Annotated in this window: 77 protein-coding genes (2 of these 77 cut by a window edge); 37 read left to right on the top strand and 40 right to left on the bottom strand. The window is 46.6% G+C overall.

What is annotated here, in order from left to right; genetic code table 11:
* Positions 1–2,973, top strand: partial view of an AAA family ATPase gene (locus BMW79_RS32895; RefSeq protein ID WP_089903773.1) — the 3' portion only. It extends 2,133 nt beyond the left edge of the window; the window shows 2,973 of its 5,106 coding nt (coding positions 2,134–5,106); its start codon lies off the left edge, out of view; its stop codon occupies positions 2,971–2,973.
* A gap of 202 nt (positions 2,974–3,175) precedes the next feature.
* Here the strand turns inward: BMW79_RS32895 and BMW79_RS32890 are convergent, their stop codons facing one another.
* From BMW79_RS32890 to BMW79_RS32870, 5 genes are all read right to left on the bottom strand, one after another.
* Complete coding sequence (locus tag BMW79_RS32890) at positions 3,176–3,880, bottom strand: metallophosphoesterase (RefSeq protein ID WP_089903770.1); 705 nt, start codon at positions 3,878–3,880, stop codon at positions 3,176–3,178.
* Positions 3,881–3,933: 53 nt separating this feature from the next.
* Entirely contained in the window at positions 3,934–4,506 is a 573-nt protein-coding gene (locus tag BMW79_RS32885) for a hypothetical protein (RefSeq protein WP_089903767.1), read from the bottom strand.
* A 9-nt stretch (positions 4,507–4,515) separates the two neighbouring features.
* Complete coding sequence (locus BMW79_RS32880) at positions 4,516–5,355, bottom strand: alpha/beta hydrolase (protein ID WP_089903764.1); 840 nt, start codon at positions 5,353–5,355, stop codon at positions 4,516–4,518.
* A 97-nt stretch (positions 5,356–5,452) separates the two neighbouring features.
* Entirely contained in the window at positions 5,453–6,601 is a 1,149-nt protein-coding gene (locus BMW79_RS32875; protein WP_089903761.1) for a helix-turn-helix domain-containing protein, read from the bottom strand.
* Between the two features lie 81 nt (positions 6,602–6,682).
* Positions 6,683–7,729 (bottom strand): RNA ligase family protein, encoded by a 1,047-nt coding sequence (locus tag BMW79_RS32870; protein ID WP_089903759.1) that lies wholly within the window; start codon positions 7,727–7,729, stop codon positions 6,683–6,685.
* A 210-nt stretch (positions 7,730–7,939) separates the two neighbouring features.
* Between BMW79_RS32870 and BMW79_RS32865 the strand changes: the two genes are divergently transcribed.
* Positions 7,940–9,277, top strand: coding sequence for a hypothetical protein (locus BMW79_RS32865; protein WP_218150494.1), 1,338 nt, complete (start codon positions 7,940–7,942; stop codon positions 9,275–9,277).
* 63 nt (positions 9,278–9,340) lie between these two features.
* On the opposite strand, the gene BMW79_RS32860 is transcribed toward BMW79_RS32865, so the two are convergent.
* From BMW79_RS32860 to BMW79_RS32840, 5 genes are all read right to left on the bottom strand, one after another.
* Entirely contained in the window at positions 9,341–11,623 is a 2,283-nt protein-coding gene (locus tag BMW79_RS32860) for a GH92 family glycosyl hydrolase (RefSeq protein WP_089903753.1), read from the bottom strand.
* A gap of 7 nt (positions 11,624–11,630) precedes the next feature.
* The gene (locus tag BMW79_RS32855; RefSeq protein WP_218150493.1) at positions 11,631–15,251 is read right to left on the bottom strand and encodes a DOMON domain-containing protein; all 3,621 of its coding nucleotides are present in this window, start codon (positions 15,249–15,251) and stop codon (positions 11,631–11,633) included.
* Positions 15,252–15,326: 75 nt separating this feature from the next.
* The gene (locus BMW79_RS32850) at positions 15,327–17,141 is read right to left on the bottom strand and encodes a glycoside hydrolase family 88/105 protein (protein ID WP_089903748.1); all 1,815 of its coding nucleotides are present in this window, start codon (positions 17,139–17,141) and stop codon (positions 15,327–15,329) included.
* A 112-nt stretch (positions 17,142–17,253) separates the two neighbouring features.
* Positions 17,254–19,131: a RagB/SusD family nutrient uptake outer membrane protein gene (locus BMW79_RS32845; protein WP_089903745.1), complete on the bottom strand. Its 1,878-nt coding sequence runs from the start codon at positions 19,129–19,131 to the stop codon at positions 17,254–17,256.
* Positions 19,132–19,162: 31 nt separating this feature from the next.
* The gene (locus tag BMW79_RS32840; RefSeq protein ID WP_177192429.1) at positions 19,163–22,333 is read right to left on the bottom strand and encodes a SusC/RagA family TonB-linked outer membrane protein; all 3,171 of its coding nucleotides are present in this window, start codon (positions 22,331–22,333) and stop codon (positions 19,163–19,165) included.
* A 567-nt stretch (positions 22,334–22,900) separates the two neighbouring features.
* On the opposite strand from BMW79_RS32840, the gene BMW79_RS32835 reads away from it, so the two are divergent.
* Positions 22,901–24,805: a histidine kinase gene (locus tag BMW79_RS32835; protein ID WP_089903739.1), complete on the top strand. Its 1,905-nt coding sequence runs from the start codon at positions 22,901–22,903 to the stop codon at positions 24,803–24,805.
* A 4-nt stretch (positions 24,806–24,809) separates the two neighbouring features.
* Positions 24,810–25,556, top strand: a complete 747-nt coding sequence (locus tag BMW79_RS32830; protein ID WP_089903736.1) for a LytR/AlgR family response regulator transcription factor — start codon at positions 24,810–24,812, stop codon at positions 25,554–25,556.
* Between the two features lie 46 nt (positions 25,557–25,602).
* Here the strand turns inward: BMW79_RS32830 and BMW79_RS32825 are convergent, their stop codons facing one another.
* The 6 genes from BMW79_RS32825 to BMW79_RS32800 all read right to left on the bottom strand — a co-directional run bounded on the left by BMW79_RS32825 (position 25,603) and on the right by BMW79_RS32800 (position 34,428).
* Positions 25,603–26,988 (bottom strand): RagB/SusD family nutrient uptake outer membrane protein, encoded by a 1,386-nt coding sequence (locus BMW79_RS32825; protein ID WP_089903735.1) that lies wholly within the window; start codon positions 26,986–26,988, stop codon positions 25,603–25,605.
* A 23-nt stretch (positions 26,989–27,011) separates the two neighbouring features.
* Positions 27,012–30,476 carry a SusC/RagA family TonB-linked outer membrane protein gene (locus BMW79_RS32820; protein WP_089903732.1) on the bottom strand — a complete coding sequence of 1,155 codons (3,465 nt, stop codon included), beginning with the start codon at positions 30,474–30,476 and terminating at the stop codon, positions 27,012–27,014.
* A 171-nt stretch (positions 30,477–30,647) separates the two neighbouring features.
* Positions 30,648–31,619, bottom strand: coding sequence for a FecR family protein (locus BMW79_RS32815; protein WP_089903730.1), 972 nt, complete (start codon positions 31,617–31,619; stop codon positions 30,648–30,650).
* A gap of 52 nt (positions 31,620–31,671) precedes the next feature.
* On the bottom strand, positions 31,672–32,244 hold the full coding sequence (locus BMW79_RS32810; RefSeq protein WP_089903727.1) for an RNA polymerase sigma-70 factor: 573 nt from the start codon (positions 32,242–32,244) through the stop codon (positions 31,672–31,674).
* Between the two features lie 132 nt (positions 32,245–32,376).
* Positions 32,377–33,534, bottom strand: a complete 1,158-nt coding sequence (locus BMW79_RS32805) for a hypothetical protein (RefSeq protein WP_143059322.1) — start codon at positions 33,532–33,534, stop codon at positions 32,377–32,379.
* A 159-nt stretch (positions 33,535–33,693) separates the two neighbouring features.
* Complete coding sequence (locus BMW79_RS32800) at positions 33,694–34,428, bottom strand: DUF4262 domain-containing protein (protein WP_177192428.1); 735 nt, start codon at positions 34,426–34,428, stop codon at positions 33,694–33,696.
* 143 nt (positions 34,429–34,571) lie between these two features.
* Here BMW79_RS32800 and BMW79_RS32795 point away from each other — a divergent pair, with 143 nt between their 5' ends.
* The gene (locus tag BMW79_RS32795; RefSeq protein WP_089903718.1) at positions 34,572–35,693 is read left to right on the top strand and encodes a tetratricopeptide repeat protein; all 1,122 of its coding nucleotides are present in this window, start codon (positions 34,572–34,574) and stop codon (positions 35,691–35,693) included.
* Between the two features lie 466 nt (positions 35,694–36,159).
* Here BMW79_RS32795 and BMW79_RS32785 read toward each other — a convergent pair whose 3' ends face one another.
* The 3 genes from BMW79_RS32785 to BMW79_RS32775 all read right to left on the bottom strand — a co-directional run bounded on the left by BMW79_RS32785 (position 36,160) and on the right by BMW79_RS32775 (position 39,549).
* On the bottom strand, positions 36,160–37,584 hold the full coding sequence (locus BMW79_RS32785) for an alpha/beta hydrolase (protein ID WP_089903712.1): 1,425 nt from the start codon (positions 37,582–37,584) through the stop codon (positions 36,160–36,162).
* Between the two features lie 61 nt (positions 37,585–37,645).
* A complete protein-coding gene (locus BMW79_RS32780; RefSeq protein ID WP_089904529.1) occupies positions 37,646–38,458 on the bottom strand; it encodes a helix-turn-helix domain-containing protein in 813 nt (270 codons plus the stop codon).
* Between the two features lie 62 nt (positions 38,459–38,520).
* The gene (locus BMW79_RS32775; RefSeq protein WP_089903709.1) at positions 38,521–39,549 is read right to left on the bottom strand and encodes an aldo/keto reductase; all 1,029 of its coding nucleotides are present in this window, start codon (positions 39,547–39,549) and stop codon (positions 38,521–38,523) included.
* Between the two features lie 445 nt (positions 39,550–39,994).
* Between BMW79_RS32775 and BMW79_RS32770 the strand changes: the two genes are divergently transcribed.
* The 7 genes from BMW79_RS32770 to BMW79_RS32740 all read left to right on the top strand — a co-directional run bounded on the left by BMW79_RS32770 (position 39,995) and on the right by BMW79_RS32740 (position 53,213).
* Positions 39,995–43,174: a SusC/RagA family TonB-linked outer membrane protein gene (locus tag BMW79_RS32770; protein WP_089903706.1), complete on the top strand. Its 3,180-nt coding sequence runs from the start codon at positions 39,995–39,997 to the stop codon at positions 43,172–43,174.
* A gap of 13 nt (positions 43,175–43,187) precedes the next feature.
* Positions 43,188–44,870, top strand: a complete 1,683-nt coding sequence (locus BMW79_RS32765; protein ID WP_177192427.1) for a RagB/SusD family nutrient uptake outer membrane protein — start codon at positions 43,188–43,190, stop codon at positions 44,868–44,870.
* Positions 44,871–44,900: 30 nt separating this feature from the next.
* Positions 44,901–46,049 carry a glycan-binding surface protein gene (locus BMW79_RS32760; protein ID WP_089903701.1) on the top strand — a complete coding sequence of 383 codons (1,149 nt, stop codon included), beginning with the start codon at positions 44,901–44,903 and terminating at the stop codon, positions 46,047–46,049.
* 27 nt (positions 46,050–46,076) lie between these two features.
* A complete protein-coding gene (locus tag BMW79_RS32755; protein WP_089903699.1) occupies positions 46,077–46,670 on the top strand; it encodes a hypothetical protein in 594 nt (197 codons plus the stop codon).
* Positions 46,671–46,785: 115 nt separating this feature from the next.
* The gene (locus tag BMW79_RS32750; RefSeq protein ID WP_089903697.1) at positions 46,786–50,943 is read left to right on the top strand and encodes a hybrid sensor histidine kinase/response regulator transcription factor; all 4,158 of its coding nucleotides are present in this window, start codon (positions 46,786–46,788) and stop codon (positions 50,941–50,943) included.
* Between the two features lie 22 nt (positions 50,944–50,965).
* Positions 50,966–51,988: a glycoside hydrolase family 5 protein gene (locus BMW79_RS32745; protein ID WP_089903693.1), complete on the top strand. Its 1,023-nt coding sequence runs from the start codon at positions 50,966–50,968 to the stop codon at positions 51,986–51,988.
* A gap of 10 nt (positions 51,989–51,998) precedes the next feature.
* Entirely contained in the window at positions 51,999–53,213 is a 1,215-nt protein-coding gene (locus BMW79_RS32740) for a glycoside hydrolase family 26 protein (RefSeq protein WP_089903689.1), read from the top strand.
* On the opposite strand, the gene BMW79_RS32735 is transcribed toward BMW79_RS32740, so the two are convergent.
* Positions 53,214–53,852, bottom strand: a complete 639-nt coding sequence (locus BMW79_RS32735; RefSeq protein WP_089903686.1) for a Pr6Pr family membrane protein — start codon at positions 53,850–53,852, stop codon at positions 53,214–53,216.
* 120 nt (positions 53,853–53,972) lie between these two features.
* Here BMW79_RS32735 and yhdJ point away from each other — a divergent pair, with 120 nt between their 5' ends.
* The 3 genes from yhdJ to BMW79_RS34165 all read left to right on the top strand — a co-directional run bounded on the left by yhdJ (position 53,973) and on the right by BMW79_RS34165 (position 56,773).
* On the top strand, positions 53,973–54,800 hold the full coding sequence (gene yhdJ / locus BMW79_RS32730) for an adenine-specific DNA-methyltransferase (protein WP_089903682.1): 828 nt from the start codon (positions 53,973–53,975) through the stop codon (positions 54,798–54,800).
* 10 nt (positions 54,801–54,810) lie between these two features.
* Entirely contained in the window at positions 54,811–55,848 is a 1,038-nt protein-coding gene (locus tag BMW79_RS32725) for an endonuclease/exonuclease/phosphatase family protein (protein WP_089903680.1), read from the top strand.
* 70 nt (positions 55,849–55,918) lie between these two features.
* Complete coding sequence (locus BMW79_RS34165) at positions 55,919–56,773, top strand: tetratricopeptide repeat protein (protein ID WP_218150492.1); 855 nt, start codon at positions 55,919–55,921, stop codon at positions 56,771–56,773.
* On the opposite strand, the gene BMW79_RS32715 is transcribed toward BMW79_RS34165, so the two are convergent.
* The 4 genes from BMW79_RS32715 to BMW79_RS32700 all read right to left on the bottom strand — a co-directional run bounded on the left by BMW79_RS32715 (position 56,768) and on the right by BMW79_RS32700 (position 63,361).
* The gene (locus tag BMW79_RS32715) at positions 56,768–57,415 is read right to left on the bottom strand and encodes a DUF5710 domain-containing protein (RefSeq protein ID WP_089903676.1); all 648 of its coding nucleotides are present in this window, start codon (positions 57,413–57,415) and stop codon (positions 56,768–56,770) included. The genes BMW79_RS34165 and BMW79_RS32715 overlap by 6 nt on opposite strands.
* Before the next feature lie 69 nt (positions 57,416–57,484).
* Positions 57,485–60,139, bottom strand: coding sequence for a CHAT domain-containing protein (locus BMW79_RS32710; RefSeq protein ID WP_089903674.1), 2,655 nt, complete (start codon positions 60,137–60,139; stop codon positions 57,485–57,487).
* A 25-nt stretch (positions 60,140–60,164) separates the two neighbouring features.
* Positions 60,165–62,150 carry a PKD domain-containing protein gene (locus BMW79_RS32705; protein WP_143059321.1) on the bottom strand — a complete coding sequence of 662 codons (1,986 nt, stop codon included), beginning with the start codon at positions 62,148–62,150 and terminating at the stop codon, positions 60,165–60,167.
* Positions 62,151–62,254: 104 nt separating this feature from the next.
* Positions 62,255–63,361: a hypothetical protein gene (locus tag BMW79_RS32700; protein WP_143059320.1), complete on the bottom strand. Its 1,107-nt coding sequence runs from the start codon at positions 63,359–63,361 to the stop codon at positions 62,255–62,257.
* A gap of 152 nt (positions 63,362–63,513) precedes the next feature.
* Between BMW79_RS32700 and BMW79_RS32695 the strand changes: the two genes are divergently transcribed.
* Positions 63,514–64,071 (top strand): RNA polymerase sigma factor, encoded by a 558-nt coding sequence (locus BMW79_RS32695; RefSeq protein ID WP_089903665.1) that lies wholly within the window; start codon positions 63,514–63,516, stop codon positions 64,069–64,071.
* Positions 64,072–64,074: 3 nt separating this feature from the next.
* Positions 64,075–64,806, top strand: coding sequence for an anti-sigma factor (locus BMW79_RS32690; protein ID WP_089903662.1), 732 nt, complete (start codon positions 64,075–64,077; stop codon positions 64,804–64,806).
* Between the two features lie 100 nt (positions 64,807–64,906).
* Here BMW79_RS32690 and BMW79_RS32685 read toward each other — a convergent pair whose 3' ends face one another.
* The 3 genes from BMW79_RS32685 to BMW79_RS32675 form a co-directional block, all read right to left on the bottom strand.
* Positions 64,907–65,371: a VOC family protein gene (locus BMW79_RS32685; RefSeq protein WP_089903659.1), complete on the bottom strand. Its 465-nt coding sequence runs from the start codon at positions 65,369–65,371 to the stop codon at positions 64,907–64,909.
* Positions 65,372–65,459: 88 nt separating this feature from the next.
* Positions 65,460–66,563, bottom strand: a complete 1,104-nt coding sequence (locus BMW79_RS32680) for a hypothetical protein (RefSeq protein ID WP_089903656.1) — start codon at positions 66,561–66,563, stop codon at positions 65,460–65,462.
* A 175-nt stretch (positions 66,564–66,738) separates the two neighbouring features.
* The gene (locus BMW79_RS32675) at positions 66,739–67,260 is read right to left on the bottom strand and encodes a hypothetical protein (RefSeq protein WP_089903652.1); all 522 of its coding nucleotides are present in this window, start codon (positions 67,258–67,260) and stop codon (positions 66,739–66,741) included.
* Between the two features lie 73 nt (positions 67,261–67,333).
* Here BMW79_RS32675 and BMW79_RS32670 point away from each other — a divergent pair, with 73 nt between their 5' ends.
* Positions 67,334–69,016 carry a TPM domain-containing protein gene (locus BMW79_RS32670; RefSeq protein ID WP_089903649.1) on the top strand — a complete coding sequence of 561 codons (1,683 nt, stop codon included), beginning with the start codon at positions 67,334–67,336 and terminating at the stop codon, positions 69,014–69,016.
* A gap of 66 nt (positions 69,017–69,082) precedes the next feature.
* On the opposite strand, the gene BMW79_RS32665 is transcribed toward BMW79_RS32670, so the two are convergent.
* Together BMW79_RS32665 and BMW79_RS32660 are read right to left on the bottom strand one after the other, a co-directional pair.
* On the bottom strand, positions 69,083–69,904 hold the full coding sequence (locus BMW79_RS32665; RefSeq protein ID WP_089903646.1) for a DUF6515 family protein: 822 nt from the start codon (positions 69,902–69,904) through the stop codon (positions 69,083–69,085).
* 131 nt (positions 69,905–70,035) lie between these two features.
* Positions 70,036–70,989, bottom strand: a complete 954-nt coding sequence (locus tag BMW79_RS32660; protein ID WP_089903643.1) for an ADP-ribosylglycohydrolase family protein — start codon at positions 70,987–70,989, stop codon at positions 70,036–70,038.
* Positions 70,990–72,921: 1,932 nt separating this feature from the next.
* On the opposite strand from BMW79_RS32660, the gene BMW79_RS32655 reads away from it, so the two are divergent.
* Entirely contained in the window at positions 72,922–73,818 is an 897-nt protein-coding gene (locus BMW79_RS32655) for an aldo/keto reductase (protein ID WP_089903639.1), read from the top strand.
* A gap of 113 nt (positions 73,819–73,931) precedes the next feature.
* Positions 73,932–74,639: a DJ-1/PfpI family protein gene (locus BMW79_RS32650; RefSeq protein ID WP_089903636.1), complete on the top strand. Its 708-nt coding sequence runs from the start codon at positions 73,932–73,934 to the stop codon at positions 74,637–74,639.
* Here the strand turns inward: BMW79_RS32650 and BMW79_RS32645 are convergent.
* Together BMW79_RS32645 and BMW79_RS32640 are read right to left on the bottom strand one after the other, a co-directional pair.
* On the bottom strand, positions 74,584–75,615 hold the full coding sequence (locus BMW79_RS32645) for a fatty acid desaturase family protein (protein WP_089903633.1): 1,032 nt from the start codon (positions 75,613–75,615) through the stop codon (positions 74,584–74,586). The genes BMW79_RS32650 and BMW79_RS32645 overlap by 56 nt on opposite strands.
* Positions 75,616–75,661: 46 nt before the next feature.
* Positions 75,662–76,543, bottom strand: a complete 882-nt coding sequence (locus BMW79_RS32640) for a lysophospholipid acyltransferase family protein (RefSeq protein ID WP_245752769.1) — start codon at positions 76,541–76,543, stop codon at positions 75,662–75,664.
* A gap of 153 nt (positions 76,544–76,696) precedes the next feature.
* On the opposite strand from BMW79_RS32640, the gene BMW79_RS32635 reads away from it, so the two are divergent.
* The 4 genes from BMW79_RS32635 to BMW79_RS32620 all read left to right on the top strand — a co-directional run bounded on the left by BMW79_RS32635 (position 76,697) and on the right by BMW79_RS32620 (position 83,191).
* Entirely contained in the window at positions 76,697–77,521 is an 825-nt protein-coding gene (locus BMW79_RS32635) for an N-acetylmuramoyl-L-alanine amidase (RefSeq protein ID WP_089903627.1), read from the top strand.
* A 190-nt stretch (positions 77,522–77,711) separates the two neighbouring features.
* Entirely contained in the window at positions 77,712–78,101 is a 390-nt protein-coding gene (locus BMW79_RS32630) for a hypothetical protein (protein ID WP_089903624.1), read from the top strand.
* Between the two features lie 463 nt (positions 78,102–78,564).
* Positions 78,565–81,747 carry a SusC/RagA family TonB-linked outer membrane protein gene (locus BMW79_RS32625; RefSeq protein ID WP_089903621.1) on the top strand — a complete coding sequence of 1,061 codons (3,183 nt, stop codon included), beginning with the start codon at positions 78,565–78,567 and terminating at the stop codon, positions 81,745–81,747.
* A gap of 13 nt (positions 81,748–81,760) precedes the next feature.
* Positions 81,761–83,191 carry a SusD/RagB family nutrient-binding outer membrane lipoprotein gene (locus BMW79_RS32620; RefSeq protein ID WP_089903618.1) on the top strand — a complete coding sequence of 477 codons (1,431 nt, stop codon included), beginning with the start codon at positions 81,761–81,763 and terminating at the stop codon, positions 83,189–83,191.
* A gap of 75 nt (positions 83,192–83,266) precedes the next feature.
* Here BMW79_RS32620 and BMW79_RS32615 read toward each other — a convergent pair whose 3' ends face one another.
* A complete protein-coding gene (locus tag BMW79_RS32615) occupies positions 83,267–84,661 on the bottom strand; it encodes a family 43 glycosylhydrolase (protein WP_245752768.1) in 1,395 nt (464 codons plus the stop codon).
* Positions 84,662–84,921: 260 nt separating this feature from the next.
* Here BMW79_RS32615 and BMW79_RS32610 point away from each other — a divergent pair, with 260 nt between their 5' ends.
* On the top strand, positions 84,922–85,575 hold the full coding sequence (locus BMW79_RS32610) for a hypothetical protein (protein ID WP_089903616.1): 654 nt from the start codon (positions 84,922–84,924) through the stop codon (positions 85,573–85,575).
* A 73-nt stretch (positions 85,576–85,648) separates the two neighbouring features.
* Here the strand turns inward: BMW79_RS32610 and BMW79_RS32605 are convergent, their stop codons facing one another.
* Positions 85,649–86,434 carry an SDR family oxidoreductase gene (locus BMW79_RS32605; RefSeq protein WP_089903613.1) on the bottom strand — a complete coding sequence of 262 codons (786 nt, stop codon included), beginning with the start codon at positions 86,432–86,434 and terminating at the stop codon, positions 85,649–85,651.
* A gap of 96 nt (positions 86,435–86,530) precedes the next feature.
* Positions 86,531–87,652 carry an acyltransferase family protein gene (locus BMW79_RS32600; RefSeq protein ID WP_089903610.1) on the bottom strand — a complete coding sequence of 374 codons (1,122 nt, stop codon included), beginning with the start codon at positions 87,650–87,652 and terminating at the stop codon, positions 86,531–86,533.
* A 184-nt stretch (positions 87,653–87,836) separates the two neighbouring features.
* Between BMW79_RS32600 and BMW79_RS32595 the strand changes: the two genes are divergently transcribed.
* Positions 87,837–88,892, top strand: a complete 1,056-nt coding sequence (locus BMW79_RS32595) for a cellulase family glycosylhydrolase (RefSeq protein ID WP_218150491.1) — start codon at positions 87,837–87,839, stop codon at positions 88,890–88,892.
* Between the two features lie 43 nt (positions 88,893–88,935).
* Here BMW79_RS32595 and BMW79_RS32590 read toward each other — a convergent pair whose 3' ends face one another.
* Complete coding sequence (locus tag BMW79_RS32590; protein ID WP_089903607.1) at positions 88,936–89,766, bottom strand: YitT family protein; 831 nt, start codon at positions 89,764–89,766, stop codon at positions 88,936–88,938.
* A gap of 1,208 nt (positions 89,767–90,974) precedes the next feature.
* On the opposite strand from BMW79_RS32590, the gene BMW79_RS32585 reads away from it, so the two are divergent.
* From BMW79_RS32585 to BMW79_RS32560, 6 genes are all read left to right on the top strand, one after another.
* Entirely contained in the window at positions 90,975–91,814 is an 840-nt protein-coding gene (locus BMW79_RS32585; protein WP_089903604.1) for an energy transducer TonB, read from the top strand.
* Positions 91,815–92,133: 319 nt separating this feature from the next.
* Positions 92,134–94,713 carry a phosphoenolpyruvate carboxylase gene (locus tag BMW79_RS32580; RefSeq protein ID WP_089903602.1) on the top strand — a complete coding sequence of 860 codons (2,580 nt, stop codon included), beginning with the start codon at positions 92,134–92,136 and terminating at the stop codon, positions 94,711–94,713.
* Between the two features lie 146 nt (positions 94,714–94,859).
* A complete protein-coding gene (gene gndA / locus BMW79_RS32575) occupies positions 94,860–96,278 on the top strand; it encodes an NADP-dependent phosphogluconate dehydrogenase (RefSeq protein ID WP_089903599.1) in 1,419 nt (472 codons plus the stop codon).
* Positions 96,279–96,302: 24 nt separating this feature from the next.
* Positions 96,303–97,808 carry a glucose-6-phosphate dehydrogenase gene (gene zwf, locus BMW79_RS32570; RefSeq protein ID WP_089903597.1) on the top strand — a complete coding sequence of 502 codons (1,506 nt, stop codon included), beginning with the start codon at positions 96,303–96,305 and terminating at the stop codon, positions 97,806–97,808.
* 45 nt (positions 97,809–97,853) lie between these two features.
* Positions 97,854–98,579 carry a 6-phosphogluconolactonase gene (gene pgl / locus BMW79_RS32565; RefSeq protein ID WP_089904521.1) on the top strand — a complete coding sequence of 242 codons (726 nt, stop codon included), beginning with the start codon at positions 97,854–97,856 and terminating at the stop codon, positions 98,577–98,579.
* Positions 98,580–98,697: 118 nt separating this feature from the next.
* Positions 98,698–99,456, top strand: a complete 759-nt coding sequence (locus BMW79_RS32560) for an amidohydrolase family protein (RefSeq protein ID WP_089903594.1) — start codon at positions 98,698–98,700, stop codon at positions 99,454–99,456.
* Positions 99,457–99,570: 114 nt separating this feature from the next.
* Here the strand turns inward: BMW79_RS32560 and BMW79_RS32555 are convergent, their stop codons facing one another.
* Both BMW79_RS32555 and BMW79_RS32550 read right to left on the bottom strand, forming a co-directional pair.
* Entirely contained in the window at positions 99,571–100,047 is a 477-nt protein-coding gene (locus tag BMW79_RS32555) for a hypothetical protein (protein ID WP_143059319.1), read from the bottom strand.
* A gap of 144 nt (positions 100,048–100,191) precedes the next feature.
* Positions 100,192–101,775 carry an FMN-binding glutamate synthase family protein gene (locus BMW79_RS32550; RefSeq protein WP_089903589.1) on the bottom strand — a complete coding sequence of 528 codons (1,584 nt, stop codon included), beginning with the start codon at positions 101,773–101,775 and terminating at the stop codon, positions 100,192–100,194.
* A 294-nt stretch (positions 101,776–102,069) separates the two neighbouring features.
* Between BMW79_RS32550 and BMW79_RS32545 the strand changes: the two genes are divergently transcribed.
* The 5 genes from BMW79_RS32545 (at position 102,070) to BMW79_RS32525 (ending at position 110,443) form a co-directional block, all read left to right on the top strand.
* Positions 102,070–104,688 carry a family 20 glycosylhydrolase gene (locus tag BMW79_RS32545; RefSeq protein WP_089903587.1) on the top strand — a complete coding sequence of 873 codons (2,619 nt, stop codon included), beginning with the start codon at positions 102,070–102,072 and terminating at the stop codon, positions 104,686–104,688.
* Between the two features lie 147 nt (positions 104,689–104,835).
* The gene (locus tag BMW79_RS32540) at positions 104,836–107,019 is read left to right on the top strand and encodes a DUF5916 domain-containing protein (RefSeq protein WP_089903585.1); all 2,184 of its coding nucleotides are present in this window, start codon (positions 104,836–104,838) and stop codon (positions 107,017–107,019) included.
* 206 nt (positions 107,020–107,225) lie between these two features.
* A complete protein-coding gene (locus BMW79_RS32535) occupies positions 107,226–108,815 on the top strand; it encodes a peroxiredoxin family protein (protein ID WP_089903581.1) in 1,590 nt (529 codons plus the stop codon).
* A gap of 219 nt (positions 108,816–109,034) precedes the next feature.
* Positions 109,035–109,310, top strand: a complete 276-nt coding sequence (locus tag BMW79_RS32530) for an HTH domain-containing protein (RefSeq protein ID WP_089903578.1) — start codon at positions 109,035–109,037, stop codon at positions 109,308–109,310.
* A 440-nt stretch (positions 109,311–109,750) separates the two neighbouring features.
* Positions 109,751–110,443, top strand: a complete 693-nt coding sequence (locus BMW79_RS32525) for a LytR/AlgR family response regulator transcription factor (protein ID WP_089903575.1) — start codon at positions 109,751–109,753, stop codon at positions 110,441–110,443.
* Here the strand turns inward: BMW79_RS32525 and BMW79_RS32520 are convergent.
* The 3 genes from BMW79_RS32520 to BMW79_RS32510 all read right to left on the bottom strand — a co-directional run.
* On the bottom strand, positions 110,440–111,147 hold the full coding sequence (locus tag BMW79_RS32520; protein WP_089903572.1) for an AcvB/VirJ family lysyl-phosphatidylglycerol hydrolase: 708 nt from the start codon (positions 111,145–111,147) through the stop codon (positions 110,440–110,442). The genes BMW79_RS32525 and BMW79_RS32520 overlap by 4 nt on opposite strands.
* A gap of 57 nt (positions 111,148–111,204) precedes the next feature.
* Positions 111,205–113,754: a phosphatidylglycerol lysyltransferase domain-containing protein gene (locus BMW79_RS32515; protein WP_245752767.1), complete on the bottom strand. Its 2,550-nt coding sequence runs from the start codon at positions 113,752–113,754 to the stop codon at positions 111,205–111,207.
* A gap of 163 nt (positions 113,755–113,917) precedes the next feature.
* A protein-coding gene (locus BMW79_RS32510) for a T9SS type A sorting domain-containing protein (RefSeq protein ID WP_143059318.1) crosses the window boundary here: on the bottom strand, positions 113,918–115,343 show its 3' portion. Its footprint extends 155 nt past the window's final position; only the last 1,426 of its 1,581 coding nucleotides appear in the window; its start codon lies off the right edge, out of view — the gene reads right to left on this strand; it ends in the stop codon at positions 113,918–113,920.

Below are 115,343 nucleotides of genomic sequence, written 5' to 3'. Positions count from 1 at the left end.
CAAATTGTTCCATTTCTCTTGCAATGGAGTAAAATTATCAATGTGAATAGACCGCTGCCGAAGGAATCAAGAAAGGTGGGATTAATTATACTCGAATACCTGCAGGGATATAGAGAAAGTATAGAAAATGATGAGCACGAAAGTGCGAAAGATTTAACCGAAATTCTTGTTTTATTGTTTAAGCTTACAAAAGTTGTTAAAGCTGAAGTAAAGCATTTCGTTGTCAATATACAGAATTTCGATAGAAGAGATGTTCATTATAAGCTCAGGGACTTGGCGGATAAAGTATCCGATATTCTTTTGTCTTGGTCTGACAGTGTGGAAATTTGTAAAGAACTTTCCGATGTCGTTATCAACTTGGCTGAAAAAGAATGGTTTTATTACCCCCCTTCACCTGAGCAGTTGGAAGAGATGTTAAGAGATAAACCATTCAAATCGATACCAATGGGTATTGATAAAGAAGAACAGTTCGGTGTGGTCAGTGGTTTTTCACGAGATTATTTTCCTGCCAGTGCTTTTCAGACTCCCATCGGCCATTTGCTTAGAAATGTTCCTTTAAAAACCCTTCGATTTATAACAAGACTATTTAACCATTCAGTAGACCAGTTCTTTCAATCAGATTTTTTATTGAAAGATACTTTTTTCATGCAGCCAGATGAGAGAATTGAAATCAAGTATCGATTATCAAATGAAAGCGTTGTTACACAGTATGGAACTTTGGCATTGTGGTTAATGTATAGGGGAACTTACATTGCAACTCCTTATCTGCTCCAATCTGTTTTGATGGCACTGGAGGCATGGCTATTACAATTAGCTAAGATAATTGTAAGTGATGAAAATAATGAATACCCGCATGTCAGAGAAGTCTTGAATGACGCAATTGATCTTTTATTAAAAGAAAGCAAATCCGTTTCAACCAGTGCCGTTTTAATAAGTGTAGCTTCTGCTTATCCCGATTTAATAATCCAGAAGATTATGCCTCTCTTAGGGGTAAAGCAATTCTATAAATGGGATACTGCCAGGGGATTATACGAGAGAGATGTATTAGCGCCTTACGGGAGCAGGAAAAACGCCGAACTGTTGCAAAGAGAAAGAATAACATCAAAGGAGCTCCCTCATAGGAATATAAGCATGGAATCTTTGGTGCTTAAGCTCAGTTTGGGAAAATATGAGACAGAAATGATGGGATTGCTGGATAGCTTTTATCAGGAGAATGTTCAGGATGAAAGTTGGAAATTTGCCTTGAACAGAATGGACAAAAGAAAATTGGAAATTATAGGTGAAGTTGAGAATGGTTTTTTGGTGCAAACAAAAATTGATGAAGACTTAAAGCCAATAGCTGAGAAAACGAAAGCAATGGTTGATGAAATTACGCCATTAAGTGCTGCATCAAATTGGGCAATGCGAAAGATGAAGAGAGAGTCTGTCGATGAAGATAACTATGAAACTTGGGAAAAACACTTTAGTCATGTGTCGAATGCTTCCCCGCAAACTCGGCAGGTAAAGATTTATAATAATCCCGCAGCTCTTGCCGCAATAGGAATCCGGGATTATTTTGAATTACTAAACGAAATCCAAGTGAATTGGTGCATTGATCGTGTATTATCAATAGTTGGATATGAAATTAAGAACATTGGAAAGCATTTTGAACTCGATTCCGACGCAGCTTTCGGTGCGTTTGAAATAGACGCGGCACTTATCGCCTTAGTTGAGCTCGCGTATAAGCTGACTGGTGAGAATCTTAGAAAAGCTAGAGAATATCTTTTTGTCTCTTTGATACTCATTGACAATAAACTGGAAAGAGACAAGTTAATTAGGAAATTTAAAGGTGACTTATGGTCACACTCTCCTGGTTTTGCTCTTTCATGTGTTATCGGACTTATTCGTTATTCAAAGATTTCGCACTTGCGGTCCAGAATCATTCATGCTTACGGATCGCAGAGTTATTCAAGAGCGGCAGTTGTAGAAAGTAAAAACTTAAAAATGTACTGGAATAGATTTTTAAAAATTCTGAAATTCCAGTTTTTGAGAAAAGACCGCAAAATAGACGATCTACAGGCCATCATCACAGAATATGATGATCGGGTTCTTGAGATTATTACCGAGGTGACAGAAGAGTCCATAGAATTTCAAGTAGATGAATTGGATACTACTTCAATTTCTACCTTTCATTTGATGGAGGCACTTTTTTTAATTCCTGAGAATACGACGAATGTAAGTCTGCATGATTATTATTCTTATATACTGAGCTATGTGGGTAGAAATATAGATGCCAAAGATCTGTTTGGTAATGATAAAATTCATTACGAGACACTTCAAAAGTTTGAGGAGCATTTTTCAATGTATCTTCTGGTACAACAGAGCAGCATTGCCATAGAGAAGCTAAATGAATTACTCAATTTAACGCTTTCTCAAAATAGGCGATATAGAAGACGTACTTCTGATATTGTGAGAAGATGCCTGGAATTGATGCTAACATTCACGATTCAAGACGAAGAGCTAATTCCGAACTTCTGGATATTGTGGAATTATTTGTCCTCAAAAACTCTTGAATCAACTAACGGATACATTACCGACATATTGCTTTTGGATTATTCATATTGGGGCTCCGATGGGAAAAATTGGAAAGGAATAAAGGGAAAGAAGTTTTTTTTTGAGCCTCTGATTAAACATAGCGGAACACTTAAAGCAACTGGAAAGCTTCTTTCCGGTGTTGGATATAACGAACTTATGCCAGATGGTATTTCTTGGTTAGCTGGATTATTGAAATATCAGGTGCTTGAAGAAAGAGACGATATATATTATTTTGAGAAGCTTTCGACGAGAATATTTTATGATCCAAGGATGAGAACTGCTATTCGTAATAATGCTGAATTTAGGAATTCCTTTCTGTGTATTCTGAATGCACTGGTTGATCAATATTCAGCTTCTGCGTTTTTGATAAGGGAGGATTTTATTTCATTAAGTAAATAGCCCAGCCTAGGCTTAAAGAAAATGAAAAATTGCAATTTAGTTCATTAGACAACGATAATTTCGATTCTTCTAAGCTATGTATGTTTTTAGCTTGCTGTTATCCTATTTTATGTTTTATGCTATATAAGTGATTTATTATCAAAAAATATTACTTTCTGTATCGGGAAGTAAGAACTTCCCTTTATTTACTAATTCCATCAGATTACTTTACATCATACATCTCCTGTATAGCCACACACCTGAAAATTACTCCGTTATGTTCCTCTACATGAGATTCATGATAATGCCCATAATACCATTCTTTGCAACCGGCTGCTTTAAGATGTGAATAGATTCTACTCATGAGTTGCCGTTCATTTTCCAGGTCACCCGCCAGATCTTTGCCGGCGGCGATCTCCTTTCCAATAAAATGAAGTACGATAGGATCAAAAGTATAAGGCCATGCTTCTTTAGGCGCAACATGAGAAATAACAATGTCAATATCCTGAGCAGTTACTGATTTCAGTAATGTCTCATCGAAGTGAATTTCTTCGTCAGCCCAATAGTCTTTACCAGGTGTTCTGCTCAACCGGTCAATTGATATGCCGCCGCCAATAAAAAAGACTTCCCGTTTTTCTATTTCAAGTACTTCATAATCCTTTACCAGTTTCACGTTTTGAAGATGAAAGGTATCCCGGTGATCCCAGAACCATTTATGATCATGATTGCCTCTCAATATATACAGTCGGTTTTCCTTCTCTCCAAGAAATTTATCAATCTGAGACAATGCTTTCACGTCGAGGGCCTGTTGCTGAAAGCCAAGTCCCCAGTCACCCACTTGTATGAAAGAGGTTCTTTCCAGTTGGAATTTTTTGATCCTGTAAAGTATTTCCGGATAACCGCCGTGGAGATCTCCAATGATTACCATCCTGATCTTTATATTAGATGAAGACTAATATAATTATATATACCCAGGAATTTTCAACGTCTTCTATTCAATTTAAACCCCAGTCCCAACTCCAGGTAACCAATATTACTAACTGTACCTAAAGGATAATAACGGATAGGATAGAAAGGGAAATACAACCTGGCATCAAATGTCCGTTTTTTTGTGCCCAATGAAAGATCGTACATCAGTCCGTAATCTGGTGTGATACGATGTGTTGCGGTAGTTATTTTTTCTAACTCCGGATTGTCCAAAGTTTCGCTGAAAGCCGTATATTTTATGCCTCCCATGATCAATATCGTATGACGGGTTTTTCCTTTGGGACCGTATAAGGAATAACCTATGCCTAATTTTTGAGTAAGCGCATAATTGTAATTCGTTTTGATATATTCCTGTGGAAAATTCCTGAATAGCAGAAAGCTGAGCATAGAATGGGAGGCAATAGAAAATTTTGGGGTGAACTGATGAAAGGCCATGACAGATACAGTCGGCTTTACTGTGATCCAGGTAACACCAATAGCGGGTTTAATTTCCAGGAATGGGAGTGTGTCCTGTGCGTGTACACAGGTAGTGATAAGAAGAGAAATACAGATAAATATTAGGCGCATAAGTTGGGGTTATAATTGTTGAAAGTAAAAGGCTACTGCCTGCTTAATATTCGGCGTTTTAGAACCCAGGTGATCCAGTCCTCTGGCGAGATGGTATTGTTTGGTGAAGCCGTTGTAGTGTTGCTGTAATATCTGGTCAAGCAGCGCTATGGGCGGGCGCATAATTTCTTCTTCCAGCTCACCCGCCGCAAGGAAAAATACACCGGTTGAAGTTTGATTGATTGCCCGGTGTGCTTTTTCATTTTTTAGAACGATCTGGTTTCCCAACCAAAGCGAGGGACTGAGACAGAGATAGTTGCCAAATATCCCGGGATAATTTGTAAAACAGTATGCTACGCATAATCCTCCGGCAGAGTGTCCTATCATGGCCCTGTCAGCGCGGGTGTTTGATGCGTGAAAATCCTTTTCCATCTTTGGGATCAACTCTTGCTGGATGAATTGAATAAATTTATCAGCTGCTCCTTTATGACCTTTATAAGGCACCGGAAAATAGTCATCCAAACGGTTATTGCCGCCACCGATACCAACCACCAGTATTTCTTCTTTGTTTAAATCTGATGACTTTTTGTCACACTCCGATGCTACAAGGTTGAAGTCTGTTTTTGGATCAAGCACATATAAAGTTTTATAGGTTCTGTCCGTTGAGAAATGTTTCGGGAGGGCAACTTTTATTTGGTAAGTGCTGCCATTAACAGATGAAGTAAGATCAAATGTGCTGATGCGCGCATGATCGATTTTATCTTTTCTGCATGCCGGCAACAATAGTATCAGTATCATGCAGGTGATAGAAAGAAGTTTCATAAAACGGACAAATTTATCTTGTGTGTCAAAAAGAAGTATTGGCTTCATACCCAATGAAAACAGGCACAAATGTGCGAAAGGGCGCGATAGTAATCGCCCCACCAGCTATGGTGACACCTCTTTTTTGCGATAAATAATCCTCGCCTCAGGACGACGGCGACTGATCCTTCAGATAGGCGGACGGCTGCTGACCAGTAAATTTCCGGAAATTACGGTTGAAGGAAGACTTGGAATTAAACCCACATTCGAAGGCAATGGATAATAAGGTATAGCTCTTACTTCCCGGAGCCGCTACTATTTTTTTAAACGCTTCTACCCGCAGGGAGTTGATATAATCGTAAAAATTCTGACCAAATTTAGAGTTGATAACCTGAGACAAAATGGCATCGTGTATCTCCAGGGTCCGGGCTACATCTCCAAGTGTGAGTTCCGGATTTGTATACAACTGTTCCCGTTCCATTAACTCCTTTAGTTGTTCCTGAATTTTTAACGCATTGTCTTCCGTAAGGGTTGAGCCTTTATATTTAATGGAGGTAATGGGTGCTTTAATTGCCACTGGCTGACTGGGTGTAACGGGTGCCGCCATCTCCTTTTCCGGTGCTGAGGTAATTTGCGGGGTTACGGGAGATTTGAATATTGTTTTTTGACGTACGCCAAAAAAGCCGATGAAACATATAAATAGAGATGCGCTGAGGTAAATCGTTTGCGGCGTTTGATAAAATACTACAAATAGCCAGATAATCCCCATACCTCCGATCAGGTAGCGCAGCCAGTTTAAACTGATCTTTTCGGTGTTTGAAAATTCCTCTTTCAGTTGGCGTTTAAATCTATATAGCAATATCGCTGATGCGGTAATGTAACTAACCCCAGATACAATAATGGTGATATTGGTGAAGAACGCCAGGTTGCTAAAGGCCGGGAGACCGCTATCAAAGACGCGTATTTTTTCCTGTGAGGGTAACAGCAGGAATGGCAGCCAGCATATGCTGATGAGCACCACCGGTAAAAAGTGCAATAACCACCATAGCCCCAGTCTTTTTTTAGCTGTTAAATGTAAAATATAAAGATATAGAAAGGGGCCATGCAGGAGGGGAAATACGCCACTCCACCCCAACAGATAGGGGAATTGATGGTAACGCCCGGATATAACGAAGTACAGATCCGCCAGGTGCAAAGTGGCAAATAATTGCCAGGCAGTTAAAATTTTATCGGCAGTCGTTTTATCAGGCTTCCCGATTAACAACAATAACAGATAGATGGATACAATAACACTTGCAAAGTACAGCCAACTCATTTTATTTACAGATAGGTTTTACAGACAGAGCATACCGGAAGGTATACTGCAATGATGTATAACAAATATAGGTAAACTGAACTACAGGATTACATCGTGTAAAGCATTTCCCGCACCACTCACAAACTCACTCACCCTCACCCATACACGCTCCTTTACCCACTCCCTCTTCTCCTCATCCAGTTCATCCAGGATCTTATCATTATCCTCATTAAAATCAGTCAGCACATCTTCCTGGAGCTCTTTCTTTATCTCCTGCATCCGCTTTTCATCACCGGGATCCAGGCGCCCGATCTTTGATAAGGCACTATTTAACCTGTTCTCTGTGATGTAATGTGTCATTTCATCTACCAAAAAAGATAGTTCCTCTGATAAGGTGGTCACGTTGGGAATAAAGGACCATTTTTCTGCCTCATGAAATTTCTCTTCTTCATCGAATTCCGGATTTTTCAGTTTGATAATGGGACGACGGGAAAGATCTGAAACGCCGGAATGATGGAGCGGTTTGATAACAATTCCTTCAATGAGGTTAGGTGTAAGCATCGGCAGATTTAACTGCGCCGGGATCTGTGAATCAATCCTGGTATTAAAGTTCAATGCTTCGTTCCATTTACCGCTGAATAATATTTTTGCGTAGAGGATATTGAATTGTTCGAAGTAACGCACGGCGGTCTCATAATCGAGATATGCTTTTTCGGTGGTTTCTATAGCGATGTCGAATGCGCAGAAACGGATCGAAGGACTGTAGTACACACCGGTTTGTATAGCCTGTACCTCAGGAGCGGCCACTACTTCGGGATGTGGATATTTCCCGCCAAATAATTCCCCATAGATAATGTATTTGTGTGCAGGGATATCCTGTTTCAATTGCTCAAACAGTCTGATTAACTGAGTTTCCATTTCTGCCGCTACTGCCTGAAATCCGAAGAAATCGTCTGTCCAGCGTAGGTAGTCCTTCCGTTTGGCATAAAGTAATTGATGATTCTCGTATACGAAGCTGAAGTTGGCGCCGTGTATTTTTTCGGTCACCACCCATTTTAATTTATTCAGCGCATGCTGTTCTTTATCTGACAGATGAAGCCCCTTTAAGTTTTTGGGCATTTTTTCGTATTCAGTATTCTTGTTCATATTTTCCGGGCACACTTTCCGTTAACAAATAAGTTCGGGTACAAACTGTTGAAACGCGAAGGTACATTTTTACCCATAAACGGCGAATGATCGCCTTTAGCCTGATATTACCACGAATATAAAATTTCCAGGAGGCGGGAAATTGTCGTAATATTCCAACCAAAATTCCACCTACAGCAATTATTAACCAAAGCTAACTTTGTAGATATCATGGACGAAGTAAGGGACAGACGCTATATAAAGGAAATAATCAGCGAATATACTACCCGCTTTGTTTCCTGGGGACCACCGGATTCCTGGGATCTCGATCAATTTAAGACATTGGAAAACATGATCTTAGAGGCTACGGATGTTACGGTTAATGCCAATACCCTTAAGCGTTTCTTTCAACAGCGTACCGGTAATCCACAACTGGCCACAAGAGACGCGCTGTGCAGTTTTTTGGGTTATACAGGCTATACAGATTTTGTGATTAAAAAGACCCGGATCGTAGAGGCGGCAAATACAAATGACGAAGACCCGGAAGAAAAACAGAAACCGGTAATCAATACGCCGGTGAATAGCCCCGGAAAACAGCCGCCAGCAAGCCGTATGTATATCTATGTACTTTCCGGACTCTTGTTGCTTGTCAGCGGATACCTGTTATATATTTTGAAGATAAAGGAGATGTATACCGATTACCTGTTGTCGAAGATAGATTTTTCCGTATCGAATCCAAAAGGCGCCAATCCTTTAACCGTCACCTTTTCCTACAGTATTCCGGCTTCCCTTTTAAAGGACATAAAATTGGTGTACGAAGAAGCTAATGGAGATACCTCACAAAAACATCTCACCAGGAATGTGGGAAAAGTAAACGCTACTTACATCTATGAAGGAGATGGCCTTTGCCGGCTGGAATATAATGGGCGCATCATAAAAACGATCACCATAGAAAACCGCAAACAGGGATGGTCTATTTTTACACGTAACGAGAGAAAGAATATTTTCAGAACACTGCCCATTAGCCAGGCCTATAATAAAGAAGGATTTCTGAGCCTTCCGCTGGATAGCGTAGTGCCGGAAGCCCGCCCCGGCCACTTATTTGTGAGTTACGTGTACTATAAAGAAAAGCTGGTGGACGGCGATAATTTTATGTTCGAAGCCCGCGTGCGAAACGCCGCGAAAGACTTTGCTATTCCGCGCTCCGACGTTATGATGTACCTGTTATCCAGCACAGGTATGCATGGTTTTGCTCTGAATGAGGCCGGTTATGCATACATAAAATTCATAAGCGGGGAAAAGACCATCAAAGGCGATGAATTCAACCTCACCAACTTTAATTTTGATGCGTCTCAATGGCATGTGATGGGGATCCGGGTGGAGAACAAAACCTCGACCTTTTATCTCGACGGAAAAAAAATCTATAACATCGCATATGAAAAGCCCATAGGGATGGCCAATGAATTAATATTGCGCTTCAAGGGTTGTGGGGCAGTAGATTATGTGAAAGTGAATAAACTTGACGGACAGGTTGTTTATGAACAACAGTTCGACCAGGTGCTACAATAATGGCCGGTAAATCTCATCTGCAATTCTCAGCATCAGAGACCCCGGCCATGCAATCACCATAAACTATCTTTCTGTGGCTGTAGAGACCGAAGGTGGTAATGTCGCACCATTGAAAGCACCAGGGGCCGCCCCCATCGTGAATTCAAGGCTGCCTCCTTCCATAATATCTTTGTGATGGATGAACAATTTCGTATAGTCTTTTCCGTTCAATTTTACCGATTGGATATACCTGTTCTTGTCACTTAACCCAATGGCCTTCATGGTAAAAGTCTTATTATTTGTAACAATAGCGGCACTGGTCAGCATAGGTTTCCCGAATACGTAAATGCCTTCCGCAGGATTCACCGGATAAAAGCCCATAGCACTGAATACATACCATGCCGACATCTGCCCGCAATCATCATTTCCAGACAAACCATCCGGCTGATCGGTATACAGCGTGGTCATGATCTGGTGAAGTTTTTCCTGTGTCTTATACGGCTGCCCGATGTAATTGTACAGGTACGCCACATGGTGACTGGGCTCATTTCCCTGTGCATACTGCCCGATCAATCCACTGATATCTATGGGCACATCATGCCCGGAGAGGTTGGAGGACACCGCAAATAAGCTATCCAGCGCCTGCCCGAAGCCGGCATTGCTACCATAAAGGTTAATCAATCCCTGTATATCGTGCGGCACGAAGAAAGAATATTGCCAGGAATTTCCTTCTACCCAATCCCCCGGCCCATAAGAAGAGAGGAAAGGATCGAATGGGCGACGGAAACTGCGCGTACTCGAAAAACCATTCATCAGTTTATTTTCTTTATCAAAATAAGTGGTGTAGGACATGGCCCTTTTCATGAAATAAGCATAGTCTTCTTCATGACCCAGTTCCTTCGCCATTTGCGCGATACACCAATCATCATAGCAATATTCCAATGCAGTGGAAACGGATTTGTTGTACAGATCATATGGAATATATCCGAACTGCTTTAGTTCCTTTACGCCAAACGCATCCTGCATAGCTGATCTTTTCATCGCTTCGTAAGCTTTGTTCACATCGTAATTGCGGATACCTTTGAAATAAGCGTCTGCAATAATGGGCACGGCATGATAACCGATCATACAGTTGGTTTCACTGGACCATAACGGCCAAACCGGTAGCAAGCCAGTCTGATCATATTGCGCCAGCATGGATTGGATGATATCATTCGCTTTACCCGGATCAAGTATTGTCAGCAGCGGATTCAGGGAACGGAAGGTATCCCACAGGGATAATGCCGTATAGTTTTTAAATCCATCTGCTTTATGTGTTTTAGCATCAAAGCCGGTATACTCCTTATTTACGTCATTAAAAAGATAGGGAGTAACCAAGCTGTGGTATAAGGCCGTATAGAAAATCGTTTTTGTTTTATCGGGAGCAGTCACCTTGATTTTAGACAGTTCATGTTCCCATTTCAATTGCGCCTGTGTGAGGATCTCGTTGAAATCCCAGTTAGGTATTTCTGACGATAAATTCTCCAGCGCATTTTCAATACTTACCGGTGATATACCCACCTTTACCAGTACCATTTCATCTTTCGATGTTTCGAAGTTGAGTACTGCTTTTACGTTTTTACCGGTGGCAGTGGCAGGAGTGATGAAATCCCCATCTACCGCAATAGACGGACTAAATGGCTTTGAAACTTTGATAGCATAAAACACTTTCTGATGTACCCAGTATTTTTCTCCGGGTTCGCCCCAGCCTTTGGTTTGTCGTTCGCCGGTGAGGGTGCAGCTATCTATCACATTAACGGAGGTAAACAGCACAGAATCTGTTTCATAGTGATGCGACAGGTCCAGTATAATATGCGATGCTTTATTTGCAGGAAAGGTATACCGATGAAAGCCGCAGCGTGGTGAAACGGTCAGCTCGGCAGTGATATCATAATCCTGCAGCTTTACCTTGTAATAGCCGGGTGTGGCCACTTCTTCATCATGGGAAAACCTGGAGCGGTATCCATCTCCGGGTTGAGTTTTACTACCGGGTTTGATGGCTATTTTACCTACAGTTGGCATCAGCATTACGTCCAGCAGATCGGAACGCCCGGTACCGGAAAGATGGGTATGGGAAAAACCGATGATGGTACTATCGGAATAGTGATAGCCTGAGCACCAGTCCCAGCCATCGACGCCTGTATCCGGGCTTAACTGCACCATGCCGGATGGATAGGCGGCTCCCGGAAAGGTATGCCCATGGCCACCGGTGCCAATAAAAGGATTAACAAAACTGAGTACATCAACTTTGTCGTTCTGACTATCAGTTGTTGCACTACATCCCGTTATGAAAGGGATAAAAAAAAGAAGCAATAGATATCTGCCCATGGCTGAATTATTTTTCTATACCAAATTCTACTTCATTTGCCCAGTGCTCTTTCCAGTCGGGGTGGAAAGCCCTGGCATTTACCTTTGATACACTGCGGTCACGGGCAAGCTCCATACAGGCGGCGCTGGCGCCATCATCGTTGATCCTCGCAGAGAATTTTACTTTTCCTCCTTTATCAATCATTCGTTTTACATCCGGTATTTCACTCCAGGGAATAGCACATTCGGTAAACAGGGTATTGCCTTTACGTACCGTTACCAATTTACCATTCTTCACCGCACCATCAAAAGGCGATTTAGGCTGCCGGGGAAAGAAATGTTTGCGGGGCATACCGGGAGTCAGCAACCGCCATATTTCAAAGCCACCGCCATATTCCGATGCAACGGTGTTTAGTGCATATTCATAATCGGTGCATTTATAACCGGTATATCGGGGCATAGTGCCTTTGGGAGCTGCTTCCATACCATCCTCTCCGATGGGGATTACATTGAATGCCAGCAGTATATTATCAAATTTCTCCCCGGTCATGCCATCAGGGAGGGTACCGGTTTTACGATAGGAAAATCTTCTGACGTTTTTAGGCCAGACCAATGGTACCAGGTCGTTCTGGGATACCGGTGTACATTGGATATTGTTGGCCAGTACACTGGGTGATCCCGGTAAGTAATATCCTGATTTACCATATACGCCTATCCAGTTGCCCTGTGTATCAAAATCTTTACCTGCTAATATCGCTGCGGTGCTGCCCGCAGCCTGATCGGAGGTATCAAAGAAGATACCAGCCAGTTTGGTGGTATTCCTCCAGCTATCCCAGGTTATGGCGGAGCAACGGATACGCAGCTTTCCTGCCAGGTCAAGATTAAGCCAGGCCCCGTTCCAGCAATTCTCAATATTGGTAGTCATCAGTTCTTTGCCGCTTTCCCGGTCGTATACGGCGACAGCTACGTTACGTTGACTGATACCAGGGAAATACAACGAAGTGCGTGTATACCTGTCCGTTGGCAGGCTGATGTCCATTCCGATAGATCTGGTGGTGGCAGAGTTTTCAAAGTAATTCATCACACGGCCGCCGGTTGGCAGTTGCAAGGCTGCTTTATTATCAGCAGCAACGGGTTGACTGTTCAGCACCGGTTCCATCGCGTACATGGTTTGCATGTAAGCAGTATCCGGGTAGAAGTATTGGTCATCGTCTCTTGTTTCAAACCGTGGTGCGCCTTTATTGGGTGTTTTATCAGCCACCTTGGCGCCGAAATAAAAATATTGATCGTCGTAAGCTACATAGGTATTGGCCAGTCCGTCGGAGGCGGTATCAAAGTTCTCATACGGATGCCAGGCTGCTTCCGTGAGAGATATACTGGCTTTGGAAGATCCTTTGATGGTTTGTGGAATAACACCGGCCCAGTCGCTCAGGTCTCCATCTACCCGGATACTTTTTTTAGCGATATAATTAACATGCATATCCTCGTAATGAACGGCAAAGCCATCATGGCCGGCATCGAAATGTACCTGCAACGGATAACTGTTTTCTTTATTGGCAATGCCATTTTTTACCTGGACAGTAATTGTTTTTGTTTCATGAGCACGGAACGCAATTGTTTGCGGATAGCTCAGTTGAAGATCGCCCACGGTAACGGCTAGTGTACCTTTCACCGGTCGATTCAGGATATTTGTCAGCTGCAGCTGCATGCCTGGTTTTGTTTCCACAGGCGCGGTGAAATCTTTTGGTATGATCTCCAATGGCTCATACCCTTCTATGCGCGCCTGGCGGATCGCAGCCACTAGTTTGTCGAATGCATGGGGCGTTCCATTCACCCGCATAAAATAACCCTGGTAATTGAGCGGGATGGTAAATATTCCATTACGGGGCGCGATATTGTTGCCATAAAAATCATACAACAAGAAGGAGGGATCTGCTTTGACGATCATTTTACCATCGGTAATGGGAGCGAACTGGCTGAGTTCATCAGTTATTTTTTTTCGTTCGGTATGGTCTGTCGTTGTTTTTAAGCGTTCATATAATTGTTGTTTTTTCTTCGCTTCGGTAAGACTGCGTACATTCCGGAACAACATATGCGTAGCACCGAAAGCTTCTCCCAGATCGCCGGCAATCACAATGCTGCCATCCTCTTTGTTGTTATGATAACCGTCAAATACCATTACCCAGGGAAGACCGTTATTAAAAAAAAGGCGATTGAATTCGCGTTCGCCGATAAGACTTTGCGTAGCGCCCATGGCGGCAGCGGTAGACCAGGTATTATGTAATTTGGGAACAGTTTCCAATCCGTTTTTGGTGCGGATGGTCATGCTTTGCACGGATCGGTGCGGATCGCCGGAGTACATATATCCTCCGTAAACGCCCATGGAGCGGTCGTAGCCTGCAGAGCGGTTTGCCGCTACCACCAGGCCGATACGATCATCCGTGTTGCCCACCCAGCTTTCTGTATCCCATATTTTTACTTTGCCTTTATAGTCTTTTCGGTTGTTCCATTCCGGGTACAGTACCGGCGATTCCATGCCCTGATAGTGAATAGAGAGAAAATCAAAAATGGGCAGCATCTTTTGGGTACCATCGGCGAAAAACTTATCCATGGCGTTGGAGTTGGAGTCGCCGCCACCTACTAATACGTCCCTGTTTTCTTTGCGTGATTCCAGCACAGCTTCCGCCATTTTGGTATATATTTCCCGGTAGCGGAGCATGTCTGCCTGCCAACCGGAGATGGAGGTGCCTTCCCATGGCTCATTCCAAAGGCATACTGATGTAACGGGGCCATTTGGCCAGCCAAAGTTCATGCATAGTTCTTTCACATATTTTTTGAAGTCTTCATCCATGTCCGGCATCCACGCAAGATCCTGTTTGGTCCGGAGAAATTTACCGTTGTTGTCGAGATGTGGCCGGCTGATGCCCAGTGGCATGGATTGCGCGGTTTGTCCTTCACCAAACATCAGCATCACGGTAATATTATTGTCGCTGAAGTTCTTCATCTGGCGCTTGAGTTCCTGCATATAAGCCTGGTATCCCGGATTGGTAGTGGTCATGTAGGGCACGCCGTAACGGATTGCCTGTATCCCCATTCTTTGCAGGAAGTCCACCCCGAGGAAGTCCAGCGATTGTTTCGGGTATTGCATTTTTACGGGAGATGGCTTCATGCTCAGTACAAAACTGGTTGCCAGTCTGCGCCCGTTTTTCCCGAGATCAAATACAACAGCATAACCGCCATATTCTTTGATGTCATCTATGGTCATCTCCGTGTCGAGGTAGCCGTTGGGCGCGATCCTGACCTTAACGGGAATCACTTTTTCGTAATCCAGTTTCACCATCCGGGGCCACCAGATATCATTGGGAATACCTTTGGTGCCGTAGCGGATGATGTATGCTTTAGCATCTGTATCAATAACGTAATTGGTATTGTTGATGAGCTGGAATTTCAGGCGGATGGCATCGCCGGGCCAGAACACATTTGCGGGGGCTGAAGAGCCAGTGAGGTTTACCTCATAATCGTAATTTCTTAGCCCGTTTTTTACACCCAGTACGTCTTCATAACCGATCCAATCCTGCGGATCTTTCATTTGTGCATGGGCGGTTTGCAGGGTAAAAAGCAGTATGGTTCCCAGTATAACAAGTTTCACGTGCATATTATTTTGAATCGGTTTCGAAATCATTTTTATCCTGAAGGTATCATCAGGTTTCTTCTTTGCTTTCTCTTATCTGTGCTGCTCATTCAACATTTTCTGTACTTCAATACCGGCGAAGATCACCGCAAAGGATCCATGTGTATCGTTGTCGTAGAAAGGTCTTGTCATATAGTAGTTCACATCTTCGGAGCACATGGTGCCTACACATATTTTATGTACAGTGCCGTCATCTTCTATTTCGGAGGCGATAGCACGCCAGCCTTTTTCTACCAGGGGCGTGAATTTTTTCTTGTCCAGCCAACCCAGCCTCACACCTCTGGCCATGGCCATGGTGAATATAGCCGTACCGGAGACTTCAACCGGGGAATCGTTCCTGTTGATCACATTATGCCAGAAGCCATCCGTACTTTGATAACGGATCAATGAATTGGAAAAGTTGCGGTACAGGGATAAAATAGGTTTGTATTGAGGATGATCTTTTGGTAATGCCATCAGTACTTCTGTCATTGCCCAGATGGCCCAGCCATTGGCCCTTGACCAGTAAGGCAGTTTCGTTTGCGGACGTTTGGAATAACTGGCGTGCATGAAAAGCCGGGCGTCCTTATCCCATACGTGTTTGGTGAAATCCAGGAGTTGATGGGCGGCGTCATCAAAAAATAGTTTCCGCTTTGCCGGGTCATTGACATAAAGCCCTGCCTGCATTAAGAATGGAATGCCCATGAACATATCATCTACCCAGGTGGTATATGTTTCTGGTGTGGTGCGTGTATAGTTCGTGTAGCCCGGACTTCTGATCTGCCCGGTTGTTGCATAGTCCATCATATGCGCGATATATGTTTTATAGATCGCCTCATTTTTGAAATCCTTTTCTTTCCGTAGCCGGTAAATCAATGGCATAGCAGGCGCCAGGGTAAAATCCAGTAACCTTGAATTAATGACCATGGCGTTGGCTGAATTATAGGCCCGGAGTTTATTTACCTGGTAGTTTACAAATGGCATCCCTTCCATCTGGAAGTCGCAGAAATTCGCCGTCCATTCATGGTATTGCTTTTCGCCGGTCAGTTCGCTCAATTGCGCCATGGCCCAGGCTACGCCGCCATTATGATAATTCCATTGGTAGGTAGTGCCCCATGCTTTGGCGTCTATTACGTCGCCCAGTATAGCTGTGGAAGGAATGGTCCAGGTGATGGGATCGGTAAGACCGGCATACATAGCGCCGAAGCGGATTTCTTTTTCGGGTGCATGTGCTGTTGCTATGCCTGGTGGAAAAGGTCCGCAAACAAGCCAGTTGCTCAGATTCGCCACACTGCTGTCTACATTTTTTACATGTTGTAATCCTATTTCAGGATAGGTATGACGTACATTCAATACGGCATCCTGTTCACTGGGTGGTTGTAAAAATACGCACCATTCTTTTCCGCTGGTAGCGGATTTTATCAGTATATCATTGTGGCCTTTTTGTAATGACAACTGAAAGGAATCTGTCATGGCCATACTTCTTTCATCTCTCACTATTGCAATATCCCTGGCGCCTTTTTTTTCATAAACAAGATTATCGTTACACCATATTTTGCATTCATCATTGTGTGCTATTTCTACCGTTATCAGGGTGGCTTCCGGAACCGTTAATTGCGTATATGCGTAAGCGATAGCCGGCTTTCCTTTGCCAAATGTTTTGCCAAAATCTACGAAGCATAATCCGTTGAAACGCTTACTCCTTGAGGGTGATATCAGCCGGTAGGCAAAGGGCGTTTCCCGTATCAGTTTATCGCCTATCTTTTTTATTTTATCAACAGGAGGTGGGATTTCTTTTGCCAGCTGCGCAGTACTGCTGCTCACCATCAAAAGAACAAACAATAATGTACTTACATATTTCTTCATCATTACTTCCTTCTTTTAGCTATCTGCCGTTGTGAATTAGTTGTTGCCATTGCGCTACTGACGGTTAGGGGGTCTGTTAACCGTCAGTAGCGTAATGGCAGTTATGATATATTTGCTAGTAACCTTTGTTCTGCACGCAATTGACATTCCTGTCTATCTCTGTCTGTAAAATGGGTAACGCGTACTGATCTTCGGAGTTCCACGTGATAGCACCGGCCCTGCTTTTTTCATATACTTTTGCTTCATTGGGTCCGAGGCCCCATCTTCTTACGTTGAACCACCATTTAGCTTCTCCGAATGTTTCCGCCCAGGTTTCATAATAGAGTGCATTCAATGCCAGTTGGTCCTGGAATGAGGCATCCGTGCTATTGGGATGGAGTTGTGCTTTGGTGATTTTTGTGCCGGCAGCCACGGTATTATAATCTACGCCCGTCTGATCCCAGGCTCTGCGGTGTACCCGGTTGATATAATCCAGTGCGTTCGCATCGGTGTTATTGCCACTCAGTTTCCAGTAGCATTCTGCCAGGTTAAGATATATTTCCGGTAAACGGGTGAAATAGAAATCAGCACCATGCATACGTGGATTCTGGCTGGCCTGCACATCATACAGGTTGAATTTGCGAAGTGTCCATCCGTGCTTGATGGTATTGGCCGCCTGCGGCGCATTGAGCTGGTACTCGGTTTCAGCGCCTGCGCCATAAGGTAGTATCGCCACTTTTGCATTGCTGTTCATCACGGTGTCTACCCAAGGCTGATACGCGCATACCCATAAGCGTGGATCCGGATCTGTGCCATAACGTTTCAGTGTTTTCATATGGCGGCAGGAATCTACATAAGAGGCTTCTACGGTGCGGCCTGGAGTGCCGAGGCCTTTCATAACAGGATAGTATTGCTGCGGAAATCCAAAACGGCCCAGGTTCCGGTCGTGGATATACATATTGCCATAGCCGGGAGTCGCACCACCAGGTGTGCCATTGTCATAGAACGGCGTAAAGATCAGGCTGACAGCTGACGCTGTTGATGGGCCGGCCATGGCATTGTCGCCGGACCTCACAATCGTGATCTGGTGCAGCGCTTCTGTATTATTGTTTTCGTTATTGGCATACTGGGGATTGCCATTCCACATGTTATTATAATCCTGGAAATTCATCAGCGATTTTCCGGAGTTTTGAACGATATCCACAAACGCATCGCGGGCTTCACTCCAGCGTTCTTCGTACATCAGTGCGCGACCCAGCAACGCTTCCGCAGCATAGTAGTCGATCCGGCCTTTACCTGCGCCCGCCCAGGTTTTCTTTACACCGGTGGAAGGTTCTGTTAAATTAGCCATGGCATTTTTTAGGTCCGCTATCACGTAGTCCCAGCATTGTTTTACGGTACTACGAGGACGCATTTCATCGGTACGGTCACCGATTTTGATATCCGAAGTAAACAGGATTACACCGGGTTTTGTGTTATCCCCATTGGCTTTTACCACTACTTCCTGTGCATATAAATTCATCAGGAAGTAATAATGCCAGGCACGCAGGTAGTAAGCCTCACCGAGTTTGTATCTTAAAGCCAGGGTATCGGCGGCAGATAAACTACTTCCTTTCTTTTTCTTAAAATTGGGAACGATCTGATCGATGAACGTTCTTGCCTGTTGCACGCCTCTGTATAAACCCCGCCACTGCGCGCCGGCATAGCTGTTGCCGGAGTTGACGCGAAGCATCTGGAGATCGTTCCATTCGCTGGTACCCAGCCATGCCACATCTCCCGTATGATCTATATTATAAAAGAACCTGCCCAATCCTGAAAATCCAAACAGTTCCACGCTGTGAATATTGGCATAAGGAGAGTTGAGGAAATAATCTACCTGGTCCATGGTTTCCGGGAAGATGTCCGGATTCAGGACGTTGTAGGGTTTGGATTCGTCAACAAAATTTTTCTTACATCCGAAAAGCGAGATGCCTAAACCCAGGATGAAAGAAAGTTTTATGATGGTACGTTTCATTACTAGTAGTTTTTCTGTTTACGAGAATGGATTAGAATCCGAATTCAATTCCGAATGAATGCAGCCTGGTTTTCGGATATACTTCCGCAGAAATAATTCCCTGAGCGAGTGCGCTGGAGTTGGCCCCGGCGAAACCAGCTTCCGGATCTACATATTTTGCTTTGCTGATCACAAATAAATTCTGACCGCTGTAATACACCCGGAGCTGTCTTATTTTCAGGCGGTCCAATGCCTTCTGAGGGAGGTTGTAGCCAATCTGCAGGTTCTGCAGACGCAGGAAGGAGCCTTTCTGTATATGGTAATCAGAAATCCTTTTATAGTTGCCATTGGGATCGTACTGGAAGGCGTTGCCATTCATGTATCCAAATCGTGGCTGGCCGGTAAGACCGTTGCCATACATAAAGGAGCTGTTGAATACATGGGAAGTAGTATTGAAATCGTTATAGATACTCTGGTAGTAACCATCCATACCATTGTAAATATCATTTCCATACACACCGTTAAAGAAAGCAGTGAGATCAAATCCGCCATAGGTAAGGCCAATGTTAAAGCCATAGGTCATTTTAGGAAGCGGATTACCGATGATGGTTCTGTCCTGGTCGTTGATGGTACCGTCTCCGTTCAGGTCTTCATACCAGATGTCGCCGGGACCGGAACCGCTGGCATACCAGTAAGCATTGCCTTTGGCCTGTGCTTTCGCATTCAGTTCGTCCATTGTTTTCTGGTCTGGTATCAGTCCTTTTGTTTTAAATCCGAAGAATTGAGAAATCGGAGAATTCAGTTGGGTCCGTGCAACGGCGCCTGACAGGTATTCACCTGCCGTGCCGGCATCTATCGGTAATTTTTCTCCTCCGAATGATAAGATCCTGTTGCGGTTAAAGGCGGCATTAAATCCAACATTCACACCGAGTTTTCCAAAGTTTTCTTTGTAATTCAGGGTAATCTCAACACCGGTGTTCCTCATTTTTCCCAGGTTCATATCCAGCACGTAAGCGTCGGAGGCATTGTGTCCGTTGACCATACCGGTGCTCACCGGAAGGCTGCGCTGGTACAGCATATCCTTTGTGTCGCGGATGTAATAGTCGAGGGTAACATTTAATCTGTTATTGAACAGGCCTGCGTCTATACCGATGTTGGAGGTGGTAACGGTTTCCCAGTGGATGCTCTGATTGGCCACGCGTCCTATTCCCCAGCCGCTTACAGCGCCTGTTCCGGGGAGCTCGTTGAATTGTGTTTTATCATAGTTCGCAAGGGATGGAATGTATACATAGCTGCCTACACCGTCGTTACCAAGACTCCCATATGAAGCGCGCAGTTTGAGATCAGATAATACCGGGAGTTTATTTTTTAGAAAGCCTTCTTCTGTCAATCTCCAGCCGGCAGCGGCGGATGGAAAGTTGCCGGTTCTGTAGCTGGGTGCAAAGCGGTCGCTGATGTCCTGGCGGAGATTTGCTTCAAACAGGTATTTGTTTTTATAGCTGTAGTTTACTTTACCGAAATAACTGAGCATCCGTGAAATGCCATAGTTCATATCTGTAGAGCGTCCGCTGGTATTGCCGGGTACATTGCTCAGGGCGGATGACTCAGAGAAGCCAACCGGGAACGCATCGGAAATAACAGGTACGGAATAAGCTGAGTTAATGGCATAGATGGATCCGGAGAGGTCATCAGAAGATGATCTTCTTCCTTCAGTTCCCACCAGTGCTTTGATTTCATGATCGCCCAGCTTCTTACTGTAGGAGGCCACGAGATTGCCTACATAGGCCATCGCCATGCTGCTTTGCTTCCTGAGATTATCCTGTGGCTGGTTAATCTGGCCGGAAACAAACCATTTGCCTTCAAACTGGCGCGCCATGCTGGAAGAGAAGTTACCGCCGCCGGTAGCACGTATATGCAGGTCCGTTACCGGTTCAACATCTATATAAAGGTTACCTTCTGTTTCCAGGGAATTGAATCTTCTGTTGATGGTATTCACAAAAGCTGCCCAGTTGCCGCCGTTGTAGTTGCCCGCGGAAGGCAGTCCTCCCCAGGATCCATCGTCATTTTTAGGACGCATCATAGGAGATGATCTTAAAGGCAGGGCATAGGCATTGGAGGCATTGCCGGTGATCACGGGCGGATTGTCTGAATAGGAGTAGAGGTTCAAACGCTGGCCGATCTTTACTCTTTTGCCGAGGTCGTAATCGCTGTTTACGCGCAGACTGTATCTTTCAGACCAGGAGTTGGTAACGATACCGTCTACACGCCGGTAACCGGCAGATACATAGTAGTTTTGCTTTTCACTGCCACCGCTCACGGAGGCATTATAGTTCTGCTCTTTTCCGGTGCGGTATAAATACTTCACCCAGTCGGTATTCACAGATTCATCCCAGCCGCTGGCAGCAGGGGTGATGGCGGCCCAGGCCTTTTTATAGTCGGATGTGCCTAATAATTTGGGGAGGAAGGTGCCCTGTGAGAATCCCTGGTTCAGCGAAATATCCACATTCGTTCTTTCCTTGCGGGAACCTTTTTTCGTGGTGATGAGGATCACGCCACCGGCCGCCCTGGCGCCATAAATAGCGGCAGACGAGGCATCGCGGAGTACCTGGATATTTTCAATATCACGTGGATTCATATTAAAGCCGGTGTTGCCAATAGCGGGTACGCCATCGATCACATATAGGGGAGACATGCCCCGTATATTTCCCACGCCCCTGATCACTACGGTGCCGGTAGAACGGGGATCGCCGCTGGCGCTGGTCACCTGTACACCGGCGGCACGGCCTTGCAGCAGGCTACCTACGCCGGTAACCGCCATTTTTGACAGTTCTTTGGTGTCTACGGAAGATACGGCGCCTAAGAGATTCGCTTTTTTCTGCGCACTGTAACCGATTACCACGATGTCGCGCAGTTGCTGCGAAGTGGAGGTGAGTATGATCCGGAGAGCATTTTGCGGACCATTTACTGCAATGCTGCGGGGATCAAAACCTACATTGCGGACGGTCAGGGTAGCAGGTAGTTTGCTGAGTGTAATGGAAAACCGCCCCTGCTGGTCAGTAGCTACGCCGTTGGAGGTGCCTGCTTCGAGAATGGAGGCGCCCGGCACGGGTTCATGCTGCTCTGAAACAACAACGCCTTTTATCACAATGCCTTGTGCCGCAGGCTGCTGTGCTCTTGCGAAAAATGTCAGCATGAGCAGTACAATGCTTAAGAACTTATGCATTTTCATACGCTTTGGAATAATTTGTTTTGATTAAAAACCAGGTGATTGTAATAGGTAGGGACAAGACAGCCATCGCTGGCTTTTTTGGTCGTAGATCGCCTGATAAGGCATGACAAAATCAGCTTTTTCATATACGTAGAATAATCAGATGAACGGGATAAAATCGTTGACGCTAAAATATCATGGAGAGGAGGGAGGACCCAAATTAAAACGCCTCAAAAGCCGGAGCAAACTGCAAACAAAGTGCGATTAAAGTTTTAACTTGTTGTAAACCATTTGATTGGACATGTATTATAAATGCCCCGGAAGATACGGAAAGTGCTGACTTACAAGAAAAGATCAACTGTCAGGCTGGTCTTTCAAATGCAATGCTGTAGATAGTTTTAATAGAATCCGGCGCCGGATTTTCTAAACATCTGCTCAACTCCCACGGATATCGGTCGAAAATCACCGAATATTTATCCGGGTGCTTTCATTATAATATCAATGGATACATTTAGGAAATATTTCCGCATCTTTCCGGGCCGGGAAGATGTTTGTTTATCCGAGGGCTAATATTTTATACGCATGAATCTAAGAACGACAGCTGTCCTGTTTGGGATGATCGTCCTTTTCTGTATTGTTTCCTGTAAGCAGCAAGGGGCCTCTCAAAAAGGGCAACAAAATACGATTGATACAATTCCCCAAAGGGATTACCTGTCGCTGATTATTTCTTTAGATACCTTAACATCACCTGAATATAAGGAAGCGATTTTAAGGGAAGACAGCCTGTTGCGGCATGTGCCGGACAGCAGTACGAACCCGTTTTATCACTTCTTCCGGGGAAAAAGACTCAGCCAGCAGAAGCTGGGAGATAGCGCTGTGAGGCAATTCCAGCAAATGACAGGGGATAGTGAGGTGGAACTGCTGAAAAGTTACAGCATCCTGGATCAGCGTATCCGCAACGGGATGACGGTAGAAGGTGAGTTGATGAGCCAGATCCTCTCCACCATGAAAACGGCCGAGCGTCTTCAAAGTAAAATCACTTACCAGCTGTATGACCTGATGGCCAAGGCGTATTATCAGAACGAAAACGCCAATGAATCACTGGAATATGCAGAGCGTTATTACACGCATCATCCTTATAGATTACATCCGGTGGTAATGCAGCGGCATTACGATATTTCCTTCCTGTTATCGTCCAGGCTGAACGACTTTGATAAAATGATGCTGTCGAACGTGGAGGCCAGGAACTTTGCCCGGCAGATCCACGACAGCCTTGCCATTGCCCGCACCTACGATAATGAGGCGCAGATCTTTTCCCGGCAGGGACAAAACGAAAAAGCCCTGGCCAGCAGCAAGATTTATTTCAGCTACCTGGCAAGAACGAATAACCTCAATGATATCGCCTATAATAATATGGCGACCAGTTTTCTTCGTAACCGCCAGCTCGATTCCGCCATCCGGTATTACCGGGAGGCCATCAGCTTTGCCCAGAAGAATGCACCGGGAAAAAAGAGCCCTGTTTATTTTAAAGGACTGATCGAAGCATTAAAAAAGAATGGCGAATATGTTGAAGCTTTGAAGGTGGCTGAATCTGCCTATCAAACCGAAATCAATAATATAAAAAGAATAGAGGCCGTTAAATTTGCCGAGATACATGAGCGGTATGAAACGGAGAAAAAGGACCGGAATATTGAAGAGCTGAGTAACCGGAATGAGCTGAATGAGAAAGTGATCAGGCAGCAGCGATGGATGCTGGTAATGGGCCTGGTGGTATTTGTGGGAGCATTGTTGTTTTTTTACTTTATGCACCGCCAATACCGCCTGAAAGAAAAGAACAGGCTGTTGCAGTCGGAGAACAAGCGGTTGAACATGGAGCAAAAACTGCTGCAGGCGCAATTAAATCCGCATTTTATCTTTAATTCTATCGCTAACCTGCAAAGCCTGATTGCTTCCGGAGATACCAGGGAATCGGTACGTTACCTGTCGGCTTTTTCAGGGTTATTGCGGAATGTGCTGGAACAGAGCCGCCGGGACTTCATCGGACTGGACGAAGAAATCGTTACGCTGGAACATTACCTGCAACTCAACCAGATGCGTTTCGCCGGCCTTTTTGATTACTGGATCCATGTGGATAAACAACTTTACCCGGAAAATACCCTGATACCTCCGATGCTGATACAGCCTTTTGTGGAAAACGCCATAGAGCATGGCTTCCGGAATATTAATTATAAAGGTGTGCTGACGATCTCTTTTGCGGTAAAGAATGGCCAGATGTTCATCACCGTAGAAGACAATGGTAAAGGGTTGACGGCAAAGGAACCCAATGAGCAGAAGAAACAATCCCTGGCAGGGACCATCCTGAAAGAGCGGCTGGAAGTGCTTTTTAAGTCGCAGGGCCAGGAAGCGAAATATGAAATTGCAGATAAAAAGGATAGCAATGGACAAGGTGTGATCATACATATTGTTATCCCCGAAATAAAAGATTAACATCATGAAATTATATATCCTTGAAGATGAAGTACGTATCCTGCAACATCTCCTGCAGGTAGTTCAGGAAATTCCTTATGTGCAGGTATTAGGGCATGCTGCGGAAATAGCGAAAGCGGCAAAGGAAATTCCTGCATTGAAACCCGATATTATCCTGGCCGATATCAGGCTGAAAGATGGGGATAGTTTTCGGTTGTTTCATGAAATAGGCAATAACGATTACCAGGTGATTTTTCTGACGGCTTACGATCAGTATGCTATACAGGCGCTCAATATGGGCGCTTTCGGCTATTTGTTGAAACCGATCGATGAAGTGGCGCTGGCCGCCATGCTGAACAAATGTCATCAGCACCGCGAGCAGGAGCAGTTTGATAAGCAACAGCTGGAAATCGCCCGTCAGCATTATGCGGGACAAGGCGCTGCCACTACCAAACGTATTGCGCTGAAACGGGTGGAATACATGGAAATTGTGTCCATAGAAGATATCATGTATTGCAGAAGTGATAAAGGATATACCACTTTTTATATGAAGGATAAACGGGAGATGCTGGTATCAAAGGGGTTGATAGAATACGAGAGTATTCTCATTCCGTTTGGCTTTATCAGGTGTCATCAGTCGTACCTGGTTAATTTCCAGTACGTAAAAAAGTATTACCGGGAAGGGCTGTTGCAGATGCAGAATGATGAACAGATTCCTGTTTCCAGCAGAAAGAAAGAAGAAGTATTAAAATACCTGGAGAATATTTCCTGAATTAAAAAAGGCCCTGCAATTTGCAGGGCCTTTTTACAATGCTTATTTAGTACCCCTCATTTTGCTTCAGTTGAGGATTTCTCAACAGTTCCGTATTTGTAAAAGGAAAATAAAGCCGGGTGTTGTTCTGACCTTTGGATGTCAGGAAGGGCAAGGCTTTTCCGAAGCGTTTCATATCCTGCCAGCGGCGTCCTTCACCCAAGAGTTCGCGGCGACGTTCTTTTTCCAGTTCTTCCAGGAATGCGGCCGGACTGGCAAAATCGCCAGGTAATTTCACACTGGCATTACGGGCGGTACGCAACTCGTTGTAACGGGTTGTTTCCACTACATTTTGCCTGGCAGCTGCCTCTGCTGAAATCAGGTACGCTTCGCTGATGCGGAGCAGCGGATAGATCACATATACGGCAGATGCGGGCTGTAAGGTATCTGTAGAATATTTCAGCATGTAAGTTACTTCCTGGCCGGTAGCATTGTTGCGCTGTTTGCGCAGCACCTGGCGGCGGGTGTCATTGGCTTCATAAGAATCGGCCAGGGTTTCATCTATCCAGGTAAGACCGGAGCCATTGCCGCGAAAAGGCGCTGATGGACTGTAGAATGAAAATAATCCGTAACGGTCGTACGCGGAGGGCATGGGGCCATCCGCCATGCGCCAGATCATTTCTGTTGTTGGCGAATTATATAGGAAGATAGAAGAATAGGTATTTTTGGAAAGACTGTTTTTCCCCGCGCCGATCACATTTTCGGCCAGTTCTTTTGCCCGGGGATATTTGCTCCGCTGCAATGAAACTCTTGCCAGGAGCAACTCTGCTGCTTGCCTGGATACGGCGCCTGGTGTGGAGAAGTCTGCCAGTAAAGGAATAGCCGTCTGCAGGTCTTTTTCCACTGCATCCAGCACTTCAGTTTCACTGCTTTTAGGGCGGCGAATGAGGGCATTATCCGTTTCCACGCTGGTCATGAGTACTACGCCTCCTAATATATCAGCAAGCATCAGGTAGGAATGCGCACGCACCGTGAGGGCTTCTCCCAGCAACTGTTTCAGCTGTGCAGAGGCAGGATTGTCACCTATCATGGTGATGATAAAATTTGCATTGCCAATGGCGGTATAGGCCGCCTGATAGTAACGGCCGATGCCAAACCCATCTGCCGGAGAAGGATTACAGGCTTCATAAGCCTGTGGATTGTATTGGGCAGGATTGCCGCCCTGCAAAGAGATGATATCATCGCTGTAGATGTCTGTCATCGGGTACGACTGTGGCGGCCAGGTGCCGGCCATGCTCAGGTAAGCGCCTTTCAGCAGCAGGGGAAGATCCTTGTCACTGATTTGTCCTTTGCCAATTGCCTGATCCGGAGAAGGCCGGTCCAGGTATTTGCCGCAGCCCATAAGGCCGGTAAGACATATAACAGCAAGTATTTTTTTATACGAATGTAGCATGTGTTTTCTCGTTTAAAGGTGAATCAGAACCGGAAATCAATACCAAATGAAAATGCGCGTGGCAGTGGCGCAACGTCTTGCTGCAAACCTGATTCCAGCGCTTGTTCCGGGTCGTCGGCATTCAGGCGTTTATCTTTGATGGTAAAAAGATTTTGCGTAGCAGCGTATACCCGTACCTGTTGTATTCCTGCTTTACCGGTTAAGGTGGCAGGCAGGTTGTAAGCGAGTGTCACGTTACGGCAGCGGAGGTAAGAACCACTGTATAGATACTGCGTGGAAGGCATAATGTTCCAGTCGGTTGTTTGCCCTGCGCCATGTACACCCGTAATCGCACGTGGATAGCGGCTTTTGTCGCCCGGTTGCTGCCAGCGCTCCAGTACCCAGCTGGGTTTATTGTTCATCACGCCGGTATAGAGATCATAATCATAGCTGCGGTAACGCTGCTCACTGAAGTTATAGATCTTGTTGCCCAGGTTGAAGGCGAGTTGGGTGTTAAGGCTAAAGCCTTTCCAGCCTAAGTCTACGTTGAAACCACCGGTGATTTTAGGTTGCGCGATAGGCACATAGATCATATCCTCCTGGTTGATGATCCCATCTTTGTTGCGATCTTCATATATCATATCGCCGGTCTGTGGATCTACTCCTTTTGAATTATACAATTGCAGCAAACCCAGTGGCTGACCGATACGCATGACGCCTGAAGGGCTTCCCGGGAAGTAAACGCCATACCCCATGGTGCTGTCGCGTAGTTCAGTGACACGGTTACGGTTGATGTTTGCCACCGCTGTTACTTCCCAGCGGAAGGCAGTACCCGGGCGACTAGAAAGTCCTACGGAAAGGTCTACGCCTTGGTTGGTCATGGCGCCCACATTCACCCGCTGTGATATAAAGCCACCGCTGGAGAAGGGGATCTGGCGACTGGAAAGCAGGTTATCCGTTTTCTTCATGTAATACTCTGCTGTGACAGACAGGCGGTCGTCGAAGAAGCGGGTTTCCAGGCCGATGTCGTGCTGGCGTGTCCGTTCCCATTTCAGATCGGGATTACCCAGTGTAGTATTGAAGCGTAGTGCCGGCTGGTTGAGATACAGCGCACTGTTGACCAGGTCGCGGGTATCATACAATCCGATCGGGCGGATGTTACCAGTGATACCAAAGCTGCTGCGTACTTTTAAATAACTCAGCAGATGGTTACCCCGGAGAAATGATTCATCGGAAACGATCCATCCGCCCGAGATTGCCGGGAACCAGGCATGCCGGTTGTTTTCCAGTTTGCTGCTGCCGTCTCGTCTTAAACTGAGACTCAGCAAGTATTTGCCGGCCCAGCTCATATTGGAGCGCAGGAAATAGGATTCGGAATATTCTTCATAAAAACGGTTACCGCTGTTGTAGAAATTGGTGGCTACAGAAGCGTTGCCTGGTTTCCAGAGTCCTTCTATTAACGGGAAACCTTGCAGGTTCATGGCCGTGGTGCGGTATTGATTGCCGGTAAATTCCTGGCCCACTACTACGTCCGACTTCAGCTGGCTATAGCCGAAGCGGTAGGTCAGTACATTGTTCAGCGTATAACGGATCCCGCTGTTACCATTCTCCATGTAGTCGCCTTTTGTGCCCAGGCCGTTGTAGCTGAAAGGCGAGGCGAAATTGGCCTGTATGCTTTCACTGCGGGAACCGGCCACCATGGAGCGGAAGGAGAAATTTTTGTTGATGGTGGCTTCTGCGAATACGTTACCGGTATAGTTCCAGTTGTCTTTTTCATTTTTATAATAGCCGTTCAGAATACCGAGGGGATGCGGCTGGTAGCCGTACCAGTAATCCCAGGTGCCATTTTCCAGCAGCTTGATGGAATCGGGTGTATCGGGGCGTGCGCTGATAGCATCACCGATGGCGCTGGAAATGCCGTCGTTTTTTACTTTTGAGATGCTGAAATCGGCACCAGCCTTGAGCCAGCGGTTCACTTTTTGCGTCAGGGCCAGCTTGGCGGAATAACGGTCAAGCCTACCCGTACCAGTAGCATTGTTTTCACTGTATTTGCCGAAAGAGAGGTAGTAACTGGTTTGATTGCTACCGCCGCTTACACTCGCCTGGATATTGCTGAGGGCAGCATTGCGGGGAACTACTTTGTTGAGCCAGTTGATATCACTGTTGCCCATCTGCATCTCTTCTATCTGCAGGCCGAGCATGGCCATTTCCTGGCGCAGGCGTGCTTCTTCAGATGGAGGTACGGTGCCTGTGAGTTTTCCTTTTATATCATTGATCCGGTTCTGCCGTGCTTCACTGAACATCATGCTATATTCTGCATTGTTGAGGGGGCGATAGCTGAAATGAGAGGAGTTTGCGCCGGTGTAGGCGTTGATGGTCACGGTTGGTCTGGCGCCGAAGTTGCCTTTCTTCGTTGTGATCATAATTACTCCCTGTGCGCCGCGTGCACCGTAGATCGCGGATGATGCGGCATCTTTCAGTACTTCGATAGATGCGATGTCCTGCGGGTTGAGGTTGAACATACTGAAGTTGGCGTTTGCCCCTTCCGGGCCGGCGTCAATAACAAGACCGTCTACCACAATCAGTGGATTAGAGCCACTACCTGTGAGGTTGCTTTGCACCGTTTGCACGCCACGGATGGTGAAGTTGGGCATGGAACCGGGAGCAGCGCCGGTATTGCTCACTGCCAGACCTGCCACACGGCCCTGTAAAGCGGAGATGGGATTACTCACCATATTCTCTTCAGCATTCAGTGCGCCTACTTTCCCGATGGAGCCGGTCAGCTCGCGCTTTTGTTGTGTGCCGTAGCCAATCACTATTACTTCATTGAGGCGGGAGCCACCGGTTTGCAGAGGGAGCTGTAGGGCCAGCGGGCCACGGTCTTTCACCTGAAATTCTATCTGACGGTAGCCGAGTGAGGTCACTGTCAGTGTTGCTCCTTCCGGAATATCAGCAATGGTGAACTGTCCGTTTTCGTTGGTGATGGCGCCTTTGGATGTGCCTTTCACCACGACGGTAGCGCCTATAACAGGATTGCCGTCATCGCCCGTAACGCGGCCGGAAATATGGTGCAGGCTGTCGGCCGGCAGTGATGGCGGAGTTGCGGTCTCGTCTGCTGTTTGTATCAGGATACGGTTGTCTACCTGGCGAAAGGAGAGATGATGCGGCGCCAACAAGCGTCCGAGTACTGCGGCGAGATTTTGTTTTCCTGCTGCAACGTTCAGGTGACGTATATGCCCGATGTCCGATTTGCGGTACATAAAGCGGAAAGCGGTCTGGTCTTCTATCTGTTTGAATGCTTCCAGCAGGGATGCATTTTGCAGCGATACGTCTACAGACAGTTGCTCCAGCCGCTGCGCCTTTACGTCGGCGGCAGTCAGCAGTTGTACAGAAAGTGCGACCAGAAAAAAAGATAACAAAGAGATACGCATACATCGATACAGGAAAGGTGTACAAGGCAGCGCAGGGAAAGCAAACCTGCTTCCCGCCGCGAGTGCAGAAAATTTCATACATTAGTGATTGCTGGTGAAAAATGACCCGTTAGCGCGGGCTTTTGACTCTGGGACGCCATGGCGCAATTTGCAGTTGCACGTGGCGACGGCCTCTGCTCACGCAGAGGTTTTTTATTTAAGGTGGTTGGCTGTTCCTGTACATGTAAATGATTTTGGTTGTGCCGCGTTTTACGGCTTGTAAATAATGACAGATCGCTTGATACTGTCTAAGGTATAACCTGCTTTATGAAAGGTGCAAATACTGTGTAGAATCTGTGATAGCGATTCCTTTTTCAATACAATAGTCGAGAACCGCTGCTGGCGGAGCTGTTCATTGGCTATCGCAATGGTTACATGAAAGCGGTCTTCCAGTAACTGTGCTGCCTGTTTGAGTGTTACATCATCAAACAGCATATCTTCCTGCTGCCAGGCAGGTGGTGCCAAAGATGGTAGCTGAAGGTGCTGTGCATCGCCTTCCCTGCTGTCATATACCATTTGTTCATTGGCCGACAATTCACCTAAAGAACGACGTTTATCATTTACTCTTACACGCCCGCGGGTCACGGTTACTTTTACTTCGCCTGTTTGTTGTGTGGCCACTTCGAAGGTGGTACCGAGTACGGTGGTTTGCAGTCCGCCGGCATTTACTATAAAAGGCTGACTATGGCGTTGTTCTACGGTGAACAGTGCTTTCCCCTGCAGGTATACCTCCCGGCGCGGAAGGCCTTCAAAGGATGGCGGATATTGCAGGCTGCTACCCGCACTCACCAATACACTGCTGCCATCGGGCAAGGCGATCAGGTTATTCTCATTTTCTGGTCGCACTATTGTTTGACTGGCAATTGTTGCCGGCAATGGTTTCTTTTGTTGAAACAGGATGAAAGCTGTGCCGGCGAGGCCTGTCACCAGTAATACAGCAGCGGCAATTCTGCGCCACGGAATGATGCGGTGGTGCACAGCCGGCACGGGTGTAATCTGCTCAAGAATACCTGTGTGGATACGATGCTTTAATTGCTCGCGCTCCCCACTGGTGAGCATGGGAGTTATATCCGGCTGGGCATCAAACGCATCATAGCTCTGCAGCAGAAATTGCGCTTCTTCATCAGTGGTGATTCCCTGGCGGTATTTTTTCAGTATTTCGAGGAGATATTCCTGGTCCATAATCTATAGACAGCCGGAAAAAGAAAAGCCCCACGCCAGGTAAAAATATTTTTCAGGAAAAGAGGATCATCAGTAACTGGGCCAGCGAGGAGCGGAGTTTCGCCAGGGCTTTGCCCAGTTGGTTTTGCACCGTTTTGCGGGAAATGTTGAGTTGCCGGGCAATTTCTTCGGAACTGGCGCCCTCGGTATAACGCAGCCGGAAGATTTCCTGGCGGGCAGGTGGCAAGGCATCAACGAGCGCATTATATTGTTGCAGCCATTCATTACGACGGATAAGCCCATCGGCATGTTCTCCGGCTACGGGTTCCTGTAACAACAGGTTTTCCATGGGCAGAAACTGCCGGTGACTCTCCAGTAAATTCAGCACGCGGTTGCGTACAGCGGTATGAATATAAGCGGGTAAATGAAGGATCTGTAGTTCCTGCCGGCGGTTCCATAACTGGAGGAAGAAGTCCTGTGTGATATCTTTGGCCGGATCGGCATCCCCGAGCCGTTTAAAGGCAGCATTGTATACCGTTGCCCAGTAACGGTCATATAGTGCGTTAAATGCTTCTACACTGTTTTCTTTCAGCTTTCCCAGCAAAGTCGCGTCGTCCGGATCTCTATGTGCGCCCTTATTCCCCATGAATGAAAATGCATGCCTTCCGGATAAAAATACATTTTCTCGCCCAACTATTCGTGATTATTTCCTGACAGAAGACAAAAAAAACAGCCATAGAAAGTCCTTCTATGGCTGTTCGGGTAGTTGGCTTTATAATTATTTAGGCGCTGTTACCACACAGGTCATTTTGTTGGTTCTTTTGATGGAGCCATCGTCCAGTGTGAATTTAACATTCATATTATAGGTACCCGCGGGTATCTGGGCATATGCTACTATCTGATGAATTTCATTATAGGCCAGCATCGATTCCACTCCCGGAGAACCGCTTACCAACTGGTTATCATTTACTGCAAATCCGGTGTTGCATCCCTGGTGTGCCCCCTGGGTAATTTCAACCACCGTTACGAATGTTGTTCCCTGGAAGATTTCTACTTCTGTTTTACTGGGGATAGCCTGCAGACCTTGAATAAAGCGGGGACTAACGCCCTGGTTCTGATTGAGAAACCGTCCATTAAGGCTAATGTACATACAGCCATTATTACTGCCGGCAAGGCGGTGTACGGCAGAATCAAGGATAATATCGTTATTCCAGACCTTCATCATAACAGAATCCAGTGTAGAGTTTACAATGGCATCAGATGATCTGAGAATTTCGTTATTGATTTTCAGGTAATAGTTCTTAAAATCCACGTATGGAGGATTGGGGAACATGTTTGCCGGAAATTTAACGCTTAGTTCATTATCGTTCACTGTGGTAACTTTCAGGTAGATGGGAGTGGACGGGTCATCCGGTGGAATCAATACCGCTGTATTGGTCTGATTTGAAAATCCTTCTCCATAAAACACCTGTGTACCATCAGCTACACCCACCATTTTTTTGACATTAAAAAAGTTGGTCCAGGTAGGCGTACCAGCGTTATACATTTTCTTGTAATCAATGCTGTAAGATGCTGTTATTGCTGTTATCGAGTCTGCTACCTGGGTTTCGGCGCCACTGGATAATAATAGCCTGGTTTTGTAGGCCGCTTTCCTGGGAAGGCCGGTGAGTGTGAGTATCTGATTGCGGCTCGTCATGGGGTAACGAATTACACTTCCGTCTTTCTCTACCTCAAGGGCTGCGTTGTATGTTTTCAGTTTGTCAGGATCCCCTACCAGCTGGAATTGTAGCGCATCGCCATCAATAGTAATTACTGCAATTCTGGCAGTGGTAGCAAAAACACGAAGCCCGGGATCATATTTGTCGGTGTTATCTTTCTCTTTGGAGCAACCATAAAGGGCTGCTGCGGATAACAAAATGGGAAGAAGCTTTCTCAAAGGAATAAATTTTATTAGGGACTAAATATATAGCCTTTCCTGCCTTTGTGAAAATAGTTAATATGAGAGGGGCTCATTTTCTGTGAGTTATAAAAGGTGGCATTCGTGGATGATCTTATCATGAAGGGCTTAATGCTACGGACAATTGCTGGAAAAGCGTTATTCCCATTCCCATGGATCATTGGCAGACTCTCGCCAGGCACTTTTACCTAAGGGTAAATCAAATAGTTCATTTACACCGGTATCGATGCGCGTAATTTCTTCCAGACAAACGAGTTTTGAGTCTTTTAGATCGGGTGCCTGCTCACTATGAAACTGCCAGGCTCCATCCTCATTGTGATAAACATACAGGATAGGCTTACCTGCCAAAACATGACTTGTAGTAAATACCGCCACATTTCTTTCTTCATAAAACTTAAAATCAGTATTTCTGTCCAGAAGTGGTTGCTTAAATTTCCACGCAGCATGGAAGCCCGTTTCCCAGGGGAACAGGCTTTGTTTATCAGGCCATACGAGTTGTAGTGCTGTATATTCACTGGCGTGGTAGAAGGCATTGGCAATGCCAAAGTAGTCTGGTAAAAACGATTGATCAACGGATAGAAATTGTAGAGGAAAATCTTCCAGAAAGTCATCATAATCAATACCCGGCTGAAATGACTGGCCATTTTTTATCAGCTCACATGCATCATTCAAAATATCTTTTAAAAGCCCGGTTGATAGACCAAAGCAGATGATCTCCGGATGATTGAATTGCTGTGTTAAACCAATCGTATATGCAAAACCGGGAAGGTGGTCCTCTGATTCAATGCCGATAATATAGCATCCATACTGATCAATCTTATCTTGTATTTCTTTTTTGGATATTGGGGCGTGATCGCAATGTTCCTGGCTCAATGTCTGGTAATTAATTTGAAATGAATGACAACACTAAGATATCTGCTTTCCTTATCCTATTATCAGAAATGTTCTAAAGTTTTGTTAATCACTTTTGTATGTGCTCTTTTTAGCTATATTAGTATGATCCCAACACTACCTATATGAAATTATTCATCTCATTTGTACTGGTAATATTGAGCTTTACTGCCTTTGCGCAGGATAGTACTGTCAGTAAATTAAAAACATTGACCGATAACCGGCAATTTGATGCCATTATTGAGCAGTATGCTACCTCCGCAAATCTCTCTGCAGAAGCATTGTATTATGTAGGGTACGCGTATTTTATAAAACAGGACGACAATAATTGCCTGAAGTTCATGGACCTCGCTATCGCAAAAGATGGGAAGGATCCGAAGGCGCATTATATCAAAGGAAGTACGCTTAACTACATGGAAGAATATGATAAGGCGATTGCCTGTTTCAAAGCGGCCATTGCTTTGGATCCTGCAAACGCGGATTATTATAGCGGCCTTGGAGATGCGTACTATAATCTTCATTTATACGATTCGGCACTGGAAAATTATCACAAAGCAACGAAACAGAAAGGAGCCGAAGAACGTCCGTTCCTGATGATTCCGCAGGTATATTTTGATCTGCACCAGGAAGATAAAGCGCTGGAAGCGCTGTACAGCAACGTCACAAAACTTTCCCCGGAATCCGCTGGCTATACCAGGTCCTGGTTTAATATCGGACAGGTAGAGGGATTGAGAGGCAATTATGATAAAGCGGAGAAGGCATTTCTTTCCGTGATCGCAGCCGATTCAACAGATTATCACGCATATGCCAAATTAATGCAGGTATATTATCACAACAAAGCATATGAAAAGGCCGCTGTTTACCGTACCAAACTGTACGACGCCCATAAGCAGGGTAAGTTGAAAGATAATATGCAAGATATGTTCTGCTTTGACCAGTTCAAATGGAACGACAAATTAATACAGGTTTTTGAAAGATATGAGGAAGGGCCACAATCCAGAATTTTCAACAAACAGATTTTTTATATTGTTGATAAAGACGGAGACGTTGATTTCAGTATACAAACAGAATATTCACCTATTTCTATACAACTCGGTGGCCCTAAATATATTCTCTGTGGTGCTAAAGGCGGAGCACATTTTAATTATGGTATTGGTTTTAATGACGATGCAAAATATGATCATCTGAAAGATGCCGTTATTAAAATACTGGAAAAGAAATATGCTCCGGTAGCATCTACGCGTTAGCAGGCAGCCATGCCTTGCTGTAAATAAAATAGCAAAGTGTGGCCAATTGTACTATTTTTTATAGCTGGCAGATGATTATATGACAGCCCTGTTTTCTTCTTCATTCTTTTCGCGCGACCTGCTTTTATGTGTTGATTTTCCAAAGTTATAGTTCAAGGTAATGGCCGCAGGTAATGTAAATACCTGACTGCCGCTGATCGTGTAGTCAAATATAGGAATGGCATAAGTAACGCCGTGGTAAGGTGTCTGCTCTTTTTATAGGTGCCTCTGAAAGATGGCCGCTACTGATCTTCGTTTCTTGCCCAGCGCCAGGTAAAGACTTAGCACCACGCCATTAAAGGCGCCCAGGATGCTGATAAAAAATAATATTTGCTGGCCAATATTCATAAACCGGTTCCGGGTTTTGAGAATGAATATAAGCGAAATTTCAGTAACCGGGGCGGCAGTCCGGACGGCCCGGCAGCGGTTATTCAACCAATACATCTTTCACCGGCGATATTATTTTTTTATAGGGATCTTCCATAAAAAGGCTGATGAAATCTACACCATCTACTTTTAACCCGGGAACATGACCTTTATTGTGTACCACCAGCAGCTGACTGTTGGGTATATACCGTTTAATAAACTGATTATAAAAAGGACGGCACCAGGGATCTGCATCACCTGCTGCAATCAACGTGGGTACGTTGGAGTAAACCGGGGTTTTTACTACAGCGGGTTCTGCGGTTACGTTCCAGCAACGGCAGAGAGTATGATTTACATTGTTAAAATCGTAGTGCGCCAGCCACGGAACCAGTTCCGCCTGTTTTTTTACAACTGCTTCACCGGCATACGCAATTTGCTCACTGCAATAAACGGAGTACCGCATACCATGGGATAGTGGCTGGTTGTCTTCAAACACATTGTCCAGAATTTCTTTGACATAAGCGGTATGTTGCCCGTTGATCATATCATTCATTACCATAGGCACTGTTTTCAGCTGGGTGGCATTAAAGTGATTAAATAACGCATCCAGCAATTCGTTTTTGGTATACCTTATATTCCTGCCCTGGTAGGAAATGGTAAAGCTTTTACCGGTAATAGCGGTAAAGTATTGATGGAAACGTTGTCTCAGGCCTCCATATAATGTTTGGTCTGATGAATCTTTTTCACAGTTGTCAAACACCTGGTTCAGCGCTTCATTCATATTGAGCAGTCCTTCTTCTTCATAACGCACATAACCAGGCAGGGGCGAATTCAGGATCATTAAGCGGACAGCCTCCGGATGATTGCGGGCAACGGTGAGCATTAACCCACCACTATAGGACACTCCCAATAAATTTAAGGAGTCGATGTGTAACAGCTTCCGCAGGTCATTAATGTCGGCGGCGCTTTCTATCGTATTGTAAGCCGACAGGTCGATACCTTGTGCTACCAGCCGTTTTCTGCACTGTGTTGCGGCGATGGCTTCCAGACTGTCTTTGGACAGGTTTTCTTTATATGCCCTGATGTCTGCAGCTAATACTTCCGGGCAATCCAGACAGGGAACGGATTTTTTGGTGCCCCGCTGATCAAAGGCAATGAACCCACCATAGGCTAAGAAACCGGAATTTTTTCCGATGCTGTCGATGTTGGCAATGGTGCTGTAGCCGGGGCCGCCGGTAGTAAAGAGCGTGACGTGCTTACTGGAATCTGCACCAGGTTTCCGGACATATACAAACGGCACTTTAATGCTCCTGGTGGAAGGATGCTGCCGGTTTTCAGGTACCACCAGGTACCCACATTGCGACAGTAATGCCGGATCTACCTTCATCATGCAGGGGCAGGGCTCAATATGAGGCGAGGGTTGTTGCGCGAAAGCGCTGCCTGGTATCAGTAATAAAACAAGCAATGCGATGATGGCCGGCTTCATGTTATTTTTTTATACAAGTTACAGCAGCCAGCGGCAGGGAGAAAGTAAAAAACGGACAATATCAGGAGGTGAAAGCGGATAGTTTCCTGCCGGTAAACTTTACCACATCTTTATAAAAATGACTGCGGTCATAGTAGCCATATTGATAAGGAGAGAAGAGGTCAGCGTTTGCAACATACGCTGTCAGTGCTATCCTGGCCCGTGTAATGGCCAGGTAGTTTTTAGGACTGGTGCCTACTATCCGGGTAAAGTACCGGTACAGACTTTTATCGGAAATAAATAATTGTTTCGCCAGTTCGTGGTTGGCAGCGGCCATACCGGAACCGGAAAATGCGTCCATGGTGTCTTTGATACATTGCAGATAAAAAGGATCAGCTCTTTTCTGTTGTTCCAGTTTTTCCAGGAATAGTTCCTGTAGCAGCTGTTGCCTGTCTTCCAGTCCGCCCAACCCTTTCAGTTTCCGGATAATCGTCGCCGGAATTATTTGCTGCAAGGGAATCACAGCGCTGCCTATTTTTGTCTGCGAAAAACCAAAGATGGCTTCAAAACCCCCGGGCGTAAATTTTACTGTAAAAATATTATCTGTCGGGAGATTCCTTCTTTCTATAATTTCATTTCTCAGCAATAAAATATCCGTGTATTCATCTATGATCTGAATGCTTTTACCATTCACCAGTTGATAAGGCGTACCCAGGTTTATCCAGATGGTAGGCGTGTAGCTAGGAAATAGTTTTACTGTAAAAGCTGCTGTTCCGATATGGTAACGCATCGCTTCCAGGGATGTTTCGGAGAAAAATTCGATATAGTCAGCCAGTGCTGGGTGCGGTGCAGTAAAGGTGTACAGTTTTTTTATATCGTTGAAAATTTCCACCATGATGTGAATATAAAAGCTTTTAAAATAATCCGGACGGGAAGCCCGGATTATTTTAAGAAAGATCATTTCAACAATCCGGCGCCTGCATGCAGTTGATCCGCGAGGTTCTGATTAAACCATTTTGGGTAGAGCGGTGCAGGTGCAGTAAGATTATCCAGCAAAGACAGTTCATCCCCGGAAAGCTCAATATTGATGGCTTTCAGGTTGTCTTCCAGTTGCTGCATTTTGGAGGCGCCAATCAATACGCTCGACACCACTGGTTTAGTGAGCAGCCATGCCATGGCGATTTGCGCCACAGTGGCCCCATGGACCGCAGCAATTTCCTTCATCTTATCTACCAGCACAAATCCTTTTTCTTTGTCGAAGGGGATCACATCAAAACCTGAAAGCCTGTTGCCTGCATCCTGCAGGTTTTCCCGTGTATATTTGCCGCTCAGGAAGCCGCCGGCCAATGGTCCCCATACGGTCATGCCTATACCGGCATGCTGCATAAAGGGAACGATGTCGTGTTCTACATCGCGCCCCACCAGGGTGTAATTCATTTGCCCGTTGCAGAAAGTAGCCCAACCGTTATCGTGTTGCAGCTGCCACGCCAGTGCAGATTTCCAGACCGACCAGTTGGAGAAACCGATGTACCTTACTTTTCCACTCTTTACCAGCCCGTCCAGTGTGGAAAGGGTTTCTTCCAGTGGTGTTACCGGATCTTCGCGGTGAACGATGTACAGATCGATATAGTCAGTTCCGAGTCGCTGCAGGCTCTGATCGCAGGAGTAAAGGATATGCCGGCGGGAAAGTCCTGATTGGGTGAGCGGGGTGCCGGTACGGAATCCCACTTTAGAGGCAATCACCACATCATGCCGCTTCGTACTCAGCAACTTACCGAGCATCACTTCCGATTGCCCGGCAGCATAACCGTCTGCAGTATCAAAAAAGTTGATGCCGGCATCCAGTGAGGCATCAATCATTTTTCCGGCTTCTGCTTCCGATACCTTATATATGGTAGGCATAGAAGGATGGCTGCCAAAGGTCATGGCACCAAAAGAGAGTCGGGAAACAATAAGACCGGTATTTCCCAGGGTCGTGTACTTCATAAGAAGAATAAATTGTTGGTTGAAAATATGGAGGGTGTTAAAAACACAACAAATATCGTCGGAAAACATTTCCCATGGTACTACTATTGTTAATACTTATTTATCAATAGTAGTATTTTTCTGACCCTACAGCCTACCATTTTTTTAAATATTTTCCGCACAAGTAATTGGTTTTTATTTAGTTGAGGCAGGTTAACATTTGTGTTATAATCGTTATCAAAGCTGATATGGATTGTAATGAAAGTACAATAGCTTCCGTACAGATTCCAGACGTTATGAATGGCGAAAATGGCCTATACCACTTTTTATAAAGGCGTGTTCATAGAAAAATTCCCGGCTTTCATTTTACAAATTCCACTTTCTATATCAACCAGAAGACAACTGTTAGTATGCTAAAAACAAACGTTATGAAACACTTATTACCTCATCTTCAAATCATTCATCAATGAAAAAAAATCTAAACTGGTTAAGACGGGTAGGCTGTTTTTTCCTCTGCTATTCATTGTTAATGATCAGCTGCTCCCTGACGGCATTCAGTCAATCCCGTACTGTTAAAGGAGTGATTACCGGTGAATCACAGCCGCTGCCCGGCGCCACCGTACTCGTAAAAGGCACCAAAACCATGGCGCTCAGTAATGTCCAGGGTGAATTCACCATCAACGCTGCCAAAGGCGATGTGTTGGTCGTTACCTATCTTAGTTACCAGTCGAAGGAAGTCACGGTTGGAGACGATGCCGTGATCCACATCAGCCTGTCCTCCAGTTCCAGTAAACTGGACGAACTGGTAGTGGTAGCTTATGGTAAAGCCAAGCGCGCAAATCTCACCAGCGCACAAACCACTGTAACGTCAAAAGAAATGGACAGAACGGTGAATACCACGCTGGAACAGGCCATACAGGGCCGTACCGCCGGTGTATATATCACCCAGAACTCCGGCCAGCCCGGTGGCGGCATTTCGGTAAATATCCGGGGGGTTAACTCACTCAATGGCACCAACGAGCCATTGTATGTGATTGATGGGGTACAGATTTCCGGATCTTCTGTCGCTTTCGGCTCTACCAGTTCCTCCAATCCGCTCGCTGGACTGAATCCTGCCGATATTGATAATATAGAAGTATTGCAGGGCCCTTCCGCCACCGCTTTGTTTGGCTCCAGGGCCACCAACGGCGTGTTAATGATCACCACCAAAAGAGGAAAATCAGGCGAAACAAAAATGGATTACGCCTTTCAATATAATTTACAGACACCGCCACCGCATGTAGCCGTAATGGACCTGCGCCAGTATGCACAAATGGTGAATGAATACCATCAGCTGGCCGGCGGTAATACACAAGGGGAATTTAAAGATCCTTCTTTGCTGGGAAAAGGCACTGACTGGCAGAAAGAACTCTTCAGGAATGCTCCTATGAGTAAACACCAGCTGAGTTTGAGCGGTGGTACGGATAAAACTACCTTTTATCTTTCGGGGGAATACCTGAAACAGGACGGTATCGCCCTGGGGTCTGGTTTCGACAGGTATGGCTTCCGGTTAAATCTCGATAACAAGCCCCGCACCTGGGTTACGCTGAATGCCAACCTTAGCTTCAACCAAACAAAAGAGAACCTGACCACCAGCCAGGAAAATATTATTTCCACAGCCATCACACTTACGCCACAGATCCCGGTAAAGAACATGGACGGTACCTGGGGTGGCGGGGATCTTACCAATGGCGCCAATATCTATACGCCGGTAAATCCTATTGCTATCGCCAATCTGAATATCAACCGGTCTGTCAGACGGCAGTTGCTGGGAGGAATTGGTGCCAGCATCAATCCGCTCAAAGATCTCTATATCAGAACAAATTTCAACACCAATATCGGGTTTTCAAATACGGAGAATTACCTGCCTACCTATAAGATCGGCTGGGCGGTAAATGACCAGGCCAGTCTGACCAACACCAACGGTGTAAATACCTACTGGAACTGGAATCAGCTGATCGAATATTCCAAACAGCTCGGCAAACACAACATCAACCTGATGGCAGGACACGAAGCGCAGGCCGGTGACTGGAAAAATTTATCCGGTGGGAGGAAAGGATTTCTGACCAACGATGTATTGGACCTCAATGCAGGTAATGCGGCCAATGCGACCAATAGCGGTGGTCAGGGTGATTGGGCGTTGGAGTCTTATTTTGGCAGGCTGAATTATAACTACGACGACCGGTACCTGTTATCGGCTTCTATCAGAAGAGATGGTTCTTCCAGTTTCGGTGACGATAATCTCTGGGGCGTTTTTCCTGCTGTATCCGCAGCGTGGCGCATCTCCCGGGAACACTTTTTTCATGTACCCTTTATCAGCGATCTTAAACTTCGTTTTGAAACCGGTACTACCGGTAATCCCGGTGGCGGTGGTGGCATCTACTCCCCGATGCAGGCAGCTGCAACGCCCACCGGTACAGGTTTCCTGCCATCCCGGTACTCTAATCCCTCTATACAATGGGAATCTACTCAAACAGATAACGTGGGTATTAATATCGGCTTGCTGAACAACCGGATTACCATTGAAGCAGATTATTATGTAAAACATACTACCAATCTGTTGATGGATGCTACGCTGCCCTGGTATATGGGGACCAACGGTACCGGTGCAGTAGGCGCTCCCACCGTGAATGTAGGCTCCCTGGAAAATAAAGGATGGGCATTCACCATTAACACTGTCAACATCCGGACAAAAGATTTTAAATGGGAATCCAGCCTGAACTTATCCGGGTTTAAAACAAAAAGCCTGGCGTTCAGCAGTGCGGCCGGTATGCTTAACCGCACCTCCTGGTGGCTCGATAACTGGACACAACGTTCCATTGTAGGGCAGGCCCCCTGGCTGTTTATGGGATACCAGGAAGACGGATTATTCACCTCCGTAGATCAGATCAATAAAAGTGCTGTTCCGGTAGATAATACCGGCAAACGTTACCCTACCAATGTGGATAACATCTGGGTGGGAGATGTGAAATACAAAGATATCAGCGGTCCCGACGGAAAACCAGACGGTATCATCGACGTAAATGATATGACCTTTATCGGTAACCCTTATCCCAAAGTATTCGGAGGTTTTACCAATAGCTTCTCCTGGAAAGGATTTGATATAAGTTTACTCATTACCGGTACCTATGGCAATGATGTGTACAATTACATGAAAAGGGTTAACTCCAATCCCAATCAGATCAATATCAGCCGTAATATGATGGTAGAAGCGATGGAATATGCGAAGCCGGTAACTGAAGATGGCAATGTGAAATTGTCTAACCCCGAAACCAATATCCCGCGCATCTCCAATGGCCCTAACGGCAACTATGGCCGTATCACTGATAAGTATGTGGAAGACGGCTCTTTCCTGCGACTGAAAAATGTGTCCATTTCTTACAGCCTGCCGGCAGCATTGATCGCTAAACAGAAAATAGTCAGAGGCGCCCGCTTCACTTTCGGCGCACAAAATCTGGCTACACTCACAGGTTACTCCGGTTATGATCCGGAAGTAGGTGGCTATGTAGGAAGAGACGCCAGCTCCGGTAATCAGGCCATAGGACTTGATTTTGGCCGCTATCCGCTCACACGCATTTACACCTTTGCTGTCAATGTTAATTTCTAAAAAATTGCAGGTTATGAAAAAACGTACACACCAATTATATTATAGCAGTTTGTTGTTAGCGGTGCTTTTACTGACTGCCTGTTCAAAAGACTTTTTACACCGGCCACCGAAAGATGCCATTGCAGATGCCGGGTTCTATAAAAATGACGATCAGCTGATGGCTGCCACAGCACTGCTTTACAGCAAAGTTTGGTTCGATTACAACGGCCGTTCTGCTATCAGTTTGGGCGATTTCCGCGCAGGTACGGCTTATTCCGGTTGGAACGACAAAGAGAATGTAGAATTTAACACTACCGGTAATACCACCGCCAATGGCGATTCCTGGCGTTCCTTTTTTATCGTGGTAGGACAATCCAACCTGGCTATCGCGAATATCAATAAATACGCAGGTCCCGAAGTGTCTGCCCATGCAAAGAAAATGGCGATCGCAGAAGCCCGCTTTATGAGAGCCCTGGCCTATCGCTACCTCGTAATGAACTGGGGAGAAGTGCCCATTATCGAAGATAATCAGAAGCTGATTTCAGATACATCTCTCCGTAAAAACACCGTAGAAAGCGTGTGGAAATTTGTGATCGGTGAAATGCGCTCCCTTGCGGAAGACCTGCCGGAAACACCTGCGCGGGAAGGCCGCATTACAAAATATACCGCCGAAGGTATGCTGGCCCGCTTTTACCTGACCCGTGCCGGAGTAGGTGCCAATGGCTCCGGCGCAAGAAATCAGACCGATCTGGACAGCGCTAAATATTATGCCCAGCAGGTGATCACGAAAAGTAATTACACGCTCCTGAGAAGTTATTATGATCTCTTTCTCTTTCCATATGACAACAATGCAGAGTCGATGTTCTCACTGCAATGGGTATACGCTCCCGGCGATTGGGGCGCTTCCAATGCGTCTCCTTCAGACCTGAACTACGACAGCAAAATGTGCAACGGCGACGGCTGGGGCGGCGATAAAAGCGCAACCTGGTGGATGATAGGAAAGTACGAGGGATTTGTAAATTCCGGCGATACCCTCATCAGCGGCCGTACACTGGATCAGCGCCTGAAGGCCACGTTCTTTATGCCGGGGGCCTACTACCCGGAAATCACGGAGAAGCTCGCGGATGGTACTACACCGAAGCTCATTTTCCCTTATGTAACAGGTGATAATAATTTCCTCAATATCAAAAAATATGTAACCGGCAGAGCGGCCGATGTTGGCGGCTTGTCGGCACAGCAGAACTATGGCAATGATACTTACATGATGCGCCTCGCAGAAATGTATCTTATCTATGCCGAGGCCGTGCTGGGCAACAGCGCCAGTACTTCCGACGCACTCGCCCTGCAATACTTCAATGCCGTACACACCCGCGCCGGCCTGCCTGCTTATGAAAAACCACTGACCGCCGATGTGATCTTTAATGAACGCATCGTGGAATTTGCAATGGAAGGCATGGCCTGGTATGACCTGGTATCACTGCATTACTACAACAAAGCAAAAGCGTATGAAATTCTGAATTCGCAGGACAGAGGATTGTTTGCCACCGCACCGGACAAAATGCCGGATCCTACTTCCTGGAAATGTGTGAAAACTTCCTGGGCGGCTTTCAGAAAGATCACCGCCAACGATGGTAATTTCCAGATTCCTATTCCTACTGCAGAAGTAAGCCAGGCGCCTAACCTGAAACTGCCGGCAGTAGATTATTACAGCAAGTAAGCGGATACGTTTTTCTAAAAAATAACACTCATGCAAAAAATATATAGATCTATACTGCTTTTCATCCTGTGCGCGGGAATAGTGGCCGGCTATTCTTCCTGCACAAAAAAGGATTCACTCCCCAATAACGGAGAACCCAGCATCACTTACGTAAGGGTAACAGACCCGCTGGCAGCCGATTCATTGCTGGTAGAAGCCGGTCAGGGTATACTGATTGCCATCGTGGGCGTAAATCTCGGTGATGCGAAAGAAATCTGGTTCAATGATCAGAAAGCCAGTCTCACGCTGCCTTACATTACGGCCACTACCATCCTGGTGAGCGTGCCTTCACAGATTCCCACCGAAGTGGATAATAAATTAAAAATCATCTTCGGTAATGGTAAAAAACTGGAGTACAATTTCCCGGTGAAAATCAGCAAACCATTGGTAACCCGCATGGATTGTGAATATGTAGCTTCCGGGGATATAGCTACCATCAATGGCGACTTTTTCTACGCACCTGTTACCGTTACTTTTAACGGCGGTGCTGCCGGCGAAATAGTAGAGGTAAAAGATAAACAGGTAAAGGTAAGAGTGCCTGCCGGTGCGCAACCTGGACAAATCACGGTAAAAACAAATTTCGGGGAAGTGTTGTCCGACTTCTGGTTCCGCGATAACAGGAACATCTTTATCAGCAGCGATCCTTTCACCGGCTGGTGGAACAGCGGCTTCGTGGTGTCCAATCCCGGCGCCGATGATCCTGCTGCTATCAACGGCAATTATATCCGTGTAAAACAAACGGTGAGTAACTGGCAGTGGATGGAACTGGCTGGTGGTCCCGCAGATGCTATGGGACCTATCAGTAAAAATATTCCGGATGAAGCCATCCAGAAACCGGAAAATTACTATCTCAAATTCGAGTTGAATACAAAGAAGCCGTATAACAATAACGCCATCAAATTCTGTGTTGGCGTGGCTGACGGCGATCATGGCGATTATTCCTGGCTGCCACCGTATGACACCAAAGGCGCCTGGCAAACCGTGATTATCCCTTATGAGGAAGTAACTGCCGCCTATCCGAAACAAAGTGTAAATCCCAATGGATACTACACCCGGATTGTTTTCAGCGGCCCCGGAGAACTGAACTGTGATATGTCTTTCGATAACTTCCGCATAGTGCCTAAGATCATTAAGAAATAAGTATTCACCCGTATTCAATCTATTACGATGAAAAATATTTTATGCCTGGGTATCTTTTTTTTCCTGCTCACCGCAGGGATTATATCCTGTAAAAAAGATGATGATACCGTTACTTCCGATAAAGTAACCCTGCTCAGCTTTGGTCCTTCGGGATCAAAGCCCGGCGATAAGATCCGCTTTATCGGGAACAACCTGAACAAAGTAACGGCAATAGAACTGAAAGGCGCTGTGGTAGCTGCTGCGGCTTTTAATGAACAAGCCGCCGATCATATCACCCTCACTGTGCCCCAGGAAACGGAAAAAGGTACCGTAACCCTGAAAGCCCCGGAGGGAGATATTATATCTAAAACAGTGCTGAACCTGAATGTACCGGTAACCGTTACCACGGTGCCAGCTACCGCTGTTGCCGGGCAAAACATTACGATTAAAGGCACGTTTGTCAACTGGATCACCCGTATCACTTTTGGGAACGATGCCATCGTAACGGAGTTTGTAAGTAAATCAGTAACGGAACTGGTGGTCAAAGTACCTGTTACCGCCACCACCGGCACGCTGATCTTCCATGCCGATGGTACTGAGCCTGTAGATATTGAGTCGGACGAAGTGCTCGAAATTAAGTAACCCTAAAATACCATGTTATTTAGATAGAGGAATTGTATTTTCATATCTCCCGCTGTCTTCACCGGCGGCGGGAGGTATCAGTAGCATTTTTTTTCAACCAGGGCCACGTTATCAGATGAAATTAAGCAGTATAAAATATGGGTTGTTGCTATGGTGCTGCTGCATCAGCATGGGCATTTCTGCACAGGATATGCCGTATGCTTTCTCTCACCTGGATGTAAACAATGGCTTGTCGCATAACGGTATCACCAGCATCAAGAAAGATGCAAAAGGCTTCCTGTGGTTCGGCACCTTAAATGGCCTCAACCGCTTTGACGGGTCTAAATTTAAAGTATACAAACACCGGTTAAACGATGCCTCCTCTATCAGCGATAACTTTATCACCAATATTTATGATGCGCCCGGAAACCGCTTCTGGATTAAGACACAGCTGGGCTACGCTATATACGATCCGGAAACAGATAGTTTCAATGAAGATGTAGCAACGCTATTACACCCGCTGGATATCCAGGGCTACCAGGTAGATAAAATACTAAAAGGAACCAATGGTGATTTTTATTTCCTGTACACCGATCATGGAATCGTGATCATGAACGAACACACTCGTCAGATCAACACCTACAGCACCATAAAAGGCGATTCCACATCGCTGCATGGTGTAAATTTAGCCGACATCGCACTGGATGAACGCGGCGATCTGTGGATCTCTTACCAGGATGGATGGGTGGAGCAATTCGATACGCGCACACATAAAGTAGTGTATCATGCAAAGCCTTTGTATCAGGAGGTGGTAAAGAACAAGGCCGCTAAATACCAGGTGTACATCGACCAGCAGCAGGATATCTGGCTGTTTGCCGGCAACAGCGACGGCTTGTATTACTACAGCGCTACCCGCAACCTGGTGAAACATTTTTATAAAGATGCCCCGGAAAACAAACTGCTGGCGAATGTGGTGAACACTGTAATGCAGGATCAGCAAGGGAAAATATGGATTGCCACCGATCCCGGTGGTGTACACCTGCTGGATAAATCCAGTTTCCGTATGCAGCACATACTGCGCGATGAACGCAATCCGAACAGCCTTAGCCAGAACAGTATTACCACCTTATACAGCGATTCTTCCGGCATGATCTGGTTAGGCACCTATAAAAAAGGAATCAATTACTACTATCCTGATATTTTCAAATTCCCGCTATACAGTCATAATCCATTGCAACCGGAGGGACTGAACTACAGCGATATCAATGCTTTTGCGGAAGATGCGAAAGGCAACCTGTGGCTCGGAAGCAACGGTGGTGGCCTCACGTACTATGACCGCCAGAAAGATACCTATAAAGCGTATGTAAATGATAAATCCAATCCCCATAGCTTAAGCACCAATGTGATCGTTAGTTTATGTGTAGATCATCTGCAAAATTTATGGGTGGGTACCTATCTCGGCGGACTGGACTATTTCGATGGGAAAACGTTTACCCATTACCGACATGACGACCAGGATCCGAACAGTTTATCGGACAACAGGATCTATGAAATTATGGAGGACAGTGAACAACGTATCTGGATGGGAACCCTCGGTGGTGGGGTGAATATTTTTGATCCGGCCACAAAAACATTTACACATTTGCGGCGGGAAGACTCTGTGAGTATACATTCCAACTACGTATTCACGCTGTTGGAAGACCGCAGGGGCGACATCTGGATTGGCACATCCAACGGCATCGATGTGTTGCATAAAAAGACGCGCAAATTTGTGCATTATCAACATGATAACAACGATCCCGGCAGCCTGGCAAATGACAATATCCTGTCTATGATCGAAGACAGCCGTGGCTATCTCTGCATCGGTACCCGGGAAGGACTGAATATTTTTAATCCCAATACCGGTAAATTCCTCCTGTTCCGCGAAGAGGACGGATTACCGGATAACAATATTCTCGGTATCCGGGAAGATAAAAAACATCACCTCTGGATCAGTACCGCCAATGGCATTTCAAATGCCATCGTTACCGCAGATAATGAGCGCTATAAGCTTAACTTCATTAATTACGATGTAAAGGATGGTTTGCAGGGAAAACAATATAACGAAGATGCCTCCTGGGTTACCGCAAAGGGCGAAATGGTATTTGGCGGCGGCAACGGCTTTAATATCTTCGATCCCGCTGCCATCAAGATGAATAGCATCTTACCGGAATTAGTATTTACAGATTTCCAGTTATTTAACCATACTGTAAAAACAGGAGAGAAGATAAATGGGAAAGTGATTCTTCCTGTATCTATTACCATCACCAAAAATATTGTACTGAACTATAATCAGAATTTTTTCTCGATAGAATTTGCTGCGCTGGATTTTCTCAGCCCGGATAAAATAAGGTACCAGTACAAGATGGAAGGACTGGATGAAAACTGGGTGGCTTCCGACAATAAAATACGGAAAGCAGCCTATACCAACCTGGATCCTGGGAACTATGTATTCAAAGTACGGTCTTCCACGGTACATGATACCTGGAATGAAAATGTGTTGTCGCTTAATATCCAGATCCTGCCACCATTCTGGAAAACACAGATCGCCTATACCTGTTATGCGTTGCTGATCATCGCATTGTTACTATATGGAAGGTATCGGGGAATAAAAAAGATACGCACACAGTTTTTACTGGAACAGGAAAAGCAGGAAGTACAACGGATCCGCGAACAGGAGCGGGAAGAGGCCCGTCGCCTGCATGAACTGGACCGGTTGAAGATCAAATTCCTCACGAATGTAAGTCATGAGTTCAGAACACCTTTGTCGCTGATCATAGCGCCCCTCGACAAAATGCTGAAAGATCCTTTGCTGGCAGATCAGAACGCACAGGTAAGCATGATCAGACGTAATGTAAGACGCTTACTGAACCTGGTAAACCAGCTGCTGGATTTCCGTAAGATGGAAGTCTATGAATTGAAACTGGATATGAAATCCGGCGACATTATCCGTTTTATAAAAGAAGTCTCTTTTTCTTTTATGGATATTGCAGAACAGAAAAATATTGAGTTCGCATTTGATACCGATGTACCTTCCCTGGACACCAGCTTTGATCACGATAAAATCGAAAGAATCCTGTTCAACCTGCTGTCGAACGCCTTTAAATTTACGCCTGCGGGCGGCCATGTGGGCGTGTTCCTGAATTATGTTGCCGAACCTGCCGATACTAACCTGGTACACCTCCGTATCAACGTGATGGATTCCGGCATCGGTATTCCACCGGAAAAAGTAGATAAGATTTTTGATCGTTTTTACCAGCACGATATTCCGGCGTCGTTGATTAACCAGGGGAGTGGTATTGGGTTATCGATCACCCGTGAATTTGTAAAGCTGCACCAGGGAACTATTCACGTCGAATCTATCACCGATGGTGGTAGTTGCTTTATCGTAGATTTACCACTTAAAGTTGAGTCGACAGAAGAAGCACCGGCCGACCCGAAAGTCACTGCCAGTCCTGCACAGGAGAAACATAAAAGGCCTACCGTACTGTTGGTGGAAGATAATGATGATTTCAGGTTTTATCTCAAAGATAATTTACAGGACTACTTCTGTTTGCTCGAAGCCGCCAATGGAAAAGAGGGGTGGCAAAAGGCGCTGGCATTACATCCTGATTTAATTGTAAGCGATGTGAGTATGCCTGAAATGAACGGACTGGAGTTGTGCGCTAAAATCAAACAGGACAAGCGGACCTCGCATATCCCGATCATCCTGCTTACTGCATTGGTAGGAGAAGAATACCAGATAAAAGGACTGGAAACAGGCGCCAATGATTACCTGTGCAAGCCATTCAATTTTGAAATGCTGGTCTCGAAGATCCGTAACCTGCTTACGTTACAAACGACCATCAAAAAAGTATATACCAAACAGGTAGAGGTGCAGGTAGCCGATATGTCGATTCAGTCGGTGGATGAAAAATTCATTGCAGCAGCGTTGAGTTACGTGGAGGAAAACCTGCAAAATGCCAACCTGAGCGTCGCGGAGCTGAGTAAGCATCTCTGTATCAGCCGGGTATCGCTCTATAAAAAAATGCTGTTGCTCACAGGTAAAACACCGGTAGATTTCATCCGTTCGATCCGTTTGAAAAAGGCAGCGCAGATGCTGGAAAAAAGCCAGTTGAGCATTGCGGAAATATCTTACGAAGTGGGATTCAATACCCCGCATTATTTTACAAAATCTTTCAAGGCAGAATTCGGCGTGTTGCCGTCTGCTTACATAAAACAATCCGGGAAAGATTCATCCAGGAAAGTTATCTGATGATTTAAAACGCTTATCAAACATGCAAAAATCCAGGTTTTCACTGCATATCATTTTGTTACTTGTTTGTGCCTTTGCCTGCACCAAATCTGTTCGCTCCGCTGCTGAAACACCGCCGGGAGTAAGTCTCCCGCCGGGATCTCCGGTACAGCGTTATGGTGCGTTACATGTCAGCGGGCGTTATCTGAAAGACCAGCATAATAACACCATCTCCCTCCGTGGACAAAGTTTTGGTTGGAGCAGCTGGTGGCCACAGTTCTGGAATGCGGAGGTAGTCAGCTGGCTCACAGATGATTTCAAAACAGATATCGTTCGCGCAGCAATGGGAGTAGATGTAAAACCTGCTTATTTAAATGACCGCGCACATCAGCTGGAATTATTGAAAAAGGTAGTAGATGGCGCGCTGGCGAAAGGAAGTTATGTGATTATCGACTGGCATGTGGAAGCATTTCACCAGGAAGAAGCGGTGGCGTTCTTTTCATCTATGGCACAAACCTATGGCCGTCATCCGCATATCCTGTATGAAATTATCAACGAGCCCAATAAAACCCAGACCTGGGAGCAGGTGAAATCCTATGCCACTGCGGTGATTGGCGCTATCCGGAAATATGATCCCGACAATATTATCATTGTAGGGTGTCCGCATTGGGACCAGAAAATCCGGGAAGTGGCCGATGCGCCATTGACGGGATTTACCAATATTATGTATACCGTTCATTTCTATGCTGCTTCGCACGGACAATGGCTCCGGGACGATTGCGCCTATGCGCTCGGTAAAAATATCCCCATATTTGTAACGGAGTGTAATGGCTCAGAAGCCACTGGCAGCGGACGTATCGATTATCCCGAATGGGAAGCCTGGTTTGCCTTCATGGAAAAAAATCAACTCAGCTGGATCAACTGGTCAGTATCCGATAAACCAAACGAACTATGTTCCATCCTGGTGCCGGGTGCACCTGCAAACGGCGGCTGGACGGCCGATCAACTGACTGAATCCGGTAAATATATCCGTACGAAACTAAGAGGGTATAGTACACGCCCTTAAAAATGTAACGATGAAAAGAGTAACTATTTTTGCTGCTATCCTCATAATAGCGGCCCTGGCTACGCCATGGAGTTTAAGCTCCTGTAAAAAAGATACTGCTTCAAAAACTGCTACTGTTCCTGATCTGGCTATCGTGCGCTCCTGGCTCGCAGATAGAAATGCGACCGCCGAAACAGCTGCCCTGTTTTACAACCTGCAGAAAATCGCGAAGAAAAATATCCTCTTCGGCCACCAGGCGGATACGGAACAAGGCTACGGCTGGATCGATGCCAGCGGCACCAGCGACGTAAAAACGTTGACAGGGGCTTATCCCGCCGTGTATGGATCAGACTTTCTCTTTATCGCCTCATTTCAGCGTAGTGCCTGGTTTGAGACGCAAGCGAAAATAACCAGGGAACAGGCCATTGCGGCCTATAAAAGAGGTGGCGTAAATACCTTCTGCTGGCACTATTGGAATCCCGTTTCCAGCGTAGCTGCAACCAGTAGCCAGGAAGGAAGTAATGGTGATTTTTATTGGGATAAATCGCCTGTGCAGGCGGTGGCAAAGATACTCCCTGGTGGTACTCATCATGAGGTATACAAAGCATCCCTGAAACACGTGGCGGATTTTGCCAAAACGCTGATCAGCGATGGTAAAGCAGTGCCGGTAATTTTCCGGCCTTTTCATGAATTTGATGGAGACTGGTTCTGGTGGGGAAAAGCACATTGTACCCCGGAAGAATACAAAGCGCTGTACCGCTTTACTGTGCAATACCTGCGCGATTCCCTGCATGTTAATAACTTCCTGTACGCCTTTTCTCCTGATTGTAATTTTACTACGGAAACACAATACCTGGAACGTTATCCCGGCAATGATTACGTAGACCTGGTAGGGATGGATAACTACCACGATCTGCGTGTAGGCGGTGACGTGATGCTTGCAACTGCTAAGCTTAAAATCATTGCAGACTATGCGCAGAAGAATAACAAGTTGGCTGCTTTAACAGAAACAGGCCTGGAACTGGCTGCCAATGCAGGTACAAACGACTGGTATACCAATACATTGGCGAAGGCCCTGCAGCAGCAGCCTTTGGCGCTGGCTTATGTGTTGTTATGGGGTAACCGCAAAGATGCCTATTTCACACCTTATCCCGGCCATGCCGCCGCAGCAGATTTTATACAATTTAAAAATAATCCCTACCTGCTGTTTGGAGACAAAGTGCCGGACCTGTATACCATTAAGTAACTATTTTTTCGGGGGCCATAGTTTGCCGATACCGATAAATGCCAGTGATACCAGTATAAACATAACACCCATGCCTGCAGCATTTATCAGCGTTTGTTGCAGCCCTAAATTGCCCGCATCAATAAAGGGGTAAGGATAGAAGTTGGAGAAAGCGCCACGGATCAGAATAAAGATCACATATACCAGCGGATACCACAGCCATGGCAGAAAATTTTTCCATTGCAGCGTGCTTTTGTTGACAAATACACACCAGTATAGTACAAACGCCACCGGAACAATCACGTGTTGCACTTCGTTCAGGATAGCCTGTAACCCTACCATGTTATAAAGCCGGCGCAGTACAAGGTTGTAAATAAGACCCACTATGGCGATATAAACCGCAATGGCGGTAGCACTTTGTGCGCCTGCGAAAAAGCGTCCCCATTTGCTGTCGGGTGCAAATAAACGCTTGGTGGCATAAATGGCGACCATCGCATTGGTCAGCAGCGTAAAATAGCTGAAGTAACGGATCACTGTTTCAAACCAGGGTAATTTACCTGCGGTAATGGTCAGGAAAAATTGAGGTATCAGGGCAAACCAGGCCAGGCAGAACAGAATGGCCAGGAAAATTTTTTGAAAATAGGACTGCTGCGATGTCATCTTTCATAAGGATTTATACGAATGTAATCATATAATCCCCAGTTAGTAGCCGCCGTTTATTTTTTCCTATACCCAAAACTGCCCTTTTTTTAGCTAAATTTAGCAGTAGAAAAGCTGGAAATGGAAATATTCGGTACCGACTGTCATAAAATAATACACGGGGATGCCCTGGAGGCATTACAAATGCTGGTGCCGGATAATACTGTAGACCTGATCTTCGCTGATCCCCCTTATAACATCGGCAAGAATTTTAACGGGCATGTGGAAAAATGGGATACGGAAGAGGAATACCTTAACTGGTGCTACCAATGGCTGGACCTATGTATGCGAAAGCTCAAACCTGCCGGTAGCCTTTATGTGATGACGGCCACCCAGTATATGCCCTACTTTGATATCTATCTCCGTCATAAAATAAATATTCTTTCCCGCATTGTGTGGAGCTACGATAGCTCTGGTGTACAGGCCAGGAAGTACTTTGGTTCTATGTATGAACCTATCCTGTTCTGTGTAAAAGATAAAAGCAACTATACTTTTAACGCGGCTGATATCCTGATTGAAGCCAAAACAGGGGCTAAAAGAAAACTGATCGACTACCGCAAAGCAGTGCCTGCAGCTTACAGTACCGAAAAAGTACCGGGAAACGTATGGGATTTTGCCCGGGTACGCTACCGCATGGATGAATATGAAAATCACCCTACGCAGAAACCGGTAGCCCTCCTGGAAAGAATCATCAAAGCCAGTTCTAACCCCGGAGATCTTGTGCTGGACCCGTTTTCCGGGACTTTTACCACTTGTGCTGTGGCTAAGGAACTCGGTAGAAATTGTACCGGCATCGAAATGCAGGAAGAATATGTGAAGATCGGATTGAGAAGATTGCAACTCGCAGATGAATACAAAGGAGAAAAATTACAGCGGGAAATCCGCTCTTTTGAAATAGGTGAACAATGAAATAAATAATATGCTGAAACCTTTAAAAACGCTGCTGTTACTCACAGCCGGCATAATGCTATTTGCAGCGACAGGGAAGTCGGAAGATATCCGCTTATCTGTATTACAACTCAATATCTGGCAGGAAGGCACCATGGTACCAGGTGGATATGCCGCTATCGTAGATGAAATTGCGGATATCGATCCTGATTTTGTGACACTGAGCGAAGTCAGGAACTACAACAATACCCGCCTGTGCGACCGGCTGATAGCCTCTCTTCAGGCAAAAGGCAAAAAGTATTACTCTTTTTTTAGCCAGGGCTCAGGATTGCTGAGCCGCTATCCTATTACAGATAGTGCAGTGATCTTCAGCGAAAATGGTGCTATCTGTAAACTCGTCGCCAATGTGCACGGCAAAGAGGTAGCGGTTTATTCTGCACATCTCGATTACCTCAACTACGCTGTATACCTGCCCCGTGGATATGATGGGGTTACCTGGAAGAAGATGCCCGCACCCTGTACCAACCTGGATACAATTATGGCGTCGAACCTGGCATCTAAAAGAGATGAAGGTATTCAGGCATTCTTAGCCGCTGCAGCAAAGGATATCAACCAAAAACGACTGGTGTTCCTGGGGGGCGATTTCAATGAGGCCAGTCACCTCGACTGGACCGCCGCCACCAAAGATCTATACGATCATCATGGCATGATTGTTCCCTGGACCTGCTCTGTATTGCTCCAGGAGAAAGGGTTTAGAGATAGCTACCGCATGATCTACCCATCGGCGGTAACCCATCCCGGCTTTACTTTTCCGGCAGATAACAAAGCGATGGAAATAAAAAAACTGGCCTGGGCGCCGGATGCAGACGAACGGGAACGGATCGACTACGTCTATTTTTATCCTGATAAGAAACTCTCCCTGCGGAAAAGCATCGTGGTAGGGCCTTCGGGTAGTATTGTCCGCAATGAACGCAAGGAAGAAACCGGGCAGGACAAATTCCTGGCGCCGGTAAACACCTGGCCAACAGACCATAAAGGACTACTCAGTATTTTTAAGCTCAGCATTTAAGAAATTCCATCTTATTTTTGTCCGGGCGCCACTACGGTGGTACCCGGACATTTTTTTTAAGAAAACAGATATGGAATTAACGGATCAGAAAATAGTGTCGGCTATAGAAGCCCTTTGGAATGAGGCAGAAGTATTGTTTGAAAACAACGATCCTGCCCGCTATGCCCTCAAGCTGGAAGAGGCATGGGACCTGCTGCCGGCGCCAAAAGAAGCGTACGGGGAGAGCTATGATATCGCCCTGGCCATTGCAGAAACTTACCTGATCCTGAGAGATAATCCTGCCTTGTTGCGCTGGGCCATCACTTTGCAGCAATGCGACATGGAACGTGCAGATGATGGAGAACGCGAATTCGTACTGGGTAAAGCCTGTTTTGAAAATGGTGATCTTAAAGGTGCAGAAACCCATTTTACCACTGCCATGCATAAATCCTCCGGACGGATATTCCAGGGAGTAGATGAAAAATACCTCCATGTATTTTCAGGTCTGGCTGCTATGGTAGAAGAGGAATTGCCCGCAGGCGTTTATGAGCAGATAGAAGCCTTATCCGAGGCCGGCAATGAACTGGCAGATGCGGATGATTTTGACGGTGCCATTGCAAAGTTTTCTGAAGCACTGCAACTGTTGCCGCCTCCGGCGCAGGAATGGGAAGCCAGTACATGGTTATACGCCAGCATTGGCGATATGTATTACTTCAAAGCCGATTACCAGGCTGCCGCCAATAACTTTTACGATGCGTTAAACGGACCGGATGCACAGGCCAATGGATTTGTGCATTTGCGTTTGGGAGAAAGTCTGTTTGAACTGAACCAGCTGGATCAGTCGCTCGAATACCTGATGAGGGCTTATATGCTGGAAGGTGCAGACATCTTCGCGGAAGAAGATAGCCGCTATTTTGATTTTCTGAAGAAGCGGGTGGATTTATAAATCCTCCGCTGATGCAGCCCTTTCGGCGAATTCATTGATCAGCCGGGAAGGATCTCCCAGGGAATATACGGCATCGATCAGCGGTGCATATTTCAATTGATAACTCCGGATCGTCAGCCTGGCAGCGGCCTCTTTTTCAGTCGGATTAAAAACGCTGCCGGCTTCATCAAACAGGAACCAATCGCCCTGCACACTATTGCAGGATACGCAGTGATTGCACCAGTATTGATGGTCGGAATCGCCCGACAGGGCCAGTTTGTAAAGGGGATAGTTGTCCTGCAGAAAAGATTGCAGGTTGTCTGAAATGGTCGCCACCTGCTGAAATAGCGTGAAGAAATCCTGCTCCATCCATACCGACTCGTCCCGCTCATTCATATCTTTCTCAAAAAAATAATTGCCGGCAAGGGCTACTACCTGGTTGGTATGTCCGCATTTCCAGCAGGGACGCTGCGCATGTACAATACTTATTTCTGTGGGCAGAATAATAGCCGGATGCTGTTCCGGGATCCATTGCGCTACTTCTATTAGCCGGTCGTACTGGTCTTCCGGTAAATACCACGCATTGGCTATGGGATCCCATTGGGCGCCCATGGATGCAGCATGCTCTCTTTCCGCGTTTGGAACATTCAGGAGTAATGACATAAAGCAGGGTATGACTCTTCAATGAATTTAAGGAAAAAACAGCGAATTCGGTGGATTCGTAATGATTCCTTAACGAATCCATTTTCGTCCGAAGAAAAAGAGAGGGGCCGGTAATAGCAGCAGCCAATACCAGGAGAAGCGCGATGCAGGCAGTACTGCGGCCTGGGTATTACCCAGGAAATTTAATGCAGCCCAGTAGTAGGGGAGTTTGTGCATGTCCGTTACCTGCGGATCTTTCAGCCAGTTAAGTTTGGCTTGTTGCAGTGCAGTGGCGGCATTGTCTGCGGTCGACAACTGCTGGTAAAATTGCTGCATCAGCAGTGGGGCAGTGGCATCATTTACATTCCAGGAAGCCGCTACCACAGCAGGTGTCCCGGCTGCCATAAAAGCGTGCGCCATGCTTTGTATGCCTTCCCCGGTAACCAGCCGGCCATCACCGGTTTTACAGGCGCTTAGTACTACCATCGCCGGATGTTGGGATAACCCTGTTAACTCAAACAAATAGAAAGGGGCATCACTCAGCATAATATGCGGTGCTGCGATGCTGTCTTTTGTCGTAAAAGCATGGGTGCTGATATGTACGATGGCTGATTCCTCCAATGCCTGACGGAATGCTTTACTGCTGGCCTGCCCGTTCTCATACCAGTGTCCGTTCGCCACCACCGGCATCAGCAGTTTTTTTTCTTTGGCCACACCTTGCAGATCTGCCAATCCCGGTTGCTGCTGCGAAATAAAGAACCCGCTGAATCCTTTGGCATTGGTGGGCGCTTGTTGCTGTAATGCCCAGGTACGGAGGGAATACGCATAAGATACGGTGGCCTGCTTCACCAGGAAAGGCCACTGGCCAATGGAGGTGGTATAGATGGGCGCTGTAATGAGTGCTTCCACCGGCAGGGTACTGAGTATTCCATCTGGCATCAGCAGGTAAGTATAGCCCGGCTGTAGTGGCTGCGGCTTAAATAATTGTGCATATAGCCGGTAAGCGGCTTCGTAATAAGCTTTCGGCTGATTGATCATCGCTGCCGGTCCATCTTCAAAAAAATGCTGCTTAAAATAACGGATGGCTTCCTTATCCAGCGGTGAGCGGTCGGCAAACCGGATGCCTTGCTGATCTGCTTCTATCGTATATAGTGTTTGCTGACCTGCAAAGTAAGCCCTGATCCGCTGACCGGGCATTAATTTGCCTAATAGCAACTCCGGTGAAAAAGAGCCGGTATCAGTACTTACTCCAACACGCATTTTTTTCCGCAAGGTGGCCAGATCCCAGGCCACCCGCTGCTCCCGGAGTTGCAGCAGGCTATCGCCGAAATTATTCTGTAATGCTTCTTTGCGATAGTATAACTGTGCCTGCTCTAACAGGCGGAGTCTTTTATGAAGGGTATCATTACCCCTGCTTACGGCCGATTGCTGCATTTCTTCCCATAACAGCTGTGATTTGCTGTTTTCCATAAACGACAGGATGGTTTGCTGGTATTTCGGATCATGCGTATCCTGCCAGCTTTGCCAGGCCAGCCCGATAGCAGTTTCATAACGGTCACGGCTATCTGATATGGCCGCTTCTTTGGCCGATGGAGATACGTACTGATGACGTAATTCTCTTTCTGCAATGAAGCTCAGCTGGTATAAATTCAGTGCAGTAGCCGGCTGCCGCAGGGATTGATATACGGTGGCGGTGGTAAACAGCAGGTCGAGCAGGATGTATTCCCCGTAGATATCCCGGGCAGTTAACAGGCGTATATCCTTTCCCGGTACCAATATGCCGGCACAGCTGTCGAGCCATAAAAGCGCCTGCTCCGGTTGTTTTAAAGCCATCTGTAATTTGCCCATGCGAAGGAACAAACGGGCCTGTTCCCGCCGGCGCAGGGAGCGTTTCCCTTCCGGCATAGCCAAAGCCTGCTGGTAGTAATGCTTTGCCGTTTTCGGATCGTCCAGGTAGATATCGCCTGCCTGTTGATAAGCCATAAACAGCCAGTGCGCCGCCTCCGGATTACCGGCAGGCTGTTGTTGCAGGATACGGATACTCTGTGAGATACTTTGCCGGGCGGCGGAAAACTGTTGCAATTGTTGTTCGGCATCGGCCTGTTCGGATAATAGCAGGCCATAGGTAGCACTGCGTTTATCGGCCAGGATAGCGCCTTCGCGGCAATAGCGGAGCGATTGCTCCAGCTGCCCCATATTGGCGGCGGTATTGGCCAGGTTGCTGTAAGTGGCTGCCATGGCTTGCCGGTCGTTCAATTCCCTGGCAAATTCCAGCGCTATGCGGTGAATGAATAACGCCTGTTCATAGTCGCCCAAACGGGTATAGTTGTTTCCCAATGGCTTCAGGATATATTCCAGCGCTAAGCCGGGATCGGTGATATCTGCATGTTGTTTGCCCCATTCAAAGGCTTGCTGGTAGGCATCTGTAGAAGAAATAATATCTCCGCTTTGCAGTAAGGAATATCCCTGGTTGATCAGCAGATCCATCCAGGCCTGTATCTCATCTGTGGTGCGGGGAGTACGCCAGGCGTTAGCGGTGGCCTGTTTCAGCAGCGCTGCTTTGGCCGCTGGAGTGGCCGCATCGTACTGAATGTAGGCGTAGAGCCAGTCGGTGAGCTGATCCTTTGCCCTGTACTGCTTTAAAAGCCCCGGATCAGGATCCTGCCAGTAAATGAACAGGCCTGATACTGCCAGCAAGAGCAGTATCTTTTTCAGGGAAATAATATGTAACCGGACTTCAGTCATGTATAATGACGGAAGTTATGATTATTTATAGTTTGTAGATAGCGTATAAAAAGAAACGATCCGGTGTATCTCCGGTTACCTGGCGGAGATAACGTAAGCCTACAGCCGGGCCACTTTTTATTTTACCTACCTGCAGATCCAGGAATGGCGCTGCATTAAAGCTGGCAAACCATTTCGGATCGTTCACGGTTGTCTGGCTCACGGTGTTGGCCAATACATCCGGTTGTTGTACTTCTGTGAGGTATACCTTTGACTCCACCGTTGTTTTAGTGGCTATATTTATCTGCGCCATGGCGCCCACACCCAGGCCCACCCAGTTGTTGAAGTTATAGCGAAAATGCAGCGGTACTATCTGCAGTGATTGCCGGGTAGTGGTAGTAGCCTGGTTCCTGCCCCGGATCAGGTACACCTGTCCGTTAAAAGTGGTATCCCGTTTATCGCGGACGATGGCCGTTTGCGAAGACTCCTTTTCCAGCAGTCCCGCAAATACTTCCACCTGGAAATAGGGGCGGCTGGGTGCAAATGGCGCCAGTACGGCGCCCAGCTGCAAGGGGCCTCTCAGCGTATAGTCGCCCGTGTTAGGTGAAAACGTATAGCCGGCAATGATACCAGGTGAAAACCCTTTGATAAACCTGGCGGTAGCCCGGTTAGTATAGATCGGCTCATTTTTATCAAAAATGATAGCCGCGCTGCTGCTGAAAGGTATTTTTTTCGGTTTCTTTTTAAATAAGACGGAGTACCGCACAAATCCTTTGGTGGAATCGGGATCTGTTACCCCTTCCTGCTGAAGGCCGGGAAGGTAAATATTATTGAACACAAAGTAGATGCTGTCACGGGTACGTACCGTGTCTATACAGCTTTGACGCTGGTAGGCAGAATCACACGGAATACAGAAAGGGCTTACTTCTTTCAGCTTAATCGTTTCTGTGTTTAATTGCCGGGGTACTGCAATGCCGATGGCTACTTTTTTCGCGGGCCCCTTACCGGTATTCTGGAACTGGATTTTATAGGTCAGTTCTTTTTTCTTTCCCATGAAACGATAGTTGATCCGGTGGTGCCGCAGCTGTAACCGGTTAGGGTCGTGAGAAGCCACGATGGCCATTTCCAACTCATATACTTCTGGTGGCGCCGCGGCATTATCCGGTACCATCATGGCGGTCATGGTTACCGTAGCATTGGTGTCCTGTACCATTTCAGGCAGGGTGTGCATGTTGAGAAACAGGAATTGTTCGGTGGTTTTACCGGCATTGCTGTAGTGCAACACCGTATGATGGCTATAGCTGGCCTGCATTGCTTGTAGCATGGCTTTGGCGGCGGCATTGCTCTCTGCAGCCGGCATTGCATTTGGCCCCCGGGCCAATGCCAGATCTGGTGAAGCCTCCGGCGTTTCAAGCTTTGTTAACAACGCAGCAAGGGAAGTACTGTCTTCCCCGTGATAACTTCTTTTCTCAGTGAGATCAAATCCTGCGTGGCCGAATTGTTTCTCGTTATAAAACAACAGGATCGTACCGCTTCCTGCATCGCCGGCCATGTTGCGGTATCCGATAAGGGCCATGAAATCTTCGCCTGGTTTTGGATTCCGGTTTATTTTCATTTCAATATTACCTGCTCCATGAAAGAAATGCGAAGCCCAGGTACTGTTCTTTACCGGCTTTATTACCTTGATGGGCCTCGGTTTGGTGGGAGGCGCCTTGCCATCATCGTAGTTGTTGGTGGCGTACAGGCGTACCTGGTAGGTGCCGGTGTCTTTATAGGATAATACCGGCGATGGACTGAAACTGAATGTGCCATCCCCGAGTTCCCAGAAGTAAGTATAAAAAGAAGCCGGTGCACCGGAGATCTGTCGCAGTGGGCGCAACTTTGCGGCGAGATGCAGACTGTCGTCAGTACCCCTGACTTCAATTTCTGCCGGAACAGTATCTTGTGGAAAAGCCGGTTGCATGGGAGCTTGCGCCTTTACTACGCCCTGGAATAAGAACAGAAGTGCTACGATTGGAGTTGTAGGATGCATATAACATAAATGTAAATAAATATTATATAAAAGCAGCAATAAGTCAACCGCAGTTGACTTATTGCTTTTTCCTTTGGAGTAAGTGTAAACGGATAGCAGGCCGGTTATTTGGAATTCATTCCGGTGATGAGTGCCAGCAAGGCGGTCTGGTCTACCGGTTGAAGATCAAAGCTCACGGTGGAGTAGTTGTCGCCAGCCGCCGGATTGGCAATGCTCACCGTTTTCTGTTCTGCATACAGCTGGCCGTTTACCGCACTGATGGCGAGGAAGGTGCCTTCCAGTCCTACCGGGATAGAAGTCTGGTAGCTATGAAAACCTTCTTTACCTGCGGGGGCAGACAAGATCACGTTATAGAATTTCACGAGTGTATTAAAATTTTTCGGTTTGAAAAACAACATGGAAGGTTGTTCGCCACCGAAACTGGCAGAAGTTTCAGTATTAAAGTGATTGGTAAAATAAGCCATCACTGTGGTTTTGGGGTTAGGCATGGCGGCAAGTCCGTCACAGTTGGTCCAGCGAAGAAGACTGTCCAGCTGGAAGTTCATAGTACCATTACTGGTATTGAAAATGGCGTAGCTGCTCTGGATCTGGTTCCACAACACACCTTTACTCATGGTGTACTGGGAGGTGAGGGTAACGGGTTGGTTAATGTGATTGAATCCGTATTGGGTGAAGGTAACGGTGGTATCGCCAGTCCACATGGGCACTTCTTTCACGCCATTCATTACATTGTCTGCCGGCTTGGCGGGCACCTGTACCATAATCTGGCGTCCGGTGTCATTCTTCGGTCGCAGGCCAAGGTCCTGATTGTTCTGGACTGCTCTCACGAAAAATTCTCCGAATGATACCAGCATCTTGCCATCTGCCGTTACTGTTGGTTTGTCCGACAAGATCATATTGCTCACATCCCTGATCTCCTTGATACTGATATCTACTGCTCCCGTCACAGGCGCCCCACCGGCAGTACGAAAAACGTTGGGTGGAATATTGAATTTTGTCCCCTGGCTGGTTGTGATCACACCACCTGCAGCGGCATCTACACTAAAATGTTCAAATGTTTTTGCATGACTATCGAGGAATTCCGCCAGCATTTTGGCATCTTTTCCTTTTTCAGGAAATGGTATTTCCTGGCTGTTGTTCTTTTTACAGGAAGATAAAGCCAGTACAGCAGCTACTAAGCAGGAGACAGATGTGAAGGTAATCGCTTTCATAAAAGATATTTTTTGTTGAGTAATGTTTTTGCTTGTTTGATAGTAGATCACCACCCGTTTTATTTTGTTACCCCCTTTTCGGAATATTTTTTTAGAAAGATGTACTTTTAGCAGGTGCATGATTCCTATCAACCCATGCAAATCATTTCCAGATGAGTATTCACCCCGATCAGCGATACCTTGAAGGCCTGCTCCAAAACGATACCCTGCTGGTGCAGGAGATCTATCAGCGCTTTGCAGGAAAGATCAAACACCATATCCTGCAGCATCAGGGCACAGAAGATGATGCGGCCGATATTTTCCAGGAATCTATCATAGATATATATCATCAGGCAAAATACAAGGAGCTGCAGCTGACCTGTCCCTTTGAACCTTTCTTTTTGCTGATCTGTAAACGGAAATGGCTGAATGAATTAAAAAAAAGAAGCCGGCAGCCGGTAACAAAAAGGCTCGATGATTTATATGAGGTAGGGGAAGATGCGTTTGCCGCAGCTGAACAGGTAGTGAAAGAGGAGGCGCAGGCAAATATGTACCTGGCGCAGTTTGAGCGGTTGGGAGAAAAATGCCGGGAAATTCTCCGGTTATCACTCACCGGGGAAGCCCAGGAAAAAATTGCAGCGGCCATGGGCGTAACTTATGGCTATCTGCGGAAGAAGAAATCAGAATGTATGGCTACGTTGTTATCCTTTATTCAGGCTCAGAAAATTTAGTGTATGGCTGCTTATAACCAGGAAGATATTATCCGCTACGTGGAAGGTGACATGCCTCCCGAAGAACGATTGCAGTTTGAAGCAATACTCCGGGAAGATGCGGCCCTGGCCGAATCGGTACAGCAGTACCGGGAAGTCACCGCTGTTTTGTCGGCCCGTTTACAGCCCGATCCGGGGCTGCAGCAACTCAAAGCTACGCTGGAAACCCAACGGTCGCATTTCCATCAAAAAGGCAAAGTAGTGGCCTTTAAAAAGTACTTCGCTACCATCGGTGTGGCCGCAGCAGTAATGGCGGGCATATTCCTGTTCCGCTTTTATTCCCGCGATACTAATTATATGGCTAACTATGGCAACATTGAAATGCAGGTAGCTGCAGAGCGGGGCAATAATGAAGACACTTTGCTACAGTCAGCCGCACTGTATTTTAACGAGAAGGCCTACACGAAAGTGATTCCTTTGCTGGATACTTACCTGTCGAAAGACAGCAGCAGTCAGACGGCGCTCTATTACCGGGGAATTGCAGCTACCCAGACCGGCGCCGTGGAAGCAGGCATGACGGATCTGGTAAAAGTATACCAGGGCGAATCTGTATTTAAGTACGATGCTGTTTTCTACATCGCCCTTTATCATGCACAGACCGGCAATAAAAAAGAAGCATTGATCTGGTTAAAGAAGATCCCGGCCGATGCCTCCGCCGCAGCGAAAGCTGCTTCCCTGGAAAAAGACCTGAAATAAACTACGATATAAAAAAGGGTCCGCGCTGTATTGGCGCGGACCCTTTTTTATAATGTTATTCCCATGAAGAATATTGCAGGCATTGATTAAAGACGCCTGATCAGTATTTATCATCATTGATTTCCAGCCAGTAACCATCCGGATCACGCAGGTAAATCTGGTGTACACCGTCTACTCTTTTAGTAATAGCACCCGCTTTACCAGGCCAGTCCTCAAAAGCAATCTTATGCTCTTTTAAAGTCGCCACAAACGCATCCATATCAGGCACGCTGAAACAGAGATGGGTATTTTTATCATGTTCTGTCGCTTTCTTTGCACCGGAAATAACATGTACATGACTGTTTTCGCCCACTTTAAACCAGCTGTGTCTGCCATCTTTAAACGGTTCATCCATGGTTTCCAGGCCAATAATATCCCGGTAAAAATCGGTACTGATTTTCAGATCCACCACATACAGCGCCATATGATTCAGGGATGGATACTTCTTCGTTTGTCCATTCATGTTAATAGAAATACCGGTAATGGCCAGCAAAAGGAGGCCGCCGGATAATAAAAATTGTTTCATACAAACAAGATAATCAGTGCAATTGAAAAGTGCAAGGGGAAATTATCATACCTGCGTAAGACAATTTCCCCTTGCACTTCCATTATTTTTAGTTGGCAGCCTTGAACGCCACTGATTCAACGATCACATCCAGTTTTTTCAGGGCCGGCATATCAGACCGCAGGGTTTTATCGCCGGTAGCCTGGTCATATTGTTTAGGATCGCCGGTGTTATTGGCTTTCAGCACAATCACCACGCCTTTGCCTTCCAGCGCACCGCCGTTCCAGCTGGACACCATGCCGCTGTTGGTCCACTCAAACGCATTCAGTTTAAAAGGACGGCCATTTACTTTGCTCAGTTTATCAAGTGGATCGCCGGCTTTGATACCATAAGGCGATTTCCACTTGGAAGGATAGTGGGAGAAGGTGAGGATGTTGCCATTTTCACCGTCAAACTGCACTTCCAGTTCATTGTCTGTATCAGGATAGATGAGATAAGCTTCTCCTTCTTTTTCCCCGGAGAGGTTTACTGCATCATGCTGGGTAACGTTGTTGGCGCCGTACATTTCCACCAGTTGTTCCGGGGTGCGTACCGAAAACAGCGGCTTTACTTCCCAGTTACGTGTATCCGCTGCAGGTGCAGCAGTTGTAGCTGCGGTAGCGTTGTCGCCTGTGGCTGTTTCAGTAGCCGTGGTTTCGTTACCGTTGCTGGCAGTAGCAGGTGCATTGGCGGCTGCCTGGTTCGCCGCAGCTACTTCTGCAATGGTAGCTGGTGGCTTTTTGCCGGTTACCGGACCCGTGTAAGTGGTCAGGAAATCCTGTTTATCTTCCATCAGGGCTTTGACATCGCCCTTGTATTTATTGGCTGTGTAAGTGGCAATAGGAAATACGCTGTTGGTTTGCAGGTTCATACTGCGCAGGTTGGCAATGAACCGTTGCCGGTTACAATCGCTGTACTGGTAAAGGAATTTCAAAGCAGCATCCAGGGCTACCGGGTCTTTCTTCAGATCAAAAACAGTGGAGTCAATATCCAGCCCGGCGTTGCCACTACGCGTCAGCTGTTCCGCGATATATCCGGTAATGGAATCATGCGGCAGCTGGTAGTGTGCAGCTACCCTGGCGGAAAAATCGTCGATAATGGTTTGACTGAGTTTCGTTTGCGCGGATAGTAATACCGGAACGAGAAGGGCAACCAATATGAAAAACCTTTTCATGTGAGCTGTATTGAGAATCTTAAAAACTAACAACGTTAACTGGTTTGAGATCACTAATTTATGTAATCTTTACCACAGCAGTGACCATTCCTGCCAATTATAGCAGTAATTAGTAAAACGTATGGATATGGAAATATAGTATTTTTCGTGGCAGGCCGGTGCAAAGAAATGTCTGTTATGGCTTAGATAGCACGCTGTCGCGGGTTTTGATAAAAGCGCCATACTGTTTTTTTATCTCCACATAGATATCATAATCGGAGGCCCCTTTGATAAACGAATAGCCGGGACGGTAATAGTTCATAAACCGCTGGAGGCTGTCGCCATCCAGCTGGGTTACCTTATTCACCAGCGAGGGCGTATATACGCTGTTGACGTACATTTCCTCTTCTTTATCCAGCAGCATATGCCGGAAGGCCATTTTTTTCCTGTTTTTCTTCACCTGGGTGGCCTTGTACAGCTTATTGATGTCTACCGCCGTAATTTTATAGACTTCAAAGAATTTCGGGCGGCGGAAAGACATTTCCCGGCCGTATTCCTCGCGGAAAGCGGCAGAGTCTTTGAAAAAATGATACTGAATAATATGGACGGTCTTCAGTTGCACCGGTTGCACCGCCGTATCAGGCGTCTGTGACTGTGCAAAACTGCCGGTAGCTGCCAGGCATAGTGTCAGCATCCATATCCATGCGAAGGGCTTCATAAGGCCTTAAAATACTTTTTTCTGTTGAAAGAAAAAGTTAAATAAACATATCTTCGGCACAGAAAATATCCTGATGAAGTATCAACCGTTTTTATTCAGATGCCTCCTGGTGGCATTATTGTTTGGTTTCCTGGTGTCGTGTGATCAGAGCAAAAAACAGAAATTCAGCGTAGAAGATGTACCCGACCCCAAAAAAAATGGCGGAGGCTATGTCAGTAATCCCGATCATCTTATTTCTGACGCTACGGTGTCGGAACTGGATGAAAAGTTGACGGCACTCGATAATTCAGGCAAAGCCCAGGTGGCGGTGGTAATCCTGAAAAGTATCGGGGACAATGAATCCCGCGATTTCGCCCATAAGCTGTTCAACTACTGGAAAATAGGAGAGAAGGAAAAGAATAACGGCCTGCTGATCCTGATGGTGGAAGATGCCCGTAAGCTGGAATTTGAAACAGGATACGGACTGGAAGCCGATATGCCCGACATTATCTGTTTCCGCATCCAGCAGGAGTATATGATCCCGCATATCAAGGAACACCAATACGATGAGGCGTTTACAGATGGCGTCAAATCAGTGGCTTCCCTGTTTAATAACGGCAACTACGCGTACGACAAGCTGCCGGATCAGCCCGCGCAGGATGTATCGCTGCTGCCCCAACCTCCTCCGGATGCAGTTCCGGCGCCGCCCGTAGCAGAACCTGCCCTGGCTACCCCGATCGATGTGGCTACAGCGTCATCAGAAGATTCTGATGTGGTATACGCAGCGCCACAGGCATTTGCCGGCACAGAAGTGAGTACCAATTCCGCTTCAAATGATTATACCGGCGACTTTTCCTTTGCCGCCATCATCACCTGGCTATTCGCTTCCGCTATTATGATGAGTATTTTCTTTGGAAAAAAACTAGGAAAGAAGACGAAGAGCTATAACGATTCGGATCCGGAACCATTGAATATGAGTGCTGTCGCCAATGAATTCCTGCGCCCGCGCTGGATAGGGCTGATTATTATTCATGCAACGGCCATATATAGCATATTTTACCTGGCAGTTTTAAAGCACACCGATGTAGGGTTCTGGAAAACATGCCTGATTTATTATGTGATCTGGGTGGTATTTATGCACGTGGCTATTCTGCTGATCATGCTCCGGTCTTCCATTATGCTGCGCAACGATAGCCGCCACCTGCGCTGGCTGCGGCTGGCCGTATTGCGGAGGGATCTGCGTCCTGCCATTTTCGTATTCCCGTTGCCGTTTTTATGGCTGTATATCCTGTTGCTGAAAAGACGGCTGAATCACCTGCGCAATGATGTATATGATTGTCCTCACTGTTCTCAACCTATGCACAAACTGGACGAAGCAACAGAAGATACTTATCTCGACAAAGGACAGATACTGGAGGAGAAGCTGCAATCTGTCGACTACGACGTATGGCGCTGCGAAAGCTGTAATACGCAAACGGTACTGAATTACACCAATATGCGGTCTTCACTGGCCGACTGTCCTTCCTGTAAACACAAGACCTTCCGGTGCGACAAAATCCTCACCAAGAAGCACGCTACTACCTCTTCAGAGGGTTGGGGAATCAAAGAATATACCTGTGTGTTTTGCAGTTATTCGCACGATTACCAGTTTGTAATTCCAAAGGTATCCTCTTCATCGTCCTCGTCTTCATCTTCCGGAAGTTCGTCTTCAAGTTCCTCTTCTTCCAGCTGGGGCGGTGGTTCTTCGGGCGGAGGCGGGGCCAGTAGCAGCTGGTAAGTGTAAATAAAAAGAGCCGGTTAAAAACCGGCTCCCTGTTTCACTGAATAACTATATTTCTTACTACTATTTATCGGCATCCATTTTACCAACTACTTTATACCCTGCGATGGTGTTATCGCTGTTAAGAACGGACTGGTAATACATGCCGTCTGGTGATAAAAAGAGTTGCTGACCGTTGATATTCACGGTGCGGCAATTATCCGGTAACTGAGATAACAAGGCATTGTCGTTACCGGCTCCGTTATCGGGGTTATTGTTGCTGTTGTTATTCTGATCGTCTGTAATTGTCACTGTTTTGTCGCCTATCTTTCCATTTTTTCCTACTACAACATAACGTCTTCCGTTATCGGTCATGGTTTCCTGGTAATAGGTGCCATTCAGTTCATAATACGTATTTCCGTCTACTGTTATTTCCTGTGCGCCATCCGGTAAATCCGGTACGGCAGCGCCGTTTGGAGCTTCTACTACTTTATAGCCTCTATCGTCACCTGTTGCCTGGTAATAGCTGCCACCGAAATAGTACATTGGACCAAAGGCGGCGCCCAGTGAGAAGTAACCAAAAGGCAGGGAAGAAACATATATACCTAAACGGGGATAGAACGGGTTATAGTAAGGACGGTAGTATGGTCTGTACCAGGAGCGTCCGTAATAGGCACGTCCGCCACCGTGATAGTAATAACCTCTGTTTACAGGAGCTACTACTCTGGGAGATGACATTCTCGGAGCTGTATATACTCTGCCGCCACCGGAGTGGAAGCCGCCGCCGCCACCGAAATGACCACCGCCGCCACGGCCTGCGCTAACCCGTTGTGCATCTGCGTTGCTTACTGTTAAAGTGCCTAACAGGCCAATCAGCACGAACAGTATATAAAATCTGTTTTTCATTTTCTTAACATTTGATAGTCTTCGGATCAATTCCTCTTTTTCGTTATTTATTAGACGGTAAAAGGAGACAAAAGTTTAAGAGAAAAACAAGATCATGCAAAAATGCGGCCGGTTTAGCAGAGTAGCCGGTTTTAGGGCTTCATAGGCGTATTTATCGCTGCCATAAACCGATTCGCGAGATGACCGATTTCTGACGATTTAACCACTTCATTTACCCATGCCGGTGGTAGTTGATCGATACCGTAGTGAAGTCCTGCTGCTGCACCCGCCACCGCACCGGTAGTATCGGTATCGCCGCCCAGGTTCACCGCCAGCAATACGCAGGAGGCGTAATCGTTTGTCCGGAGCAGGCACCAGAGTGCACTTTCCAGTGTGTATACTACATAACCGGAGCTGAGTAGCTGCTGTTCGGATACTTCCGCTATATTTTGCTGTAAAACACGCTCATAGTGCTTTATTTCCGCCTCGTTGAAAGATTGGTTAGCGACATACGCATTAACACTCCGTTGCATCTGTAAATATGCCTCAGCAATATTTTTCAGTGAAAGCAGCGCACGCAGAAATTCCACATAAATGAAACAACCCAGCACCGAACGGAAATGCTGGTGCGTGATAGCGGATACTTCCCGGATGATCTGATAACGCTGATGAATATCATTTTCATTTGCCAGGAAGAACGCCAGGGGCATGATCCGCATCAGGGAACCGTTACCGTTTTCAAATTCCTCAAAACCGCCGCTTACCAGCGGGGAAACACCTGCACCTACGCGTTGCAAAGCCCTGCGGGTAGTGTGGCCTATGTCAAATACTTCGTTATGCGCTCCCCAGTAGCCTTCCGATGACCAGCGCACAAAGGTTTGTGCCATACGCTGCACATCATATCCTCCGATCAGGCTTTCTGCAGTGCAGAAAGTAAGAGAAGAATCATCGGAAAAAGTACCTGCCGGTTGGTTCCAGCAGCCATAGCCGGTAAGGGTGGTAATGGGATTTTCTTTGAGATAGCTACGCGTTTTGAATTCGACCGGTACACCCAGTGCATCACCGATGGCGATACCATAAAACGCACCTGTTATTTGTTTTTGCATGGGATAGGAACTAACGTTAAAGTATGTATGAAATTACAACACTGAATATACGGTTGATTTCTTAATCCTGATAAACGTGCAATAATATTTATACAATAATTTTTTTGATTCCGGTTATTCATTTTATTCAGGTTTTTGCAAAACCGTTCATAGTTGTTCATTGAAAAAATAGCCTGGATGGCTGATCGTATTGATGTGCGCTGAACTACCTTTGCATTATCACGATGAACACATCGTTGAACGGAAATACCGAAATCTGTTTTTTAGTCTGTCTGGAGCCATTTATAACCATAACTTTTTGAGATCAGTTAACCCGTAGAGAAGCAGGATTTATTTGTCATCATCAAATAGACTGCTCACTTATTAATAACGAAAATTAACCCACATGCAATCTTTTTTGTTCAACAGGCATTTTCAAACATGCACTTACCTTGGGCATTATCATTATCAGTTATTCTTCTTTGTGCTGAATTAGTTATCCCGGTAACGGCATGGCTACAGGAAGCATCTGGCAGGTGTATCAGCCGGTAGCGCGGTGAATAGGTATGGTACATAAACACCGGAAGTATACAGCAGGTGTATCATCAGCCTATGCGATGAATGGGCGTGGCATTGATAGTATAACTACAAGATGCATACAACCTGGTATATCATCAGGTCATCTGGTGAACACCGCTCAGCCGGATGCCCGGAGAAGGAAAACGTGTGCCCCAACAACACAGATTATTCATTGTTTGTGCCCGTATACAGTTAACCAATCATTTTCCATGACGAAAGGGGTGATTTAGTAATACAAGTACGAACCGTCTTTCCAGACAGTTCGGTTTCCTGAAATTGAGACGAATGATTAGTTGAAGTCTTTGCGATGCAAGTTTAACGGGACCGCCTGTTAAGGCAGTCCCTCCCTTTCCTTCATAAAACGAGGAGCAGTAACAATATTGGAATGCAACAATGGAAGCTAAACAACGGACCGTTTTTCTAAGCGGTCCACCTCCGGAAATCATCGATAGGAAGGCGTATGCCCCACTATTGTCTAAATATACACGTCATATGTAAAGTCGCTCAGTATCATCATACAAAGCCATTTATGCTGCGATTGATTCGGACGACCGGGGACTGTTTTTCTAAGCGGTCCCCAACCAGAAGAACCAGACTGGCAACAGTCTTCCATATACAACTACTTTGCTGCTTTTAGTAAGGTGAACATGGGAAAGCCGGACCGTCTTTCCAGGCGGTCCTTTTCCGGACAAATCAGACTGGTAACAGTCTTCGATATACGACGAGTTTGGTGCCTTTAATAGGTTAGTACCTGAGTGAGATATAGCCGGACCATCTTTCCAGATGGTCCACATATAGCAACATCAGACCATAACGGTCTTGGATATATAACAAAAAGAGGTCTTTAAAAATAGGTCAAACATCTAATGTCAGGCCATCTTTCCAGGTGGGCTGGTACCAGGCAGATCAACGCCTGGCACAATTTGTTTTAACGGCATAATCCGGACCGTCTTTCCAGACGGTCCATATTTTGAAAATCAGGCTGACAACAGCCTTCAACATACATACTTATATGCACGTATGATTTTGGGTTAGAATAAGATGGGAGTGGACCATCTTTCCAGGTGGTCCCTGTTCTTCTTTCTTCCCGGATCACGCGCATGAAAGCGCTTATAATGGATCGGACATACTAAAGAACACGGGCCGTTTTTCCAGGCGGCCCCTCTTTCTGACAATTCATGATAATGCAACGGCCCTCCGATGCTTATTTCAACATAACTCATTTTGAGGTGGACAACAAATGAAATAGGGACTGTCTGTTGAGACAGTCCCTTGTTTTATAACCGGATGAAAAAAATGAGTATTTTGGCGATAACTTCGTAACCGGCTTTCCCCAGAAAGTGTAGACAGATCATTTAGTAAATCCGGAACATCATGCAATATCGCCTCCTCGGAAAATCAGCACTGGCTGTCAGTGAAATTGGATTCGGCTGTATGTCATTAGGCAACGACGATACCGCCAATGCACGTCTTCTTCATCAGGCCTGTGATCAGGGAATCAATTTCTTTGATACCGCAGACCTTTATGAACACGGACAAAATGAAACCTCGGTAGGTAAAGCGCTGAAGGACAGGAGATCCTCCGTTATCATCGCCACCAAAGTTGGAAATCAGTGGAAAGAGGATGGCAGCGGCTGGGACTGGAATCCAAGCAAAGCATATATCCTTTCCGCTGTGGAAGCAAGTCTGCAAAGACTGCAAACAGATTATATCGATCTCTATCAACTTCATGGAGGCACACTGGATGATCCTATGGACGAAACCATTGCCGCCTTTGAGATGCTGCAACAGCAAGGGAAAATCAGGCACTATGGCATCTCTTCCATCCGGCCCAATGTAATCAGGGAATATGTACAACGCTCCCATATCGTAAGTGTGATGATGCAATACAGTCTGCTCGACAGACGCCCGGAAGAAACGGCTTTGCCACTATTGCAGCAAAACAATATCGGCGTACTGGCAAGGGGAAGCGTGGCCAAAGGACTGTTGGTGAATAAACCTGCTACACCTTATCTGAACTACTCCGCCGAAGAAGTGTCTGCCGCTGCTGCCGCCATCCGTGAACTCAGCTCGCCGGAAAGAGCAGCAGCACAAACTGCTTTGAAGTTTGTATTACAACAACCTGCTATCAGCAGCGCCATTGTAGGCATCCGTACCAGCGATCAACTGGAAGACGCACTCCGGACTGCTAAAGCGCCTGCCCTGTTACCAGCGGAAATAGAACGGCTGCAACACGCGCTTAAAGCAAATGTGTATGATCAACACCGATAGTTTATAAAGGAAATCCGTCGCTGTTATCAGTGTTTGTAGCGGCAGCATCTGCATCGCTGCTCCCTGCCTTCAGTGACCAGCATTAACATTGTACCGCGTTTAAAGCTTTATATATGCAAAAACTAAAAGTGGGCATGTTGCTCTTCCCGGACCTGACCATCCTCGATTTTACAGGTCCTTATGATGTATTTGTGAAAGCACCCTGCTTTGACGTGATCATCATCGGGGAAACCACTGCGCTGATACGGGCAGAAGGCGGCCTTTTATTACAGCCGGAAGTCGCGATACACGACTGCCCGCAGCTCGACGTCCTCTTTGTGCCCGGAGGTAAAGGAATCAATGCCTGTCTTACCAATCCGGTAATATTACAGTTTTTGCAACAGCAGGCCGTGCAGGCAAAATATATTACATCCGTCTGTACAGGTGCACTCGTACTGGCAGCAGCCGGATTGCTGGATGGTTACAAAGCCACTACGCATTGGCGCTCGCTGGAATTGCTGAGAATGTTCGGGGTGGATACAGTAGAAGAGAGAGTGGTAAGAGACAGGAACCGTATCACCGGCGGAGGCGTTACCGCCGGTATTGATTTCGGATTAGTGCTGACGGCCCTGATCGGTGGTGAAGAAACCGCAAAAATAGTACAGCTGCAACTGGAATATAATCCCGCACCGCCTTTCAGGGCGGGCTCTCCAAATACAGCCGGTTTGCCGGTATTACAAAAAACAAAGGAACTCACGGCTCACATGGTGGATACCCGGAAGCATATTATCCGGCAACTATTGCAGGATCGTGCTGCCGCATCCGCTGCGCCGCCGCAATAGAGCGTATTTCACGTAAACTGATCATGCGTTGCTGTTCCGGGTCCCATACCTTCAGCCGGAAACAGGCGCGTACATCCCGAAAGCCCAGGGTAGTGGTTTTAGCGCGTTGGAGGACAGGTATTTTTTCCATCACTTCCGGTAAACGGTAAAAAGGAATCCGCGCATTCAGGTGATGGATGTGGTGATAGCCGATATTTCCGGTAAACCATTTCATCACCGGATTCATCACCATATAACTGGAAGATAACAGTGCCGCTTTGTCGTAACACCATTCCTTGTTGACGTTGAAAGTAACACCCGGGAAATTATGCTGTGCATAAAAAAGATAGGCACCCAGTCCGCATGCAATGGTAAACGGCACCAGTATAAACAGCAACCAGCTTTCCCAGCCCAGGAAATACACTACTGCGGCGCTGCCGCCGATATGAATGAGCAGGGCCAGTAAAGAATCAAGGTGTTTACGCGGACTGCTTAAAAACGACTGCACACACATGCCGATCATAAACATCGACAAATAACCGGCAGCAATAGTCAGCGGATGACGGCTGAACAGGTACGTGCGTCTTTCTGCGGGCGTGATCGATTCAAATTTCTTACGGGTAATGATAGGGTAGGAGCCGATGCTGGCGCTGAACAACTTTGAATTGTGCTTATGGTGATAATCGTGCGAACGCTTCCATATACTGGACGGCGCCAGTACATATACCCCGAAAGTAGTCATGATGGCATCTGCCAGCCATGATTTATGAAGGATTGCATGATGCTGGTGATCATGATAGATTACAAACATTCTTACAATGAGCAGTCCTGAAAGGATGCTGGCCACTATTCTTAACACCAGGTAAGGTAAAAGGAGGGTACCGGTCAATGCCAGCACCAACAATGCTAATGTTGATATTGTATACAGCCAGCTCTTGGCTCTTTCTTCGCGCGCATATGGCTTGGTAGCCAGTATCAGTTCTTTACCTTCCAGCATATCGTTGTAGGATGATCTATCTAAAGTTGTTTAGTTGCATCAATGATTAAATAACGGCGGAGCGTTTATGTTTCCATCTTTTGTGCGACCACAGCCATGTTGCCGGTTGGGAAACAATATCCGTTTCCAGCTTGCGGGTGTGTGCAGCAGTAATAGCTCCGTCTTTTTCGTCTGCCGGTGTGGCGGTCAGTAACTCTGCCGACACGGTATAGTAACCTCTCTTCTCGCGTTGCACGGTTACATACACGACCGGGTAATTCATTTTTTGCGCTATTTTCTCGGTTCCCTTGAAAACAGGCGTATCCTGATGCAGGAAGTTGAGCCATTGTGCTGTTTTCGGCTGTGGGGCCTGATCAGCAATAAAAGCCGTCGCATTTACTTCTCCACGGTTTTGTACCATATCCCGGAATGTGTCCTGCATGGCAATCAGTTTCGTGCCAAAGCGGGTACGCATGCGGTACATCAGCCCGTTAAAATGCTTGTTGGCCAAGGGATGATAGATGACATACAACTGCTGGCGGCAAAGAATACTAAATGTATTCCCGGCCCATTCCCAGTTTCCTTTGTGCCCCATCACCAGCACCGCACTCTTTTTCTCCGCTTCCAGGCGGTGAAAAAGCTCCAGCGTAGCAGGTGTGAAGCTACAATGCTTCACCATCGCAGTTTTGCTGATGGTCAGCGTTTTAAACGTTTCCAGGAAGAGGTCGCACAGGTAATGATAAAAATCTTTACAGATGCGTTTGATCTCTTCGTCACTCTTTTCTGGAAAAGAATTCCGTAAGTTCTGAAGAACTACTTTTTTACGGTAGCCCATCACATAATACAACAGCACATATACTGCGTCAGATACCAGGTAAAGCACACGAAATGGCAGAAGCGATAGCGCGTAGATCAGTGGTAACAGTAAGTAGTAGGCAATAGCAGACAATGTGGCACAGGTTTTTGATACTCCTAAAAGTATTATTGAAAACGTAAATATATGTCTTAAAGAACACTTTTCATAGTATCCGTGAAAAAAACGACGCATTACTTCATTTAGTATCTTTATCCGGTAGTGTTTTCTAAACTTTAACAGTTCCAGATGAAGACCATCACCCGCTTTGTAAGAAACAGCTGCCTGCTGGCAGCCATCGGCAGCCTTTCGTATTGCGCCCGTAACCCGTATGCCGCCACCAATAAGGTGTACCGGCAGGAAGCCAGGACCTATGCGAAAGTACTGCGGGAGCAACCCGGAGCATTGAACAGCGTAGGAGCCCCTTCCTGGGTAGGTACCGTTAATTTTAACATGCGGAAACCCAATCTTGTCATCATACATCATACCGCTCAGAATTCATGTGAACAAACATTGAATACGTTTACCATGCAGAAAACACAGGTAAGCGCTCACTATGTAATCTGCCGTGATGGCGCCATCCATCATATGCTGAACGACTATCTCCGCGCCTGGCACGGGGGAATCGCCAAATGGGGCAACCTCACGGATATTAATTCTTCTTCCATCGGTATAGAACTGGACAATAACGGGAAGGAACCTTTTGCCCCCGCCCAGATCAGCAGCCTGCTCGTATTACTGGATACCCTGCAACACCGCTACAATATTCCCGCTGCTAATTTCATCGGTCACGGAGATATCGCTCCCGGCCGCAAAGTAGATCCCAGCGCCTGGTTTCCCTGGCAACAGCTCGCTGACAAAGGTTTTGGTCTCTGGTATAAAGACACCAGTACCACTACCGTGCCCGATAATTTCGACCCGCTGCTCTCCCTTCGCATCATCGGGTATGATATTAAAGACTCTACTGCCGCCATCATGGCCTTTAAACGCCATTTTATACCGGCCGACAGCCTCCCTGGACTAAACGATGCCGCCAGGAAAATAATGCTCAATCTCCGGCAACAATATCAATGACCTGTTAGGAAGACACCCAACTTTATCTTTACCCCTACGTCTCCCACAAGATTATTTTGTGGTGTGAGATAAATATGTTATTTTAATAATGAGTTAAAAGCGCTATAAACCAGAATCAGCAATCAAGAGATCATTTTTCCCGGACTTGTTATTATACCTATTCTCCACCGTTATCTTAATCGTACTTGTTATGAAACGCTCCTTTAGATTCCCGTTACTGCTGGTAGCAGCCAGCGCCGCATTACTATGCTGGCCCAAAGAACAAGTGGCCGCCCAAAAAACAACCAATCCTGTAAACGATTCTTCCTGTCTCGTAAAAACAGATGTCAGCTACGACTTTGCAGATAACCTGCGCAAAAAAGTAAATGCCATTATCGAAGACAAACTCGCCGGCGGCATCGAAGAAAATGGAAAAGTTACCTGGGAAAACTCTCCCAATGCACCGGAATACTACCAGGTAATATTGCGGAAAACAAAAGTGACCCTCAAGTATAAGGGTACCGTATGCCAGGATCGCATGATCTGGCAGAATATCGAAGACTGTAAAACAGAACTTAAAAAACTGCTTGACGCAAAGTAATGTCGCAGTTTTAATAAAGAAAATTTACCGGGAGATACCATCTCCCGGTAAATTTTATAAACTGTAATCATTGCTCACTGCGACGTGATAACAGGAGCTGCTTTCCTTGCTCCCACAAAGTATCAGCCGGTTTTTACCAGCTCTGATTCCCTGGAATAATTCCTGTTCAAAAACAGTCAACTAAAATAATCAGCACTTTTACTTTCACCTTTTTTTTCGGGAAATACAATGCACTTAAAAATATTAATCCCGGAAATCCCCGCCCGGAAGCCGTAAAGAGTCCTCCCTATTTCTTTAAATCTATTTAGTCTATAAATTTTGTGGATTAATAATTGTGCCTTACTTTTGCACCCGATATTAACTGATTATGCACCGGAACAAAAAAACCAAAATCTGAAGGGGGGCTGATATACATGCATTCTCCGCAAAGATCTGAGTCAACTTTATAAACTAAGTACTAAGCATGAATTACGTAAAAAGGCTGTTATGCCTGCTGCCAGGGTTACTGTGGCTGCAGCAGAGTATTGCCCAGGAAATCAGGGTAAACGGGGTAGTAACATCCCGCGCAGATGCGCAACGCATACCCGGCGCTATCATCCAGGTAAAAGGAACCAGCCGTGGTACACAATCCGATCCGGATGGAAAATATTCGATCAGCGCACAGGCGAATGATACACTTCAGTTCTCCTCTTTAGGCTTCGAAACAACATTTGCAGTAGTTGGAAATAATCGCGTTATCAATATCTCCCTGGAAAACAGTAACAGGAAACTGGAAGAAGTGGTGGTTACCGCTCTCGGTATTTCCCGTGAGAAAAAATCACTGGGATACGCTGTACAGGAACTCAAATCAAAAGATATCTCTGAGGCAAAAGAAACTAACCTGGTAAATGCATTGTCCGGAAAGATAGCAGGGGTACAGGTTACCAACAGTCAGGGTAACCTCGGATCCTCACGTATCGTAATCCGTGGCGAAACTTCTATCGCCGGTAATAACCAGCCCTTGTTCGTTCTGGATGGAGTACCGGTCGATAACAGTCAGCTTGGTGTAGGTACCGGCCGCGATTTTGCCAATGCGATTTCGGATATCAATCCCGATGATATTGCCTCCATCAGCGTGCTGAAAGGTCCTAACGCTGCCGCTTTATACGGCTCACGCGCCTCCAGCGGGGTAATCGTTATCAAAACAAAAACAGGAAAAGATACCAAAGGCGGTATGGGCGTTACCGTTAACTCCGGCGCTACCTTTGAAAAACTCCTCATCCTGCCCGATTTTCAAAACTCTTACGGTCAGGGTACCGGCGGACAATTTTCCTATAAAGACGGTAAAGGCGGTGGCCTCAACGATGGTGTGGATGAAAGCTGGGGGCCAAAACTCGATGGCCGCCTCATTCCGCAGTTCTTCTCCAATGGCGAAGCAGTGCCGTTTGTAGCGCATCCCGATAACGTAAAGGATTTCTACGTGACCGGCTATACGCTGAATAATGGTTTATCTGTAGGTGGTTCCAACGAAAAACTGGACTACCGTTTTTCCTATAACAACACCAAACAAACAGGTATTTTACCCAACACCGGTATTACCCGCAATACTTTTACCGCCAGCAATACCTTCCGCATCACACCAAAACTGACCCTCAGCACCTACGCCAATTACGTGCGCAGCGCTGCTGATAATCTTCCCGGTGTGGATGGCAGACGCGGTAACAGCGTTACCCTCCAGTTCATCTGGTTTGGCCGTCAGGTAGATGTGAGTAAACTGAAGAATTATAAAAACGCAGATGGTACCGATTACAACTGGAACCACAGCTACTATAGCAATCCATACTGGATCCAGAACGAAAATACAGTAGGGATGCTGCGTAACCGTTTTCTCGGAAATGCCCGTCTATCTTACCAGATACAGGACTGGCTCACCGCCAATTTCCGCATAGGTACCGATTACTACCAGGACAGACGTAAATACAAAGTAGCTTACTATACCAACGGTACGCCGTTCGGTTCTTATACAGAAGATGCTTACGCAGTCAGCGAAACCAATGGTGAGTTTACGCTGAATGCCAAGAAAAAACTGGGCAGCGATTTTGATATCGATGTACTGGCCGGTGCGAACCTCCGCTCCAATCAGTTTGAACAGAACTACCAACAGGCGCCCCGCCTGGCCGTGAAAGATGTATACACGCTGAACAACTCCCGAGATCCGCTTATTTCTACCAGCCTGCTCACCAGGCAGAAGGTTTACAGTGGATTTGCTGCAGCACAGGTAGGCTACCGCAATTATGCGTTTGTGAATTTAACTGCGCGTAACGACTGGTCCTCCACATTGCCAAGAGGTAACAACTCTTATTTCTATCCTTCTGTAAACGCCAGCCTTGTATTGTCCGAAGCGCTGCATATCCAGAGCCAGGCACTCTCCCTGCTGAAATTGCGTGGAGGCTGGGCACAGGTAGGAAAGGACACCGATCCTTACCAGGAAATAAATACCTATCCTTTCAATCAGCCGTTTGGCTCCCTGCCTTTACTCACAGTGTCTGACAAATATTTGAACAAAGACCTGAAACCTGAAATCACTACTTCTACAGAAGTAGGCGTGGAAGCAGGATTTTTCGATAACCGCGCAAGACTGGATGTAACCTATTACAACTCCCGCAGCCGCAACCAGATACTGCTGGCAGACGTAAGTTCTACTACCGGCTACCTGAAAAAACTGCTGAATACCGGTGCGCTGAGCAACCAGGGTGTGGAAGTAACACTGGGACTAACGCCCATCACTACACGCTCCGGATTCCGCTGGGATGTAAATGTTAACTATGCCCGTAACGTGAGCAAGGTGATTGAACTGGATGCTGATGGTTTCCTGAACAACTATGTACTGGGCAGCTCCGGCAATATGCAGGTACTGGCCAGCAAAGGCCAGCGCTATGGCGCCCTTTATGGTACTGCTTATAAGAGAGACAGCGAAAACAGGATCCTCGTAAATGCAGACGGTACCCCGTCTGTAGATCCAAGCAAGAAAGTATTAGGCTACTTCACGCCAAAATGGACAGGTAGCATCAACAATAGTTTTTCTTTCAAAGGCTTTAATCTGAGCTTCCTGATCGATACCAAACAAGGCGGCTCCCTCTGGTCCGGTACCAATTCCACCGGTATGGGAACAGGCGTACTGGAAGCTACCATGCAGGGTCGTGACCAGGAACATGGCGGCTTACCTTATTATACTTCCGGCGGCAAAAATATACCACTGCCAGATCATAACGCCACCGCGCCGGGTGGAGCAGTCGTAAAACACGACGGGATCATCTTCGATGGTTATACGGCAGATGGTAAGAAAAACGAGTCTATTCTTTCTGCTCAAACCTATTACAAAGCGGTGTACAGCAGCAGTCTCAATGAAAGTGCTGTGTACGATGCTTCCTTTGTAAAACTGAGAGAAGTAAAAATTGGCTATACTATACCGGCCTCCCTCGTGAAGAAATGGGGATTGCAGGCCGTGAACGTGGCACTGGTAGGCAGAAACCTCGGATACCTGCACAAGAATACACCGAACGTAGATCCTGAAACAGCCTTTAATACCGGTAATGGCCAGGGACTGGAAACGCTGCAGATACCCACTACCCGCAGCTTTGGCTTTAACCTGAATGTTTCATTTTAATGATTGACCGATTATGAAGAAGATATTCATTCCTTTTTATTTAATAGTTGCTACCATATGGTTTTCTGGTTGCCAGAAAGACCTGGAGCGCACCAACATAAATCCGAACGAACCAACCACCGTGCAGCCGGATTACCTGCTGAGCAATGGTATCAAAGCCAATGTGGATACTTACTGGGGTAGTGATGCTACGATGGAAACTACGTTGCTGTATATCCAGTACTGGGCAAAAATACAATACCCGGAACCGGATACTTATAAACCAGCTACCACCAACATCCAGAATGTATGGAATAACTTTTATGCACAGGGAATTGCCGATTTTACCAAACTGGCAGAATTGGGAGATACCCTGCATAATCCTAACTATAAGGCAGTCGGTATCATCATGCGCTCCTGGATTTTCCAGGTGTTGACAGACCTGTATGGAGATATTCCTTATACACAGGCCGGCAAAATCGATCAATACCTCACACCCGTATACGATAGTCAGAGAGTGGTGTACAGGGGACTGCTGGCGGAGCTGAAAGGTGCCGTAAGCATTATATCTCCCGCCGACAATCCTATCCAGGGCGATTCTTTACTGGCTAACAATATGAACGGCTGGAAGAAATTTGCAAACGGACTGCGCTCCCGCATTGCACTGCGTATCGCCGACCGGGATCCGGAAGCCGCTAAAGCTGTGTTCGCGGAACTGGCAGCAGAAGGCAACTTCTTATTCACCGCCTCCGACCGGGAAGCAAAACTGAATTACCTCACTTCTCCTAACCAGAACCCGGTGGGTAAGAACAGGGAAACACGTAACGATTATCGCATCAGTAAAACGGTGGTAGACAGACTGAAAGCACTGAACGACCCACGTTTAAGCATATACGCAGCTTTACCGGCAGATACCAATGCATATGTAGGCGTAACAAACGGTCTTACAGCCGATTCCGCCTCCAGGCTTGGTTTCACCAAAACCTCAGATGTGGGTGCTGTTTTCACTGCCACACAGGCGCCTGCCTTTGTATTTACTTATGCAGAGCAGTTGTTCATCCTGGCAGAAGCCGCACAGCGTAACCTGATCAGCGGCAATGCGGCAGATCTGTATAGACAAGCCATCCGCGCATCTTTCAAACAGTATGGTATCACAGGAGCACAGGTAGATACCTACCTGGCGCAAGCTTCAGTTGCCTACGATGCGAATAATTATAAAAAATCCATTGGTGAGCAGAAATGGCTGGCGCTTTTCAGTGAAGGCCTGGAAGCTTTCGCGGAGTGGAGAAGACTGGATTATCCACAACTCACACCTGCTTATACCGGTGTGTTGGGTGGAAAAATGCCGCTGCGTTTAACGTATCCTTCCAGTGAGCAGGCATTGAACGGTAATAACTACAAAGCCGCTGTAGCCCGTCAGGGCGCAGATGTACTCACTACCAGGGTTTGGTTTGATATGTACTAGAATAAAACAGATAAAAGAAAGAGGGCCTCTCAAAATTATTTGAGAGGCCCTCTTTCTTTTTTGAGAATCATACTATCATTGATCAACATCGAATTTTTCGGTTGCTCCTGCGGTGGTGTGGTTACAGGTCATTGCAGCTGTGCCGCCTTCACTGGAAATAAATTTGCCATTATTCCCCTTGAAAGAAACCGTTCCATCGGAGTTGCTGATCCATTCAAACTGCTCCCATGGACCAATAGCGGTACGGTTACAGTTGATAGGCTGGGTACCGTTTTCGCTGCTTACGTATTTCCCCTGGTACTGCAGGGCTATCTTTCCGCCTCCGGCGGAAACTACCGTGAATTTTTCCCAGGGTCCTGCTCCATCGCGGTTACAGTTCATGGGCTGAGCGCCGTTTTCACTGCACACAAATTTTTTGTTGGAACCTCTGATGGTAATTGTCAGACCAATAGGGATACCGCCCGGGTTACCGGGATTGTTGTTGATGGGTGTCTGGATTACTTTCTGAATAGTGCCGTCCGCGTTGTAAAACAGTTTATCCACGCAGATGGAGCGTAGCCAGTCGTTATTGGAAAGGGCGCTGTTATGATAGAAAGCATACCACTGGCCTTTGTATTCTACAATAGATCCATGATTGGTGTAGCTGTCAGTAGGGTCTACGTAAATACCCTTATAGGTCCAGGGGCCCAACGGGTTGTTGCTGGTAGCATACCGGAGCCGGTTATGTTTGCCGTTTAGATCGTGGTTATCGGCATAGGATAAATAATAAACGCCGTTTCGTTTATGCACCCAGGTGGCTTCATGGAAATCTTCCAATCCCGTCATGGCCTGCATAGCGCCGTCTATTTCTGTCATATTGCTTTTCAGCTTTCCGCCTTTGCAGGTGCCGCCACCGCCATAATACAGGTATGCTTGCCCGTTGTCGTCCACAAATACGCAGGGATCTATATACGGCTCCAGGCCGGCAATATATCCCTGCACGGTGAAGCCGCTGGCCGGGCTTGTACTGGTGGCCACCCCGATCTTCCAGGTGTTGTTCCAGTCGGTGCCGCTGGGATGGGGGAAATAGAAATAATAAATGCCATTCTTATAGGCGCAGTCAGGCGCCCACATAAAGCCTCCTTCCGCTCTTCCCCATGGCACCTGGCTGGCCCGCAGGATCTCGCCATGATCTGTCCAGTGCACCATGTCGTTGGTGGAATAAACATGATACTGATCCATCAGATCGGCGCCCCGGGGCGGTGCTATGTCGTGCGACGGATACACATATAAGCGGCCGTCTGCCCATACATGTGCAGACGGGTCTGCCGTGTAGATGGAAGTGATAAAGGGATTGGTCATGCTGTCTGCCGCCGCAATAGCCGCTTCATTAGCATTGATTTTTTCATAACCGGCAGGAGTGTTCATTTTTGTGCAGCTGCTTCCGAAAATGAGCAGCAGTGCAAACAGTGGTCTGCATAGAAATCTCATGTGAGTGTGGGTTTAATACGTGGAATTTTTAGCTTGTTATCAGGGATAAACTACACATTTTGACTGCGGTATGATGACAGTGTTTTTTTTCTGACAGATGCTATTAACAGGAGGCACCTGTTACCCAAACACAGTGGCAACCAACCAATGTGTTGGCTACTTTCTCATAATGCCAGCGATTTTATAAAAAATACTTGGATAATAATATAATTTATTTTAATTATGTGTTTGAGAATGATTAGTCTAAATTTATCGGAATCATGCGCAACATACGGTATCGGCTGAACGAAGACAGGAGCACCTTGCTCAGCGTAGTTTTATTGTTGTCACTCACAGCCTGTCACCAGAACAGGATAGAAGAGCCAGACACCATCGCCGTAGCGGCGCCATCGGAAAAAGTACAGCCACTCACAGAAGAGGAGGACTCTCTGCAGGAAGTGAAACGGAACATTTCCTGGGACCAGATAGAGGTATTTGTTTTTTCCCAGGCACGTATCAACAACAAGGTGCCGTTGTTTACGACTAAAGCACGACTGGAAACAGCCATCGGCACAGCCGACAGCGTGATTTCTGCCAGGGGGGAAGATATCTGCGGTTCGCAGTTTGAGGACGATTTCGATTTTCTGTATAAAGAAGGCGCTACCTTCGAACTCTGTAAAGATTCCCTCGCCTGTGAAGAACTGGTGTTCAACGCCCACAATTCCCTCACCTGGGGCAAAATTACTTTTACCCGCAATACTACCTGGGAAAATATCAAGCAGCTTTTCCCCAATGCAGTATTGCAGGCAGAGAATGAAGGCCGGCGGGATATGATCACCCTGCGGGATGCATACAGTAAAGACAGCGACAGTAGCGTGAAATTATATTTTGAAGACGGGAAACTGGTACGTATCATTAACTTCATTCCTTGCTAAATGCAGGTATTATTATAAACGAAAAAGGATCAGTAGCCATAGACTACTGATCCTTTTTATGTAAATATCATGCTTACATCACCGGTGTCTTTCCGCCATCTACGGCGGTACTGGTACCGGTAATGTAACCTGCAGCCGGAGAAGCGAGGAAGGCCGCCAGTGCTGCTATTTCACGCGCTTCTCCAAAACGTTGCATCGGAATTTCTTTCAACCACTCAGCTTCTATCACTTCAGTAGAAACATTGCGGGCGGCTGCGCTGCTGTTAAACAATCCTTCCAGGCGGGCGGTGGAAGTAGATCCTGGTAATACATTATTGACCGTAACACCATGTGGTGCCAGTTCGGTAGCCAGGGTTTTGGACCAGGCGGCTACCGCCCAGCGGGTGGTATTGGATACGCCCAGGTTCTTTATCGGTGTTTTTACAGATGTAGAAATAATATTGATAATTCTGCCAAATCCGGCGCTGATCATGCCTGGTACAAAAAGTTGTGCTAATGCCTGGTTGCAGAGCAGATGCTGGGAGAAGGCGGCGGTGAATGCCGCTGCGTTAGCTTCCAGGATTGGTCCGCCCGCCGGCCCGCCGGTATTGTTGATCAGGATATGTATTGTGCCCTGCGCCGCTATCTTTTCTGCTGCTTCCTTTACCTGCGCGAGATCCGAAAAATCAGCCACTGCATAACGGTGTTGCTGGCCGCTACTGGTGGAGAGGGTGGGCAGCACCGCTTTTAACCTGTCTTCATTTCTGGCAAACAGGATACAGGTAGCACCCAGTAATGCCAGCTCTTCTGCTGTAGCCAATCCTATTCCCTGTGAGCTGCCGCACACAAGCGCCGTTTTTCCTTTTAATGAAAGGTCCATTCGTAATTGTTTTACGTACAATTTAACGAAAAATGTATCAACACAAAAGAGGGAAGGCTTGCGGCCTTCCCTCTTTTGTGTTTGCGGTAAATGTGATTATACACGCACATATATTTTTTTCCGGTCCAGCAGGTATCCCACTATCCAGCAGGTGAGCATAAAGGCCAGCGAAAATAGTAAGGAGCCAAACTTCCCTGGCGATAAGGGCTGGAAAATATGATCATTGATCCATTGATAAAGACTCACCCCATTCACCATGATAAAGTAAAACAGGATGGCCATTACTTCCGACAGGAGATAGAGAAACAGCGGATTTTTTCCGAATACGGTAAAAAATCCGGTGCCTTTGGTGAAGCCGAGAATATCTATCACAAAGATCAGCAGTGATAAGAGTAACAGGTCTATCCCTACGGTCAGCAGCACATAGGAACTGGTCCATAACTTTTTATTGATCGGGAAAACTGTATTCCAGGCATACGCGAGTAACAGGAAAGCTACACCGGCGACTACCATGCGAAGCAGGCCGGGTTTGGTTCTGCCCTGCTGCTGTACAAAAAGCCCTGTATAATAACCTGCCACTACGTTTACTACGGCGGGAATGGTACTGAGAATACCTTCCGGATCAAAGGCAATGCCTTCACCATGATACATATGGTTGTCGCCCAGGATTATTTTGTCGAGCAGGATACCGGCATTACCGTTAATACCATACTGGTCGCCGGGTGTACCGCAATACCACATGATAGCCCAATAGCCCAGGAGAAATAAAATACTAATGGCCCACACTACTTTTTTGGAGCAGTAGTGAATCAGAAGAGACGCAATGCAGTAGCACAACGCAATACGTTGCAATACGCCGAGCACACGGGTATGGTCAAATGGTTTGAATTCAAAACCGGTATCGGTGGCCTGCACAAACGGGAACCAATACATGAAATATCCCAGGAGAAAAATGATCAGGGTACGTTTAAAAATCTTTCCCAGTACTGCTGAGTTTCCCAGTTGTTCATACTTTCTCATGCTGAAGCTCATGGCGTTACCAACAGCGAAGAGAAAAGAGGGAAATACCATATCGGTGGGAGTCCAGCCGTGCCAGGCTGCGTGGTCAAGTGGCCAATAAGTGCCACCAGTGCCGCCAGTGTTCACTATGATCATGAAACAGACGGTCAGGCCGCGGAAAACATCCAGCGGCAAAAAGCGTTGAGAGCTTTGAGTCATTTCCCTTTAATTATTGGTTGATAAGATGGTAAGGAATGAAAAGAGCGTTGAGCTGCCTACAATATATACATCTAATTCACAAAATCCAAATATGAATTCTCGCCGGAATTATAAATTGAGACATATGGGCTAACGTGAGACAGGTATAATCCTTATTTTGTTGATTCCACTAAAATTTTACGTTATGAGTTACAGATGTATCGTGTGGTGTGTGGCCCTGCTTGGGCTGATGAGCTGCCAGTCCCGCGAAAAGGGGTTGTGGTCAAAAGAAAGAGCCAATACCTGGTATGCAGACAAAGGCTGGCTGCGGGGAAGCGATTTTATTCCCAGTACAGCCATCAACCAGCTGGAAATGTGGCAGGCGGCTACTTTTGATACGGCCACTATCGACCGGGAACTGGGTTATGCAGAAGGTATCGGGATGAACGCCATGCGGGTATACCTGCATCATGTTCCCTGGGTAGAAGATGCCGCCGGGTTTAAGAAAAGGATAAGTACTTATCTGGACATTGCTGACAAACATCATATTGTGACCCTGTTTGTGTTTTTTGACGACTGCTGGGACAGTACCTATCAGGCAGGCCCACAACGCGCACCCAAACCGGGCATCCATAACTCGGGATGGGTACAGGATCCGGGACTGGCTATTCACGAAAACCCGGCACTGACCGATACCCTGGAAAGATATTTTAAGGATGTGATGAGCTCATTTGCCAACGATAAACGCATTTTATTGTGGGACCTTTATAATGAACCAGGTAATTCCAGTCATGGCAACCGGAGTTTACCCCTGCTGGAAAAGGCTTTTGCCTGGGGCCGGGAAGTAAATCCTTCACAGCCATTGTCGGCCGGTGTATGGGACTGGAAGCTGAAAGAACTCTCCACATTCCAGTTAAATCATTCTGATGTAATTACTTATCATAACTATGCACCTCCGGAAGAACATCAACGGGATATTGATACGTTAAGGCCTTTGGGGAGACCCCTGATCTGCACAGAATATATGGCCCGTACCCGCAGCAGCCGTTTTGATAATATTATGCCGCTGTTGAAAAAAGAAAATATCGGCGCCATTAACTGGGGCCTGGTAGCGGGTAAAACCAATACCAAGTACGCGTGGAGTACGCCGATGCCTGATGGAAGTGAGCCACCTACCTGGTTTCACGATATTTTCAGACCGGATGGAACGCCTTATAGTGAAGAAGAAGTGAAAGTGATCCGGGGGTTAACCGGAAAATGATGTTGGCGGTTCGCTTCCGCGAGGTCGGAAGCGAACCGTAAAATTACATAGAGAAGCCCTTGCCCAGTACTTCATGCACTTCGTGTATTACCACAAAAGCCTCCGGATCGGTTTCCTGCACCAATGATTTCAGGCGCATCATTTCCTGTTTCCCGATCACCACATATAATACTTCCTTCGCCGCACCGGTATAAGCCCCATGACCATGTAACACAGTGGCGCCGCGTTTTAGCTCGCCGGTGATCCTGGCGGCGATGGCGTCTGTTTTCTCTGAGATAATGGTAATGGCGCGCTTGGTATTCAGACCATCTATCAGGTAATCTACTACCCTGGCACCTATGTATACCGCAATAAAGGTATACATGGTTTTTTCTATACCAATAATAAAAGAAGAGGCCAGGATCACCAGGATGTCGAAAATGAGCATCGCATTTCCCAGCGTCCACCCAAAATACTTCTGACATAACCGGGCTACAATGGCCGATCCGCCTGTGGTACCGCCCGACAGGAACACCAGGCCAACGCCAATGCCCACCAATAATCCTGCAAAAACGGCTGCCAGTAAAGGGTTAGTGGTAACAGGGGTAAGGGTGTTTTCTGTGAGATAAAGGAATAAAGAGCAGAAAAAGATGCCCAGGATCGTATATACCATGCCTCTCTTGTCGAGCAGCCGCCAACCCACGAGGATCAGCAAAGCATTGATGACGAAGTTGGTAACACCTGGCGACCAGCCCCAGTAATAATAGGTAACAATGGTAATCCCTATCACCCCGCCTTCTGATAATTTATTGGGGATAGCGAGGTAGTTGATGCCCACTGCAAAGATCAGTGCACCTGCTACAATGAGTAAAATGTTTTTCACATGCTCTTTCATGCCTGCAAAAATACGCTTTTGTCTTACTCGTCCTGACGGCCAACAAATTCTTAAAAAAAATTGCTACAATTATTTGGAATTAATAAAACTCGATGTATATTTGTCTACCAATTCAGTAGACTAATAAGGTCTGCCACCAGAGGGAAGCATCAGGCAAACGCTTCCGGCATCCTTTGACCACCAGCAAGGTGTTGCTGCCATCATTTTTGATAAAAATGTGTAAATAAAAATACACTATGAAAAGGCACACGCTGACTAGTGGAATGCGTCACCACACGCAATTTTCTGTGGTAAATATCACCTGTCCCCGTTATATTCAGGCGGTTGGCTGTTATTGTAGCCGCTGCTGAATAAAAAATCTTGCGTTCTGTAAGCTGTAAATAGAATGCCTGGCAAGGCTTGCGGGAAAGGTGTGCTGCAAATTTATTGGTGGTAAATTTATCAGTAACTCACCTCCCCGCATCCCCCTGGCATTTGTCAACTGAAATCTTAAACCAGATCTCACTCATTGCTTTCAACATGACAACATTCATCAACTGTGGAATCCTTATGTCAATTTCCGGCAAACCGGTTTGCACAGCTATAAAAGATAATATAACGTATATGGATACACGCTTTATGTGTGTATCTGTAACGGAATAGAATTGGGTTACTATCCATTGAAATTAAACGATCAACTTCAGTTCAAAGGGGCGTTGCCTCAAACATTACTGGTGGGTTTTGTCGGCAATTGCCCCGGGAGCTGAAGCTATTGGTCGCGTTATTAAAAAGACTGCTTCCAAAAACCAACTATTAATCTAAAGATATTTTCCGGAAGCGGTCAGGATGTACGTAGTAACGTATACGCCTATACTTTTTTCGGAAAGCCTAATTAAAATGAAGGAACCACTTGTTTTCAGGTATGGTCCCCAGTGCCAGCAAGTCCCGACCCGTGTCGGGACTTCTATTTTAATATAAGCCGGCAAAAGTGAATATTGGATTCATGTTTTAGTATACCCGATAACGTTAGTGTATTGTTTATATCTCCTGATCCGCAGATAAGTATTTGTTTTTGCTGCAAAGCGGTGCTACACCATCCTCTTAAGCAGCTCCGTTCCACTGTTTATATATAATACTCCACTCCCCGTTATTCATCTCCCGGAAAAATATTTTCAAAAACCTTATGGAAAATATTTTACTCTTTCATCTAATTAAAAAAACAATTTACCATGGACTCAGCTAAAATCCCGGGGAATGATTTCCTCGACATTCTTTTCTATGGAAGGAACAAAGATTATGGGGCCTACGAATTACGCAGTCGTTACGACAAACGTGTTCGCAACGCAGTAATGGGCACCGCTTCTATTATGCTGGTAATGATCGGCGGGTATGCACTGAACAATACCCTGATGGCCGCTGATAATGTACACCGGCCGGTGTTTGTAGCAAAGGATATTATATTGGACAACGTGAAATTACCGGATCCAGATCCTGTTATTCCACCACCACCTGCACATGCAGCCCCTCCTCCGGCCGCCGCTACCAAAGCATTCACCAACCCTGTGATCACGGATAAAGACGTGCCACCGGATGAAATGCCGCCCAAACACACTGAGCTGGAAGGTAAAATTATCGGTGTACATAATGTAGATGGCCCGGAAGGTGGACTCGATGTAGATCTTGGTTCAAGCGGCAATGGTAAATCCGGTGTCATCACCGTAGAAAACAAAGCCGCCGATGCAGACGGCCCGCTCTCCTTCGTGGAAATTATGCCCGAATTCCCCGGTGGTGAAGCCGCCCTGGCAAAATATCTCGGTAAAAATATCCGTTACCCGCACCTCGCACAGGAAAACGGAATACAGGGAACCGTATTCATTCAGTTTGTTGTAAACCGCGATGGCACCATCTCCCAGGTAAAAACAAATGGCGCTGCCAAAGGTGGCGGCCTCGAAGAAGAAGCCATCCGCGTGGTGGGCAAAATGCCCAACTGGAAACCCGGCAAACAAAACGGTCAGACTGTAGCCGTATTTTTTAACCTGCCTGTCAGGTTTACCCTTTCCGAGAACTAAACAATTCCTTTAACACTTGAGTCAATAGCCCGAAAAAGCTATCCCGCAGGGATGGACGGACATCTTATATTATTATCTGTTTAAATTTTCTCCTTGTCTGTTATCCCTTTTACCCGCGCATTCTGATTCCTGATACCAGTCCCGGCCCGCATATAGCGGCCGGGACTATCATTTACCGCCAATACGTCTTATTAGATAATATTCAAACATTATCACTTTAAATCGAACAAAAATCAAAAAAGCCAAAAATTAACATAATAATTATTAATTTAACAGCCGCTTAGTTCTTCTTCTTTAGCACTATAAACGGATAATTAGTATGGAAGCGCCGGTAAATAATTCGCTGCAACAGTTCAAAAACCTTGTTGGAACCAAGTTTCAGCTGTATAATAGCCTTTTCACCTCTTTGCCTTTTCACCGCGTGGAAAAGACCGGGATCTTTTTGTCCCTGTTCCTGCTCCACTGCGAAGAAGGATATGCCAAAGGCAACAGCCCCCAGGAAATTATGGATTCCTTTTTTTCTCAGTATACCACCTATACAGAGGAAAAGCAACGCACCGACCTCCTGTTCCGCTTTGTACAATATGCAGAGCGCCAGGTAGTATTGTTCGATGCCCTGGAAGATGCCGCCTTCCGCAATATCCGCGACCTGCAGGGCGCGGGAACCCTCCGTCACCTGCAGTCGGAAGTGATCCAGGAACAGGCACAGGATCAGCTAAAGGAGAAACTGAAAGATTTTTCCGTGCGACTGGTACTCACCGCACATCCCACCCAGTTTTACCCCGGCGAAGTACTGGGCATCATCAATGACCTGTCTAAGGCACTCATCGATGAAAACACCAGCCAGGTAAACATGTACCTGCAACAACTAGGTAAAACCCCCTTCTTCAAAAAAGAAAAACCCACCCCGTATGATGAAGCGATCAGCCTGGTGTGGTTCCTCGAAAATATATTTTACCAGGCGGCCGGTCGTATCCTGTCGTCTATCCGCGCGCAATTCCCGGGCGCCATCAGCAGCGATAATTCCCTGATCCGCATGGGCTTCTGGCCCGGCGGCGACCGCGATGGCAACCCCTTCGTAAAAGCACCTACCACCGTGGAAGTAGCAGCAGCACTGCGCGCCTCCATCATGAAGTGCTATTTCCGAGAAGTACGGAACCTGCGCCGCCGCCTTACTTTCAAAGGTGTGGAAAACGTAGTGGCCGCCCTCGAATCAAAATTATCCCGGAACCTCTTCCTGCCCGGCCATAAAGCTGATATCAGCCGCCAGGAAATACTGGATACGTTATCGGATATACGAAATACCATCATGGCTGATCTGAACGGCCTGTTTGTACATCTCGTCGATAATCTTATCAGCAAAGTGGAAATATTCGGTCTCTTTTTCGCTTCCCTCGATATCCGCCAGGATAGCTCCATTCACGAAGCTGTGCTGGAAGCTGTATCTGCAAAAACGGATGCCCTGCCAGATAACTACCCTTCCCTGAAGGATGAAGAAAAGATTAACCTGCTACTCAATATCAATAACGCCATAGATCCCCTGGCACTGGAAAATCCATTGCACCAGGATACCCTGCAAACCATCGCCTCCATCAAAGAAATTCAGGCTGCCAATGGAGAAGAAGGCTGCAACCGCTATATCATCAGTCACAGCACCAGTGTACTCAACGTTATGGAAGTATACGGCCTGTTCCTGCTGAGCGGCTGGAAAAAAGAAGAGATCACCGTAGATATCGTACCGCTGTTTGAAACCATCGACGATCTGCGCCACGCCGGACAAGTGATGAAACAGCTGTATGAAAATGCAGACTACCGCGAACACCTGCGCCGCCGCCAGTGTAAGCAAACCATTATGCTCGGCTTCTCAGACGGTACCAAAGATGGCGGTTACCTCATGGCCAACTGGAGCATCTACAAAGCCAAAGAAGAACTCACCGCCATCTCCAAGGAGTATGGTATCAACGTCGTGTTCTTCGACGGCAGGGGAGGTCCTCCGGCACGTGGCGGCGGAAAAACACACCAGTTCTACGCTTCCATGGGCAGAAACATTGCCAATAAAGAAATACAGCAAACCATCCAGGGACAAACCATCAGTTCCAACTTCGGAACCGTGGATGCGGCCCAGTTTAATATGGAACAGCTGATCCACGCCGGTATCAGCAATGAACTGTTCTCTTCCCGCGAAGTAACACTGAGTAAAGCAGAAGAAAACCTGCTGCAATCTCTCGCAGATGCAGGTTATGCGGCCTACAATAAATTAAAAACACATCCGCATTTCCTGGCTTACCTGGATCATGCGAGCCCGCTGCGCTACTATGCGGAAGCCAATATCGGCAGCCGTCCCAGCAAGCGTAATGCCTCTGCCAAACTCAATCTCAACGACCTGAGGGCAGTACCTTACGTAGGCGCCTGGAGCCAGCTGAAACAGAACGTACCCGGCTATTACGGTGTGGGCAGCGCGCTGCAACAACTGGAAAAACAAGGCAAGTGGGAGGAAATACAGGCGCTGTATGTACATTCCTTGTTCTTCAGAACCCTGCTGGATAATTGTGTAATGGCCATGAAGAAAAGCTACTTCCCGCTTACCGCTTACCTGGCGAAACATCCGCAATACGGCGAAGTATGGCAGATGATCTACAATGAATTTGAACTGACCAAGAAATACCTGCTCCTGCTCACCAATGAATCCGAGCTGATGGCTGGCAGTCCCATCGACCTGCTGTCTATCCAGATGAGGGAAAGAATTGTGCTGCCGCTGCTCACTACCCAGCAATATGCACTCACGCGCATCCGCGAGCTGGATTCACATCTGGACAACGGGCAGGGAAGGGAAACCTACGAAAAGCTCATTATGCGCTGCTCTTTTGGCATTATCAACGCTGGCCGAAACTCAGCGTAAACATTATATACATCCCGGTTACGGAGTTGTGTGGAGATAGTAAAGGTAACACTACCGGTTACGATCTCTGTGCAACTCCGTAATTCGTAATTCGTATTTCGTAATTCTTCCCTACTTTTACACCTCCTTAAGTAACTTCTCTATATATGGCAAACAGCTTATATGACTTTGGAATGATCGGCCTCGGCGTAATGGGCAGAAACCTGTTACTCAACATGGCAGATCATGGCTTTTCCGTTATCGGCTTTGATAAAGACGCTGCCAAGAACAGCGCCCTGGAATCAGCCGCTACTCCCGGTACTACTGTAAAAGGCGTTGCAGAGCTGGCCACAATGGTTCAGTTGCTCGAACGTCCGCGCAAATTAATGATGCTGGTACCCGCCGGTCAGCCGGTGGATGACGTAATTGCATCCCTGTTGCCGCTGCTGGAGCAGGGCGACGTTGTAATAGATGGTGGTAACTCCCACTACACCGACACCTTACGCCGTGTGCAGGAACTGCGCGGAAAAGGCATCCATTTTATGGGTATGGGTGTTTCCGGTGGTGAGCAGGGTGCCCGTACAGGCCCCAGCATCATGCCCGGTGGCGACCTCGATGCCTATGCAAAGGTGAAACCTATGCTGGAGGCAATCGCCGCCAAAGTAAAGGATACCCCTTGCGTAGCTTACCTCGGTAAGGAAGGCGCCGGTCACTATGTGAAAATGGTACACAACGGTATTGAATATGCTATCATGCAACTGATCAGCGAAAGCTATTCCCTGTTGCAGAAAGGCGCCGGTCTGAACAACGACCAGCTGCACGAAGTATTCAAAAACTGGAACCAGGGCGCTTTACAGTCTTTCCTGGTAGAAATTACCGCTGATATCTTCCTGCAAAACGACGATAAATCAGACAAACGCCTGGTAGATGTGATTTCCGATAAGGCCGGTTCCAAAGGCACCGGTAAATGGACTTCACAGGATGCCATGGAACTGCCGGTAGCCGTTCCCGTAATCGATACCGCTGTGGCCATGCGTACCCTCTCCGGTTACAAAGACCAGCGCGTACAGGCTGCTTCTATCTATAAAGCACCTGAAGCTGCTATTCACGCCGACGCAGAAATGTGGATCAAACAGGTACACGATGCACTCTATTTTGCTACCATCCTGAGCTATGCACAGGGCCTGGCTATGCTGAGAGAAGCCTCCAACGACCTGAAAATGGAAATCCCGTTACCGGAAGTCGTGAAAGTATGGAGAGGCGGATGTATTATCCGTTCTACCCTCCTGGAAGTGTTCACACAGGCTTATCAGAAAAATGCCGACCTGCCTAATATCCTCCTGGATGAAGGCGTAGCTTACCTGATCCAGTCTGTTGTTGACAACACCCGCAGTGTGATAGCGCAAGCCGCCGCCGCAGGTATTCCTGTTGCCGGCTTCATGTCTGCCCTGTCTTATTTCGACGCTTTCCGTACCGAACGGATGCCTACTAACCTGATTCAGGCGCAGCGCGACTACTTCGGCGCGCATACCTATCAGCGGATAGATATACCTGGCACCTTCCACACGGAATGGCAGCAACACTAAAAATGTTCATCTTTAATTAAATATATGCAGATCCATAAACGCCCGCCTGCATCCATCCTGTTCATATTCGGAGGCAGTGGCGATTTAAACTACCGGAAACTAACGCCTGCGTTATACAATCTCTTTTTAGATGAGTGGATGCCTGAGCAATTTGCTATTGCTGGCTTAGGCCGCAGCCCATACAGCAACGAAGACTATAATAAACACCTGCTGGAAGGGATCAGTAAGTTTTCCCGTCGGAAGGGCGAGCAGAATGGTCACTGGAAAGATTTCAGCGATCACGTTACTTACCTGCAGATGGATGCAGAAGATCCTGCATCTTATAGCAAAATCACAGATTTCGTTACCAAAAAGGAAGAAGAGTGGGGCGTTCACCCTACCGTGATCTTTTACCTGGCAGTAGCACCGCAACTGGTACCCAATATCGCTACCCGTCTCGGTGAACTGAACCTTTGCTCCGATAAACATTGCACCCGCATTGTGGTGGAGAAGCCATTCGGCCATGATCTGCAAAGTGCGCATGAGTTGAATGAACTGCTGGCAAAGAAGTTTACAGAAGAACAGATCTATCGCATAGATCACTACCTCGGTAAAGAAACTATCCAGAATATCCTTGCATTCCGCTTTGCCAACGCTTTGTTCGAACCGGTATGGAACCGCAATTACATCGATAATATCCAGATTACCGCCGCTGAAAGCGTAGGTCTGGAAGGTCGTGGCGGCTACTACGAAAGAGCAGGTGCCCTGCGTGATATGGTGCAGAACCACATCCTGCAGATCATGTGTATCCTCGCTATGGAAGCACCGGTATCTTTCGATGCCAATGAAGTACGAAACAAAAAGGTAGATGTACTCAACGCGATCCGCCGCATCACACCGGATAAGGTGCATGAACACGCGGTACGCGGACAATACTCTTCCGGTTGGATGAAAGGAGACAAAGTGCCTGGCTACCGCGAGGAAAAAGGCGTGGATCCGAAATCCAATATCGATACTTACGCTGCCGTTAAATTCTATATTGACAACTGGCGCTGGCAGGGTGTTCCGATCTATGTAAGGACCGGTAAATACCTGCACCAGAAAGCGACCAATATCATTATCACCTTTAAAGAAGCACCTCCTTATTCCTTCCCGATGGAAGCTGCACAAACATGGCGCCCCAACAGGCTCACCATCAGCATCCAACCGGAAATGGATATACGCATCCGCTTCCAGGCCAAACGCCCCGGACAAACCATGACACTGGATCCGGTAGATATGACCTTTAACTACGATGCCGCCAATGGCGAACATGCACCGGAAGCATACGAAACACTGCTGCTGGATGTAATGGAAGGCGATGCTACCCTGTTCATGCGTGGCGACCAGGTGGATGCTGCATGGAAAGTGATCATGCCTATCCTGGAAACATGGGAAAACCGCACACCGCAGGACTTCCCGAACTATGCACCCGATTCATGGGGCCCCGATGATGCAGATGCACTCGTTGCCCGCGACGGTCATACCTGGATTAATTTACCTACTAAATAATAATTACGGACCATTGCTGAAATGGTCCGTAATTCTTTTCATCTTATGGAACTACATATCGCAAAAGATCCTGCCCAGCTGAGTGAAAACGTAGCCGCATGGATCAGCAATTACATACTGGAAGTATTACAATCACAGGAGCGTTTCACTTTTGTGCTGTCCGGTGGTAATACGCCTAAACAACTGTATAGCCTGCTGGCCAAAGCTCCCTATAACATGGTGATTCCATGGGAAAAAATACATTTTTTCTGGGGAGATGAAAGAGATGTGCCTTTTGAAGATGAACGGAATAACGCCCGCATGGCTTTTGAATCACTGCTGGATAAAGTAGGCGTAAATCCCGAAAATATCCACGTAATGCGTACCGATATCGGCCCGGAAGAATCTGCCGCCGAATATGAAAAAGTCCTGAAATCCTATTTCGGCAAAGAAGACACTACTTTCGACCTGGTATTACTGGGTATGGGAGACGACGGACATACCCTGTCCCTCTTCCCCGGCTTGCCCATTGTACACGAAAAGAAAGCATGGGTAAAATCCTTTTTCCTGGAAGCACAGGATATGTACCGCATCACCTTAACCGCTCCGGTAGTCAACAAGGCTGCCTGTGTATTGTTCCTCACCACTGGTGCTAACAAAGCCATCACCCTGAAAAATGTGATTGAAGGCACTTTTGACGCAGAGAAATTCCCTTCTCAGCTCATCAGACCGGAAGAAGGAGAACTGCACTGGTTTGTAGACGAAGCTGCTGCAGGAGCTATGGAAATTTAACAAAACATAAAACGATAAGAGCGAAGGCCTGGGCGGATATCATCATCCACTCAGGCCTTCTGCTTTCTGCTTTCAGCTATTTTCTGTAGCTTGTGATGGTAACAACAACGATGAGATTATGTTTGATAAGCCCATATTCGACGCACACCTGCATATCATTGATCACCGGTTTCCCTTGCAGCCTAACCAGGGTTTTCTGCCATCAGATTTTTCTGTGGCAGACTACCAGCAACAGGCAGCAGCACTGAATATCCAGGGCGGCGCAGTAGTATCCGGCTCTTTCCAGGGATTTGATCAGGGTTACCTGCTGGAAGCGTTGAAGCAGCTGGGACCCGGTTATGTTGGCGTTACGCAGATACCGGCGAGTACCAGCGATGAGGAAATTATAGCCCTGCACGAAGCAGGTGTTCGTGCTGTCAGATTCAATGTACAACGCGGTGGTTCTGAAAGTGTAAAACACCTGGAGCAACTCGGTCTGCGTGTATACGATCTCGTGAAATGGCATGTGGAATTGTATGTAGACTCCCGGCAGCTGCCAGGATTATCTACCACCCTGCACAAATTGCCCGCCGTAGTCATTGACCACCTCGGCTTATCCAAAGCCGGATTTAAATACTTATTGCCACTGGTAGAAAAAGGAGCCCGCGTAAAAGCCACCGGCTTCAGTCGCTGCGATTTTGACGTACTCACCGCCATGCGGCAGATTACCGCCATTAACGCAGGCGCCTTACTGTTTGGTACTGATCTGCCATCTACCCGTGCCCCACGCCCGTTTGCAGCCAGTGATCTGCAACTGATCCTCCAGAATTTTCCGGCGGATATCGCAGCGAAGATCTGCCGGGAGAATGCATTGGGATTATATCAGCCACGCGGGTAATCACCTTCAGCAATGATTGGCCTGTTGTAATTTTTTATCTGGTATAAAAAATATCGGGAGATAAGGTCGGATAACTCCTTCCTTATCTCCCGATATTTTTATCCCTGTCCTCATTTATGGAATACCCTGCTGGTAAGCAATCAGGTAGGTTTGCATGATCACACAGGGTACAAATTCTTCTGCCGAACCGGGATAAAGAAACAGGTCTTCCATGGTGTATTCGTAAAACGTAGCATTGTTTTCCATGGAATCATAAGCGACAAAAGGAATCACCAATGCATCCCGCGCATTTATTTTTCTTTTGAATATTTCCTCCCAGTGGATACCTTCAAACAGTTCTTTGCGGATAAGTTGCGCTTTCATCTTTTCCGGGAAGTATTTGGATGGTAACACCTGCGCTACTTTCCCGTCATCCGAAAATGTGATTTTCAAAGAAAAAACGGAAGAAACCTTCTTAATGATCAGCTCCTTGGGGTACCAGGCGTTTTTGTCTAACACTCTACGAAGTGCTTCCCTGGCAGGCAGTGGAGTAGTTTGAGCAAGAGCAGTATTAAAAAGAAAGCAACAGATAAGGAACAGGGAGATACGCATGAGTTAACAGGATTTATTGTATTCTAATTTACGACGCTATCTGGGTTTTAAAATTCTCAAGAAAAAAAATCCTGATTGATCATTACAATCAATCAGGATTATCAATAAAATCAATTTAATCCTGGAAAAGACAATGGTCGCTCTTTAATTCCACGTATCAATCTTCACTGTTTCCATTTCTTTTTTCAGATGCTCCGGCATCAACCCGTTCAGCAATGCGCCTGCTGCTACACTTGGATAAATATCTTCAAAAGTTTTCACCTGGTTCATAAATACCCGGCGGGAAATATGACGCCTGGTCACCTCATGCGGATCTTTCAAACCGGCTGCTCCAGCCAGTTCTATCGCGCTTTCTATGGTGTCGCGGTGGTAGTTGGCTACCCGGTGTTTTTTATCATCTATTACCAGGCCGGTAGATAACCATTTGTCCTGGGTAGCTACGCCGGTAGGGCATTTATTGGTATTGCACACCAATGCCTGGATACAGCCAAGTGCCATCATCATGGCACGGGCACTGTTACAGGTATCGGCGCCGAGGGCCATTGCCCGCAATATGTGGTAACCAGTCAGGATTTTACCGGAGGCGATGATTTTCATATGATGACGGATATTGAAGCCGGTCAGCGTATCATGCACAAACGATAATCCATCCATCAATGGCATGCCCACAGAATTGGAGAATTCGGGAGGGGCTGCACCGGTGCCGCCTTCGCCACCATCTACGGTGATGAAATCCGGGTAGATATCTGTTTCTATCATCGCCTTACAGATGGCGTAGAACTCCCGCTGCTGGCCAATACATAATTTAAATCCAACTGGTTTTCCCTTGCTGAGATCACGCAGCCGCTGAATAAACAGCATCATTTCGCGAGGACTGTTAAACGCTTTATGATAAGGAGGGGAGAAGACGGTAGTATGCGGTTTCACATGACGGATAGCCGCGATTTCAGGTGTGTTCTTGGCCGCCGGTAAAATACCGCCATGGCCCGGCTTCGCACCCTGTGAAATTTTCAGTTCAATCATTTTTATCGCGGGTAATGCACTCTTTTCGGCAAACAGCGAGTCGGAAAAATTGCCATCGTCATCACGACAGCCGAAATAACCGGTACCTATCTGCCAGATAATATCACCGCCTTGTTTCAGATGGGCTTCGCTGATACCACCTTCACCCGTGTTATGTGCAAAGTTCCCGATTTTGGCGCCGCCATTTAAGGCCTGTACAGCGTTGTTACTGAGTGAGCCGTAACTCATGGCGCTTACGTTGAGAATACTGCCGGAATAAGGCTGTTTACAGTCTTTCCCACCAAAGATCACGCGGGGATCCTTCTCCAGGTTATCAAAATTCTGCGGCTGAATCGAATGGGCCATCCATTCGTATCCCTCTGCATATACATTAAACTGAGTGCCGAATGGCTGGGAATCCAGTTCCCGCTTGGCGCGCTGATAAATAGTAGAGCGATCTACCCGGTTGATCGGGCTGCCATCAATATCGCTTTCTACAAAGTACTGGTAAATCTTTGGACGCAATGCTTCCATCCAGTAACGCGCGCGCCCCACCACCGGGTAATTGCGGATAATGGCGTGTTTCGTTTGTAAAAGATCCAGTATCCCCATTATCACAATGGGCAATACCGGAATCAATAACCAGAATACCCAGGGGAAAAATAAACCTAAGACGATGATGGCGCCTAAACTCACACATGAAAATCCGATAAATGCTTTGACCATGGACGTTGAATTTTGTGGTTTTTTGATGCTCCTGCCTGGCAGGAGATGACTGTTATACTTCCTTACTATTGTCCTTATAAAACTACTTAACGTCTGTCAGATAAATTTGTTAAATCTTTTTAATTTATAATACTTATCACGGTATGCAGAAGCGTAATCGGCGTGATCCCTTTATCATGACCGTCGGTAATAACCGTTTATCCGCAAAATTCACGGATCTTTTAAAATCAAATCTCAGTTTTTAAATTATTTTATTATCTTTCAAAATAAGCCAATTCTCAATCCATCCACAACATGAAAAGATACAATTATCTTGGTAAGTTGGTAGCAACGGGGTTGCTCCTGTTTAGTACTGTAGCGGCACTGCAGGCACAGCAAACCACTCCTTATGACGCTGCCCGGCTGAAAACCAGCTGGGAAGTAGTAGAAAATCACTACCAGGGGCAGGACAATTTCCTGTCTGCCTTCACTTTTGTCAATACTGCCAATAAGCCCTTCCCTACAAAAGGATGGCAGCTGTATTTCAACTTTATCCGCATGGTCACACCCGGTGAATTACCCGGTCATGTGAATGTGGAGCATATCAACGGCGACCTGTATCGCCTTACCCCCGCTGATGGTTTTGCCGGTATTGCACCAGGCGATTCACTCCGGCTCGGTATGACCGGCGACGCCTGGGCCGTAAACTTCACCGATGCCCCCGCAGGGCTCTATCTCGTGTGGGACGGACAACTCGAAAAAGGTTTCGCCATCAAAGATTACAGCATCCGTCCATCCACCACCGCCAAACAACTGATGCGCTATCCCGGCGATAAAACAGCCGTGATAACGCCCACGGATATATTTAAACAGAATGCTGCCGTAAAGGATATTCCTGTAGCGCAACTGCCACTGGTATTCCCTACGCCGAAATCGTATGAAGCTACCGGGAAAGACCTGGTGATCACCGATTTACCGGTGCTGACCATCGCGCCGCAATTAGCCGCCAGCGGAACAATCATCAACGAAGAACTGCAGCAACTGCTGGGTAAACGCAAACAGGGCACCTGGAAAATAACCTTGACCTATGATAGCACCCTGGCAGTGAAATCTCCCGAAGGATATGCATTGCAGGTAGCAGCGGAAGGTATTACCATTTCGGCAGGTACCAATGCAGGCGCTTTCTATGCTATCCAGTCGCTGAAAACATTGGTGCCACCAACCGCATTGGCGGGTGTGCAGAAATCTATTACCATTCCCGGCGTACGCGTAACAGATGAACCCCGCTTCGGTTACCGTGCTTTTATGATCGACGTAGCCCGTAACTTTCATAATAAGAGAGATATGTTACGCATCATCGACCTGATGGCCCTGTACAAATTAAACGTACTGCACTTCCATTTCAGTGATGATGAAGGCTGGCGCCTGGAAATACCATCCCTGCCGGAACTTACCGCAGTGGGCGCCAAACGTGGTCATAGCTCCGACTGGAAAAATATGCTGCCACCGTCCTACGGCTCCGGTCCGGATACCACCAACGCAGCTGGTACCGGGTATTTTACGAGAAATGATTTTATCGAAATACTCCGCTATGCAACGGCAAGGCATATACGCGTATTGCCGGAAATAGAAACTCCCGGTCACGCACGCGCTGCCGTAAAAGCAATGGAATCCCGCTACTACCGCCTTAAAGCAGCTGGTCGCGATCAGGAAGCCAATGAATATCTGCTCACAGATTTCCAGGACAAATCAGTATATCACTCGGTACAATACTGGAATGACAACGTGATGAACGTGGCATTACCATCTACCTACCGTTTCCTTGATAAAGTATTGGAGGAAATCCAATCCATGTACAAGGATGCCGGTGCTCCACTCACCGCCGTACATATGGGCGGAGATGAAGTGCCAGGTGGCGTTTTTGAAAAATCTCCTGCCTGCATCGCACTGATGCAACAGGATAAATCAATCACACATGTAAATGATCTGTGGTATTATTACTACCGCAAAGTAAATGAGTTGCTGAAAGCCCGGGGCTTAACCGTGGCTGGCTGGGAAGAAGCCGGTATGCGTAAAACAAACATCGGCGGCGAAGCGCAAAGCATTCCCAATCCCGATTTCGTGAACGATAAATTCCAGCTGAATGTATGGAATAATGTGATCGGGGGGGGACAGGAAGATTTATCATACCGTCTTGCAAACGCAGGCTACAAAGTAATTCTGTCTGGTGTAAGCAATTTCTATTTTGATATGGCTTACATGAAATCTTTTGATGAACCAGGATTTTACTGGGGTGGTTTTGTAGATGTGGATAAGCCTTTCTACTTCATTCCATTCGATTATTACAAAAACTCAAAAGTGGATGGCCGTGGTAATCCTGTTACTCCGGAATTGTTTGTAGGTAAAGACCGGCTCACTGGTTTTGGTGCATCCAATATCCCCGGTATCCAGGGATTACTCTGGAGTGAAACGGTGATCAACTCCGACCGTATGGAATACATGATGCTGCCTAAATTACTCGGACTGGCAGAACGTGCATGGGCGCAGGATCCGGAGTGGGCGACCGAGAAAGATCCCGCAAAGGCAGATGCCCTCTATGCCCAGGCCTGGAGCGTATTCAGCAATGTAATGGGTAAACGGGAAATGCCCCGTCTCGATTATTTCGGTGGTGGCTTTAACTGGCGCATTCCTACCGCCGGTGCTAAAGTAGATAACGGAGTGGTAAGTGCCAACGTACAGATGCCCGGATTGGTAATCCGTTACACTACTAACGGTGAAGAGCCTACGTTAAAGAGCCCGGTGTATACCACACCGGTGGCAGCGGGTGGTAAAACTGTGAAGCTGAAGGTATTCAGTGCCAAAGGCCGCAGCAGCAGAACCACTACCGTGAAAGTGCCGGTAGCAGATACACAGATGAAGAACAATAAATTATAAATCAGAAGACAGGTAGAAAAGCGGTCAGATATAGCGATGTCTGACCGCTTTCTTTTTAAGGTGAATCTGCTGTATTTACCCTTCATCCATTTTCTTCTTTCCCGCTTTGCAATTTTTGTATTTTGTCCGTAAACCCATAGCGACCTGATGTTTCGTATCATTCCACTTATTATCTGTTGTAGTTTTATTGGCTTATCCGTTACTGCACAGAAGAAAAACGATGCTTTTCAACTGCATATCCGTAAGGCAGTTTCTCCTGTAAAAATCGATGGTATCATCGATGAAGCAGCCTGGCTGCAGGCAGATGTAGCCACCGGTTTTCATATGATACTCCCCATGGATACCAGCGCTGCCTTGCTTCGTACAGATGTAAGAATGACCTACGATGACCACAACCTTTACCTGGTGGTGGAAAATTATACATCCGGCGATGGTCCTTATATGGTGGAGTCACTCAGAAGGGACTTCGCTTTTCTGAAGAATGATAACTTCATCATGTTCATGGACCCCTTTGATGACCAGACCAATGGTTTCGCCTTTGGCGCAAACGCTGCAGGAGCGCAATGGGACGGTTTAATGTATGATGGAGGCAAGGTGGATCTCAGCTGGGATAATAAATGGACTTCTGTTGTAAAAAACTACCCGGATAAATGGGTGTTTGAAGCGGTGATACCATTTAAAACCATCCGTTATAAAAAAGGAATTACCAAATGGGGGATCAACTTCGGCCGGAACGATCTGAAAACTACGGAAAAGTCTTCCTGGGCGCCTGTACCGAGGCAGTTTCCATCAGCATCACTGGCCTATACCGGCAACCTGGTATGGGATGCTGCGCCACCGCCAGCCGGCGCTAATGTCTCCCTGATCCCTTACCTGTTGGGAGGCATGTCCAAAGACTATGATAAGAATACCCCCACCAAATACAGACGGGACGCCGGGCTGGATGCTAAAGTTGCTGTTACCTCTTCCCTTAACCTGGATCTGACGGTAAACCCGGATTTTTCCCAGGTAGATGTGGACAAACAAGTGACAAACCTGGATCGTTTTGAATTATTCTATCCGGAAAAAAGACAGTTCTTCCTGGAGAACGGCGACCAGTTCTCCAATTTCGGGTATACTACCATTCGTCCCTTCTTCTCCCGCCGCATCGGTTTGGGTGGGGTACCTATCCGTTTTGGCGCGCGTTTGAGCGGAAAACTTAATAAAGACTGGCGCTTAGGCGTTATGAATATGCAGACAGGGAAACAGGAAGAAACCGGTTTGCCCGCGCAGAACTTCACCGTGGCGGCTTTGCAGCGCCGCGTATTTTCCCGCTCCAATCTCGGATTCATCTTTATTAATAAAGAATCGATCAACTACGATCCGTCGAAAGTCACGGATAAACCGGTGTACAATCAGTACAACCGCAATATGGGACTGGAATACAACCTGGCTTCTTCCAATAATTTCTGGACAGGGAAGGCCATGTTGCTCAAGTCGTCCAGTCCGAATAAAACGGGCCACGATATTGCCCATGCCGCCAATCTGCAGTATACCAGTAAGCAATGGAATATCGGCTGGCAGCATGAGTACGTAGGACGTAATTACAATGCAGAGGTAGGGTATGTGCCCCGCCAGGGTTACATCAAGGTGGCGCCGCAAATTACCCGGTTGTTCTTTCCCTTGTCTGGGCCGGTGTTGAGCCATGGGCCACAGGTAACAAGCACCTGGTTCTTTGAAGAAACCAATATGCATCGCACCGACAATGAAACAATGCTCAATTATGGAATTGTATTCCGCAAGCGGAATACCCTCAATGTATGGGCTTCCAATACCTATATCAAACTATTACAGCCTTTTGACCCCACGAATACGGGGAAAGACAGCCTGTTTACAGGCTCTCAGCACAACTGGAATACGGTGGGAGCGGATTATGTATCCAAGCCGCAGAGTTTATTTACGTATGCTTTATCGGCCCGCTATGGCGGCTATTATGCAGACGGTACCCGCCTGATGACCAACACCGAACTGGGATACCGTTTCCAGCCTTATGTGAGTATTGCACTCAGCGCGAATTATAACAATATCAATCTCCCGAAACCCTGGGGAAATAATTCTTTCTGGCTGGTGGGTCCGCGCCTCGATGTTACCATGACCAATACCCTGTTTTTTACCGGGTTTATGCAATACAACGGGCAGCAGAAGAATATGAACCTGAATACCCGCTTCCAATGGCGCTACCGGCCTGCTTCCGATCTTTTTATTGTGTATACGGACAACTATCTTCCGGAGCCTTTCTGGGTAAGAAACCGGGCGCTGGTATTAAAACTGGTGTACTGGTTTAATATTTAATTGGGATTCCGTATTAACAGTTAAGAATCGATTAACACTTTGATATTTTATTCCTCCTATCATTGCACCACAAATTCAGTAGTACAAACGGCTAACCCCGTTAGGTAATATATTAAGTTTTCATTTACTATCGTTGTGAATATTATCTCCCTGTGGTCTTTACCATGGGGATTTCACCATTTTAAACCGCAAGTAAAACCGCAAAGATGAACCTTCCTATGGTAAAATACCTGCTATGCGCAGGGGGCGTTTTTGGGCTGCTGATACAGGCAGCAATGGCGCAAACAGCTGTTAAGGAGCGCACCTCGCATGATACTGCCAGGCGAAAAGCGGCCCTGGAAAAAAGCGCCCCACAAAGCAGTGACGCACAAGGCAATATCGTGCGAAATGTTGCAGGGCAAAAGGTAGCCTCGGACAACCGCGCTGTACAAAGCGGTCGCTCCAAAGCTCACATCATACAAAGTGCTGCAATACAAAAGACCGTCACACAATATAATACGACACAAGCCACTACCATCATCACCGGTAAGATCACTGATCGTTCCATACAAAAGGTATCCTTCGCTTATTGGACCGATCCCGGTATTACATCCGCAGTGACGCAGGATACAATATTACCAACCGATTCCTTTTATTTCCGTATACCGTTACCCGTGGGGAAAGCGGTCTTTTTTTATACAGATGCCGGCAATGGCTATCATTTCTATGGCCTGATCCGGGGAGGAGACAGTCTGCGGTTATGGATGCAGGGAGATAGCATCCACTTCAGTGGCAATGGCGCTGCGCTGAGCCGCGCCATTTACGCTGCCCGGCAGGAGCAGGGAAGGGTAGTAGTGCCGTTGAATGCGGATGCTAAGCAGCTGGCAGAGGTATACCGGCAGCAACTGCAAACAGGTAGTAAGGTGCTGGCGTTTTACCGGGATAGTATGCCTGCTGCCGAATGGCAACTTATCCGCGCACATGCACTGGGGGAACCGGCTGCCAACCTGGTGAGCACCTTATGGAAATTATCTCCCGCGCCAGACAGTACACTGGAAGAACGGCAGGTACTTTTTTATAAAAATAACATCCTCCCGGCTTTATCTTCCTTTACTTCATCAGATACAACGTATATGGCTATACGTTATTTAAGTTACCTGCTGCAGAAAGCAGAAGCAGATTATTTTATCGAGCACCGCTATGAATGTAATAACCGCGCTATTTATGAATGGGTTAAAACGCACTACAGTGGCCGGTTGCGGGACAGACTGCTCGCGCATTCGCTCACAATGGGTTTCGCTGCCGGTAATCAGCAGGAAGAACAGGAGTGGTGTGTGAAAGATTATCTTTCACTGGTTCAGGATGAAACCTGTAAACAGGCTATTGCAAAATTGTATGGACGATCCCGGAAGGGTATCGGAAAAGGCAATGTGGCGCCGGCTTTCAGCTTCCCTGATCAGAATGGTAAGCAGGTAAGTCTGCAACAATTCAGCGGGAAAGTGGTGCTGCTGCACTTTTATAATGGAGCCGATTCTTTGTTGCCTGCACTGCCGGAAATACAAAATTGTTTTGATGAAGCAGGCGTCAGTTTTGTGAACATCTGCTGCAATGGCAGTGCTGTAAAGGGTTTGCTGGGTTGTATGTTACAGCTGGATGAACAGCATCGCGATGTATTAACGCAATACAATATCAGTAAATATCCCTCTTATATTATCGTGGGAAAGAATGGAAAAGTATACGCCACAAGACCACCGGATCCTGCAGCCGATCATGGTACAGCCCTCACCAACATTATCTATGAAGCATTATTGCAGTGAAATTTTTTCGCCCTCCAACCAATAAAATCTGCTTGCTAACGTTTAGTAAAAGTACGCAGCTAATCCGCATCAGCGCCATTGTTCCGCAGCTAAATATTCGAAAACCCATTTAAACCAGATTGTTAATATTTACATTTAAATATATATATGAGAACACTGGTTTAATAATAACACAAGTTGTATATTCAGTAAATAACCGTTAAGACCCCTCTATGCCACATGCCAAAGCGTTATTTTGACAGACTACAGACCATTGATTACCTCATCAGGATCAAAGGGACCGGTAAGCCCGCTCAGTTAGCCAAGCGGCTTCGTATTTCCGAAAGAACACTCTATGAATTCCTCAAAATGATGAAGGAGTTAGGTGCTCCCATTGAGTACGACCGGTACAAAGAAAGTTACTACTACTCAGAAAAAGGCGGCTTCAACGTCAGGTTCTCGAAAAACCTGATCGCCGTGAGTACGATGTTTCTTTTATTCTTCCTTATTTGGTAAACATGGTCCGCGCACGAACCGTTAACCGGCCTCCCTGTTAGCTCTCCCTGCGCCCGCGCCGCCCCCATCGGGCCTTAGATCTGTTTTGCAGCAGTACATCGCTGTTATAGGATCTTTTATGTAATCTTCCGTAACTGGTGGACAGGGAAAGTATTGTCTTTCGGGACAAGCACTTTTACTGTCCACCTTCTTTTTCCGTAATACTTAACATTCGATTAACTGTTCCCTCCTTAAATAGACCCAATTTTATCCCCGTATTATATCGTCAGCTTTTGAGAAAATCTTATACAAACAATAACTTTTTTTCATAACGCGGTTTAGATTAGATTTTAGATAATACGCGGGTTTCTCTTCAGTCACCTGCCCCTACTTGAATCATCTCTCCTGCGGGCAACTGACGCGAACAAATTTACGTACCTGTATACGACTAAATCAGCGCTATGGTACTAAACTGTATTATTTTGGGTAGTGATCCGGAAGGGTTCGAAGAACTGGAAAACTTTTTAGCAGCGATTCCATATGTTTACCTGGCTGCACGCAGCAATAACATGGAAGCAGCAAAGTATTGGCTGGAAACACAAACCATTCATGTACTTATCACAGGACATTATCATGACCCGCTTTCAGCACCGCCTGATGAAGCCGGCGTGCTACCCGTTATGATGATGGTGTATAATGATACCCCTCCCGGATTTGATTTTCTGCCGGTAGCAGTAATGCAATTACCCTTTACCCCAACAACTTTACAAGATGTTTTCTCTAAAATATATAAGATCATAGAAATGCACGCTATCACATACCCCACAAAATATGATACGGAGTACTTTATGCTCCGCACCCCGCACCGCATGGAAAAAGTTTTTTATGAAGATCTTCAGTATGTTGAAGTAATGGATGATCATATCATGCTACATCTCCGGGATCAAAAACTGGTGACCACCGAAAAACTCGACTGGATCATTTCCCAGCTGCCACTCAACGCTTTTATGCATGTACACCACTGGTTTGTTATCGGCTTTCGCCATATCACCCACCTGGCAGACGATCATGTAATGATAGGAGAAGCCAGGATCGCGCTGACAAAGGCCATGAGAACGGAGCTGGCTAAACGGTATCAGTTGCCCATGTACTAGGGATGCAAGGCTCCCAGGATTTTCCCCGCCACACCATTGGCATCCTCGTCATATGCATGACCACCCGGAAGGATCAACTGCTGGTACCGCACATTCAGGGAAGACAGGTTGAAGTCTTTTTCCTCTGCCCCGAATACAAGCAGCAAAGGTTTGTCCTTGATTTTATTGATCTCCGCAGGTACACTCATCCCTTTACTGCTGGACTTACCCAGCATATCCGATACATGTACTTCCAGATCCGTATTGGTAGAAGGAGATAAAAAGACCAGGTGCTTTACTTTTTCTGCCACCTCCGGTGGTAAACTGGTGTAGATAAACGGCAGCACATCGGCGCCCAGCGAGTAACCAATCAACACTACACCATGGTTACTGTCCCACTGTCCCTGATAATATGTGATCAGGGAAGCCACGTCTTTTGCCGCCTGCTGTGGTGTTTTCTTATTCCAGAAATATTTCAACGCATTCAATGCCACTACAGGGTAATTCTTCTGACGGAACGATTCAATGACGTTCGCAGAAAACTTTTTCATCCCCCCGTCGCCGGTAATGTACAGGATCAGCGGTTCTGTAGTGCCGGCTACCGGCGCTTTGAGCACCACCGGCAGGTTATTCACATTACTCTGCGTGTTGCCACGCAATACCGCAAAAAACAATAAACAGCCGAGTAACTTACAGCATTTGGATAAGGTGCCTGATATCAACATATATTAATTTAACGCCTTTCTGTAAAACAAAATCCATTCCGCTATTGTTCGTCCGCGTTATGGCTGCATTACTTTACTCAGCGCTGAGGGAAGTTGTATGAGATCAAAATCATGTTCGTATACCAGGTATTTATTGGTCCACTCAGTGGCATATTTCTCTTTAAATTCCCTTAATCCCTGGTAATGACGGAAGAAACGCAACTTTTCATAGGCATACTTCACCATTTTTTCTGCCGTATTTTCAGGTTGAATAATTCCCGACATAGGCACCATCCCAAGGTTCAGAAAATGTAATTCTTTCTGCTGTGCATCCTGGATCAACGCAATAATCAACGCATCCATCACCCCGCCCGGCGCATCGGAGCGCTTGCGGATCAGGTCATAGGTACACTCGCCGGGTGCATAGTCCGGGATAATATTGAGAAACGCCACTACCTGTCCTTCTGCATCTGTAACTGTAATCACATCCTGACTGCGGATCAGCTCTTCATCAAACAACCCCTGTGAGAAAGTAAGCTCTTTCACCTCATACTGATGCAGCCATTCATCACTCACCGACTTTAACGCCTGTAACATGGATGGTGTTTGTGGTGCCGCATGAAAAGCAGTCACGTAGCCTTTGTTGGCCAGGCTGTTCAATCCATTACGCAACGATTTCTTATCCTTGCCACTCAACGTGAAATTCCGGATATCCATAATCGCTTCCTGGCCGATCAGCATCTTTTTCTTTTTAAGATGACTGAAATAGTAGGTGCTGTCTTCATCTACCCGGTAAAATGAAGGCCGCAGGCCCATCTTCCGGCATTGTTGTTCAAATTCTTCCAATACCGCCAGCTTATTGTCTTCGCTGCACACCGGTTCTTCCAGCACAATCGCAAAACTACCCGCTACACGGTAAGCGATAAATCCTTCATATTGTTCAGATACAAACAGTAATTTATCCTGTCCTATTTTGAAATAATCCATCGGGGAATCACCATACTGGCTGAGATAGAAACGCGCTTTCTCCAGGCTGGTATTCGTTTGCTGCGTTACATGCAGGTAAGGACGGATGATCGTATAAAACAAAAATGCCCACGCACTCACACCCAACACCCGGATAGCCGACATAAATTCTTTTCCAAAACGGGTAACCGGTTGCAGGCCGTCATCTTCCAGCAGCATAAAACAGTGAAAAGCATGACGGATAGATTGCTGCCAGGTAAAGTCAATACCAAAGTGCCGCACATTCAGGAAATAGAACCCAATGGTACCAAAGATCATCACCACAAAAAGTGTAGCCAGTGCCGTTACCACGCCTATATTCACCAGCTGCGGATTACTTTTTACACGGTACTGCCGGGAGGTGATCAGCAAAATAATACTGGTAACCAACGCCAGAGAAGCTTCTTCATAATCCAGCGCTTTTCCGATGTGCCCAAACACCGACAGCATAGATACTGCCAGCGCCACAATCCATGCACTGCGCAAACCACGGAACAGAAAGGTAGCCGTAACCAGCAACACCAGCCCGAGAAATACCACCAGCAGGTTGGTCGCATGGATAGAAGTTCCCGGAATATATGCCCGCAATAAATGCATACGGTTTGCCAACGGTGGTGTAAGCACCGAAAATATATTGACCATGCCCAACAGAAAAATCAGGATCGGCGGCAGCAGGCGCAACACCAGTTCCCGGCCTTTCAATGCAAAGGCAAACATGCCCGCAATCAATGGCAGCCAGAATTCAAACAAACGGAATAATAAAGTAATCTCCAGTGCCTGCAGTGTAGTGAAACCATAATTACTCAGGATATAGGCCAGCGATAATTCTATAGCGCCCAGTCCACGGAGAAAAGGAGAGATGATCAGGAAAATAGTAGCCACAATATAGCCCACACACGCGGCTTCCAGGGAAGGTGTAACGCCCACTGCCAGCATACTCAGGTAGAGATGCGCAACGCCGGCTACTTCTATCAGCACCGATGCCAGCACCGTGTTCATAAAGGAAGGCACCGACAACTGGAAGGTAAATATTTCATCTACCTGCATGGCGGCGCCCGGAAAATATTTTACCAGCAGCTGGTAAGCCTTTCCCTTTGCCTGCATGGAACGAACCAGCCATACCACACCCAGCAGTAATACGCAAATGGCAATCAATCCCCACACCGCATCGCGCATAGTACCTGCATGCAACATGGCATAAGCCACCACGGGGATCCCTACCAGGAATACAGATAATATCCCTACAAATCCATAAATGCCGGAAGCCTGGTGGATCTGTTGTTTATGCAAGCCGGTACGGCGCAAACTCTGTGGCAGATAAGCCAGAGAACTAATACCTCCTGCCGGAAGAAACACGGATAAAAGATTTCGTTTCAGGAATAATTCGGTACTTCTTACCAGGTCCAGCCGTGCGCCCACGGCCCGGAAACTGAATACATACATGCCTGCCTGTAAAAGGATATAGGCAATCGTTATTACCACACCGATCGCGACCCAACCCCGGTCGGCCTTTTCAATAGCCGGTATCAGGGAGTATAATTCGTGACGTTGTGAACGGAAAAAATAAATAGCCAGTAATATGAATAACACCGCTAAAAGCTCTTTCAGGTGGAGCTTACGCAAGAATGCTGCAGTAAAAAATTTCTTTCCCAAAGGTCTGTAGGTTTCGTTTAGATCAGTTGTTCGCACTAACCCGCAAAGTTAGGGTAACTTTTCAACTCATTCCTTCACGGGGGCTAGTTTAAGGGTATTTTAATGTGCATATTATCCACTCATTATCAGTTGCTTATTCCATAATTACCAGTTTTTCAGTATGAATCAGCTGGTCATTTTCTCCGATCAGCTGGAGGAAATAGGTGCCTCTGGCCATGCCGGAAGGAACTTTTATTTCGTAGTAGTTACGTTGTTGCAATGGCTGCTCAAATTTCTGATAGATGATCCGGTGACCAGGTACATCAATCAGCGAAATCGCTTTCACGTGCTGAGGTGCGCTGTAGTAAATGTGTATGATACCACCTCTTACCGGGTTAGGCCATACAGAGATATCGCCCCTGATATTTTTACCCCTTACGATACGGACAGGGCTGTAAAAGAAGGTGCCATCTGTCATGAATACTTTCAGGCGGTAAAAAATAAATCCATCGTAGGAAGGTACATCCACCGCATCATATCCCACCGGGTAGAAACTGATGCCTCCCGGTGATTTACTACCAACAAATCCGATGGAATCAAAGTTCGGTTCCAATGCAAGTCTTCTTTCAATTGCAAAGCCACGGCAGAAGTACTCTCTGCCGGTGATCCAGTGCAGCAGCACGGTGTCTTCATTGGTAACGCTGCGGTTGGCACTAAAGAAGTCCAGTACCGTTTTGTTGGGACTGTTCACTGTTTCTGCTACCAGGCTGGTAAAGTAATTAGTGGCTGGCAGGTGTTGAAAAGCCCTTGATACAAATACTTTTTGCCGGTCCGGAGAGCCGGTCGTGTAGCGGCTGGGACCAGTAGGCGCGGCTCTCTGGGTGGCCAGATCCCAGGCCGTATCTATAAAACGGGCCAGGTAAGCGGTATTGCGGTTGGCTTCGTAGGCAGGTCCTTCATCCGATACATCATGTACCAGGTGCAGGTTCAATGCCGCATCCGGTACAGATACCGATACTTCCCAGGTTTTATTTACGCTGGTCAGCACCAGGTTTTCACCGGTTGTCAGATGGCGGAGCACACTATCGGAAACGCCTGCACGAACAGTGGCAGTAGCGCCGTTGTTTTCCAACGCTACCGGCGTAAAGCTGGAAGGACGTGTCCCGATAGGGAAAACAACCGTTTTATCAGTACTGCTGATTTGGCTTCTGTACAGCGAACCGCCGCCAAAGTTAGCGCCGGTAATAATAAAATGATCCGCAGAATAATTACGTATATCCCCGGGCGTATGATGTCCCATCACCAGGTTCCAGCCATTCAGAAATATAAATCCCTTTTGAAGATCGAGGGTATTCACAATTTTCAGGTCACTGAGATCATCCAGGAAAACACCCGGCGCATTCTCCACACTGATATTCGGAAAACTCGGCCCCTGCCCGCTTGCTGCGCTGTAGCCGCCACTGATGTATTGATACAGTGCCGGTTTGGTTTGCATGAAGCGGAATAATCCACCGGCAGCACTGTATCCGTCACTGCTTTCATCCAGGATCGATGCCCCGCTGCCATTGCGCCAGCGTAGT

Origin of the sequence: Chitinophaga arvensicola (genome assembly GCF_900110835.1) — a bacterium.
GTDB classification, from domain to species: Bacteria; Bacteroidota; Bacteroidia; order Chitinophagales; family Chitinophagaceae; genus Chitinophaga; species Chitinophaga arvensicola.
This window is presented reverse-complemented; position numbering and strand designations above follow the sequence as displayed.

What these genes read in the sequence shown, in the direction of transcription:
- BMW79_RS32890 (WP_089903770.1), bottom strand. Translation starts at nt 3,880, where the DNA reads ATGGTAATCATTGGAGATCTCCACGGCGGTTATCCGGAAATACTTTAC.
- BMW79_RS32885 (WP_089903767.1), bottom strand. Translation starts at nt 4,506, where the DNA reads ATGCGCCTAATATTTATCTGTATTTCTCTTCTTATCACTACCTGTGTA.
- BMW79_RS32880 (WP_089903764.1), bottom strand. Translation starts at nt 5,355, where the DNA reads ATGAAGCCAATACTTCTTTTTGACACACAAGATAAATTTGTCCGTTTT.
- BMW79_RS32875 (WP_089903761.1), bottom strand. Translation starts at nt 6,601, where the DNA reads ATGAGTTGGCTGTACTTTGCAAGTGTTATTGTATCCATCTATCTGTTA.
- BMW79_RS32870 (WP_089903759.1), bottom strand. Translation starts at nt 7,729, where the DNA reads ATGAACAAGAATACTGAATACGAAAAAATGCCCAAAAACTTAAAGGGG.
- BMW79_RS32865 (WP_218150494.1), top strand. Translation starts at nt 7,940, where the DNA reads ATGGACGAAGTAAGGGACAGACGCTATATAAAGGAAATAATCAGCGAA.
- BMW79_RS32860 (WP_089903753.1), bottom strand. Translation starts at nt 11,623, where the DNA reads ATGGGCAGATATCTATTGCTTCTTTTTTTTATCCCTTTCATAACGGGA.
- BMW79_RS32850 (WP_089903748.1), bottom strand. Translation starts at nt 17,141, where the DNA reads ATGATGAAGAAATATGTAAGTACATTATTGTTTGTTCTTTTGATGGTG.
- BMW79_RS32845 (WP_089903745.1), bottom strand. Translation starts at nt 19,131, where the DNA reads ATGAAACGTACCATCATAAAACTTTCTTTCATCCTGGGTTTAGGCATC.
- BMW79_RS32840 (WP_177192429.1), bottom strand. Translation starts at nt 22,333, where the DNA reads ATGCATAAGTTCTTAAGCATTGTACTGCTCATGCTGACATTTTTCGCA.
- BMW79_RS32835 (WP_089903739.1), top strand. Translation starts at nt 22,901, where the DNA reads ATGAATCTAAGAACGACAGCTGTCCTGTTTGGGATGATCGTCCTTTTC.
- BMW79_RS32830 (WP_089903736.1), top strand. Translation starts at nt 24,810, where the DNA reads ATGAAATTATATATCCTTGAAGATGAAGTACGTATCCTGCAACATCTC.
- BMW79_RS32825 (WP_089903735.1), bottom strand. Translation starts at nt 26,988, where the DNA reads ATGCTACATTCGTATAAAAAAATACTTGCTGTTATATGTCTTACCGGC.
- BMW79_RS32820 (WP_089903732.1), bottom strand. Translation starts at nt 30,476, where the DNA reads ATGAAATTTTCTGCACTCGCGGCGGGAAGCAGGTTTGCTTTCCCTGCG.
- BMW79_RS32815 (WP_089903730.1), bottom strand. Translation starts at nt 31,619, where the DNA reads ATGGACCAGGAATATCTCCTCGAAATACTGAAAAAATACCGCCAGGGA.
- BMW79_RS32810 (WP_089903727.1), bottom strand. Translation starts at nt 32,244, where the DNA reads ATGGGGAATAAGGGCGCACATAGAGATCCGGACGACGCGACTTTGCTG.
- BMW79_RS32795 (WP_089903718.1), top strand. Translation starts at nt 34,572, where the DNA reads ATGAAATTATTCATCTCATTTGTACTGGTAATATTGAGCTTTACTGCC.
- BMW79_RS32785 (WP_089903712.1), bottom strand. Translation starts at nt 37,584, where the DNA reads ATGAAGCCGGCCATCATCGCATTGCTTGTTTTATTACTGATACCAGGC.
- BMW79_RS32780 (WP_089904529.1), bottom strand. Translation starts at nt 38,458, where the DNA reads ATGGTGGAAATTTTCAACGATATAAAAAAACTGTACACCTTTACTGCA.
- BMW79_RS32775 (WP_089903709.1), bottom strand. Translation starts at nt 39,549, where the DNA reads ATGAAGTACACGACCCTGGGAAATACCGGTCTTATTGTTTCCCGACTC.
- BMW79_RS32770 (WP_089903706.1), top strand. Translation starts at nt 39,995, where the DNA reads ATGAAAAAAAATCTAAACTGGTTAAGACGGGTAGGCTGTTTTTTCCTC.
- BMW79_RS32765 (WP_177192427.1), top strand. Translation starts at nt 43,188, where the DNA reads ATGAAAAAACGTACACACCAATTATATTATAGCAGTTTGTTGTTAGCG.
- BMW79_RS32760 (WP_089903701.1), top strand. Translation starts at nt 44,901, where the DNA reads ATGCAAAAAATATATAGATCTATACTGCTTTTCATCCTGTGCGCGGGA.
- BMW79_RS32755 (WP_089903699.1), top strand. Translation starts at nt 46,077, where the DNA reads ATGAAAAATATTTTATGCCTGGGTATCTTTTTTTTCCTGCTCACCGCA.
- BMW79_RS32750 (WP_089903697.1), top strand. Translation starts at nt 46,786, where the DNA reads ATGAAATTAAGCAGTATAAAATATGGGTTGTTGCTATGGTGCTGCTGC.
- BMW79_RS32745 (WP_089903693.1), top strand. Translation starts at nt 50,966, where the DNA reads ATGCAAAAATCCAGGTTTTCACTGCATATCATTTTGTTACTTGTTTGT.
- BMW79_RS32740 (WP_089903689.1), top strand. Translation starts at nt 51,999, where the DNA reads ATGAAAAGAGTAACTATTTTTGCTGCTATCCTCATAATAGCGGCCCTG.
- BMW79_RS32735 (WP_089903686.1), bottom strand. Translation starts at nt 53,852, where the DNA reads ATGACATCGCAGCAGTCCTATTTTCAAAAAATTTTCCTGGCCATTCTG.
- yhdJ (WP_089903682.1), top strand. Translation starts at nt 53,973, where the DNA reads ATGGAAATATTCGGTACCGACTGTCATAAAATAATACACGGGGATGCC.
- BMW79_RS32725 (WP_089903680.1), top strand. Translation starts at nt 54,811, where the DNA reads ATGCTGAAACCTTTAAAAACGCTGCTGTTACTCACAGCCGGCATAATG.
- BMW79_RS34165 (WP_218150492.1), top strand. Translation starts at nt 55,919, where the DNA reads ATGGAATTAACGGATCAGAAAATAGTGTCGGCTATAGAAGCCCTTTGG.
- BMW79_RS32715 (WP_089903676.1), bottom strand. Translation starts at nt 57,415, where the DNA reads ATGTCATTACTCCTGAATGTTCCAAACGCGGAAAGAGAGCATGCTGCA.
- BMW79_RS32710 (WP_089903674.1), bottom strand. Translation starts at nt 60,139, where the DNA reads ATGACTGAAGTCCGGTTACATATTATTTCCCTGAAAAAGATACTGCTC.
- BMW79_RS32705 (WP_143059321.1), bottom strand. Translation starts at nt 62,150, where the DNA reads ATGCATCCTACAACTCCAATCGTAGCACTTCTGTTCTTATTCCAGGGC.
- BMW79_RS32700 (WP_143059320.1), bottom strand. Translation starts at nt 63,361, where the DNA reads ATGAAAGCGATTACCTTCACATCTGTCTCCTGCTTAGTAGCTGCTGTA.
- BMW79_RS32695 (WP_089903665.1), top strand. Translation starts at nt 63,514, where the DNA reads ATGAGTATTCACCCCGATCAGCGATACCTTGAAGGCCTGCTCCAAAAC.
- BMW79_RS32690 (WP_089903662.1), top strand. Translation starts at nt 64,075, where the DNA reads ATGGCTGCTTATAACCAGGAAGATATTATCCGCTACGTGGAAGGTGAC.
- BMW79_RS32685 (WP_089903659.1), bottom strand. Translation starts at nt 65,371, where the DNA reads ATGAAACAATTTTTATTATCCGGCGGCCTCCTTTTGCTGGCCATTACC.
- BMW79_RS32680 (WP_089903656.1), bottom strand. Translation starts at nt 66,563, where the DNA reads ATGAAAAGGTTTTTCATATTGGTTGCCCTTCTCGTTCCGGTATTACTA.
- BMW79_RS32675 (WP_089903652.1), bottom strand. Translation starts at nt 67,260, where the DNA reads ATGAAGCCCTTCGCATGGATATGGATGCTGACACTATGCCTGGCAGCT.
- BMW79_RS32670 (WP_089903649.1), top strand. Translation starts at nt 67,334, where the DNA reads ATGAAGTATCAACCGTTTTTATTCAGATGCCTCCTGGTGGCATTATTG.
- BMW79_RS32665 (WP_089903646.1), bottom strand. Translation starts at nt 69,904, where the DNA reads ATGAAAAACAGATTTTATATACTGTTCGTGCTGATTGGCCTGTTAGGC.
- BMW79_RS32660 (WP_089903643.1), bottom strand. Translation starts at nt 70,989, where the DNA reads ATGCAAAAACAAATAACAGGTGCGTTTTATGGTATCGCCATCGGTGAT.
- BMW79_RS32655 (WP_089903639.1), top strand. Translation starts at nt 72,922, where the DNA reads ATGCAATATCGCCTCCTCGGAAAATCAGCACTGGCTGTCAGTGAAATT.
- BMW79_RS32650 (WP_089903636.1), top strand. Translation starts at nt 73,932, where the DNA reads ATGCAAAAACTAAAAGTGGGCATGTTGCTCTTCCCGGACCTGACCATC.
- BMW79_RS32645 (WP_089903633.1), bottom strand. Translation starts at nt 75,615, where the DNA reads ATGCTGGAAGGTAAAGAACTGATACTGGCTACCAAGCCATATGCGCGC.
- BMW79_RS32635 (WP_089903627.1), top strand. Translation starts at nt 76,697, where the DNA reads ATGAAGACCATCACCCGCTTTGTAAGAAACAGCTGCCTGCTGGCAGCC.
- BMW79_RS32630 (WP_089903624.1), top strand. Translation starts at nt 77,712, where the DNA reads ATGAAACGCTCCTTTAGATTCCCGTTACTGCTGGTAGCAGCCAGCGCC.
- BMW79_RS32625 (WP_089903621.1), top strand. Translation starts at nt 78,565, where the DNA reads ATGAATTACGTAAAAAGGCTGTTATGCCTGCTGCCAGGGTTACTGTGG.
- BMW79_RS32620 (WP_089903618.1), top strand. Translation starts at nt 81,761, where the DNA reads ATGAAGAAGATATTCATTCCTTTTTATTTAATAGTTGCTACCATATGG.
- BMW79_RS32615 (WP_245752768.1), bottom strand. Translation starts at nt 84,661, where the DNA reads ATGAGATTTCTATGCAGACCACTGTTTGCACTGCTGCTCATTTTCGGA.
- BMW79_RS32610 (WP_089903616.1), top strand. Translation starts at nt 84,922, where the DNA reads ATGCGCAACATACGGTATCGGCTGAACGAAGACAGGAGCACCTTGCTC.
- BMW79_RS32605 (WP_089903613.1), bottom strand. Translation starts at nt 86,434, where the DNA reads ATGGACCTTTCATTAAAAGGAAAAACGGCGCTTGTGTGCGGCAGCTCA.
- BMW79_RS32600 (WP_089903610.1), bottom strand. Translation starts at nt 87,652, where the DNA reads ATGACTCAAAGCTCTCAACGCTTTTTGCCGCTGGATGTTTTCCGCGGC.
- BMW79_RS32595 (WP_218150491.1), top strand. Translation starts at nt 87,837, where the DNA reads ATGAGTTACAGATGTATCGTGTGGTGTGTGGCCCTGCTTGGGCTGATG.
- BMW79_RS32590 (WP_089903607.1), bottom strand. Translation starts at nt 89,766, where the DNA reads ATGAAAGAGCATGTGAAAAACATTTTACTCATTGTAGCAGGTGCACTG.
- BMW79_RS32585 (WP_089903604.1), top strand. Translation starts at nt 90,975, where the DNA reads ATGGACTCAGCTAAAATCCCGGGGAATGATTTCCTCGACATTCTTTTC.
- BMW79_RS32580 (WP_089903602.1), top strand. Translation starts at nt 92,134, where the DNA reads ATGGAAGCGCCGGTAAATAATTCGCTGCAACAGTTCAAAAACCTTGTT.
- gndA (WP_089903599.1), top strand. Translation starts at nt 94,860, where the DNA reads ATGGCAAACAGCTTATATGACTTTGGAATGATCGGCCTCGGCGTAATG.
- zwf (WP_089903597.1), top strand. Translation starts at nt 96,303, where the DNA reads ATGCAGATCCATAAACGCCCGCCTGCATCCATCCTGTTCATATTCGGA.
- pgl (WP_089904521.1), top strand. Translation starts at nt 97,854, where the DNA reads ATGGAACTACATATCGCAAAAGATCCTGCCCAGCTGAGTGAAAACGTA.
- BMW79_RS32560 (WP_089903594.1), top strand. Translation starts at nt 98,698, where the DNA reads ATGTTTGATAAGCCCATATTCGACGCACACCTGCATATCATTGATCAC.
- BMW79_RS32555 (WP_143059319.1), bottom strand. Translation starts at nt 100,047, where the DNA reads ATGCGTATCTCCCTGTTCCTTATCTGTTGCTTTCTTTTTAATACTGCT.
- BMW79_RS32550 (WP_089903589.1), bottom strand. Translation starts at nt 101,775, where the DNA reads ATGGTCAAAGCATTTATCGGATTTTCATGTGTGAGTTTAGGCGCCATC.
- BMW79_RS32545 (WP_089903587.1), top strand. Translation starts at nt 102,070, where the DNA reads ATGAAAAGATACAATTATCTTGGTAAGTTGGTAGCAACGGGGTTGCTC.
- BMW79_RS32540 (WP_089903585.1), top strand. Translation starts at nt 104,836, where the DNA reads ATGTTTCGTATCATTCCACTTATTATCTGTTGTAGTTTTATTGGCTTA.
- BMW79_RS32535 (WP_089903581.1), top strand. Translation starts at nt 107,226, where the DNA reads ATGAACCTTCCTATGGTAAAATACCTGCTATGCGCAGGGGGCGTTTTT.
- BMW79_RS32530 (WP_089903578.1), top strand. Translation starts at nt 109,035, where the DNA reads ATGCCAAAGCGTTATTTTGACAGACTACAGACCATTGATTACCTCATC.
- BMW79_RS32525 (WP_089903575.1), top strand. Translation starts at nt 109,751, where the DNA reads ATGGTACTAAACTGTATTATTTTGGGTAGTGATCCGGAAGGGTTCGAA.
- BMW79_RS32520 (WP_089903572.1), bottom strand. Translation starts at nt 111,147, where the DNA reads ATGTTGATATCAGGCACCTTATCCAAATGCTGTAAGTTACTCGGCTGT.